The organism is Paenalcaligenes niemegkensis (genome assembly GCF_022230885.1).
Lineage (GTDB): Bacteria > Pseudomonadota > Gammaproteobacteria > Burkholderiales > Burkholderiaceae_B > Paenalcaligenes > Paenalcaligenes niemegkensis.
Genome location: NZ_JAKGCT010000004.1, coordinates 1951275 through 2066617, shown reverse-complemented (window position 1 = coordinate 2066617; position 115343 = coordinate 1951275). Strand labels below are relative to the sequence as shown.

At 50.4% G+C, this 115343-nt stretch carries 95 protein-coding genes and 16 pseudogenes (1 of these 111 only partly in view); 59 read left to right on the top strand and 52 right to left on the bottom strand.

What is annotated here, in order from left to right; genetic code table 11:
* The first annotated feature begins 248 nt into the window (after positions 1-248).
* The 7 genes and pseudogenes from L1889_RS18885 (at position 249) to L1889_RS14040 (ending at position 7913) form a co-directional block, all read left to right on the top strand.
* Complete coding sequence (locus tag L1889_RS18885) at positions 249-1415, top strand: M24 family metallopeptidase (protein ID WP_238665629.1); 1167 nt, start codon at positions 249-251, stop codon at positions 1413-1415.
* A gap of 216 nt (positions 1416-1631) precedes the next feature.
* The gene (locus tag L1889_RS14070) at positions 1632-2615 is read left to right on the top strand and encodes a tripartite tricarboxylate transporter substrate binding protein (RefSeq protein ID WP_238665628.1); all 984 of its coding nucleotides are present in this window, start codon (positions 1632-1634) and stop codon (positions 2613-2615) included.
* The gene (locus L1889_RS14065) at positions 2612-3091 is read left to right on the top strand and encodes a tripartite tricarboxylate transporter TctB family protein (protein WP_238665627.1); all 480 of its coding nucleotides are present in this window, start codon (positions 2612-2614) and stop codon (positions 3089-3091) included. The genes L1889_RS14070 and L1889_RS14065 overlap by 4 nt, the downstream gene beginning before the upstream one ends.
* 10 nt (positions 3092-3101) lie before the next feature.
* Positions 3102-4616 (top strand): tripartite tricarboxylate transporter permease, encoded by a 1515-nt coding sequence (locus L1889_RS14060; protein WP_238665626.1) that lies wholly within the window; start codon positions 3102-3104, stop codon positions 4614-4616.
* Positions 4617-4644: 28 nt separating this feature from the next.
* Positions 4645-6158: pseudogene (locus L1889_RS14050) on the top strand (gamma-glutamyltransferase family protein).
* A gap of 87 nt (positions 6159-6245) precedes the next feature.
* The gene (locus tag L1889_RS14045) at positions 6246-6704 is read left to right on the top strand and encodes a RidA family protein (RefSeq protein WP_238665623.1); all 459 of its coding nucleotides are present in this window, start codon (positions 6246-6248) and stop codon (positions 6702-6704) included.
* 501 nt (positions 6705-7205) lie between these two features.
* The gene (locus tag L1889_RS14040; protein WP_238665622.1) at positions 7206-7913 is read left to right on the top strand and encodes a TerC family protein; all 708 of its coding nucleotides are present in this window, start codon (positions 7206-7208) and stop codon (positions 7911-7913) included.
* 74 nt (positions 7914-7987) lie between these two features.
* On the opposite strand, the gene L1889_RS14035 is transcribed toward L1889_RS14040, so the two are convergent.
* Positions 7988-8368 carry a DUF488 domain-containing protein gene (locus tag L1889_RS14035; protein ID WP_238665621.1) on the bottom strand — a complete coding sequence of 127 codons (381 nt, stop codon included), beginning with the start codon at positions 8366-8368 and terminating at the stop codon, positions 7988-7990.
* Between the two features lie 15 nt (positions 8369-8383).
* Complete coding sequence (locus tag L1889_RS14030) at positions 8384-9340, bottom strand: LysR substrate-binding domain-containing protein (protein WP_238665620.1); 957 nt, start codon at positions 9338-9340, stop codon at positions 8384-8386.
* 421 nt (positions 9341-9761) lie between these two features.
* Here L1889_RS14030 and L1889_RS14025 point away from each other — a divergent pair, with 421 nt between their 5' ends.
* From L1889_RS14025 to gbcB, 8 genes are all read left to right on the top strand, one after another.
* Positions 9762-10955 (top strand): aromatic ring-hydroxylating oxygenase subunit alpha, encoded by a 1194-nt coding sequence (locus L1889_RS14025; protein ID WP_238665619.1) that lies wholly within the window; start codon positions 9762-9764, stop codon positions 10953-10955.
* An 11-nt stretch (positions 10956-10966) separates the two neighbouring features.
* Entirely contained in the window at positions 10967-12409 is a 1443-nt protein-coding gene (locus L1889_RS14020) for an aldehyde dehydrogenase family protein (RefSeq protein ID WP_238665618.1), read from the top strand.
* Positions 12410-13726: an NAD(P)/FAD-dependent oxidoreductase gene (locus tag L1889_RS14015; RefSeq protein ID WP_238665617.1), complete on the top strand. Its 1317-nt coding sequence runs from the start codon at positions 12410-12412 to the stop codon at positions 13724-13726.
* Positions 13727-14021: 295 nt separating this feature from the next.
* Entirely contained in the window at positions 14022-15236 is a 1215-nt protein-coding gene (gene proV, locus L1889_RS14010; RefSeq protein WP_238665616.1) for a glycine betaine/L-proline ABC transporter ATP-binding protein ProV, read from the top strand.
* Between the two features lie 25 nt (positions 15237-15261).
* Complete coding sequence (gene proW / locus L1889_RS14005) at positions 15262-16236, top strand: glycine betaine/L-proline ABC transporter permease ProW (RefSeq protein WP_238665615.1); 975 nt, start codon at positions 15262-15264, stop codon at positions 16234-16236.
* A 20-nt stretch (positions 16237-16256) separates the two neighbouring features.
* Positions 16257-17270: a glycine betaine/L-proline ABC transporter substrate-binding protein ProX gene (proX, locus tag L1889_RS14000; protein ID WP_238665614.1), complete on the top strand. Its 1014-nt coding sequence runs from the start codon at positions 16257-16259 to the stop codon at positions 17268-17270.
* 82 nt (positions 17271-17352) lie between these two features.
* Positions 17353-17514, top strand: coding sequence for a hypothetical protein (locus L1889_RS13995; RefSeq protein ID WP_238665963.1), 162 nt, complete (start codon positions 17353-17355; stop codon positions 17512-17514).
* Positions 17460-18455 carry a glycine betaine monooxygenase reductase subunit gene (gene gbcB / locus L1889_RS13990; protein WP_238665946.1) on the top strand — a complete coding sequence of 332 codons (996 nt, stop codon included), beginning with the start codon at positions 17460-17462 and terminating at the stop codon, positions 18453-18455. Before L1889_RS13995 ends, gbcB begins: the two co-directional genes overlap by 55 nt.
* A gap of 343 nt (positions 18456-18798) precedes the next feature.
* On the opposite strand, the pseudogene L1889_RS13985 reads toward gbcB, so the two are convergent.
* The 4 genes and pseudogenes from L1889_RS13985 to L1889_RS13970 all read right to left on the bottom strand — a co-directional run bounded on the left by L1889_RS13985 (position 18799) and on the right by L1889_RS13970 (position 22917).
* Positions 18799-19259: pseudogene (locus tag L1889_RS13985) on the bottom strand (DUF4142 domain-containing protein).
* 316 nt (positions 19260-19575) lie between these two features.
* Positions 19576-20859: a c-type cytochrome gene (locus L1889_RS13980; protein WP_238665613.1), complete on the bottom strand. Its 1284-nt coding sequence runs from the start codon at positions 20857-20859 to the stop codon at positions 19576-19578.
* A complete protein-coding gene (locus L1889_RS13975) occupies positions 20783-22441 on the bottom strand; it encodes a molybdopterin cofactor-binding domain-containing protein (RefSeq protein ID WP_238665612.1) in 1659 nt (552 codons plus the stop codon). The genes L1889_RS13980 and L1889_RS13975 overlap by 77 nt, the downstream gene beginning before the upstream one ends.
* On the bottom strand, positions 22438-22917 hold the full coding sequence (locus L1889_RS13970) for a (2Fe-2S)-binding protein (RefSeq protein ID WP_238665611.1): 480 nt from the start codon (positions 22915-22917) through the stop codon (positions 22438-22440). Before L1889_RS13970 ends, L1889_RS13975 begins: the two co-directional genes overlap by 4 nt.
* A gap of 275 nt (positions 22918-23192) precedes the next feature.
* Between L1889_RS13970 and L1889_RS13965 the strand changes: the two genes are divergently transcribed.
* The 4 genes from L1889_RS13965 to L1889_RS13950 are packed head-to-tail and all read left to right on the top strand — an operon-like array spanning position 23193 to position 28027.
* Positions 23193-25439: a xanthine dehydrogenase family protein molybdopterin-binding subunit gene (locus L1889_RS13965; RefSeq protein ID WP_238665610.1), complete on the top strand. Its 2247-nt coding sequence runs from the start codon at positions 23193-23195 to the stop codon at positions 25437-25439.
* 46 nt (positions 25440-25485) lie between these two features.
* Positions 25486-26310 carry an alpha/beta fold hydrolase gene (locus tag L1889_RS13960; protein ID WP_238665609.1) on the top strand — a complete coding sequence of 275 codons (825 nt, stop codon included), beginning with the start codon at positions 25486-25488 and terminating at the stop codon, positions 26308-26310.
* Positions 26311-26367: 57 nt separating this feature from the next.
* Positions 26368-27414, top strand: a complete 1047-nt coding sequence (locus L1889_RS13955; protein WP_238665608.1) for a 2,5-dihydroxypyridine 5,6-dioxygenase NicX family protein — start codon at positions 26368-26370, stop codon at positions 27412-27414.
* Positions 27407-28027 carry an N-carbamoylsarcosine amidohydrolase gene (locus tag L1889_RS13950; protein ID WP_238665607.1) on the top strand — a complete coding sequence of 207 codons (621 nt, stop codon included), beginning with the start codon at positions 27407-27409 and terminating at the stop codon, positions 28025-28027. The genes L1889_RS13955 and L1889_RS13950 overlap by 8 nt, the downstream gene beginning before the upstream one ends.
* A 195-nt stretch (positions 28028-28222) precedes the next feature.
* Here the strand turns inward: L1889_RS13950 and L1889_RS13945 are convergent.
* A pseudogene (locus tag L1889_RS13945) lies at positions 28223-29514 on the bottom strand (MFS transporter).
* 100 nt (positions 29515-29614) lie between these two features.
* A pseudogene (locus L1889_RS13940) lies at positions 29615-30771 on the bottom strand (FAD-dependent monooxygenase).
* 542 nt (positions 30772-31313) lie between these two features.
* On the opposite strand from L1889_RS13940, the gene L1889_RS13935 reads away from it, so the two are divergent.
* Positions 31314-31796 carry a MarR family winged helix-turn-helix transcriptional regulator gene (locus tag L1889_RS13935; protein ID WP_238665606.1) on the top strand — a complete coding sequence of 161 codons (483 nt, stop codon included), beginning with the start codon at positions 31314-31316 and terminating at the stop codon, positions 31794-31796.
* A gap of 97 nt (positions 31797-31893) precedes the next feature.
* Here L1889_RS13935 and L1889_RS13930 read toward each other — a convergent pair whose 3' ends face one another.
* Positions 31894-32358 (bottom strand): LysR substrate-binding domain-containing protein, encoded by a 465-nt coding sequence (locus L1889_RS13930; protein ID WP_238665605.1) that lies wholly within the window; start codon positions 32356-32358, stop codon positions 31894-31896.
* 104 nt (positions 32359-32462) lie between these two features.
* Here L1889_RS13930 and L1889_RS13925 point away from each other — a divergent pair, with 104 nt between their 5' ends.
* Complete coding sequence (locus L1889_RS13925; protein WP_238665962.1) at positions 32463-32636, top strand: hypothetical protein; 174 nt, start codon at positions 32463-32465, stop codon at positions 32634-32636.
* Here the strand turns inward: L1889_RS13925 and L1889_RS13920 are convergent.
* Both L1889_RS13920 and L1889_RS13915 read right to left on the bottom strand, forming a co-directional pair.
* Positions 32622-32750: pseudogene (locus tag L1889_RS13920) on the bottom strand (helix-turn-helix domain-containing protein); the annotation flags it as partial. The gene L1889_RS13925 and the pseudogene L1889_RS13920 overlap by 15 nt on opposite strands.
* A 136-nt stretch (positions 32751-32886) precedes the next feature.
* Positions 32887-33645 carry a maleate cis-trans isomerase family protein gene (locus L1889_RS13915; RefSeq protein WP_257793909.1) on the bottom strand — a complete coding sequence of 253 codons (759 nt, stop codon included), beginning with the start codon at positions 33643-33645 and terminating at the stop codon, positions 32887-32889.
* Between the two features lie 396 nt (positions 33646-34041).
* On the opposite strand from L1889_RS13915, the gene L1889_RS13910 reads away from it, so the two are divergent.
* From L1889_RS13910 to L1889_RS18880, 10 genes are all read left to right on the top strand, one after another.
* Positions 34042-35190 (top strand): ABC transporter substrate-binding protein, encoded by a 1149-nt coding sequence (locus L1889_RS13910; RefSeq protein WP_238665604.1) that lies wholly within the window; start codon positions 34042-34044, stop codon positions 35188-35190.
* Positions 35191-35268: 78 nt separating this feature from the next.
* A complete protein-coding gene (locus L1889_RS13905; protein WP_238665603.1) occupies positions 35269-36144 on the top strand; it encodes a branched-chain amino acid ABC transporter permease in 876 nt (291 codons plus the stop codon).
* Positions 36145-37104 carry a branched-chain amino acid ABC transporter permease gene (locus tag L1889_RS13900; protein WP_238665602.1) on the top strand — a complete coding sequence of 320 codons (960 nt, stop codon included), beginning with the start codon at positions 36145-36147 and terminating at the stop codon, positions 37102-37104.
* Positions 37097-37855, top strand: a complete 759-nt coding sequence (locus L1889_RS13895) for an ABC transporter ATP-binding protein (RefSeq protein ID WP_238665601.1) — start codon at positions 37097-37099, stop codon at positions 37853-37855. The genes L1889_RS13900 and L1889_RS13895 overlap by 8 nt, the downstream gene beginning before the upstream one ends.
* Positions 37852-38583 (top strand): ABC transporter ATP-binding protein, encoded by a 732-nt coding sequence (locus tag L1889_RS13890; RefSeq protein WP_238665600.1) that lies wholly within the window; start codon positions 37852-37854, stop codon positions 38581-38583. The genes L1889_RS13895 and L1889_RS13890 overlap by 4 nt, the downstream gene beginning before the upstream one ends.
* Position 38584: 1 nt before the next feature.
* Positions 38585-39394, top strand: a complete 810-nt coding sequence (locus tag L1889_RS13885; RefSeq protein WP_238665599.1) for an alpha/beta fold hydrolase — start codon at positions 38585-38587, stop codon at positions 39392-39394.
* 15 nt (positions 39395-39409) lie between these two features.
* On the top strand, positions 39410-40450 hold the full coding sequence (locus L1889_RS13880) for a 2,5-dihydroxypyridine 5,6-dioxygenase NicX family protein (RefSeq protein WP_238665598.1): 1041 nt from the start codon (positions 39410-39412) through the stop codon (positions 40448-40450).
* Entirely contained in the window at positions 40447-41064 is a 618-nt protein-coding gene (locus tag L1889_RS13875; protein WP_238665597.1) for an isochorismatase family protein, read from the top strand. The genes L1889_RS13880 and L1889_RS13875 overlap by 4 nt, the downstream gene beginning before the upstream one ends.
* Positions 41065-41143: 79 nt before the next feature.
* Positions 41144-42367 carry an FAD-dependent monooxygenase gene (locus L1889_RS13870; protein ID WP_238665596.1) on the top strand — a complete coding sequence of 408 codons (1224 nt, stop codon included), beginning with the start codon at positions 41144-41146 and terminating at the stop codon, positions 42365-42367.
* 235 nt (positions 42368-42602) lie between these two features.
* Positions 42603-43241, top strand: a complete 639-nt coding sequence (locus L1889_RS18880; protein ID WP_238665595.1) for a TetR/AcrR family transcriptional regulator — start codon at positions 42603-42605, stop codon at positions 43239-43241.
* A 9-nt stretch (positions 43242-43250) separates the two neighbouring features.
* Here the strand turns inward: L1889_RS18880 and L1889_RS13860 are convergent, their stop codons facing one another.
* The gene (locus L1889_RS13860) at positions 43251-44819 is read right to left on the bottom strand and encodes a sensor domain-containing diguanylate cyclase (protein ID WP_238665594.1); all 1569 of its coding nucleotides are present in this window, start codon (positions 44817-44819) and stop codon (positions 43251-43253) included.
* A 237-nt stretch (positions 44820-45056) separates the two neighbouring features.
* Here L1889_RS13860 and acnA point away from each other — a divergent pair.
* Positions 45057-47809: pseudogene (acnA, locus tag L1889_RS13855) on the top strand (aconitate hydratase AcnA).
* Between the two features lie 95 nt (positions 47810-47904).
* Here the strand turns inward: acnA and L1889_RS13850 are convergent.
* Positions 47905-48750 (bottom strand): aldo/keto reductase, encoded by an 846-nt coding sequence (locus L1889_RS13850; RefSeq protein WP_238665593.1) that lies wholly within the window; start codon positions 48748-48750, stop codon positions 47905-47907.
* 274 nt (positions 48751-49024) lie between these two features.
* On the opposite strand from L1889_RS13850, the gene panB reads away from it, so the two are divergent.
* From panB to L1889_RS13825, 5 genes are all read left to right on the top strand, one after another.
* Positions 49025-49861 carry a 3-methyl-2-oxobutanoate hydroxymethyltransferase gene (panB, locus tag L1889_RS13845; protein ID WP_238665592.1) on the top strand — a complete coding sequence of 279 codons (837 nt, stop codon included), beginning with the start codon at positions 49025-49027 and terminating at the stop codon, positions 49859-49861.
* A gap of 91 nt (positions 49862-49952) precedes the next feature.
* Positions 49953-50933, top strand: a complete 981-nt coding sequence (locus L1889_RS13840; protein WP_238665591.1) for a LysR family transcriptional regulator — start codon at positions 49953-49955, stop codon at positions 50931-50933.
* A gap of 22 nt (positions 50934-50955) precedes the next feature.
* Positions 50956-51483 carry a CMD domain-containing protein gene (locus L1889_RS13835; RefSeq protein ID WP_238665590.1) on the top strand — a complete coding sequence of 176 codons (528 nt, stop codon included), beginning with the start codon at positions 50956-50958 and terminating at the stop codon, positions 51481-51483.
* Complete coding sequence (locus tag L1889_RS13830) at positions 51480-52067, top strand: peroxidase-related enzyme (RefSeq protein WP_238665589.1); 588 nt, start codon at positions 51480-51482, stop codon at positions 52065-52067. The genes L1889_RS13835 and L1889_RS13830 overlap by 4 nt, the downstream gene beginning before the upstream one ends.
* 142 nt (positions 52068-52209) lie before the next feature.
* Positions 52210-53640 (top strand): DNA recombination protein RmuC, encoded by a 1431-nt coding sequence (locus L1889_RS13825; protein WP_238665588.1) that lies wholly within the window; start codon positions 52210-52212, stop codon positions 53638-53640.
* Between the two features lie 55 nt (positions 53641-53695).
* Here L1889_RS13825 and L1889_RS13820 read toward each other — a convergent pair whose 3' ends face one another.
* Complete coding sequence (locus L1889_RS13820; RefSeq protein ID WP_238665587.1) at positions 53696-55744, bottom strand: putative bifunctional diguanylate cyclase/phosphodiesterase; 2049 nt, start codon at positions 55742-55744, stop codon at positions 53696-53698.
* 144 nt (positions 55745-55888) lie between these two features.
* On the opposite strand from L1889_RS13820, the gene L1889_RS13815 reads away from it, so the two are divergent.
* The 4 genes and pseudogenes from L1889_RS13815 (at position 55889) to L1889_RS13800 (ending at position 61521) form a co-directional block, all read left to right on the top strand.
* A complete protein-coding gene (locus L1889_RS13815) occupies positions 55889-56179 on the top strand; it encodes an acylphosphatase (RefSeq protein WP_238665586.1) in 291 nt (96 codons plus the stop codon).
* A gap of 475 nt (positions 56180-56654) precedes the next feature.
* Positions 56655-57628, top strand: a pseudogene (locus tag L1889_RS13810) (TAXI family TRAP transporter solute-binding subunit).
* Between the two features lie 168 nt (positions 57629-57796).
* Positions 57797-60423 (top strand): annotated as a pseudogene (locus tag L1889_RS13805) (TRAP transporter permease).
* A 135-nt stretch (positions 60424-60558) separates the two neighbouring features.
* Positions 60559-61521 carry a pseudouridine synthase gene (locus tag L1889_RS13800; protein WP_238665585.1) on the top strand — a complete coding sequence of 321 codons (963 nt, stop codon included), beginning with the start codon at positions 60559-60561 and terminating at the stop codon, positions 61519-61521.
* On the opposite strand, the gene L1889_RS13795 is transcribed toward L1889_RS13800, so the two are convergent.
* From L1889_RS13795 to L1889_RS13770, 7 genes and pseudogenes are all read right to left on the bottom strand, one after another.
* The gene (locus tag L1889_RS13795) at positions 61489-62496 is read right to left on the bottom strand and encodes an asparaginase (protein WP_238665584.1); all 1008 of its coding nucleotides are present in this window, start codon (positions 62494-62496) and stop codon (positions 61489-61491) included. The two genes, L1889_RS13800 and L1889_RS13795, sit on opposite strands and share 33 nt — an antisense overlap.
* Positions 62497-62518: 22 nt before the next feature.
* Positions 62519-63202 (bottom strand): ABC transporter permease, encoded by a 684-nt coding sequence (locus tag L1889_RS13790; RefSeq protein ID WP_238665583.1) that lies wholly within the window; start codon positions 63200-63202, stop codon positions 62519-62521.
* On the bottom strand, positions 63199-63912 hold the full coding sequence (locus L1889_RS13785) for an ABC transporter permease (RefSeq protein ID WP_238665582.1): 714 nt from the start codon (positions 63910-63912) through the stop codon (positions 63199-63201). Before L1889_RS13785 ends, L1889_RS13790 begins: the two co-directional genes overlap by 4 nt.
* Before the next feature lie 19 nt (positions 63913-63931).
* Complete coding sequence (locus tag L1889_RS19260) at positions 63932-64135, bottom strand: hypothetical protein (RefSeq protein ID WP_372871625.1); 204 nt, start codon at positions 64133-64135, stop codon at positions 63932-63934.
* A gap of 17 nt (positions 64136-64152) precedes the next feature.
* Entirely contained in the window at positions 64153-64626 is a 474-nt protein-coding gene (locus tag L1889_RS13780) for a transporter substrate-binding domain-containing protein (protein ID WP_372871623.1), read from the bottom strand.
* Between the two features lie 225 nt (positions 64627-64851).
* Positions 64852-65631 (bottom strand): ABC transporter ATP-binding protein, encoded by a 780-nt coding sequence (locus tag L1889_RS13775; RefSeq protein WP_238665581.1) that lies wholly within the window; start codon positions 65629-65631, stop codon positions 64852-64854.
* Between the two features lie 223 nt (positions 65632-65854).
* Positions 65855-67118, bottom strand: a pseudogene (locus L1889_RS13770) (Glu/Leu/Phe/Val family dehydrogenase); the annotation flags it as partial.
* Positions 67119-67422: 304 nt separating this feature from the next.
* Here L1889_RS13770 and L1889_RS13765 point away from each other — a divergent pair.
* Together L1889_RS13765 and L1889_RS13760 are read left to right on the top strand one after the other, a co-directional pair.
* Positions 67423-68094, top strand: coding sequence for a YggS family pyridoxal phosphate-dependent enzyme (locus L1889_RS13765; protein WP_238665580.1), 672 nt, complete (start codon positions 67423-67425; stop codon positions 68092-68094).
* A gap of 128 nt (positions 68095-68222) precedes the next feature.
* Positions 68223-69238 (top strand): annotated as a pseudogene (locus L1889_RS13760) (amino acid ABC transporter substrate-binding protein).
* Here L1889_RS13760 and L1889_RS13755 read toward each other — a convergent pair.
* The 5 genes from L1889_RS13755 to dprA all read right to left on the bottom strand — a co-directional run bounded on the left by L1889_RS13755 (position 69235) and on the right by dprA (position 73086).
* Positions 69235-69378: a hypothetical protein gene (locus L1889_RS13755; protein WP_238665579.1), complete on the bottom strand. Its 144-nt coding sequence runs from the start codon at positions 69376-69378 to the stop codon at positions 69235-69237. The pseudogene L1889_RS13760 and the gene L1889_RS13755 sit on opposite strands and share 4 nt — an antisense overlap.
* Positions 69379-69416: 38 nt before the next feature.
* The gene (gene lhgD / locus L1889_RS13750; RefSeq protein WP_238665578.1) at positions 69417-70439 is read right to left on the bottom strand and encodes an L-2-hydroxyglutarate dehydrogenase; all 1023 of its coding nucleotides are present in this window, start codon (positions 70437-70439) and stop codon (positions 69417-69419) included.
* 24 nt (positions 70440-70463) lie between these two features.
* Entirely contained in the window at positions 70464-70790 is a 327-nt protein-coding gene (locus L1889_RS13745; protein ID WP_238665577.1) for a hypothetical protein, read from the bottom strand.
* A 140-nt stretch (positions 70791-70930) separates the two neighbouring features.
* Entirely contained in the window at positions 70931-71839 is a 909-nt protein-coding gene (locus L1889_RS13740) for a hydroxymethylglutaryl-CoA lyase (RefSeq protein ID WP_238665576.1), read from the bottom strand.
* Positions 71840-71940: 101 nt separating this feature from the next.
* A complete protein-coding gene (gene dprA, locus L1889_RS13735; RefSeq protein WP_238665575.1) occupies positions 71941-73086 on the bottom strand; it encodes a DNA-processing protein DprA in 1146 nt (381 codons plus the stop codon).
* 180 nt (positions 73087-73266) lie between these two features.
* Between dprA and def the strand changes: the two genes are divergently transcribed.
* Entirely contained in the window at positions 73267-73779 is a 513-nt protein-coding gene (def, locus tag L1889_RS13730; protein WP_238665574.1) for a peptide deformylase, read from the top strand.
* Between the two features lie 10 nt (positions 73780-73789).
* Positions 73790-74734, top strand: coding sequence for a methionyl-tRNA formyltransferase (fmt, locus tag L1889_RS13725; protein WP_238665573.1), 945 nt, complete (start codon positions 73790-73792; stop codon positions 74732-74734).
* Here the strand turns inward: fmt and L1889_RS13720 are convergent.
* The 7 genes and pseudogenes from L1889_RS13720 to L1889_RS13690 form a co-directional block, all read right to left on the bottom strand.
* Positions 74731-75690 carry a DMT family transporter gene (locus L1889_RS13720; protein WP_238665572.1) on the bottom strand — a complete coding sequence of 320 codons (960 nt, stop codon included), beginning with the start codon at positions 75688-75690 and terminating at the stop codon, positions 74731-74733. The genes fmt and L1889_RS13720 overlap by 4 nt on opposite strands.
* An 84-nt stretch (positions 75691-75774) precedes the next feature.
* A pseudogene (locus tag L1889_RS13715) lies at positions 75775-77129 on the bottom strand (amidase).
* 61 nt (positions 77130-77190) lie between these two features.
* Positions 77191-77874: a DUF2848 domain-containing protein gene (locus tag L1889_RS13710; protein WP_238665571.1), complete on the bottom strand. Its 684-nt coding sequence runs from the start codon at positions 77872-77874 to the stop codon at positions 77191-77193.
* A gap of 30 nt (positions 77875-77904) precedes the next feature.
* A complete protein-coding gene (locus L1889_RS13705; RefSeq protein ID WP_238665570.1) occupies positions 77905-79188 on the bottom strand; it encodes a TRAP transporter large permease in 1284 nt (427 codons plus the stop codon).
* The gene (locus L1889_RS13700) at positions 79185-79808 is read right to left on the bottom strand and encodes a TRAP transporter small permease subunit (protein ID WP_238665569.1); all 624 of its coding nucleotides are present in this window, start codon (positions 79806-79808) and stop codon (positions 79185-79187) included. The genes L1889_RS13705 and L1889_RS13700 overlap by 4 nt, the downstream gene beginning before the upstream one ends.
* Positions 79809-79888: 80 nt before the next feature.
* A pseudogene (locus L1889_RS13695) lies at positions 79889-80946 on the bottom strand (TRAP transporter substrate-binding protein).
* 233 nt (positions 80947-81179) lie between these two features.
* Positions 81180-82088, bottom strand: a complete 909-nt coding sequence (locus tag L1889_RS13690) for a LysR family transcriptional regulator (RefSeq protein WP_238665568.1) — start codon at positions 82086-82088, stop codon at positions 81180-81182.
* Between the two features lie 249 nt (positions 82089-82337).
* Here L1889_RS13690 and waaC point away from each other — a divergent pair, with 249 nt between their 5' ends.
* Both waaC and L1889_RS13680 read left to right on the top strand, forming a co-directional pair.
* Positions 82338-83318 carry a lipopolysaccharide heptosyltransferase I gene (waaC, locus tag L1889_RS13685; protein ID WP_238665567.1) on the top strand — a complete coding sequence of 327 codons (981 nt, stop codon included), beginning with the start codon at positions 82338-82340 and terminating at the stop codon, positions 83316-83318.
* 51 nt (positions 83319-83369) lie between these two features.
* Positions 83370-84692 carry a 3-deoxy-D-manno-octulosonic acid transferase gene (locus tag L1889_RS13680; RefSeq protein WP_238665566.1) on the top strand — a complete coding sequence of 441 codons (1323 nt, stop codon included), beginning with the start codon at positions 83370-83372 and terminating at the stop codon, positions 84690-84692.
* 50 nt (positions 84693-84742) lie between these two features.
* Here the strand turns inward: L1889_RS13680 and L1889_RS13675 are convergent, their stop codons facing one another.
* The 5 genes and pseudogenes from L1889_RS13675 to L1889_RS13655 all read right to left on the bottom strand — a co-directional run bounded on the left by L1889_RS13675 (position 84743) and on the right by L1889_RS13655 (position 88746).
* Positions 84743-84901, bottom strand: coding sequence for an alpha/beta fold hydrolase (locus L1889_RS13675; RefSeq protein ID WP_238665565.1), 159 nt, complete (start codon positions 84899-84901; stop codon positions 84743-84745).
* Positions 84902-85483: 582 nt separating this feature from the next.
* A pseudogene (locus L1889_RS13670) lies at positions 85484-85692 on the bottom strand (cold-shock protein).
* Positions 85693-85941: 249 nt separating this feature from the next.
* Positions 85942-86772, bottom strand: a complete 831-nt coding sequence (galU, locus tag L1889_RS13665) for a UTP--glucose-1-phosphate uridylyltransferase GalU (RefSeq protein ID WP_238665564.1) — start codon at positions 86770-86772, stop codon at positions 85942-85944.
* A 269-nt stretch (positions 86773-87041) separates the two neighbouring features.
* Positions 87042-87866, bottom strand: coding sequence for a type III pantothenate kinase (locus tag L1889_RS13660; RefSeq protein ID WP_238665563.1), 825 nt, complete (start codon positions 87864-87866; stop codon positions 87042-87044).
* 13 nt (positions 87867-87879) lie between these two features.
* Positions 87880-88746, bottom strand: coding sequence for a biotin--[acetyl-CoA-carboxylase] ligase (locus L1889_RS13655; protein ID WP_238665562.1), 867 nt, complete (start codon positions 88744-88746; stop codon positions 87880-87882).
* A gap of 81 nt (positions 88747-88827) precedes the next feature.
* Here L1889_RS13655 and L1889_RS13650 point away from each other — a divergent pair, with 81 nt between their 5' ends.
* The 6 genes and pseudogenes from L1889_RS13650 (at position 88828) to lipA (ending at position 93798) form a co-directional block, all read left to right on the top strand.
* A complete protein-coding gene (locus L1889_RS13650) occupies positions 88828-89472 on the top strand; it encodes an alpha/beta hydrolase (RefSeq protein WP_238665561.1) in 645 nt (214 codons plus the stop codon).
* A 38-nt stretch (positions 89473-89510) separates the two neighbouring features.
* Positions 89511-90728, top strand: coding sequence for a D-alanyl-D-alanine carboxypeptidase family protein (locus L1889_RS13645; RefSeq protein WP_238665560.1), 1218 nt, complete (start codon positions 89511-89513; stop codon positions 90726-90728).
* Between the two features lie 67 nt (positions 90729-90795).
* The gene (locus L1889_RS13640; protein WP_238665559.1) at positions 90796-91668 is read left to right on the top strand and encodes a D-amino acid aminotransferase; all 873 of its coding nucleotides are present in this window, start codon (positions 90796-90798) and stop codon (positions 91666-91668) included.
* A pseudogene (locus tag L1889_RS13635) lies at positions 91668-91936 on the top strand (DUF493 family protein). Before L1889_RS13640 ends, L1889_RS13635 begins: the two are co-directional and overlap by 1 nt.
* Before the next feature lie 24 nt (positions 91937-91960).
* Positions 91961-92643 (top strand): annotated as a pseudogene (gene lipB / locus L1889_RS13630) (lipoyl(octanoyl) transferase LipB).
* A gap of 153 nt (positions 92644-92796) precedes the next feature.
* Positions 92797-93798: a lipoyl synthase gene (lipA, locus tag L1889_RS13625; RefSeq protein WP_238665558.1), complete on the top strand. Its 1002-nt coding sequence runs from the start codon at positions 92797-92799 to the stop codon at positions 93796-93798.
* A gap of 61 nt (positions 93799-93859) precedes the next feature.
* Here lipA and L1889_RS13620 read toward each other — a convergent pair whose 3' ends face one another.
* The 7 genes from L1889_RS13620 to rpe form a co-directional block, all read right to left on the bottom strand.
* Entirely contained in the window at positions 93860-94624 is a 765-nt protein-coding gene (locus tag L1889_RS13620) for a uracil-DNA glycosylase (protein WP_238665557.1), read from the bottom strand.
* A 72-nt stretch (positions 94625-94696) separates the two neighbouring features.
* Positions 94697-95491, bottom strand: a complete 795-nt coding sequence (gene trpC / locus L1889_RS13615; RefSeq protein ID WP_238665556.1) for an indole-3-glycerol phosphate synthase TrpC — start codon at positions 95489-95491, stop codon at positions 94697-94699.
* Positions 95488-96522, bottom strand: a complete 1035-nt coding sequence (gene trpD / locus L1889_RS13610) for an anthranilate phosphoribosyltransferase (protein WP_238665555.1) — start codon at positions 96520-96522, stop codon at positions 95488-95490. The genes trpC and trpD overlap by 4 nt, the downstream gene beginning before the upstream one ends.
* 18 nt (positions 96523-96540) lie before the next feature.
* Positions 96541-97104, bottom strand: a complete 564-nt coding sequence (locus tag L1889_RS13605; RefSeq protein WP_238665554.1) for an anthranilate synthase component II — start codon at positions 97102-97104, stop codon at positions 96541-96543.
* A gap of 58 nt (positions 97105-97162) precedes the next feature.
* Positions 97163-98683: an anthranilate synthase component I gene (trpE, locus tag L1889_RS13600; RefSeq protein ID WP_238665553.1), complete on the bottom strand. Its 1521-nt coding sequence runs from the start codon at positions 98681-98683 to the stop codon at positions 97163-97165.
* Between the two features lie 251 nt (positions 98684-98934).
* The gene (locus L1889_RS13595) at positions 98935-99615 is read right to left on the bottom strand and encodes a phosphoglycolate phosphatase (RefSeq protein ID WP_238665552.1); all 681 of its coding nucleotides are present in this window, start codon (positions 99613-99615) and stop codon (positions 98935-98937) included.
* Positions 99616-99823: 208 nt separating this feature from the next.
* On the bottom strand, positions 99824-100528 hold the full coding sequence (gene rpe / locus L1889_RS13590) for a ribulose-phosphate 3-epimerase (protein ID WP_238665551.1): 705 nt from the start codon (positions 100526-100528) through the stop codon (positions 99824-99826).
* 118 nt (positions 100529-100646) lie between these two features.
* Here rpe and apaG point away from each other — a divergent pair, with 118 nt between their 5' ends.
* From apaG to L1889_RS13560, 6 genes and pseudogenes are all read left to right on the top strand, one after another.
* Positions 100647-101021, top strand: a complete 375-nt coding sequence (apaG, locus tag L1889_RS13585) for a Co2+/Mg2+ efflux facilitator ApaG/CorD (protein ID WP_238665550.1) — start codon at positions 100647-100649, stop codon at positions 101019-101021.
* Positions 101022-101034: 13 nt separating this feature from the next.
* Positions 101035-102338 (top strand): annotated as a pseudogene (mltA, locus tag L1889_RS13580) (murein transglycosylase A).
* Positions 102335-103525: an FAD-dependent monooxygenase gene (locus tag L1889_RS13575; RefSeq protein ID WP_238665549.1), complete on the top strand. Its 1191-nt coding sequence runs from the start codon at positions 102335-102337 to the stop codon at positions 103523-103525. Before mltA ends, L1889_RS13575 begins: the two are co-directional and overlap by 4 nt.
* A gap of 31 nt (positions 103526-103556) precedes the next feature.
* On the top strand, positions 103557-104381 hold the full coding sequence (locus L1889_RS13570; RefSeq protein ID WP_238665548.1) for a DsbC family protein: 825 nt from the start codon (positions 103557-103559) through the stop codon (positions 104379-104381).
* Between the two features lie 321 nt (positions 104382-104702).
* Positions 104703-106289: an EAL domain-containing response regulator gene (locus L1889_RS13565; RefSeq protein WP_238665547.1), complete on the top strand. Its 1587-nt coding sequence runs from the start codon at positions 104703-104705 to the stop codon at positions 106287-106289.
* Between the two features lie 162 nt (positions 106290-106451).
* Positions 106452-107999 carry an enterochelin esterase domain-containing protein gene (locus tag L1889_RS13560; protein ID WP_238665546.1) on the top strand — a complete coding sequence of 516 codons (1548 nt, stop codon included), beginning with the start codon at positions 106452-106454 and terminating at the stop codon, positions 107997-107999.
* Between the two features lie 15 nt (positions 108000-108014).
* Here L1889_RS13560 and dhbA read toward each other — a convergent pair whose 3' ends face one another.
* The 7 genes from dhbA to L1889_RS13525 all read right to left on the bottom strand — a co-directional run.
* Positions 108015-108827 (bottom strand): 2,3-dihydro-2,3-dihydroxybenzoate dehydrogenase, encoded by an 813-nt coding sequence (dhbA, locus tag L1889_RS13555; protein ID WP_238665545.1) that lies wholly within the window; start codon positions 108825-108827, stop codon positions 108015-108017.
* Positions 108784-109437 carry an isochorismatase family protein gene (locus tag L1889_RS13550; RefSeq protein ID WP_238665544.1) on the bottom strand — a complete coding sequence of 218 codons (654 nt, stop codon included), beginning with the start codon at positions 109435-109437 and terminating at the stop codon, positions 108784-108786. The genes dhbA and L1889_RS13550 overlap by 44 nt, the downstream gene beginning before the upstream one ends.
* Positions 109434-110636 carry an isochorismate synthase gene (locus L1889_RS13545; RefSeq protein WP_238665543.1) on the bottom strand — a complete coding sequence of 401 codons (1203 nt, stop codon included), beginning with the start codon at positions 110634-110636 and terminating at the stop codon, positions 109434-109436. The genes L1889_RS13550 and L1889_RS13545 overlap by 4 nt, the downstream gene beginning before the upstream one ends.
* A gap of 80 nt (positions 110637-110716) precedes the next feature.
* Complete coding sequence (locus tag L1889_RS13540; RefSeq protein WP_238665542.1) at positions 110717-112117, bottom strand: YncE family protein; 1401 nt, start codon at positions 112115-112117, stop codon at positions 110717-110719.
* Between the two features lie 120 nt (positions 112118-112237).
* A complete protein-coding gene (gene entS / locus L1889_RS13535; RefSeq protein WP_238665541.1) occupies positions 112238-113473 on the bottom strand; it encodes an enterobactin transporter EntS in 1236 nt (411 codons plus the stop codon).
* Positions 113464-114087 (bottom strand): thioesterase domain-containing protein, encoded by a 624-nt coding sequence (locus tag L1889_RS13530; protein ID WP_238665540.1) that lies wholly within the window; start codon positions 114085-114087, stop codon positions 113464-113466. Before L1889_RS13530 ends, entS begins: the two co-directional genes overlap by 10 nt.
* Positions 113976-115343: the 3' end of a non-ribosomal peptide synthetase gene (locus L1889_RS13525; protein ID WP_238665539.1), read on the bottom strand. Its footprint extends 2070 nt past the window's final position; only the last 1368 of its 3438 coding nucleotides appear in the window; its start codon lies beyond the right edge, outside the window — the gene reads right to left on this strand; it ends in the stop codon at positions 113976-113978. Before L1889_RS13525 ends, L1889_RS13530 begins: the two co-directional genes overlap by 112 nt.

Genomic DNA, 115343 nt, shown 5'->3' with positions numbered 1-115343 from the left:
TAAATTGAGTCCGCCTATAAATAAGGTTTACTTAGTAGTACGAGGATTATTGCTTATTGGATCCAATAAGGCAAGTGGACTCATATTCAAAAGCCCCTAGTAGATGTAAACCCTATGTATTTACTTGCTTATAAGCGTTGACCTTTCTTTTTGGATACTCTATATTTTCAGAAATCACGCATTTTTGGATCCATTTTGAACTGGGAATATATTTGTAGATCCCTCAAGGGGTCAGCACTGGAGGGCACGTGAGCAACGAAAAATTAACAACTACTACAGAGCGTACGTTTAAGGATGAAGAGTACCAAAGCAGACTAAAGCAGGTACGAGCTAATATGGCCCAGGCCGAAATCGACACTTTATTAGTGCAATCTTTCGCCAACATTTTCTACTTAATTGGGCATCAAACCACAGGATTAGCTAATTTTCACTGCTTGGTGATCCCTTCACAAGGTGAGCCTTATTTGGTGGTACGCCGCTTAGAGCTACTGATGGCACAAGCAAGTAGCTGGATCACGAATTTTACCGTGTGGGAAGATGTTGACGACCCTGTGGAAGTAACAATTCAGTCTTTACTGGAGCATGGCTTAACCAAGGGATCCATCGGCTTAGAGCAGTCTGCTTTAGCAGTTTCTGCAAGGCAATTCATGCTTATGCAGCAGCATTTAACGGATGCAGACCTAATGGATGCTTCTGGCTTGGTAGAGAAATGCCGTCGCGTAAAAAGCTCAAGAGAAATTGATTACATAAGAGAAACCGGCAGAATGACGGTAGCGGGCATGCAGGCCGCCCTTGACCAGATAGGAGAGGGACGTAGCGAAAATGAGATAGCCGCTGCGGCGGTTTCCACTATGTATCGTCAAGGGAGTGAATACATGGCTCGGGAGCCCACCGTTAACTCGGGTACACGATCTGGAATACCTCACACCACATTCAAGCGCCGTATTATGCAGCGGGGTGATGCGGTTCTATTAGAAATGAGTGCTTCATATAACCGCTACTCTGCACCCTTAATGCGGTCAGCCTTTATTGGTGCGCCTTCTTCGGAAGTAGAAAAATGGGCAGAGGCATGTGTTAACGGACTTGAGGCCGCTTTAAAAACTGTGGCTCCGGGACGAACAGGCGGTGATATTGAAAAAGCCGTTAGTGATGTTTATCGACAGTATGGATTAAGTGCAGGCAAGCGGGCAGGCTATTCCGTCGGTATTGGTTTTCCAGTGACGTGGATGGAAGCCGAGATTATCTCTCTGAAACAAGGAGATAGCACGGTGCTAGAGCCGAATATGGTATTTCATATTGTGCCAGCGTTGCGTCAACCCCATCGTTTCGCCGTAGGTTGCAGCGAAACCGTACGAGTAACTGAAACAGGCGTGGAGATATTGACCGGCATGGAGCGTAAGTTATTTATTAAATAACCACTTTAGTAATGAGGAATTCATAAGGCTAATTACTGTAAAGGGGAAAGTAAGTGTCACAAACATTAAGTGAAACTATTTTTTCATAATTCTTGCTTCAGTATCTATGACTATTAGCGATAAAAAAGTGTCGAGTTAGCTCTTTTATAACTAATAGCTTTAGATCAACACACATAAGAAGCACAACCATAATAATTACTGTGAGGAGACTGTCCAGTGAAAACATCACTATGGAAACTACCGAAGGGCCTGCTATGCCTAGGATTAGGAGTTGGCTTAAGCCTGCCCTTAGTCGGGGCTAAAGCCGCCTATCCAGAACCCAACAAACGATTGAAGGTGATTGTGCCTTGGGATGCGGGGGGAGGGGTGGATCTTAGTATGCGTTTCATCCAACGTGGTTTGGAAGAGGCGCTAGGTATACCTGTGGATATTGAAAACTTGCCTGGAGGTGGATCACAAGCAGGTTTAATCCGCTGCTCTTTAGCGCGCCCGGATGGCTATACCTTATGTGCTACAGCTTTACCCAGTACGAATATGACGTATCTGTTGCCTGAGCGTAAAGCTCCTTACAAACGTGCAAGTTTTGTACCGGTGGGCACCTATGCTATTGAGTTCGGGTCTTTAGTGGTAGCAAAAGACAGCCCTTATCAGTCAGTAGCAGATGTGATAAAGGCAGCGAAAAAAAATCCGGGAAACATCCGGGTAGGAAATGCTGGCCGAAATACGAATGCACACATTGACTTGCTGCAGCTAGAAAAAGTAGCAGACGTTAAGTTTGCTCCTGTTTATTTTAGTGGAGGGACAACTGGGGTCACAGCACTAATTGGTGGCCATATTGATGCTTTGTCCTCAACACCTTCTAACTATATGGGGCAATATAAAACCGAAGATGTGAGAGTGCTGGGAATTATGAGCGATGAACCCAGCAAGCTTTTGCCAAATGTGCCTACTTTTGCTTCTCAAGGCCTAACTCTAAATCAATTTACTACTCGTACATTGGCCTTTCAAGAAGGGGTAGACAAAGAAAAAGTCGCCATAGTTGAGCAAGCATTAGAGCAAGTAATAAAAGATGCTGACATAGGAAAAAGGTTAGCGGATTTAGGAACTCAATTGCGATGGATGAACTCTACCGAGACGAGTGAATTCTGGGAACAGCTTGATAAAGATCTGGTAAAGCTAACTACAGCGGATGTTAAATGATGAGCCAAGAACTCAAACCGAATTTTCATCTTAAGTATGCCTCAGCTGTAGGGTTATTGTTGTACTCCTCATACATTATTTATTCTGCACTTCAATGGAGTATTTATTCTACTGCAGGGCCTGGTCCAGGGTTATTTCCTTTAGTTCTGGGCGGCGCGCTTCTGATACTAAGTGTAGTGTGGTTATTTAAATTTTGCGCCGGTGATGCGGATATGCAGCAAAAATTAGGTAAGGCCTCTTATCTGAGAATTGGCATCGTAATTGTTTTATATTTGTTTGCTATTTTTTGCATGGAGACTTTAGGTTTCGCTTTAACTTCTTTCATTATAGTGGCTGTCAGTATGTATGTGTTAGGCAAGCATCACTTCCTGCTTATAGGAGGAATAGCCTTAACTACCAGTCTACTGTGCGTGTTGATTTTCCAGAAGGCCTTAGGTGTTCCTTTACCTTCCATGAATATAGCCTGGTTAGGTTAGGGAGTTAGGTATGGAGTCTATTTCTTTATTAATGCATGGTTTCAGTAATGCGCTGCAATATTCGAACTTACTATATGCCTTAGCTGGAACTGGTTTGGGCATGTTAGTAGGAGTTTTACCTGGATTAGGTCCAGCTGCAGCCGTGGCCCTATTGCTTCCATTTTCTTTTGCTTTAGATACGACGGGAGCCATCATTATGTTGATTGCCATTTATTATGGCAGTCTATTCAGGGGAACAATTACTGCAGTTTTACTTAACGTACCTGGAGAAGCTACAAGTGCTATTACGTGTTTTGATGGTCATCCTTTAGCTAAAGAAGGCAGGGCAGGCCCCGCACTTTTTGTGGCTGCCATTTCTTCGGCAACTGGAGGTTTAATCGCCACGATAGCCTTGGTTATCGCCGCACCTATAGTAGCAGGCTTTGCTTTTAAATTTGGGCCACCTGAACAGTTAGCTTTGTTGGTTTTTTCTTTATCTTTATTGATGGGTTTGTCAGGCGCTTCGATGATAAAAACATTAATAATGGGTATTTTTGGACTAACCTTAGGAACTGTTGGCTTAGATCCTACACAAGCTTATCCACGCTTTACATTCGGAGTTCCTGAACTCTTTGAAGGTCTATCTTTTGTACCTATCGTTATGGGGTTGTTTGGTTTAGCTGATATCTTTGTTCAATTAGAGCATCGGGCTAAAAAGCAAGAGGTACTGAAAATAGGTAAGTTAATGCCTTCGAAGAGCGAGTGGAGGTCGGTAATAGCTCCTATCGCTCGTGGTTCAGGTATAGGGTTTTTTCTAGGTTTAATCCCGGGAATGATGCCTTCAATTTCGTCATTCATAGCTTACTCTTCTGAAAAAAGTATCGCTAAAAACCCTGAGCGCTTTGGTAAGGGAGCGGTAGAGGGAGTGGCTGCTCCAGAGGCCGCTAATAACTCGCATGCTCAGGCTACATTAATACCGTTATTAACGATGGGTATTCCTACTACTCCTACCATTGCATTGATTTTAGGAGCCTTCCTAGTTAATGGTATCGTTCCGGGTCCTTTGTTATTCAGAGATAATCCTACTTTGGTGTGGACAATTATTGCCAGTTTTTTCGTAGGTAATATTCTTCTGTTAATTTGGAACCTACCTTTAATCAGAATGTGGGTCTCTATTCTAAAAATTCCGCCGTCTATTCTCTACACCATAATTATTGTATTAATGATAATAGGTTCTTACTCTGAATATAACGGAATTTTTGGGGTTTGTTTACTGTTGGGTGCAGGCTGTTTTGGTTATTGGATGAAAAAACTCGATTTCCCTGTGGCACCTTTAATTTTGACGTTAGTGCTAGGTCCTATGCTTGAAGAATCTCTAATACGTACCCTGGAAATGTACCCAAGCGGGGGAGTTATAGAAATATTTCATCGGCCTATCGTTTTAGGTATGTCACTTCTGACAATTTGTTTTTTTCTTTTCTTTATCTATAAATCATTCTCTAGACGATCAGTAAGCCTACAGCAGCTTCCTGGTGGTTCAGCGTGATCTCAACAAATTTAGGAGACAACGTTTAATGTCGTATAACTCTCAGCTCACTCGTCCCGTTATTTATGCTGCTAACGGTATGGTTGCTACCGGGCACCCTCTAGCAAGTCAAGCTGCTTTAGCTATCTTGCAACAAGGGGGCAGCGCCATGGATGCGGCTATTACCGCCTCTGCTGTGTTGTGTGTAGTGGACCCCGCAGCGAGTGGTGTGGGCGGTGATGCCTTTTATACTTATTATGATCACCAAACAGGGAAGCTAGAAGGTTTAAATGCTTCTGGAAAATCTGCACAACGTCTAGATCCAGGACAATTTAAGAACGGTATACCCACTTACGGGGCCTTGAGTCCCACTGTGCCAGGCATTGTTCATGCCTGGGGGAGGTCGTGGAGAGACATTGCTCATTTAGTTTGAAAGAGCTGTTAGCTCCGGCGATTTCCTATGCGCGAGATGGTTTTGTGGTGTCCGCACGGGTGGCAGGAGCGTTTCAAAGAAAAGATAGTTTACTAAAACAATGCGAAAACACCATTAATACTTATCAAATTAATGGTCGCTGGCCACAGGCGGGTGAGATTTTACGCCTGCCAGATCTCGCGTACAGCTTGGAGCTTATTGCCAATCAGGGTGTACAGGTAATGTACACAGGTGAATTAGGTGAGCGTATTATTAGCGCACTCGAAAGACATGGTGGATTATTGTCCATGGATGATCTAGAGCAGCATCAATCCTATATTGAAGCGACTGTCTTAGGTCATTACAGGGGTTATCAAATAGCCGTACAGCAGCCCCCTACTATGGGAACACTATTGCTGCAACAGCTGGCTTTGATGGAAGCAAGCAGAGTCCCTGTTACGGGCTGGGACTCTGCTGATTGGATTCATTTAATGATTGAAGCTAAAAAGGCTTCTTTTAGCGATTTAAGTGCTTATTTAAGTGATCCCGGGCACTGCGAGATTAAACCTGAACAGTTATTAGACTCTGCTTATATTAAACAGCGCGCTTCAGATTTATCACTAAGTCAGGCCGCCTCTTATGTACCGGGCGAGATAGGTGCATTGTTGAGCCACACTACTTATTTAACCATCGCCGATAAAGAAGGCAATGTAGTCTCGTGGATTCAAAGTGTCTTTAATGAGTTTGGCTCCTGCTGGATAGCGCCGGGCACTGGCTTCGTGATGAATAATCGTCTATCTGGTTTCTCGAATGACTTAGAGCATATTAACTGTGTGGCCGCTGCCAAGCGTACGGCCCATACACTATTGGCTCCTATGGTGCTTAAGGATAACAAACCTGTTTTAGCCTTAGGTACCCCAGGCGATTATGGTCAAACGCAAACCAACCTACAAGTGATTAGTTATATTTTGGATCATGGTTTTGATGTGCAGCGCGCTATCGATGCCCCAAGATGGCGCAGCCTTGAAGGCATGGAGGTTGCCATAGAGGGGCGTTTTTCTGCCTCATTGATCAAGGAGCTATCTCAGCGAGGCCATGCAATGCAAGTAATGGAGGACTGGACTGATCTTATGGGGGGGCTCAAGCGATAGCTATAAATCAACAAAGCGGTTGTTTTGAAGGAGCCGCTGATGCTCGTCGAGAAGGCTATGCCTTAGGCTGGTAATTGGGAGAAAGCAGTGAATTATATTAAACAGCGTTGCAAGCAGCTGGGATTAACATTACCCGTAGTGACTGCAGGGGGCCGCTACGCGCCTTATCGAAGAATAGGTGATCAGCTTTATTTGAGTGGCCAGGTCTCTCGCACCGATGACGAGATGATTCAAGGACCAGCTGATGATTCTGACATTGAAAAGATACAAGCCGCTGCGCGTGTTGCTGCTCTGCGGTTAATTAGCGTAGCAGCGGAAGCTCTTAGTGAAGGTGAGCAGATACGCTTAGTAAAATTAAATGGCTATATCATGGGTGCGGATGGCTTTACTTTGCATGCTCAAGCGATGAATGCGGCTTCTGAACTATTACTGGAGGTATTGGGAGATGACTTAGGTAATCATGCCAGAACCTCTATAGGTGTGCGCACCTTGCCCCAGTCAGGCTTAGTGGAATTGGAGCTGAAAGGCACAGTGGAAAAGCAGTAGCTGAGTAAGTGTATTTAGCTAGCATCATTTCTTTCTTGGCTTGATGCTAGGTTGATTTTAAAGCACGGCAAGGTTCGTTAAACAGGCGTCTTTCTTTACGTTTTTGTAAGTGGGGTGGCTGAACCTGGCATTTGTTCGCCGCCCCTGTTGCACTCTTTTAAGAGCGTTGACGAGCTTGACTTTGCTTGTCGTGCGAATATACTTATGCACATCAAGGGGAGTAGCTTTTCTTCGTAGCATCGTCATTACGGCTGTCTTGCAACGCTTTGCAAGCGCCCGGTGCCCGAGCAACATACCATGTTGCAAGCGAGACCTTGCCATTAAGGGCAAGGTCTATACTCCAGCGATAGCTGTGGCCTGTGTCCTGACGGAACAGGCCTTTTTTGCGTTGTCTGGTGCTCACTTTGTCTACATGCCGTGTCATTCAAGCAAGGGGGCCATTGCGCTCGGCCTGATTCGTTTCCCTTCGTCTTTTTTACTTTGTTATTTAAAGGGTGACTTATGCTTGAATTTTTACAGACACTGAGCTGGGCGGCAGTCTTTCAGATCATTCTGATCGACATTTTGCTGGGTGGCGATAACGCTGTGGTCATTGCGCTTGCGTGCCGTAATTTGCCGCGCAAGCAACGCATGCAAGGCATCTTGTGGGGTACAGCTGGTGCAATCGGCCTGCGTGTGGTGCTAATTGCTTTTGCTTTGACATTGCTGAGTATCCCGTTCCTGAAGATTGTGGGCGCCTTATTGCTGGTGTGGATCGGAGTTAAGCTCCTGATTCCTGACGGGGATGGACATGGCAATATTAATGGCAGTACATCGATCATGTCCGCGGTTAAAACGATTATCGTGGCAGATTTCGTGATGAGCCTTGATAACGTCATCGCCATTGCGGGGGCAGCGCAGGGGGCAAACCCGGAGCATCAAATAGGCCTGGTCGTGTTTGGCTTGGTGATTAGTGTGCCCATCATTATCTGGGGAAGTACCTTGGTATTGAAGCTAATCGATCGCTTCCCCAGTGTCATCACATTCGGTGCGGCCTTGTTGGGCTGGATTGCCGGCGGAATGCTGATCACTGACATTGTCATTGTCGAGCGGTTCGGTGAACCTTCAGGTGTCCTGAAATTGGCTGTCGAAGCAGTTGGAGCCCTGTTTATTGTGTTGCTGGGCCGTTGGTTTGCACAGCGGAAGCGGGCGGCCATGGTGAGTGTATAAATAGCTGTTAGGCAGGGCAGCGCAGTCTACCAACGATTGCCGCTGGATCTATGGCGGTCCACTCAGAGCAGGTTTTATTTTGAGGCTTTGGCTTCTAGCTTTTTTAATAATGCATCAAGCAACACGACTAAATAAGAGGTGTTTGGGTTATGAGTGGCGGTCAGAAGGCATAAGTCGCCCTGCCGGGCTTGCTTGAGTAAAGGTTCCAACGTCTCGGGAGTCTCAAGTAGCTGCTTTTTATAGGCTTGTTCGAACATCTCGGCGCTTAAGCTGCCGTCGTGCAAGCCTTTACGCAAGGCGGGTGCTGGGCCAGCATCTTTGTACCAAATAATGGTACCTAGATCGGCCTTGCTAATGCCTCGCGGCCATAAGCGATCAGTAAGCACATACGAGACATTTTTCGTTTGGCGCTGGATAACTTCGTGTATTTGCTGCAGTTGAATATCGTAAGGCATGACGGGGCCCCTTATTTAGAGGTTTGAGTGATGTGGAGAAGCGTAAGTGGCAGCACTAAACTCTTTTTCGCTAGAGTCAATTTGGCTGATTAGCCAATCACGCAGGGGCTGGATGTTTTTATGCCGCACCAATTCGTCGTCGCGCTCAACAATATAGAATTTATAACTGGTGCATAAGGTTTGATTGATGACCGGCAGTAGGGATTTTGACTGCAAGTATGAATCAATCAGGTTTTTCCACCCTAATGCGATACCTTGGCCACTGAGTGCGGCTTGTATAACCATAGAATAGTTGTTGATGTTGATGCGTCGTTTTGGCCGCAGTGGAGTCAGGTTTTGTTTGCTGAACCAATCGTCCCAAGTGATCCAATGAGTTAACGACTCGTCAAGGTGGAGCCAGGTGTGGTTTGCCAAGTCTTCAAGACTATTGATAGGTCCGTGCTGCTCTATATAGCCAGGTGAGCACACCGGAACTATCTCCTCAGAGTGTAATGGGGTGCTTTGCCCCTGTAAGGGCGGTGTCCTGAAATAATAAATAGCTAGGTCGTAATCGTGTAATTGGGTCTCCAGGGGATTGTCATGCGCCACGATACGTAATTCTATATCAGGGTAGAGAGCATTAAAGTCGGATATACGCGGTATAAGCCACATAGACGCTAGAGCAGTGCTGGTGGCAATCGTTACTTGTTGTTTACCTTTCCAATGTGTGATTTCAGCCGTGGCCTGAACTAACGGTTGCAAGGATTTTTGTACTGCTACTAAATATTCTTCGCCCGTCTTAGTCAAGTTAACACTTCGAGTCGTCCGGTCAAGCAAAGTGGTGGATAAAAATTCCTCCAGAAGAGCAATCTGACGACTGATAGCTCCTTGTGTGACGTGCAGTTCATTGGCTGCACGTGTGAAGCTCGCCAGCCGTGCTGTGGCTTCAAACGATAACAGTGCCTTAAAGGGTGGCAGTGGATTGAGTTTCATAGGGATAACTTTTTTATAATAGTCGTGAATCAAAGGGGTAAGTGCTAAGTACTTCAGGCCACATTATCTGTAATTAATACCTGGTCCTCTCGCTTTACTCCTGGGCCTCCTGTTGTGCGTCTACCGTAGTTTTCTACGCACATAACCATTCCCTGATTATTGATTTTATATTTTTATGGATCCCTGATTATTGAGTCGGCTCAGAGGATTAAGCAAGGGATTTTTTATGATCAATTCGTCAGTAAAACTCATCAATGCGTTGTGACTTTAAAGTTTTAAGTTAAAGCCGAGTTATGAGAAATCATGATCAATAAGAGAAATAAAATCGTTTGTAGCGATGATTTTAACTTCTGATAATAGGATTATGCCGTAACAGCCTCAAGGCAAGACGACTAAAAACTATCAATCAGGAGACAAATCAATGAGTCATTTTTTAAAAAATAAAGAAATGATCAAACTACACTTGGAGCGTGTGCTCGAGCCAATAGAACATTCGCGAGGCCTCTCCAACCCTTTTTATACAGATGAAACGGCATTCCGTTTTGAACGCGATAATGTATTGAGTAAAGAGTGGGCAGCCGTTTCTTTTTTAAGTGATTTAAAAGAATCTGGTTATGTAAAACCACTTGATTTTATGGAGTTACCCTTGGTCATTGTGCGCGATAAAAATGATCAAATTAAGGTGTTTCATAATGTATGCAGTCATCGAGGGATGAAGTTAGTCCATGAAGAAGGGAAAAATCATGGCGTGATGGTCTGTCCTTACCATGCCTGGTCTTATAATTTGGACGGAGAGTTAAAGGGAACACCGCATATTGGTGGTGTGGATAAACATACGGATGAAAGATTTAATTGTGAAAACAATGGGTTGAGAGAAATCCGCAGCCATGTTTGGTTTGGTATGGTTTTTGTGAATCTCAGCGGAAATGCTCCTGAATTTACGGATTCAATTGCGCCATTAACCGAGCGCTGGTCAGAGTTCCTGGGGCCTGAAAGCATGAACGCTTGGGTTGAGGCTGATGACTGTAAGCATCAGCTGAGCGTCAAGTGCAATTGGAAACTTGCGGTGGATAATTACTGTGAAGCTTACCATTTGCCATGGGTGCATCCTGCGCTAAATAGTTATTCCCGCCTCGAGGATCACTATAATATTTTGTTTGCAGATAACTTTGCTGGCCAAGGGAGTTATGTATATAACTTAGCCGAGGTTGCAGGTACGTCATTGCCTGTTTTGGAGGCTTGGCCCCAAGACAAATTACGCCATGCCGAGTACATTGCCCTATTTCCAAATGTCTTGCTAGGCATCCAAGCAGATCACGCTTTTGCGATGATACTGGAACCCCTAAACGCAACAGAGACCACAGAGCATTTACGCTTATTTTACGTCGGGGAAGAGAGTGCAAATGCGCCAAAGTATAAGCAAAATCGAGCAGAAGTATTAAATTCTTGGTGTGTGGTTTTTGCAGAGGACATTGGTGCCGTTGAAGGCATGCAGGTAGGTCGCAACTCTCCTGCTTACCAAGGTGGGGCTTTCTCGCCAGAGCTTGATCAACCGACTCATTATTTCCATAAGTGGAACGCCAGACGCTATTTGGGTGCAATGGAAAACGCTTAAGGAGTCATGAGATGCAAATGCCCGCACAATGGTCAAACTTCATTAATGGTCAATGGGTGGGCAGCGACCAGCAGCTGCCCATTTTTAACCCGGCAACAGGAACTCAGATAGCCACGGTGGCACAGGCCACAACAGAGCAGGCCACACAGGCATTAGACGGCGCGCAGCGCTGTATTGCAGAACGTAGGTTAAGCAAGGGGCGTCCTGCGGACCGTGTATGCCTCTTGTTGCGTGTCGCCAGCGAGATTCGCAAGATTGCAGAATATGGTGCAAAAATACTGTGTTTGGAAAATGGTAAACGTTACAGCGATGCCCATGATGAATTTGTAGAAGCTGCCCGTTACTTTGAGTATTACGCGGGCATGGCTGACAAAATTGAAGGTGTGTCTATCCCACTGGGTGATGACTATGTGGATTACACCGTTTATGAAGCAATAGGAGTTTCGGTACAGATTGTCCCTTGGAATTTTCCAGTTTCAATTTGTGCACGTTCTTTGGCACCAGCTTTGGCTGCAGGTAATGCTTGTATCGTTAAGTCTCCAGAGCTGTCGCCGCTGGGACTGTGTGTTTTATTTGAAGCGCTGGAAAAGGCTGGGTTACCAAAGGGTGCAGCTCAGCTGTTATGTGGGTTAGGCTCTGAGGTTGGGGGTTTTTTAGTCAGTAGTCCCAAGACTAATCAGATTGTTTTTACTGGGTCAGTGCCTACCGGCCGCCGTATTATGCAGGCTGCTGCTCATTGGGCGACACCCTGTGTGATGGAGCTGGGAGGGAAATCGGCGGGCGTTGTTTTAGAAGATGCTGATATACATGATCTGCTGGTCAATATTAAAAGCGGCATCTTTTTAAATTCTGGCCAGGTATGTTCAGCATTATCTCGACTCTTGGTACACCGTAGTATTTATGCTCAGGTTATTGAGGCGGTAAGTACGATGGTTAAAGGGCTAACGCGCGGCGACGGCTTTTCAGGCGCCGATATCACGCCTGTGATTTCAGCGCGCCAGCAGCAACAAATAGGTGAGATGTGTAAGTTGGCTCAAGAAGAAGGGGCACGGCTGGTTGTCGGAGGAGGTATTGAGTCTGAGGTCGAAGGTTTTTATGTGCAGCCTACGGTATTTGCAGACGTATCACCTTCTATGACTATTGCACAAGAAGAAGTCTTTGGGCCTGTGTTGTGCATTATGCCCTTTGATACCGATGAGGAAGCCATAGCGATTGCAAATGGCACTGACTACGGGCTGGTTGCAGGCGTGTTTACCAATGATCTGCGGCGAGCAATGAGGTTTACGCAACAGTTGCGAAGTGGGCAGATATTTGTCAACGAGTGGTATGCGGGAGGAATCGAAACCCCGTTTGGTGGGGTGGGGCTTTCCGGGTATGGCAGAGAGAAAGGGCAAGAGGCTCTGTATAGCTATGTTCGTACAAAAAATATCGCTATCAGCCTGAAGGGACAATAAATGAATTTACCATGTGATGATGCAAGTTCAGGCTGGTATCGTATTTTACCGGAACCGTCTCCTCCCCTTGAATTAACGCAGGATATCAAGGCGGATTTTGCTGTAGTCGGCGCAGGCTTTGCGGGCTTGTCCGCCGCTCGTCAGTTGGCGTTGAATCATCCTGAAGCAGTCGTAATTCTTATCGATGCGCAATCTGTCGGGGAAGGGGCCTCTGGTCGAAACTCAGGCTTTGCAATAGACCTGCCGCATAAGTTTGCGCTTGAAAATCCGGATAAGCAGTTTAAACAACGCTTACTTAGATTAAATCGTTCTGCAATTGAGCAATTAGATCTGTTAGTGAAGCAATTTAAGATAGATTGCTACTGGAGCGCCGCTGGTAAATATCAAGGTGCAGTAGGTGAACGGGGGCAGGTATTTCTGAGTCACTTCGCAAACCTTATGGATCAGCTGGGCGAGCCGTACGAATGGGTTAAAGGCGAACAGCTTGATTCGGTATTGGGCACATCGTATTACAGGGAGGCCATCTATACGCCCGGCGGCTACTTGATGCAACCGGCTGCTTTAGTCAGAGGCTTAGCTAGACACTTACCTGAAAATGTACGGTTATTTGAGAACTCACCCGTCTTAGAATGGGGGCAGGAGCCAACGAAGGGCTGTTTTCTGCGTACCGCTAAAGCCAAGGTACTGACCGATAAACTTATTTTCACTACTAGTATTTATACTCGTGAATTTGGTTTTCTGAAAAATCGCTTATTACCTATTGCCACTTTTGCGAGTTTAACTCGTCCATTGAACGAGGCCGAGCAAGCGACTTTTACCGGGCAGTATAACTGGGGGTTGACACCTGCAGACCACGCAGGAACTACCCTGCGGATGACGGCAGATAAGCGCATCATTGTGCGTAATACCTATCGTTATGCTCCTCGTTATGGCAAAAGCATTTCACAGTCTGAGCGCGACAAAATAGCTCGTTCGCATGCACAGTCATTCTTACGGCGTTATCCACAATTCGGTCATGTGCCATTCGAGTACACCTGGGGAGGAACATATGCAATTTCTCGTAATTTCACTAACTTCTTTGGGCAGCTTGCCCCAAATGTGTACGCATCAGCCTGTGATAATGGAGTAGGGGTGACTTGGGGAACGATTTCGGGTCGTTTGCTTGCCGATCTGGCTTGTGGGAAAAATTCTGATTTATTAGCTGATATTCAGGCTGTGACTGGTATGCCAAGCCTTAACCCGCCCGAGCCATTGTCAGCTTGGGGGGCTCGTAGTCGAATTTTTCTGGCAGCGAGGCAAAGTCAGGGAGAGCTGTAAACGTTTTACAGTCAAGGCGACTGAATTTGTGGTGCAAAAATGCAGAGTATTCAAGACTCCATTTTTATGGGGTCTTTTTTATGGAGTAACCACCTGGTGTTTACCACTATTTAGGGGGTGTGAGATGTTTGGATGAAAAAACCAGATGACTCAAACTGCTAGAGTTATGAGTTTTTATCAATAATCTAAGCTTTTAAATCGTTTGTTGCGACACATATTTTTTTTAATAATGAATCATAAGTATTTGACATAGATCAATAATAAAAATGATCTATATAAAAGGTAGGAGACAAAAATGGAAGCTGTTCACCAGCCTGAGGCTTTGGTTGTAAAAAATCTATATAAGGTTTTTGGAGCTCAACCACAGCAAGCTATGGAAATCATCTCGAACGATGAAGATAAAGACGAAATACTTGCTCGAACTGGATGCACATTAGCCGTCAACGATGTTTCTCTTTCTATTTATGAGAAAGAGATTTTTGTCGTAATGGGACTCTCTGGTTCGGGTAAATCAACATTAGCGCGATTGCTAAATCGATTAATTGAACCCACGGCAGGCAATGTTTATTTCAAAGGCGTTGATATTTTAGCCATGAACGATGTAGAGCTGCGTGAGTTTAGACGTAAGCATATAAGCATGGTGTTTCAGTCTTTTTCTTTGATGCCACATATGAACGTACTAAAAAATGTGGGTTTTGGTCTGGAGCTGGCAGGTGTCAGCAAAGAAGAGAGGGAAGAGCAGGCTCGGGATGCATTGAAACGAGTTGGATTAGAAGCGTGGGAGGGCAAGTATCCACATGAACTATCTGGCGGAATGCAACAAAGGGTAGGGTTGGCACGTGCCCTGACTAATAATCCATCAATTTTACTGATGGATGAGGCATTCTCTGCCTTAGATCCTTTAATCCGAGCCGAAATGCAAGATGAGCTGCTTCGTTTACAGGAAAAGGATAGGCGGACCATTGTCTTTATTTCCCACGACATTGAGGAGGCTGTAAAAATTGGTGATCGAATTGCCATTATGCAAAATGGAAGTTTGGTGCAGGTAGGAACACCAGAAGAAATTATAAAAAATCCCGTTAATGATTATGTACGGTCTTTTTTTAAAACAGTAAACATGACTAAAGTGCTGAGCGCAGCAGATGTTGCAAGCGAGGTAAAACGACTCGTAAGCATAGACCCGCTAGAGTCAGTGAAAGAAATAGAGCACGAGCTAGAGGATGAGCTGGCTTTATATGTGGTGTGTCCAGAAGGTAAATATCGTGGCTTGGTTTCCCGCTCCAGTGTGCACGCGGCTTTAGCCCACTCAGAGTTTGCAACCGTGTCGGATGCATTCGTTCTAGATAGTAAGGCGGTTGCTGAAAAAACGGTAGTTTCAAAACTGTTTGGCGTTCTGGCGTCCTGTAGCCACGAATTACCGATTATAGATGCCAATGGAAGCTTAAAAGGAGTCGTGCGGCAGTCGGACGTTTTTAAGCTGCTCAGCAATCGCGACGCTGAAGCGATATAAAAACAATTAAAAAGGAGGCAACGCAATGGAAAATCAAAATACACCAGAGAAAGATAATGACTTAGCCCAACAATGGGGATCCATGTCAAGTGGTTTTGAAGAAAGTAGTAATGGTTTTTTAAATGCTGTTGAGCATGTAGAAGTTGAAAATGCATTTAATTGGTTACGGCCCTTTGATGAGGCTTTGATTCCGCTTGGTGACTATGTCGTCGCCATGCTTTCTTGGGTGGTGACGCATTTTCGTCCAACATTTCAGCTGGTTAGAGCGCCCGTAGACTATATTTTGAAAGGTATAGAAATGGGGCTTCTCTGGGTGCCTCAACCAGTAATGCTGTTATTCGTTGTATTACTCGGGTGGCGGCTTGGAAAAACGAAAATGGCGATAGGCTCATTGCTTGCTTTAGTTTCTATTGGAGCGATTGGAGCTTGGGATGAGGCAATGGTGACATTGTCCTTAGTTTTAACATCCTTGTTTTTTTGCATTGTTATTGGTTTACCGCTAGGTATTCTTACTGCCAAAAGCGATCATGTAGAACGTATATCTCGCCCAATTCTTGATGCGATGCAGACGACACCTGCATTTGTATATTTGGTTCCGATAGTAATGTTGTTTGGTATTGGTAATGTGCCAGGCGTGGTTGTAACGATTGTTTTTGCATTGCCACCTTTGGTACGGCTGACAAACCTGGGGATTCGGCAGGTTAATCCAGACTTGATAGAAGCCTCACATTCTTTTGGTGCTGCGCCTATGCAAATGCTATTTAAGGTGCAGTTACCCCTTGCCAGTCCAACAATTATGGCCGGAGTTAATCAGTCTCTGATGCTGGCACTCTCTATGGTGGTGATTGGTTCGATGATTGCGGTCGGAGGATTAGGGCAAATGGTCTTGAGAGGCATTGGACGTTTAGATATGGGCCTAGCCGCCGTAGGAGGGGTAGGCATTGTTTTGCTTGCAGTCGTTTTGGACAGAATGACGCAAGCTTTGATTAAAAAGAAGTAAACAATAAACAGGAGACGATTATGCTGAAACGAATATGCTCAAAAGGCAATGCGGGTACGGTGGTGGCTTTGGCAGCATCCGTCGTACTTTCTACTGCTTATGCACAAGCATTACCAGGAAAGGGGGTAACGGTTATTCCAGTTCAAAGCTCTCAGGATGTAGAGTCTTTTCAAACGGAACTGGTAATGGAAGGTTTACGTGAGCTTGGCTACCAAGTACAGCCTAAAGCCGAGCTTGAATATGCAACTGCACACGTAGCAGTAGCAAACGGTGACGCCACCTTTATGGCTGTGCATTGGAAGCCGCAGCATAATTTCTTTTACGAAAATGCCGGGGCAGATGCAAAGCTTTCTCGTGCAGGTGAGTTATCGCGCTATGGATTGCAGGGTTATTTGATTGATAAAGCTACAGCTGATAAATACGGCATTAGTAATATTGGGCAATTAAAAGACCCTGAAATTGCTGCTTTATTTGATACCAATGGCGATGGTACGGCTGATCTGACCGGCTGTACGCCAGGCTGGCCCTGTGAGCGGGTCATTGAGCATCATTTGGATGCTTATGGGCTAAAAGGTCTGGTGACTCATAATCAGGGGTCGTATGAAGCATTAATGACAGAAGTTTTCCGTCGATATGAGCAAGGCCTTCCTGTTTTGTACTACACGTGGATTCCAAATTACGTTAGTGCAGCGCTGGTACCTGAACGAGACGTGATTTGGCTAGAGGTACCGTTCTCTTCGCTACCCGAAGAGCAGGGTGTCGATACTGCTATGCCAAATGGAAAAAACTACGGCTTTACTGCTAATACACAGCATGTGGTAGCAAATAAGCAGTTTGTGGAGGCAAACCCTAGCGCTGCAAAATTCTTTGAATCTGTCTTTATTCCTGGCAATGACATCAATGCACAAAATTACCGGATGCATCAGGGTGAGCGCTCCGAATCAGATATAGGCCGTCATGTACAAGGGTGGATTCAGGCTAACCAGCAAAAATGGGATCAATGGATCGCTGACGCAAAACAGGCCGCAAAGTAAAGGCAAATAAGTAGCGAATATTGCGGACTCGGTTCGATCGTTGGATGAATGGGGCCGTAAATGATAATAAGGTAGGTGGGGTATGGAAAGTTCAGCACTGCATCCTTTTACGACTCAGGCCTGGGGAAACGGGCGCCATGTCTTGCGTTGCGCGAAAATCGTACGGGAAACCTGGGATGTACTCAGCTTTTGTTTCGAAGCCGAGCAGCCCACGTTATTCTTTTTAAGCCCGGTCAGTTTGTAACGCTGGAGTTGGAAATCGAAGGGGAAAAGGTGATGCGCAGTTATACGATTTCCTCTGCTCCTTCGTTACCTTATAACTTCAATATAACGGTAAAACGTGCACCAGGAGGTGTGGTTTCTAATTGGTTGCATGACAACCTGAATGAGGGGGACCAGATTGTAGTGCATGGTCCGGCAGGGCGATTTAATTGTATCGATAAGCCCGCCGAGAAAGCGTTGCTATTGGCTGGTGGTGTAGGTATCACTCCCATCGCGTCAATGGCACGGTGGTGGTTTGATACCAATGCGGATGTTGATACTGTTTTCGTCAGTTGTGTTCGAACTCCTCGCGATATTATTTTTAAACATCAGTTGGAGTGGATGACCACGCGATTAACAAATTTTCAACTAAATATTGTTTGCGAAAAAATAGAAAGTGGTGATGTGTGGAGTGGCTATAGGGGGCTACTAAACGTTGAAATGCTTAAGTTGATGGCTCCAGACGTACTGGACAGACAGGTATATTGCTGTGGGCCTACCCCATTTATGAAAGCAGTACGCTATATCTTACAAGGCCTTGGTTTTCCTATGGAAAACTACCATGAAGAATCATTTGGAGAAACACCTGAGGGAGTAAGTGATCAAATTACTCATCGTTTGGATGAGTTTGAAAAACAAAAGGACGAGACAGAGTCAAAAGGATTTGCTGTACGCTTTTCTGGGATTGACACCGTGTCTTACCTGGACTCAGAGCAAGCGCTCCATGTGGCTACCTTAAAAGCAGGAGTTGGTGTGCCCAAAGCTTGTGGAGTGGGTGTATGCGGTGCCTGTAAAGTTAAAAAAATCGAGGGGGAGATTGAAATGAAGCATAACGGAGGAATCAGCGAGGAAGAAATTGCCGATGGGTACCTTTTAAGTTGTTGTTCATTTGCTCGTAGTGACGTGCTGCTTGAAGTATCGTGACCTGTCAAATTAATTTTTGATTCTGTCTTCTCTAGCTTGATAAAACGTTATGCTGTGCCACTAAACAAAGATTTCTAGGGTTGGCTTTGGTGATTTCGGAAGTGTGGTAGGCATAAGCTCCGATCAGATTTCCTCCTTCCCACAAAGGGGTGCGAGCATCAATGTCCACGTGGGTGTTACTACGCCCCCAATAACGCATAAAGCTCTTGCAGCATAAAACTGCAAGAGCTTGTTTTGGAGCCAAACTGAGTACCTGCTCGGGGCTTAAGCACATTACCGCATATTGACAGTGGCATTAGACGCTGCCATGAATCGAGATAGGCCCGAAGCTTATCGATTCAGCTTACTCTCGTTTCTGCTTCGCATCCAGCGCTTGGGCCATCTGAAGGTGTTCCCGCAGCTTGGGCAGGGCTTCTGTGGCCAAGGCCTTTACGTCAGGATCTTGCGCGTTCTGGCTGGCTTCCTCAAACAGCTCAACGGTCTTCTCGTGCGCAGCGACTCCAATGCGATTCACGTACATGGTGTCGAAGGGACCGCCTGACAGCGCCTTTAACGCCGTTATTTCAGTGCGCTGTATAACAGAGGGCTGATCGGGGGTGTCATGCCTTTGCTGGCTGCGAGCGAAGTCGCGTCTTCGACCATTTTATTATGGTCGGTAATCATTGTCTGGGCGAATTCTTTCACATCCTGACTTTCAGACTTTTCCACCGCTAGCTGACTTCCCTCGATTTCGGCGTAACTGCCATGCACGGCTTTCTCGAGAAAACTCTGGTCTTCAGAGCTGAGCTGGGATTCCTGATTCATATCGTTAGCCGGAGGCATGGTTTGCTGCGCGTCAGGGCGTGCCGGTTGTGGTTGCTGAGTAAGAGTGCCATCTTGAGTTGTCTGGGCATATGAGCCCAGGCTAAGCAGTACAGATCCGATTGCGAAAGCAAGCTTGGTGTAAAGGGTTTTCATAATTACTCCTCAGTATTTAGCGGACGCGCCAATAGGCGCATAAAACTATGCAAGCAAGTATCGCTCCTGCATGCCTGATTTCTCGTCCGCCGAGCTGTGAGGTCAGGTGTAGTGTTCGAGATCACTACGCCTGAAGAGGGAGGTGTGTCTTCTGCCGAATTGCTCAGGGGTGCCCGGCTTGTTTTCTGATGGTCGCGATTTTTCCGGAAACGTTGTTCCATGCTGCTTTGTCAGGAGCGAAGCGTTTGCGCATGTAATGAACCAAAGACTCAAGCTGTGTGTCGTTCATGCTGTGTTTGAAAGCTGGCATCGTACTTAGATTAGCGAGTGCGGGGCGGCTAATGCCATGCATCAACACCTGAATGACATTATCCGGCTGGTCACTGTGTAAATTGGTATTCAACGCCAGTGATGGCCTGGCACCAAAGAGGACGGGACCTGACCGGGAGTCATGGCATACAGCGCACGCGCCATTGAACAGGTTTTCGCCCGGCATCAGCATGGTATCGGCATCAGCCTGACTACGGGCTTCCAGGCTGGCTGCCAAGGCGCCATGAGTCGCTTCTGAGGCCTTGGCTTCAGGGTTTAGGCTTGCCAAATAGTGCGCCATTGCCCGAACATCCCCCTCGGGGAGCTGAGCTAATCCTGTCACTACAGGCCCCATCGGACCTGCAGCCGTGCCGTGCAGCGGAGAATAGCCCGTTCGCAGGTACTGAAATAGTTCTGCTTCAGTCCAGGGAATAGGTGCTGACGATAAATCGGTCAGGGCGGGCGCTTCCCAGTTATCGGCAAATCCGCCAGCTAAGAACTGATTCTTCCCGGACTTTTCTGCGCCCAGGGCATTTCGAGGTGTATGGCAGGCGGTGCAGTGACCACTGCTGTTTACCAAGTAGGCCCCTCTATTCCAGAGAGTGCTTTGGGCATCATCAGGAGTGTAGGCTTGCCGATCCCGGTGAAACAAGGTGTTCCAGCCCGCCAGCAGGGGCCGTACATTCATGGGGAACGATAGTCGCGTTTCTACATTGGGCTGTGATACGGCGGGCTGGGTCATCAAATAAGCGTAGAGCGACTGTAAATCTTCATCTGATATTTTCGCATAAGAGGTGTAAGGGAAGGCTGGGTATAGATGAGTGCCATCCTGGTGAATCCCCTCACGCATCGCACGTTCAAATGCTTTGTATGACCATGTGCCGATTCCCGTTTCCTTGTCCGGCGTAATGTTGGTCGTGAAAACTGTGCCAAAAGGCGTTTCCAGGCCCAATCCACCCGCATTCGTTTTGCCTCCTTCCTGGGTATGGCACACCATGCAATCGCCGGTGAGCGCAACGAGGCGTCCGCGTTCAATGGCGCCTACAGAGAAGATCGAGGTGTCAATGTTGGCCACGGGCGGGATACTGGTACGCCAGGGCGAAGCAACGACAAACGCACCGGTTACCGCAGCGGCCAATCCACCCAGCCATGTTTTGCGGCGAAATTTTTTTCGGTTTTTTGTTGGTCTCGTTGTCCAGCAGCAAGGTGGGCAGGGTGAATGGGGTTTGCCTGATGCGTAAGCCCGTGGCGTTGTAGATGGCGTTAGCAATGGCGGCGGCGGCGGGCAGCTCGGCTCCGGGGCTCCAGGCTATGGGCTGATCCAGGGCGTGCGACTGATTCACCAAATTAACTTCTGGCATTGTTACAGCAGATGAGGCCGCTGATGGGGCTGCCTTGCTTCCCCCTTGCTTTGCCTGACCCAACAATAACTGGGACCAACGGCCAAGTTCATCTTTCAGGGCTTCCTGAGTTGGACTAAAGGCAGCGGCATGGTCTAAGTTTGTTGCTTCGTGCCCTACAGTGAGCTTGCTCACCGATAATTCACCGCTTTGCGGGTCTACGTTTAACTCTACCGCCCAGGCTGACCATGTTTCCTTAGGCGGGTTGTGGTCATGGTCGATGACGTGGCTATAGGCGATCCCCCGGCCACTTTGCTTTGTTGGGTCAGCCGGTGCCCCGGATTGATCCCAGTCGGCCTGTCTAGCGACTTGCTTGAGAAGTTCTTGCCCCCGTTCGCTTTTGATTTTATCAATTCGGGTTTGCAGGGGATCCAGTTCCTGGGCCTTGCAGTATTCATCGAAATAGGACTCTTGGGCAAAAACAGTTGCTGCGGTATAGCTATAAGGGTCAGCGACGGTATATTGCTGTAAAGCGGCCGCAGGTTGAGAAACGTAGTCGGTTTGCAGGCTTAAGCCGCGAGGAAGCGAATCTATGAGCCCCGACAGCGACGCAGCGATAGAAGGACGATTCGGAGAAACTGCATTAATGGCCCATTGCGGCTGATATGGTTCTTTACCGTTGTCGGAGAGGGCCTGCGGATAAATCGTCACCGCCAATGGCGCTGGAACATACTCTGCCTGTACTCGTACAGGCCTATGCAGATCCCAGGCTAAAAGAGCTGCTTCTACAGCGGTATCAAAACCGGCCTGTTTGGTGCCACCATGAGGTATGACGTGGATGTGTTGTGCATCCACTTTCAACAGCGCCGCGAGTTCAGCCTTTAGCGCCTCAGCTCGTTGAGTGGAAGTCCAGATGGTTAGCTGGTGCTCATGGTGCCAGGCCACTGCCCAGTCTGGACTGAGGTCTGTCTCAATGTTATTCCAGCTGTATTGGATTTGTGGGCTTGGCGCAGCCGGCGCTGGCATCTGGCCGCCCTGACTGGGCAGAGTCGTGGCCTCGCTGGGCACGGGGGTCGCCCAGCTGGCATTCAGCAGCCCGCGAGCCTGCATGGCCTGATGGCGCTGAGCGGCTACGATGCCTACGAAGCCACCTTTTATAACGCAAGTTACTACACCGGGCACCAATAGTGCTCTGGAGCTATCCACTGCCAGGAGTTGAGGGGTGCGCTGAGCTTGAATCTCATTTTCCCAGTTCGGAGGACGTAGCGAGACTCCATGCAATAGATGGCTTTCCGAAGGGGGCGACAGATCACGGCTGGAAGGAGTGAGCGTTGAAGCTGGAAATGTGCCGGCGTGGCGAGAAATGAGATCAAAAGTCATTTTGGTATGTTTGCAGCAGCAGTGGCCGCAGCCATGATTTCCACATGGGTACCACAGCGACAAAGATTGTGGCGTAGTTCGTTGCGAATCTGGGTTTCAGTGGGGGAGGGGTTGCGCAACAGCAAAGCCTGTACGGTCATAATCATGCCATTTAAACAATAACCACATTGTGCAGCCTGGTTGTCGATGAAAGCTTGCTGTACTGGATTTGGCTGGCCGTCTACGCTTAAGCCTTCCAGGGTCGTTACCGAACGATTTTCAATTATTTGGATGGGAATCACGCACGAACGCGCCGCTACCCCGTCAACCAAGACCGTACAGGAGCCACACTCGCCCAAACCGCATCCGAATTTGGGCCCATTTAAGCCTAAGTCATTGCGGAGTACATAGAGCAGCGGGGTATCGGCTTCGACCGTAATCTCATGTAATTCATTATTCACCGACAGTGAAAATTGACGTGGTATTGTGGTGGTCATTTTAATGCTTCAATTGAAGAAGAGTATAATAAGTCTACACACTTTAAATTTCTGGGCAATGCTACAAGGAAACGTAAATACAGCCGTTTTTCTTCTTTGGGTTTTCAGTGTACATTCTCATTTTTTCATTGCTATATTAGGGTTTTTACTGATATCTGGCTGGTTTTTATGTCGCTCCCGTTTAGCTGGATATTAAACTTTAATAAAATTTATATAGCGTGTACACTTAATATTGCCTTCTATGTTTAGTTTGTACTTAACTCGGAAACACGCCCATGATGTATTCGGATCCCCGCACCGAACAACAACTATTATTAGATGCATCGGGTACGTTATTGATTTTACGTGCTCCGGCATTGCCCCCCGCTCCTGCAACAGGTCAGCCAGGGGTGGTGTCGCACTATTTACAGAGTTATGACGATGTATTTATTGCGGTTTCCGAGCAGGGGTGGGTGAGGGCTTTTAATGGACATGTGGATCTGGGCACCGGCATCCAGACTGCCTTGGCCCAGATTGTCGCCGATGAGCTGGATATTGCGATGAGCGATGTCAGTATGGTTCTGGGCCACACCGATGCTTCACCTAACCAGGGCCCAACGATCGCCAGTGCATCTATTCAGATTTCTGCGCAGCCGCTGCGCAAGGCAGCGGCGCAGGCCCGGCATCTATTGTTAGGTTTGGCAGCAGATCTGTGGGCCAGTGATGTTAAGCAATTAACCGTGCGCAATGGCGAAATACATTCTCCATGTGGGAAGTGCACTGACTACTGGTCATTATTGCGTGGCACGAAAATCAGAGTATATCTTGATGACAGTGTGCAGACCAAAGCGCCCGACGCGTTGAGAATTGTAGGGCAATCCCAGCCACGAGTTGATATCCCCGCAAAAGCATTGGGGCAGTTTACATACGTTCACGACGTGCGTGTTGAGGGAATGTGGCATGGGCGTGTGATACGTCCACCTTATGTAGGGCGCGATAGCGGGGCATTTATCGGACATAGTCTGGCTAGCGTCGATGAAAGCTCTATCCGGCATATTGATCCGGATATCAAAGTGTGTGTACGTGGAGATTTCGTGGGGGTCGTTGCGCGACGTGAAGAGCATGCTATCAAGGCTATGCATAAGCTTAAAGTCACGTGGAAGCCTGTGCCAGCACTTGAGGATTTAAGTGATGTGGAATCAGCCGTGCGCAGTCAAACGCTAAGCGAGCGCGTTTTGCTCGACACAAGTGCCGATGTCGCTACTTTAGCTAATGCAAAAAGCCTTCTACGCAGAACCTATATCTGGCCCTATCAGTTGCATGCCTCTATTGGGCCTTCGTGCGCAGTCGCCGACTACGGAGCAGAGCAGATAAGGCTTTGGTCGGGTACACAGAATCCTCATATGTTGCGCGTTCACCTTAGTGAGCTAAGTGACAGGGATGAGGGACAGATCGAGATTATCCGCCATGAAGCCTCGGGTTGCTACGGCCGTAATTGCGCCGACGATGTATGTGCCGATGCACTGCTGCTGTCGCAATTTGCAGGCGTACCTGTACGAGTGCAGCTAAGTCGTGAGCAGGAACACGGTTGGGAGCCCAAGGGGGCCGCACAGTTGATGGACGTAGAGGGCTCAGTGGATGAGAGCGGGAGCCTGCGTCATTACAGCTTCAGTACCCATTACCCATCTAATGACGCGCCGCTGTTGGCGTTGTTTTTAACAGGGAAGGCACCAGCAACGCCGCGTACGCTGCAAATGGGGGATCGTACTGCAGTTCCTCCCTACGATTATCCCAGTCAGAAAATTGTGTGCAACGATATGGCTCCTATAGTGCGCGCCTCATGGTTGCGCGGGGTCTCAGCGTTACCTAATTCGTTTGCGCATGATTGCTTTATCGATGAGCTTGCCTTTGAGGCAAGGGAGGATCCGGTTGATTTTCGAGTGAAAAACCTAAGCTCCGACAGCCGTGCGCAAGATTTGCTAATCGCCGTGGCAAAGAAAGCAGGGTGGGCCTCCAGGGCAAGTGGTACGCGTGGAGTGGCTGATTCTGACGGTTGGTTACATGGTAGCGGCGTAGCTTATGCCCGATATATACACTCCAAATTTCCGGGTTTTGGAGCAGCGTGGTCGGCCTGGATTCTGGAGTTGAGTGTGAATGTTGCTTCGGGTGAGATAAGGATCAATCGGGTTGTCGTGGGACAGGATACAGGTCAGATGGTGAATCCGGCGGGGGTTACGCACCAGCTTCATGGCAATGTTATTCAGGCTTTAAGCCGTGCCCTCTACGAGCAAGTCAATTTTGACGGCGCCGGTGCTGTTGAAGCGGAATGGGGCGCATACAAAATTATCGATTTCACAAAAATACCGCCTATTGATGTCGTGTTGATGGATCGTCAACACGAGCCTCCCATGGGGGCGGGCGAATCAGCGTCGGTGCCATGTGCTTCTGCGGTAGCCAATGCGCTGTTTGACGCATGCGGAATACGTTTTTATCAGGCGCCGTTCACACCTCAAGTCATAAAGACGGCGTTAAATACGCCCTGAAAAGCAGTGGTTACATGTACGGAATATGTCAATTCAAGGAGATAAAATGAGTCACTATCTATATGGCGCAAATGTGTCAGCCAATGGAATACGTCAGCATTATTTGCGCTATGGGGGTGTGGAGGGCGAGCGAGCCAGCCGTCCGGCTGTCATCATCATTCCCGGCATTACCAGCCCTGCGGTGACTTGGGGCTTTGTGGGCGAGCAGTTTGGCGCCCAGTTTGATACCTACGTTATTGATGTGCGTGGCCGCGGTCTCAGTGAGGCTGCCGATGGCATTGATTATGGCTTGGATGCTCAGGCTGCCGACGTAGTGGCATTAGCTGAGGCGTTAGGCCTTGAGCGCTACATTTTGGTGGGACACTCAATGGGTGGTCGTATTGGTGCGCGAGCTGCCAGTTCTCAGCCTGCAGGCCTGGAGGGCTTGGTCATGGTTGACCCGCCCGTCTCCGGGCCTGGTCGCCGTGCTTATCCCGCTAAATTACCTTGGTATGTAGACTCAATGGCGCTAGCACGCAAAGGCTGCGATGCAGAGGCAATGCGTGCTTTTTGCCCTACCTGGACAGAAGAGCAGCTACAGCTTCGTGCGCAGTGGTTACATACGTGTAACGAGAGTGCCATTATCCAAAGTTTCAATGACTTCCAGAATGACGATGTGCATGCTGATTTTCCACGCATCAAAGTGCCAGTCATGTTGATGACGGCTGAGCGTGGGGATGTGGTGCGTCCAGAAGATACAGAAGAAATTGCGGGGCTGATTCCTGGCCTTGTCGTGACTCAGGTGAAGGATGCGGGCCATATGATTCCTTGGGATAACGAAGCAGGCTTCTACGAGGCCTTCGGCGAGTTCCTGGGTGTCTCGATAGCGTAAATCCATTACACGGGCGGTAGGCCACTGGCACATCGCCTAAATTTTTTGGGGAACAATATGGCAGTTAGTGATTATCAGCTTATTGAAGCGTGGCAAAAAGTTTTAACCTTATCAAAGCTAGAGGCAGGTCAGACGGTAACGGTCTTGACCAGCACTTCTACACATCCGCAAACCTTGGCATGTGCATTAATCGCAGCGCAGTCTAAGGGGGCCATTGTAAATCGTCTGGATTTACCACCGGTTAATGCAGAGAAGGCCTTAAGTCGTGATTCGCTCGCTTATTTGGGTACGACGCCGTTAACGGGAAACAAGGCGGCGATTGCTGCCTTGAAAGCCAGCGACTTGGTGCTTGACCTGATGACGTTGCTGTTTTCGCCTGAGCAAGGGGAAATACTGGACAGCGGCACCAAGATTCTGCTAGCTGTTGAGCCACCGGAAATTTTGGTACGCACCATTCCTATCGAGGCGGATCGCACTCGTGTGAAGGCTGCTTCAGCTCTCATTTCGAAGGCGCGTGAAATGCATATCGTGTCCAAAGCAGGAACCGATTTGCGTTGCCCGTTGGGCGAGTTTCCGGCCATTAGCGAATACGGCTACGTTGATGAACCCGGCCGCTGGGATCATTGGCCGAGCGGTTTCACCTTGACGTGGCCCAATGAAGGCGGGGCGACGGGTCGTATCGTGATTGATAAAGGCGATATTCTACTGCCGCAGAAAAAATATGTGGCTGAACCGATTACGCTGACTGTTGAAAACGGTTATGCCACGAAAATCGAAGGCGGCATAGATGCGCAGTTATTAGACGAATACATGAAAACGTTTAATGATCCGGAAGGCTATGCAATTTCTCATATTGGTTGGGGACTGCAGCCGCGTGCGCATTGGTCCACATTAGGGCTGTACGATCGCGAGAACACCATCGGGATGGATGCGCGGGCCTTTGAAGGCAATTTCCTGTTCTCGCTTGGGCCCAACAACGAAGCTGGCGGCACACGAACCACGGCTTGCCACATTGATATCCCGCTGCGTCATTGCACTGTACGCCTAGATGGCGTCGATGTCGTGCGCAATGGAAAGGTACTGGACGGAGAGACAAATGAGTAAGGACGACGCGATTTATCAACAGCAAGGCTTTGGCGCTCAGCTTGAGCCCAAGGCGCCATACGGCTTGTTGATTATCGATTTGGTGAATGGTTTTGCGAATCCTGCTGTTTTTGGCGGGGGCAATATCCCTGAGGCGATCGAGCAGACTCAGAAGCTGCTGAAAACAGCACGTGAGCAGGGCTGGCCTGTGGCGCATACCCGAATTGTGTTTGCCGATGACGGAGCAGATAACAATATATTCAGCATTAAAGTTCCCAGCATGCTCACCTTGCTGGAAGACAACCCGGATAGTCATATAGTGCCTGAACTGACTCCGGTGGACGGTGAATTGGTGGTGCGTAAAACAGTGCCTTCTGCTTTTTACGGTACGTCGCTGGCGGCATGGTTAACGCAGCGCGGCGTACAGACGTTGCTGGTTGCAGGAGCAGTTACAAGTGGTTGTGTGCGCTCTTCGGTGGTGGATGCCATGCAGCTGGGCTTTCGTCCGCTGGTCGTGTCAGACTGCGTGGGGGATCGTGCTATTGGGCCTCATGACGCTAATCTCTATGACATGAAGCAAAAGTACGCGACGGTCGTGGATCGTGAAGAGGCCATGACGTTGTTGGGATTGTAAAAGCGTAGCGAAGCAGTTAAAAGCGGTGCTTTCAATATCAATAATATGAAAGCACCGCTTTTTTGTTTGTCTCTGCTCAGGATAGGCGTCTGGAGACTAACCGGTATTGAGTTTATAACGCCGTTACCCACAAAAAACCGCCAAGTTACCGTGTGGCGGCAACTTGGCGGTAATGAAAACTGCGAGTCAGTTGTTTTAGCGGTTAACCAGCTTGGCAGGGAAAGCCACCATAACGAGCACGGCGTTAAATATCAAGCATGCTGCAAAGAACCACAATGCAGCGTCCGCTGTACCCGTCAGATCCGTGGTCCATCCGATTAAGGAGTTACTGACCAGGCCGGCAATGTTCGCTACTGAACATGCCAGGGCAAAGCCCGTGGCAGCAGCGGTGCCTTTTAGAAAGGTAGCAGGCAAGCTGAAAAAACCGGACATGCTCCGATGAGGGCCCCAGATGCAATGGTAAATGTCAGCACTGTCAGCACTAGATTGGTGGACACAAAAGTGCTTAGTACTAAGGCAATGGCCCCAACAGTTAAGGGAATGGATAAATGCCATCGGCGTTCACGATGTTTATCCGAACTTGCTCCCAGAGCCAGCATGCAAATGACGCCCGCAATACTGGGGATAGCAGTAAGCAAACCTATGTTAAAGGTATCAATTACCCCCGCATTGCGGATGAAAGTAGGCATCCAGAAGCCGATGGCATAAGCGCCTAGCAATATGGAGAAATCCACACTACCCAGCATCCATACTTTGAGGTTGAAAAATCCATCTTTAAAAGAGTGTTTGCTGTCTTTTCCTTCGGCATTGTCCAGATCCAGATCTTTCTGAAGCAATGCTTTTTCTTCGGTGCTTAACCACTTGGCTTTGGTGTGGTTGTTGGGAAGCGCCCAAAATGTGAGTATCCCCAGCAACACGCTAGGTATGGACTCAAGCAAAAACAACCACTGCCAGCCACGCAAGCCATGGAGCTGATCAAAGCTGTTCATGATCCAGCCGGAAAGAGGACCCCCTATAACACTGGATAGCGGCAAACCAATCATGAACAAGGCAATGATCTTGCCTCGTCTATAAGTGGGAAACCACATTGTCAGGTAATAAAGTACGCCGGGTAAAAAGCCAGCCTCTGCTGCGCCTAGAAAAAATCGCAGCGTATAGAATTGGGTCGTAGACGTTACGAACATGGTCAGGCCGGACAAAATGCCCCACGTGATCATGATGCGTGCAATCCACATGCGAGCGCCTACTTTTTCGAGGGCCAGATTGCTAGGAACTTCGAAAAGGATATAGCCCACGAAAAACAGCCCAGCACCCAAGCCATAGGCTGTGGTGCTGAACTGCAAGTCTTCCATCATTTGTAGCTTGGCAAAGCCTACGTTGATTCTATCGAGGTAAGCAGCTAAATAACAAAAGCATAGAAAAGGAATAAGTCGCCACGTGATTTTTTTGTATAAATCATGATTTTTATCACTCCCTATAGTAGGTATGGCAGGGTTTGATGTGGTTGAGTGCACGTCAAATGTCTCCGTGTGTACTGTTCTGCAAAGGTGCCAGGCCCAAACTTGAACGTTTGGGCCTTAGTGTGAGTTACGAACTTGCGATGTTGCTGGGAAGTGCTAGTTCTTGCTCGTAAAGGTCGTAGCCATATACCCAGCCCGGATCTTCCTGGGCCCGTAAGAAAGTATTGGCATTAGACACGGCTTGTACTTGGGAAGCGCGTTCTTTACGATTGGCTTCGTATAGATCGAAAGCAGTGCGGTAGTCACTTAAGCCCGTCTCTTGCAAGCAGCGGGTAAGCATCGCTGCGTCTTCAATGGCCATACACGCGCCTTGCGCCATGTGAGGCTTCATAGGATGGCAGGCATCGCCCAGCATGACCAGACGGCCTTGGCTCCAGATAGGCAGAGGGTTGCGATTTAGCAAGGGCCATTTGGTGATACTTTCGGTAGAGCGAATTAGGTTTTTTACGGTGGAGTTGAAACCGTCGAATGCATTGAGCATTTCTTCTTGCGAGCTATCGACGAATGATCCTTTAAAGTCCCACGGCTCGTGAGGAACGCCAGTTACGAAGTAGTATTCATCACGTTTACCGGTAGTGTAGTAAACCATCATGTGGCTATCATCTGTCCACCATTTAACGCAATCTTCGAACTCGTCAGCGAATTGGGCCAGCTTTTCTCCACGGATCAGTGCGCGATGCGCAACCCAGCCACTGTAGGTAGGGGCTTCAACACCCAGCAGCGTTTCCCGAATTTTCGAATAAATACCGTCAGCACCGATCACAATGTCGGCGGTAACGCTGGTGCCGTCGGCGAAACTCAAGTGTACTTTTTCGCCATCGTCATTGAGGGTTTCAAGCTTCTTACCAAAATGTACGGTACCAGGCTTAATGCTCGACATTTGTAGTGCGTGCATGTCGCCACGGTGAACCGTAATGTAAGAGGCGCCATATTCTTTTTGGCGAACTCACCCAAGGGTATGCGTGATAGATACTCTCCGCTATATCCATCCCGGCTTAACCAGAAGTCCGGGTGGGAGCCCATTTTATCCAATTGATCTTCCAAGCCCATCCGACGAAACACTTTCATGGCATTAGGGCCTACATGGATGCCAGCCCCCAGGCGTGAGAACTGAGGCGCCTGTTCGTAAACTTCTACGTCAAAACCTGCTTGTTGAAGCAGCGTGGCGGCAGCTGCGCCGCCCAGGCCTGCGCCAACGATTGCGATTTTCTTTGTTTTTTCCATCTTAAGCTCCTAGCCATGTTTTCAGTGCGATTAACAATATTAGTAGTGTACACACTCATTTTAGGAATTAAAATAAATTATGACTGGGGTTTATACTTAGATGGATGTTGAGGTTTGAAGGTTTTGGAACGGTGTATCTCGTTCAGAGCTAAACAATTAAAATTACTATGTAAAGCTGGGTTTGAAGTACAAGCCGTATTGTTTATGGCTTTATTATCAACAGGCTGACGTGTCGCTTCTCACGATTTAAAAAGGGATTGTGAGTTGAGCTTGCAGCTCCATTTATGGGCCCATAAGGCGTTGCAGCCTGAAGGTTGGGGATCGCCCTGCGGTTTAGGATATACTTTGGGTCACATCTGTTTTTTCAGTGTGTAGGCTTTATATTTTTTGGTTTTTTGATGCCGTTTCGCTTTTTCTGTGCTCGTTTAGCTTGTCTGGAGCCCGTCATTGAAAGCGCTTACGTTTGGTTAACAGGGCTATACTGATTGTTAAATACATCAGCTAGAATGGAACGGTCAGGTCACAACTATTGCAGTCTGGGTATGTCTAAAAATAACGAATCAACTAACACCTCTTCGCCAGAAGGCGCTGCGCCTTATGATGTCACCGAGCAAGTCGGACACCTGCTGCGTAAAGCAGTGCAGCGACATACGTCTATTTTTCAGCAAAATATTGAAGATGATCAACTGACCGCCATACAGTTCGTGACGCTCTGTGCACTCCGTGACCGTGGACGCAGTTCGCAGGCTGAGCTGGTAGAGGCAACAGCGATCGACCAGGCCACTATCCGGGGAATTATCGATAGATTAAAGGCGCGTGGCTTAATTAAATTGTCTCCAGGACAGCTTGATCGCCGTAAAGTGATTGCTGATCTTACCCCAGAGGGCGAGACGCTAATAGCGCAAACCATTCCCAAAGCCAAAAAAATCAGCAAACTGACAATGGGCAAGCTCAACCCTGCCGAGCAAGTCGCCATCTTGTATTTGCTGCAAAAAATGAATAGTTCCAGTCTGGATGGTGAGTGAGCGGATAGTCCGTACCGCTGGCAGCACTATTTTTTGGCAATAGCGAACAAGCGTTAGCGGTTTTCGACTTGCAGACTGTCCTGCAACAGGAAATCCATTAGCTTTTTGCCGCTGGCTGCATTTCTCGGTGGCTATGCACACCAATGACGATGTCTCGCTGCGTCCACTCATTCTCTAATTCAAGTATGGACGTGTTCGGCACGTTATAGATGCTTACGCTTTCTCTGGGCAGTACGCCGATCCCCATACCAGCGTTAATCAGCAGACACATTGCGTCGTAGCCCGAAACTACCGTGCGCAGACGCAAGGGGATATTGGCCTCCATCGCGGCTTTAGTAATCTGATAATTGATTTGCGTGCCGGTAAGCAACGACACCTGCTCATACTTTAAGGTGTCTTCAAAGTTGACCGAGCGCTCAGAGGCGAGAGGGTGATCCTTGGGAACCAGTAACACCAGTTTGTCTTGCCTGAATGCAAAGGTTTTGATTTGGGCTTCATAAGGCAGAAGGGTAAATATTCCAAGATCGGCTTTACCCGCTTCGATTTCTTGCACAATGGACAAACTCGACTGTTCTTCGAGCTGCAGTCGTATTGAGGGGTTTTGCTGGCTAAATATACCGAGGGGTTGGAAAGAAACTGTGTGACCGCAGAGGTGTTGGCCAGGATATGAACCAATTCACCATGTCCATCAGCGTACGAGCGTATCCTGCTCTCGATGGTGGTGACGTTGTTGAGCAAAGCCCGGGCGTGGTAGAGCAGTTCCAGGCCAGCGGCCGTAGGAAGGACGCCTTTATTGCTACGAATAAGCAGCGGAGTTTGCAAGCTATCTTCAAGCTCTGAGATACGGCGGCTAACAGCAGCAGCAGCAATGTGCTCGCGTTCGGCAGCCTGACTGATAGTGCCTTCATCGAGTACCCGTACAAATAGCTTTAACGTAACTAAATCCAGTTTCATTGGATAATATTACCCGTATTTGTATCTCCCCTGCATGTCAGACTGAGAAAGCCGGGCTTAGGTGCGCATAAATAACGGGCAAGGTATTTATGCGGCGACAATCGTCCCGGCTTCGCTCCAGACTTTTATCTTGCGCTTATACGCCTTGTTTTCCCGATAGCACATAACCCGAATCTGGAACAACGGTTTCTAGCCCCAGGGTTTTGAGCATTTGGTAAACGGTGGCAACAGAAGCGGATAGAACTGGCTTGCCGATCAAATCCTGTGCACGCTGAATGGCTCCCAATGATGGCATTTGCACGCATGCAGACAAGATGACGGCGTCGACACCATCGTGGTTCAGGCGCTGTACGTGTTCAAGCAGATTATCCGAGTTCAGCAGGCCCACTTCCAGGTTATCCGCAACTTCCAGGCTAATCGAGTCCTGAACGCTAATACCTTCAGATTCAATGTAATCAGCTACGCGCTTGGTCAAGGGCTTCATGTATGGCGTGATGATTGACACGGTTTTAAAGTTAAATTCTTTTAATGTATCAACCAAGGCTCCAGCCGAACTTAACACAGGAATATCGACCCCGTTATCCTTCACAGTATTTTGCAGACGCTCTTGTGAGACACGATGATAGCCATCGCCCTGAGCCATAATCGCTACCAGGCATGCGTAGGCCATTACATTACAGCGTGCGTCGCTAAGTTCGACCGCGCAGCGGTCGCTGGCAATATCCATTGCCTTCAGCTCTTCAGGTGTAACGTTCATCATGCGCATGCGTGACGAATGAAAGGTGAAGCGCTCGTTGGGGAACTGTTCAGCACGAGCCAGTAGCATGGCTGGAATTTCAGTCTCCATTGTGGTGTTGGAGCTAGGAACAATTTGACCGATGCGATAGGTTTTCATGTTGATATTCAACCCTTAGAGTAAATGACAATGTATTTATTCTAAAAGGGGTGTGACAAGCTGCATAACAGTGATCTGTCACAGTGCCATCACAAAATGTCATGCTCAGATAAGGAGCCGTGGACGAGCTTATCGCTCAGCTGTTTCAACACGATTTCTGCCGTTTGTCTTTCTACGAGGCAGGGTGAGGTTGACTTACCTGTGCGTACTATTCAGCTTATCTATTCATCTGTTCGAACGTCTTAGTTACTGTGAGTAAGACGCTGAGCTGTCTATGTAAAAAACCTTACAGGAAAGGACCGCCTTAAATTTTGGCCTAGGGTATGTACCATATTTTTATTTATTGGTTAGTTAGTTAATATTTTCATTGCTGCATTCGATTTACATCAAAAAAGAGTGAACAAGGAGATGAATGTGAGGAAGACTGTTCCGATTATGTTGCTCGGTATCCTGCTGAGCGGGACGAATGCCATATACGCAGAAACGATTAAGGTTGGGTTGATACAGCCTTTATCAGGCTCAGTAGCCTACAACGGTGTGGCGGACGTCAATGGGTCAAAACTGGCAGTCAAGGAGCGTAATGCTCGTGGAGGAGTTCTGGGTAAACAGCTTGAGTTGATCATAGAGGATGGTGAGTGTCAGCCTTCCAAGACCGTAAACGCCGCAGAAAAATTAATTCAGAAGGATCGGGTTTCTATTATCTCTGGGGCTTTTTGCAGTTCTGCCACGATTGCAGCAATGAGTGTTGCTCAGAAGTATAAAGTGCCGTTGCTATCTGGAGTGTCATCCAAAAGTGATTTGACTGAGCGAAATAATGATTGGTTTTTCCGCACAGCTGAAACAGATGGTTTATTGGCTCATGCCTTTGCCGAGATTTTAGTTGATCAACTGAAGCTTAAAAAGATCGCTTACATAGGAGTCAATGATGACTGGGGGCGTGGTGGTATGGATGAGTTCTCTACCCAGATTGAGGCCATGGGCGGAGAAACAGTTCTGAAACTATATTTCGATCATGGTGCAACAGATTTCTACACCATGCTTACTCGCGTAAAAGCGGCGAAGCCGGACGGTGTTTTTGTTGCCGCCGAAACCCAGGATGGATCAATCTTGGTGAAACAGATGAAAGAAGTCGGTTTGCAAACACAAGTATTTGGAGTGGGTAGCTGGGCAACGGCAGACTTTGTAGAGCTGACAGGTGATGCCTCCGAAGGGATACATGCTGCAGTACCTTACGCCCATACGATTGATCGACCTGAGAATTTGGCATTCGTACAGGCGTATCAGCAGGAATATGGCGAATTGCCAGGAAAGTACTCTGTGGCCGGCTACAACGCCTTAAGCATCATTATGGATGGCATAGAGCAAGCAGGCAGTTCTGATCCTGATCAAATTCGGCAGGCTTTGGCCGACGTGAAATATCAAGGGCCAAATGGCTTATTCGAATTCAACGATAAGCGTCAGGCTTTTGGGTTTGATGCCGTTTTGGTGCAACTGAGAAATGGCCAGCCTGAGATCGTGGCACAGGCAGCTGTTACGGCTGATTAAGTTTCAACCGACAGGGGCGCCCATCTCGATAAGTTGAGCGCTCCTGGCATCTTTGCATTTGCCCTTTGGAGGACCGTTGTGTTTGATCTGCTGTTTCAGTTCATAGTGAATGGGCTAGTCAATGGAACCTTTTATGCGTTGTCAGCATTAGGGTTGACTTTAATCTTTGGTTTGATGCGCTTAGTGAATTTTGCGCATGGAGAGTTTTACATGATTGGTGGGTTGCTGGGTTGGATAGTAACCCAGCAACTGGAGTTGAACTTTTTTATTGGCCTCATGGTAGTCGTTTTGATCATGGGGGCTTTTGGCTGGGTATTGGATCGTTTTCTGATTGAACGCATCCGTGACCGAGGGCCTGAGCCAGGCATTTTACTGACTATCGGCCTGTCTATTTTTCTTACCAATACAGCATTAATGCTAGTTGGGACAGCACCCCAGAAAGTCATTGCACCTGTTCCAAGCGCCCCAATGTTTATTGGGCCGATTTTCATTACTGAAGTGCGGATTTTTGCAGTTGTTATCTCTATTCTGGCGATTGTCGGTGCTCGCCTGCTAATTCAGAAAACCAAACTGGGCAAGGCTATGCGTGCGACCTTCCAGGATCAGACCGCAGCGAGTCTGGTAGGCATAAACACCGCAACGATTTATGCCTCGACTTTTGCGCTAGGCGCGGCGCTGACAGCGACTTCGGGGATGTTGCTGGGGTCGATTTATGTCGCTCAGGCGTCTATTGGTGGCCTGATCAGCCTAAAGGCTTTTGTTGTGGTGATTCTGGGAGGTATGGGCAGTTTTGGCGGTGCAATTGTAGGAGGGTTGATTCTAGGAGTAGCGGAGTCTTTATGGGGTGGTTTTGTACAGACCGGAACCGTGGACATGGTGGGCTTTGCCTTGGTTATCCTGATTCTGTTGTTTCGTCCCTATGGGTTGTTTTCTGTTCGAGCGGAGCGAGCCTGAATGAAAACCGAACGTAATTTTCTGATTGGTAGTTTGGTCGTAGCGGCGGTATTAGGGATGTTGTTGCAAAATGACTATTTGTTACACATTCTGGTGCTGGTGCTTTTGTATTCCATTTTAGCGAGTAGCTTAAATCTTATTGTGGGCTATGTGGGAGAGTTCCCTCTGGGACATGTTGCGTTCTTTGGTTTAGGAGCTTATTCCGTCGCCATTCTTAGCTCTCCGTCAGTAGGAATGTCTGTCACCTTGGCAGTATGTTTGTCGGCGGTAATAGCGGCGATAGCTGGTTGGTTGATCGGGAGGATCACCCTGAGGCTAAGTGGCCCGTTCTTTGTCATCGTGACCTTGGCGTTTGCCGAAGTGCTGCGTTTGCTGGCTAACAACTGGATAGCGTTGACCAATGGTCCTATGGGCATTTCTGGTGTTCAGCACCCGGCAATTTTGGATGTCAACGAGTGGCTGTCGGGGAAGCGGGGCTTCGTGATGCTAGGAGTCGTGCTGGCTGCTATCACGTTTTATATTTGTTACCGCCTGGTTTATTCCAGTGCTGGACGAGCAGCTGTGACTCTGCGTGAAAACAATTATGTCGCGCAATCTATAGGGATCGATCCATTTCGCTATTCTTTGTTTGTGTTCGTGGTAGCAGCGTTTCTGGCTGGAATTGCAGGCGCGTACTATGCCACGTATATCAGTTTTGTAGGACCTGAAGTATTTGGCTTTCCCTTTACTGCAACCATGATCATCATCGTGTTGCTCGGTGGTAAAGGAACGTTGATTGGCCCCGTCTTGGGAGCTGTTCTCGTCACGTTACTGGAAGAGTATTTGAGGGAGTTTAAGGAGGTTCGTTTATCGCTATTTGGCCTGATTGTGGTAGCGATGGTGCTGTTCGCTCCTGATGGTGTGATGGGATACGTGCGTCAACGTTTTAGTACTTTATTTAAAAGGGTGCGCCATGCTTGAGGTAAGTGGATTAAGTAAATCTTTTGGCGGTATACACGCTGTGCAAGATGTGGATTTCACTGTAGGTAAGGGGCAAATTGTCAGCTTGATCGGGCCCAATGGAGCGGGTAAGACTACTTGCTTTAATCTTATTACCGGGTTTTATGAGCCAACAAGGGGCCGGGTATTGTGGGATGGCCACGAAGTTACTGCCAGAAAACCCTGCCGCATGGCACAGCTAGGGGTAATTCGTACCTTTCAGAAAACAAATGTGCTGCGCTCATTGTCGGTGTTTGACAATTTGATACATGCTCAGTATTTACGGGATCGTATGCCACTGTGGCGTACTTTTTGGCCTGGGTCGGTACAGGCACGTAATGAGCGCAGCATAAGCCAGTCAGCGGACGAAATACTTGAGCTAGTGGGTTTGGAGAAGCGGTCTGATGTACAGGCTGGTTCGTTGTCGTGCGGAGAATTGCGCTTGTTAGAGGTAGGAGTCGCTCTGGGAGCAAACCCACGATTATTGATGTTGGATGAACCTGCTGCAGGTCTCAATACACGAGAAGCAGAAACACTAGCAGAACTGTTAGTACGTTTGCCGGACCAATGGGTCGAATCTCTGCTGCTGGTGGAGCACAACATGAATTTGATCATGCGGGTATCTGACCATATTGTTGTCATGAATTTCGGGAAAAAACTGGCTAGTGGAACGCCTGCTGAAATTCAGCGAAATGAAGAAGTTCTGGAAGCATATATGGGGAAAGCAGCATGACGACACCCTCATCTGACGCTCCGCTATTAAGTGTAGAGCAGGTGGTGGCAGGCTATGGAAATCTGACGGCACTGCATGGCATTAGCTTGCACGTGAATAAGGGAGAGGTAGTCGCTATATTAGGTGCTAATGGAGCGGGGAAATCCACCACCTTACGCGCCATTTCCGGACTGATAAAGCCAACTTCTGGCGTGGTCCTGTGGAAAGGTAGAAATATTGAAGGTAGAACTCCAGCCAATATTTTGAAGCTGGGCTTAGCCCACTGCCCAGAGGAAAGGCATGTCTGGCCGGAGATGAGTGTAGAGGAAAACTTGGAACTGGGGGCTTATTTGCTGAAGAGCAAGGCAGAAGTCGAACGACGGAAGGGGATCGCTTTCCATCGCTTCCCGCGTCTGAAAGAGCGAGCGGGACAGTTAGCAGGCACATTGAGCGGTGGTGAACAGCAGATGCTGGCAATAGCACGTGCACTGATGTCAGAGCCCGAGCTTCTTATTTTAGATGAGCCATCGTTGGGGTTGAGCCCCAAAATGGCATTGGAAGTGTTTGAGGTTATTCGGGAAATCAGTGGACATGGCGTATCGATTCTGGTGGTTGAACAGAACGTACACAATGCATTGAGTATAGCTTCTCGTGCTTATGTGCTGGAAACAGGTTGCGTGATTGCGGAAAAAGAAAGTCAGAGCCTCCTGAACGATCCTGATTTATTAAGTGCTTATCTGGGAGGTTGATTTGAGTTCTACTTACCTTTACGGCGGCAACGTACACGCGAACCATATTCGTCAGCATTATTTGCGTTATGGCGGTGGTAAGTCGCCACTGCTGCTGGTGCCAGGAATAACCAGTCCTGCGCCCACTTGGGGGTTTGTGGCCGAGCGTCTTGGCAAACACTTTGATGTGTATGTGCTTGATGTGCGCGGTCGGGGCTTATCTGAACACGGGGAGACGCTTGATTACGGAGTAAATGCTTGTGCGGATGATGTAACTGCGTTTGTACAAGCTATGAAGCTTGAAAATGTGACTCTGTTGGGGCATTCGATGGGCGCTAGGATTGCATTGCGAGCTGTGGCGCGTGGTCTCAGAGATGTAGCTTCTTTGGTTTTGGTTGATCCACCTGTTTCTGGGCCTGGACGACGTAGTTATCCGGCTCAACTAAATTGGTATGTGGATTCTATCAAGCTGGCGCGTAAAGGAATGGATGCGGAGCAAATGAAAGCGTTCTGCCCCACCTGGACAGAGGGCCAAAGACAACTGCGAGCTCAATGGCTGCATAGCTGCGATCTGCGCGCCGTGATTGAAAGCTATGAGTGGTTTCATACAGATGAAGCGATTTCCGACTTTAGGCAATTATCCGATATTCCTACGGCGTTGATGGTGGCGGGGCGTGGCGATGTGATACGAGACGAAGATATCCAGGAAATACAGCAATTGAAGGCGGATTTGATTGTGCAAAAGGTGCCCGAAGCCGGACATATGATTCCTTGGGACGATGAAGAAGGCTTTTTTCGAGAGTTGGCTACCTATTGGAATCAGAGTTTTTAAAAACAGGAGAAGAAAATGGCTGTTGCAAACCATCAGTTAGTAGAAGCTTGGCGGCAAGTATTGACGTTATCGGGCGTGCAGCCCGGACAAATGATTACCATACTCACTAGCCAGGACACTCACCCACAGACCTTATCCACCGCTAAGCAGGCGGTGGCAGACATCGGTGCGACTCAAGTGCAGATAGACTTGCTGCCCGTCAATGCAGAAAAAGCGTTGAGTCGTGACGCGCTAGCCTATCTAGGGACGACTCCTTTAACCAATAACCCCGCCGCCTATGCTGCTTTACAGGCGAGCGATCTGGTGCTGGATCTTATGACATTATTGTTCTCGCCCGAGCAACATGAGATTTTGCAATCTGGTACCAAGATTCTATTGGCGGCCGAGCCACCGGAGGTGCTGGTGCGTATGGTTCCTACGAAAGAAGATAAGGAACGGGTGGAAAGATCAGCACGCGTTTTGGAAGGGGCTAAAGAAGTGCGTGCGTTATCGCAAGCAGGCACGGATTTAATCATGCCTATAGGCCAGTATCCTGTGATGAAAGAGTATGGCTTTGTCGATGAGCCAGGCCGCTGGGATCACTGGCCCAGCGGGTTTGTTTTAACTTGGCCAGACGAGGATAAGTCATATGGTCGAGTCGTTTTGGACAGAGGAGACATCCTGCTCCCCATGAAGAAATATGTCACGGAACCAATCGAGATGATGATTGAAAAGGGTTTTGTGACGTCTATTACAGGTGGGTTGGATGCTGAGTTACTAAACGAATATATGGCATCTTTTGATGACCCGGATGCTTATGCTATGTCACATATAGGCTGGGGACTTCAGCCCCGAGCCTATTGGTCCACGTTGAGCCTGTACGACCGAGAGCAGACCATCGGCATGGATGCCCGGGCATTTTCCGGCAATTTTCTGTTTTCTTTCGGCCCGAACAACGAGGTAGGGGGCAGCCGTGCCACCGCGTGCCATATTGATATTCCGATGCGTAATTGCACCGTGCTGGTAGATGGCCGCGAAGTTGTACTTGAAGGAAAGGTTATTAAGGAGTTGGCATGAGTGACGTTGAAGTTTATGGTCGCCAAGGCTTTGGGCATACGTTAAGTCCTGAAGGGCACATTGCTTTGATCATTGTGGACTTTGTGAATGGTTTTGCTGATCCAGCCGCTTTTGGTGGCGGTAACATCACTCAAGCGATAGCCAATACGCAGCACGCCTTGGCAGATGCTCGGATACAGGGATGGAAAGTAGCGCACAGTCGCATAGTTTTTGCCGAGAATGGATCTGACAAGAATATATTCGGTTTGAAAGTGCCACCGTTAACAAAGCTGCATGAGCATGAGCCAACCAGTGCAGTCGTAGATCAGTTGCGTCCGATTGAGGGGGAACTAGTGGTTCGTAAAACGGCGCCTTCTGCTTTCTTTAATACAGGCTTGGCACCGTGGTTATCGCAGTATGCCGTTCAAACGGTATTGATTGCCGGGGCAACGACGAGTGGTTGTGTTCGGGCAACGGCAGTAGACGCCATGTCTTATGGTTTTAGGCCTTTTGTTCTGGAGGATTGTGTGGGTGATCGGGCAAGTGGTCCTCATGACGCAAGCTTATTTGATATCAGGCAAAAGTACGGAGAAGTAATGCCGTATTCAGCGTTACGCACGTTGCTTGTTTCGTGAGTTATCAGATTTCTTATTTTTATTATTTGTCCGATCATTTAATTCTATTTGGACAAGTCGGCAGACAAGGGTTAGGTCTATGAGTAAACAATTCAAAGTCGGTATTATCGGTGGAGGCATAGGTGGAGTAGCGTTGGCTTCCGCCTTGAGTCAGCGAGGTGTAGAAGTTCATTTGTTCGAACGGGCGGCCGCTTTTGGAGAGGTGGGGGCGGGCATACAAGTGACGCCAAATGCCGTGAAGGTTTTGGATGCTTTAGGTGCGCATGAGGAGTTGGAGCGGATAGGGTTCTTGCCAGAGGCTCTAGTAGGAAGAGATTGGAGAGATGCTGAAGAGAAATTCCGCATACCCCTCAAGGACGAATGTCCACAGCGCTACGGTGCCGAATTTTTTCATGTGCATCGCGCGGATTTGCACCATTTATTGACTGATCTATTAGGCAATACCAAAGTATCATTCAACGCCCAATGTACAGACGTGTCTCAGACGGCCGAAAAGGCCGTCGCGCAGTTCGCAGACGGTTCTGTTTTTGAAGCCGACCTGATAGTAGGCGCTGATGGTGTACGGTCCGAGGTGCGTCGATCCTTATTTGGGGAAGAAAACCCGCGGTACACAGGTAACATGTGTTATCGCGCTGTGGTGCCGGTAGATGGCGTAGTGGATTACGTAGCCCCAGAAGCATCTTTTTGGCTTGGACCGCATAGCCATATCGTGACGTACTATGTTAGCGGTGGAAAAGCTGTCAATATTGTCGCTGTCAATGAAAGCGATGACTGGGTGGAAGAGTCGTGGAATGTACAGAGTTCTCGTGAAAGCATGCTAAAGGATTTTGCTGGGTGGCATCCAAATATCACCCGTCTGTTTGAACAGGTTCAGGAGGTATACCGCTGGGGTCTGTTTGATCGTGACCCCATGCCGACTTGGAGTAAGGGACGGGTGACTCTGCTGGGTGATGCCGCCCACCCCATGTTGCCTTTCCTGTCACAGGGTGCTGCCATGGCCATCGAGGATGCTTATGTGCTGGCGAAATCTCTAGCAGCAGTCCATCCTGAAAATTTGGCTCAGGCACTGCGCTTATATGAAGAGGAACGTCTCCCGCGCACTAGCCGCGTCCAACTAGAGGCTCGTGAGCGGGGACGTACTTATCATTTGTCTGATGAGGAGAAGGCTAAGCGTGACGAGGAGTATCGTCGGCAACAGCAAATAGATCCACATGCGGGGGAATTAAAACTGATTGGGTATATGCTTATAACGCTACTGATTTTCTCTCAACAAAAGAAACAGCTTGATGTATTAGCCATATAGGGGCGTTTGCCTTTTTTTCATAATCAGATAAAAGGCAAACTCGCCTCTTCCCATGGTTGTGCGCGGCTTCGATGGATTAAGTGGCCCTTTGTTGGGGCAACATCTGTGATTGCTCAGTGCAGCGGGGACGCAAAGATAGATCGGAACGAATTAGTGAGGAACGCATGGCACGTACAAAAGTAGTAAATCAGGAAAAAAATGGGTAAAACGTGACAAGCCTGGACGTCCTGAGGGGGTGGGTGATAACGCTTCTGAACGAATACTCGACGCCGCAGAAGAGGAGTTTTCGGAGGTTGGATACGCAGGGACAACGTTACGAGAAATTGCAGAGAAGGCGGCGGTGACTCAGGCCCTGATTAATTATTATTACGGCTCCAAATACGGTTTGTATGAAGCTGTATTCATTCGCCGAGGGAAAGTAATTTCAGACCAGCGCCTAGAGAGATTGAACGCGCTGCGAGAGTCCGCATATCCTGTGAATACATCAGAAGTTGTAAAGGCTTTTTTGGCTCCAACTATTGCGCTGAGAGAGACGCCAGGTGGCCGTCGGTTTTTACGTTTGCAGGCACGACTGCACACGGAGCCCGCGGAAATTTCTTATAAACTTCGTAATGAAGCATATGATCGTTCGACACAGCAATACGTTCTAATCCCCAAGGAAATCTTGCCGGGAATATCGGTACGTGATGTGTATTGGAGAGTGGTCTTGATGATTGGAGCATATATGTATGCATTTTCTGATACACATCGGCTTGAAGAGCTAGCTCCGGATATTTGTGATCCTAATAACACTACAGAAATTTTTGATCAGATCGTGGCTTTTGTTTCAGCAGGGTTGGAAGCGCCTGCAGTATTAAAGGGGAGAAATGATTGATTCCTCGGTTTATCGCTCAGCTATTTCAACACGATTTCTGCCGTTTTGTTTAGCTAGGTAAAGGCCCTTGTCAGCGGACTCAAGCGCCGCCTCGAAGCTTAGCGGAGGGCCGCTCCAGCTAGCTACGCCTGCCGAGATGGTAATGGGTTCGCCAGTTGGCGATGGCATGTTTTCGATATCTGAGCGCAGTCGCTCGGCAATACGCACTCCGTCTTCCAGACTGATGTGTGACAGCATGAGCAGGAACTCTTCGCCGCCAGTACGGCACACTTCATCATGCTCCCTTGATGCCGCTAATATCCGTTGCGCAACCAGTTGTAGCACCGCGTCTCCTACTGTGTGACCAAAAGAGTCGTTAACCTGCTTAAAGTTATCGATGTCACAGGCAATGATGACAAAGCTACGTTTTTGTTCGATCCAGGATATAGCGGTTTGCAACATGCTGCGTCGGTTACGCAGGCCTGTTAGTGGATCAGTCAGGCGCTCTTGATCGAGCACGCCGAGCTTCTTATTTAACAGGCCTAATCCTATTAACATGGCCTTCTTGATCTGAGCGGCCTCAAAATACCACGAGTGGACAGTGCGTATCCGCTCGGTGGCATCGTCGCTGCCCCAGTCAGGGGCAGCTGTCGCCAGGCTATGTAAGGGGGCTGAAATAAGTTTCGCCAAATACCACAGCGCAATAATTAACAGCAATATAAAGGGTACCGTAGTGGTGATTACCTTTTTAAGCAGCTCATTGAGCTCATCCAGTGTGGCACTGGTTGGACGCTGCGCAATAATCCCCCATCCTGAATGCTCTATTGAGGCGTAGCCCACAAGCATGTTTTTGGCCTGAGGCGTTATTAACTGACGTGCGCCAGATATGCCCAGAATGACATCTTCAATCGCGTCATTGCCATTTACTATTTCGCCAATGCGTTCGCCACTTTGATGATAAATCAGACGGCGGCTTTGATCGACCACGTAAATCTCAGAGCCATCGCGATGAAAATGCTCACCCAGTAAAGTGGTAAGGCTGTTATCGCTTTGTAAATAGATAGATCCGCCTACATACCCCCTATAGGTGCCATTTCTATCATAGAGTGGGTGCGAGATAAATAATAAAAGTGGTGTCGTACCGCTGACGCTTAAATACGGCTGGCTAATCATGGGGCGTTTGAAAAGCAATGCTTCGCGAGCCCCTTCGCTATAAATAAGTTCGCCTTTCAGACCTAAATTTGAGGGAGCATTTGCAAGGGCGCGGGCGTTGTGATCGACGACTAACACCGAATTAAAACTTTGACTTTGCTCTTTAAGGCGTTCTACCTCAGCGTTAAGAAGGTTTAAGTCGTCGAGATTGTCTTGGATAATGGCGGAGCTGAAAGCAACCTGGCGTTGCAGCGATTGTAAAAAATGGTTTGTACTCTGCGCGAGCTTTTGGGCATAAGCGCGATTGCTTTCCAGAGTCTGGCGTATTAATAGTTCACGCTCAGCCTGATAACCGCCATACAGCGTATAGCTGAGGGTTAGCAATGCAGTGCCTACTGCTAAAAGCAGTATGAGGCGGCGTAAATCAATTTTGAATATAAAACGCATAGACCCAGGTATTAAGCAATGTTTGCCAGACGAATAATTGCAAAGTCGAAGGTAACGCTATAAGAAATCGTGACAGAAATATGGCGTATGTATAAGCCTGCTTCAAATGGTGCCTTCAGCCCGGGCACTCGCTTACGCGTGTATTATGAAAGGGTCAGGCAATTTTTATATTGCCCGTGGCCAGTGTTTGCTAACTGAGCGGCGGTCCTGTGTATTTCAAAAACTGGAGAGCGTGGAATGAGTAATCTGAATAGTTTTGGCGCGCGTGCAAATTTACGAGTTAATGACGATACCTATCAAATATATCGGCTAGATGCGGTAAATGGGCCAGGCCTCGATGTGCACACACTTCCCTATGGCTTGAAGATTTTACTCGAAAACTTATTGCGTACCGAGAATGGTGTTGATGTACACGCAGACGATATCAAAGCTTTAGCGGGGTGGGATCCAGATTCCCATCCAAATCGCGAGATTGCCTTCAGCCCTGCAAGGGTAGTGCTGCAAGATTTCACCGGGGTGCCTGCGGTAGTTGATCTGGCCGCCATGCGTGAGGCGATGTCGGCTTTGGGGGCAACCCCGAAAAAATCAATCCGCTGGTGCCCGTGGAACTGGTTATCGATCACTCGGTTATCGTAGATGATTTTGCACATAACGAATCGTTTATGCGTAACGTCGAGATTGAATATCAGCGAAACATTGAACGATACGAGTTTCTGCGCTGGGGGCAAGGCGCTTTTAATAACTTCAAGGTCGTTCCTCCAGGTACCGGTATTGTTCACCAGGTTAACCTGGAGCATCTCTCTCGTGTGGTCTTCACGCGCGATGGCGCTGAAGGCGTTCCTGAAGCGTACCCCGACACCTGTGTGGGCACCGACTCCCATACACCCATGGTAAATGGCTTGGGCGTAGTGGCATGGGGTGTAGGTGGAATCGAAGCTGAAGCCGCCATGTTAGGTCAGCCTATTTCCATGCTGATTCCACGAGTGGTGGGTTTTAAACTCTCAGGCGCTTTGCCGGAAGGCGTGACAGCTACCGATCTGGTGCTAACCATCACGGAAATGCTCCGCAAGCATGGTGTGGTCGGAAAATTCGTCGAGTTCTATGGGCCGGGCATTAGCGCGGTGCCATTAGCGAACCGGGCGACTATCGGCAACATGAGTCCCGAATATGGTTCAACCGTGTCGATGTTTCCCATCGATGATGTCACTTTGCAGTACATGGCGCTTACGGGCCGCAGTGATACGCAAATCGCTCTGGTCGAAAGCTATGCCAAAGAGCAGGGCTTATGGCACGACCCTGAGCACGAGCCTCGTTACTCTGAGCGCCTGGAACTTGATCTATCCACAGTCGTTCCTTCAATTGCTGGTCCTAAACGGCCACAAGACCGCATTTCTCTGTCGTCTGCACAATCGGCGTTTCAAACAGAACTGGCGGCCTACCTGAAGTCTCAAAATCAGGCTGATTACGACGAAGCGCTTAAAGAGTCGTTTCCAGCTTCTGACGTACCTTCCATCGAGACGCCTGTCGCCTCAGACCGCAAAGTAGAGGTCAACCTTCCTGGCGGCGAACGTTTTACCCTCAGCGACGGCGCTGTGGTGATTGCCGCCATTACTTCCTGCACTAACACATCAAACCCAAGCGTTATGATGGCCGCGGGTTTAGTTGCCAAGAAAGCGCATGAGCTAGGGGTAGGCCGTAAACCCTGGGTTAAAACGAGTTTGGCCCCAGGGTCGCGCGTAGTAACCGACTACTACGAACGATCCGGACTGAATGTTTATCTCGATGCCCTTGGCTTTAACCTGGTAGGTTATGGCTGCACCACCTGCATCGGGAATTCCGGTCCGCTTATTCCTGAAGTCAGCGCAGCCATCGGTGAGAAAAACCTGACTGTTGCCTCTGTGTTATCGGGTAACCGGAATTTCGAGGGGCGTATTCATCCCGAAGTGAAAATGAACTATCTGATGTCACCACCGCTAGTCGTTGCTTATGCGATAGCAGGCACGATGGACATCAACCTCAGTACCGATGTGCTGACGCATGATAAGGCGGGCAATCCTGTGTACCTGAGAGACATCTGGCCCACTACCGAAGAAATTCAAAGTGTTGTCGAGTCTTCCATTGCGTCGAGTATGTACAAGGAAGGCTATGAAGACGTCTTTGCCGGTGACGAGCGCTGGCGCAATCTTCCGACCCCGGGCAGCAAACATTTCGAATGGGACCGGGAGTCTACCTATGTTCGTAACCCGCCTTATTTCGAAGGCATGCAGCGCGAGCACTCACCCGTAAGCGATATCAAAGGGGCTCGGGTGCTGGCTAAACTGGGTGATTCGGTAACTACTGATCATATTAGTCCTGCGGGTACCATTGTTGCGATGACGCCGGCGGCGATGTATTTAACCGACCATGGGGTACGGCCACTGGACTTCAACTCATACGGGTCACGTCGAGGCAACCACGAAGTCATGATTCGCGGGACCTTTGCCAATGTGCGCTTGCGAAATCAATTAGCCCCGGGTACCGAGGGCGGCTACACGCGGGACCTTAGCGTCGCTGACGCGCCAGTTACTACCATTTATGACGCATCGCGTAACTATCTGGATGCCAATATTCCCTTGGTCATCCTGGCCGGTAAGGAGTATGGCTCGGGTTCGTCACGGGATTGGGCGGCCAAAGGTACGCTTTTGCTAGGGGTGAAAGCAGTTATCGCAGAATCGTTCGAGCGAATTCACCGGTCTAACCTGTTGGGTATGGGGGTGTTGCCCTTGCAGTATCCAGAGGGCGAAAACGCTAGTACGCTAGGGCTCCTAGGAGACGAGGTGTTCGACATTAGCGGTATTACCGAGCTGAATAACGGCATTACCCCTGCTACTGTGAACGTAAAGGCGGGCGATATAACTTTTGAGGCGGTGGTACGTATCGATACTCCTTCCGAGGCCGAGTACTATCGCCACGGCGGAATCATGCAATACGTTTTGCGCAGCCTGCTATAACGTGTTTGATAGGGCGGCGAAGTTAATTAAGGGCTTCGTCGCTTGTGCAGAGCAAGGGCCAAGCCATATCCGACATGGCTTGGCCCCCTTTATTGCTAGCTTTCAGCAACTGTCTTGAACAGTTCCGGGTCCGGACCTAATCTGCCTTCGGAGTTATCAAGAGCGGCTATCTGCTGTAAATCGTCGTCGCTTAATTCGAAGCTGAAAATATCTTTGTTTTCTTTTAAGCGGTCACGTTTTAATGACTTGGTAATGACCAGATTGCCCACCTCGATTTGCCAGCGCAATAAAATTTGAGCAATGCTACGTTTGTGCTTGTTGGCGATCTCCAGCAGTGTTGGGTCTTCCCATAGCGTGCCCAGGCCTAAGGGGCTCCAGGCTTGAGTCAAAATATTGTGCTCATTGTGAAATTGCCGTAACTCAGCTTGTTGAAAGCCAGGGTGCAATTCGATTTGATTAATCACCGGCAATACACCGGTTTTGTCGAGCAGGCGTTGCAAGTGATCGACGTTGAAGTTGCAAACCCCCAGAGATTTGATCAAGCCTTCGTTGCGCAGGTTAATCATCATTTCCCACGCTTCGACGAAACGATTTTCTTGGGGAACGGGCCAGTGAATCATGTACATGTCCACGTAATCAAGCTGAAGCTTACTCAGGCTTTCTTCAAAGGCGGCTTTGGTGCTATCGTGCCCATGATGGTCATTCCAGAGTTTGGTGGTCACAAACAGTGATTCGCGTGGTATCCCCGACTTTGCAATGCCTTCGCCCACGCCTTCTTCGTTGCCGTAAATGGCGGCAGTATCAATCAGCCTATAGCCTTCGCTGATGGCGGCTTGTACCACGCCTGAACATAAGGAGTTGTCGATTTGCCAGACTCCTAAGCCAAATTGAGGGGCACTTCGACCATCGTGAAATACAACGTTTGGAATGTTCGCGGACACGGCGTTCTCCTTGGGTTTAGCCCCTAAGCCTTGTTAATGAACAACAGCCGGGGCATACGCATGTGGCATGAGTGCTGCCTTGTAATGGCAGCTGGAAATGCAAATAGCTAATGCTAGCGGATAGCTAGCTGGAAAATATGGGGATAGTTATTGTTTTGTCCCAGGTGAATTATACGTGTGAAATCATCTTAAAATCGCTACTGAACCCATATTTCGGTCATCAACAAATACATATTATCGTTATGAGCCTTGCTCATATAAAAGGAGTTCTTACATGAGCGTGCATAGTGATGTTAAACGACGTACTGTCCCCCAGCTAATGGCTTTGAAAGGGGATAAAAAAATCGTTTCGTTAACTGCTTATATTGCGCCCATTGCCCGCCAGCTGGATCCTTATATGGATATGATCCTGGTCGGTGATTCCACAGCAATGGTGGGTTACGCCATGGACGATACCTTAAGCATTACGCTGGAGCAAATGGCTGCTCATGCTAAAGCGGTGGTTCGTTCTACAGCCCATGCGTGCGTTGTAGTGGATATGCCTTTTGGTACGTACCAAGAATCGCTGCAGCAAGCCTTCAAGAACGCGGCCTACTTGCTGGCAAGCAGCGGCGCCTCTGCCATAAAGCTCGAAGGTGGTGATGTGATGGCGGAAACTACGCGCTTTTTAGTAGATCGGGGCATTCCTGTCCTGGCGCATGTAGGCTTGATGCCCCAGTATGTGAATACAATGGGAGGCTTTAAGGCGCAGGGCCTTAGCGATGCGGCGGCAGAGCGTATCTATAACGACGCACTGGCCCACCAGTCAGCCGGAGCATTTGCTGTGGTGCTGGAAGGCATTGCCGAGCCACTGGGGCGCCGTATTACCGAATCCCTCCACATTCCTACCATTGGCATAGGCGCTTCGCCCGAATGTGACGGACAGATCCTGGTCACCGAAGACATTCTGGGCCTGGGCGACGGGCGTATTCCTAAATTTGCCAAACCCTTTGCAGATGTAGGAGCTCTCATACGAGAGGCCGCCTCCGAGTATGCCAGTTCGGTACGAGACGGCTCCTTTCCTACCTTAGATCACTGCTTCGGGGTGAAGAAGCGCCAGTCCGAATCGTAAATTGCGAACTAAGGCTTTAACAGCGCGCTTGCAATTCTTCATAGTGGGATAAATAATCAAAGCCTAATCAGGCCCTCGAAGTGGGTACATAATGGAAATTCGTCAGCTTGAGGCTTTTGCAGCCGTATTAACAGCAGGAAGCGTTACCGCGGCGGGTCGTCTGCTTGACCGCTCTCAGCCAGTCGTTAGCCGTCAAGTACAAGAGCTTGAGCAAGAGTTGGGCTTTACGCTTATTCATCGTACGCGCCCCCATGTCACCCTTACTGAAAAGGGACGCGAGTTTTACGAAGAAGTTCGCCCTATTCTGGCAGGGCTGGAATTGCTAGATACTCGTGCCCGCGAGATTGCACGTGGAACTTGTCGCCCGCTGAAGTTGGCCACAACGTTGTCGTTAGGCACTGGTGTAGTACCTCAGGTAATCGGTTTGCTTGAACAGCATGCGCCTTTGTTTCAGCAGAAGCTTTATATTGACAACGTTTCGCCAGAGCAAGTGGTGCAGCAAGTAAACGACGGTACGGCAGATGTGGGCATAACCAGCCTGCCGGTCGATTTGGGGTCATGTAAATTACATTGGTCCGGCCAGGCGCCTTGTGTACTGGCTTTGCCTGTAGGCCATTCATTTGCCCACCAGGATATTATCGATTTAAGCGATATCCCCGATGAGACCCTGATTTCCGTGTTTGCGCAGTATCGGCTCCGGCATCGTATGGCAACAGCGCTGTCACGGGCCCACAAATCGCCTGATACGATCCGGCAAATCGAAACCTCATCGTCGTTTAACGTCATGAGTATGGTGGCTGCGGGGTTGGGCGTTGGTGTTATTGATCCTTATACTGCTTGTTCCTATGTGCCGGAAAGCGTCTTGATTAAAAATATCAAAACGCACATTCCGTCGATGATTGGGGTGCTAACCCATCAAGACCGGCCTGTACACCCTGACGCTCCACGTTTAATCGAAGCACTTCGCCAGTTCGCCGTCGAGCGGGTATATCGCTTTACCATCGGGGACGACAGCGGGTTGCCAAGTACGTACGATCCTTTTGTTTCCAGTCCGGGCAATAGCTCAGACTAAACCATATTTATTGAGTTTGATTATGTCTAAGTCCGAAAGCTTGGCCTCTGGCGTCGATTTTATCGATACCATGGCAGGTATTAGCGATGAGCATGGTTTATACGCAGTACGCCATGCCAGAAAGAAGGTGGTAGATGCAACAGAAGCAAGCCAGCAGCTCTTTTTTCGCGATGACCTGCCTGGTTTAAGTCTGGCAGAGCGTTATTTAGTCGCATGGTATGCCAGCCTGCTAAGCAAGGCACCTTCGCTTGCGGGCGAGTATCGCCGGCAATTACATCAGTTCGCCGTCAGTGACGAAGCATTGATGGCAATCGAGTTCGACAGGCTCAATGACATGAGCGACACGCGCTTGAGTGCCATTCTGAGCTTTACCCGGCTTTTGGTATTAAGTCCAAAACTGGGTGATCAGCAGGCGCTGCTGCGCTTGAAAGAGGCGGGCCTGAGCACGCCCGAAGTGGTCGCGCTGGCCCAGCTCATCGGGTACTTGAGCTATCAAATTCGGTTGGTTGCTGGCCTGCAGGCCATGAAGGCCCTGGAGGAAGCAAAATGAGCCAAGAAGTTATTCGCAAAAACGGTTTTACCAATGAAGTTTTGAACTGGAAAGCGTGGCTTGATGTGGTAGATCTGGATCAAGCTACTGCCAAACAAATCGAGGTGCTTGAGCTTAGCCATCCACAGGCAAAGCAGCAAGACTACTATCGATTCCTGGTGCATCAGCCTGAAATTCTCCAGCAGCGATCTGAAGCTTACAACGCCATTATGTATGCGCCAGGCGGTTTGGCCCGCGCCGATCGCGAACTAGGCGCTATGGTGGTCTCTGTTATTAACGCATGCCCGTATTGTGTTTCGGTTCATGCACAGCGCTTTGAACAATTGGCAAAGCGCAATGACAGCGTCGAGCAGGCATTCAGCAATCCCCGCACGGCTGGCATCAACGAACGAGAACAGGCCATCAGCCATTTTGCTGCACGTATTACTGACAGCCCAGAAAGCTTAGGTCCTGATGACATCCAGGCTTTAAAAGATCAAGGCCTAAGCGAGGCTGAGGTCCTTGACCTGATTCACACAACGTCAATTTTCGGTTGGGCGAATCGATTAATGCTTAATTTAGGTCATGCTGAAGCCAGCGCTTAAGGCTTAGCAGATTGTTGCGCGTATAAGGGCATATTTTGCCCTTGTCGCTGCTCAAAGGGTTTTTCATGCAAGAGTGGCTACAGACGCCTATCCTCACAATAGCCATAGCTTTGCTCGTGGGGGCCTTCTCACGGCTCTGTGGATGAAGGGGCAGCAGGCTCGCTGTCGTGAAGCTTTGTCGCGGCTAGGTGATGAACACCAGCGCCTGACAGCTGAATACGAGTCTCAGCAGGCTGCTCTCAAGCAGGCCGGGCTGTATGCCCACGATTTAGATAAACAGCTTTCTGCATTGCAAGGGCAGCTAGAGTCGCATATTGAACGTACAGCTGAAAGTCGTGATCGCGCCGCCTATCTTGAGCAGCAGCTTCAACGAACGCAGGCCACCGCAGCTGATCTTGACAAGCAATTAGCCGAGTTGCGGGTTACGCATCACGAAAAAATGGCGGCATCAGAGCAGCTCTTGCAAGCATTTGAGCAAAGCAAGCAGCTCATGAAAATTGAATTCCAGAACGTTGCCAATCATGTGCTTGAAGAAAAGGGCCGCAGCTTCCAACATCATAGCCAGCAATCCCTAGATTCGTTGCTGCAGCCTTTTCGTGAGCAGATATCGGCATTTCAGCTACGGGTAAATCACGTCCATGATGAGTCAATCAAAGGGCAAACGCATTTAGGCGCCGAGCTACGCCGGGTGCTGGAAATAGGTTTGCAAATGAGTGCAGACGCGCAAAATTTATCATCAGCCTTGAAGGGCGACAAAAAGTTAAGCGGTATGTGGGGCGAGCTGCAGCTTGAGCAGACGTTGTCGCTGGCGGGTTTGGTGAAAGGCGATCACTTCTTAAGCCAGGCCTCATTTAAAACAGATGAGGGGCTTACGCGCTATCCGGACTTTGTTGTGAAGCTTCCCCAAGGCAAACATATAGTCCTGGACAGCAAGACCTCGCTGGTGGATTACGAGAAAGCGGTTGGAGCGCAAACGGATCAGGATCGGACCGCTCACCTTGATGCGCATGTACGAGCGATGCGTCAACACATAGACGACCTGGCGTCGAAGCGCTATGACCAGCTCCCCGGCATGGGCAGCCCCGATTTCGTGTTCATGTTTGTCCCTATTGAATCGGCTTATGTTGAAGCCCTTAAGCACAAGCCTGATTTGTTTGAGTACGGCGTCAAACGCAATGTGATGTTGGTGTCCCATACATCGCTGTTGCCTATACTGCGAACGGTGTCGAACTTGTGGATGGTGGCTCGCAGTAACGAGCAGGCCCATGAATTGGGATTGCGCGCAGCGGAGCTGCATGACCAGGTGGTTCTGGTGGCCGAGCGCATGCGCCGTATGGGAGACAGTCTAAGGCAGTTAAATGGTCATTTTGGTAGCAGCGTCACCGCTATTGCAGGGCAGCAAGGCCTGTACGGAAAAATCAAACGCTTTAAAGAGCTATCGGCTAAAGCTACAAAAGAAGTGCCCGAGCTTGAAGCTTTACAGCCAGACACCGAGTTTGACATGAAGCGTCTGGACTCTGTCCTGGAAGAAGCCTTGGAGCAGCCTTCTGTGGGCACGCAGAGCAGCCCTTAGCCGAGGGGCATCAACGTAATCGCGACCACTTTGGTTTAGCCCTTTTATTTGCACACTACAATAAATTATGTGTTGTCAGATAGTCCTGCCAATCTCCCGGAGTCATTGCTCGTGCAAATAAGTGTCCTTGCAAAGCAGAGCAGCGATGGTGATCCAGAAAAACCGCCTGGTCATTAGTTTCTACGCCTTCCGCCACCACGTGCAGGCGTAGTTGCTGGCCCATGGCCAGCACAGCGCGCACAATTGTCGCGCTATCGCTGTCGGTGTGTATGTCCTGAACCAGGCTACGGTCAATTTTTAATTCATACAGAGGCAGGCGCTTTAATGCTGCCAGGTTTGAATAGCCGGTGCCAAAGTCGTCAATGGCAAAACGCACTCCTAATTTGACGAGATCGTCCATCAGGCTAATGGTGTGATGCTGGTCGTCCATCAGCATTCCTTCGGTTACTTCGAGAATCAACCGATGGGCGGGTGCATTGAAGTCAGCAATGATTTTTTTCACGCGTTGTAAAAAGTCATATTGCTTAAATTGCGAGGGGCTGATGTTAATGGAAACAGTAAATCGGTTATGAGGATAACGTAGCAAAAGCTTGCAGGCCTCTGCCAGTGCCCAGTCTCCCAACCTTGAGATCAACTGTGTTTCTTCGGCAATAGGAATGAAGCGTTCCGGAGAAATCAGACCTCGCTCAGGATGGTGCCAGCGAATCAATAGCTCGACCCCGATGATGTCCCGCTGACGGCTATGTTGAGGCTGGATATACATTTCAAGCTGTTCAGAGCCGATGGCATAGGCCAGATCTCGTTCCAGGCTCAGCCGCTCTTCTACCTCGGCTTTCATGCTTTCGTGGTAGAGTGCGACCCGGTTTCTTCCAGCCTCTTTGGAACGATACATGGCGGTGTCTGCTTCACGCAATACGTCCTCAACACTGCGGGTGTCAGCTGTCACAAATGAGACGCCAATAGAGACGCTGGTGAGATAAGCCTGTGATTCAATAAAGAACGATTGCTCTAGTGCCAGGCGTACGCGTTCACTAATGACCAGGGCTGCCCTGCTTCCTTCTTCCAGGCTCTCTCCCAGGCGCGTAAGCAAAATAACGAACTCGTCGCCACCGATACGGGCGACCGTATCGTGTTCGCGCATCATGCGTGTTAGCCGTAGCGCCACACGTTTTAGCAAGGCATCCCCGACGGCGTGCCCCCGCGCATCATTAACATGCTTGAAGTTATCCAGATCAATAAATAGCACGGCACCAATTACTTGATATTGTCGTGCGGTATGCAATACGCTACTTAGACGGCTTAACAGCAGACGGCGGTTAGGCAGTTCTGTGAGTGGATCGAAAAATGCCAGTTGGTGATTGGCCTCGCGGGTGGCTTTGTAGGCGGTTATGTCGGTAGAAATACCGCAAAGCGCTTCTTCCTGCTCTCCTTCCGAATGAAGCGGTAATTTAATTGAGAAGAAAGTGCTTTTGTTTTTGTTGTCTGCACCGTAGTAGTGTTCCTCTACTGCGATGCGTTCACCACGGGCAATAACCTGGCGGTCATTGTGTTGAATTTCAGCAGCGGTGCTAGAGTGCACGCCGATGTCCACGTCGTTTTTACCGATAATTTCTTTAGGACTAATGTTAAAGAATTCGCACATTTTCTTATTGGCATACAGATACCGCAGGTCGCGACTCTTGATGTAGATATGTGCATCAACACTGTCAAGAATGATATTAAGTCTTTTTTCAGAAGCGACCAGGCGCCTGCGCTGGTGAGTGACTTTGGCACGAAGCCTGCACACAAAGATCAGACTGGTAACCAGCATTGATACCAGCAGTATAAGGCCGCCCCAAAACCAGCCATTGTGGTTGGAAGTGGTAGGCGCTGCGGCTACATCGGCCTCGTCAGACCGCAAATTTAGATCTGCTCGCTGGGCAACTCTCTGTACGAGACCGGGGACAATGTCAATATAGCCGGCGGTTAAGCCATCCATGCATATTTGCTTGTCACAGATGATATTCGTCAGCGGTTCGGCCGTTTTACCGGCAACGGGCGTGCCGCTAAGCAGCGTGGCGCAGCCTAATAAAATACTACTGAGAGTGTGAGTCCATGCACTCATTATTGCCACTTAATAATCGGTTAATGTTACGTCTTTGATGATGTATGACGATCGTAGCGGCAGATTAAGATAGCACTTAAGCGTTTAGTCGGTATTGTAGGCATCCGAGGCCTTATTTGCCTACCGTTATCTATAGGGGAAAGTATGCTCAGCAATAACACCAACATCGAGACCTTGGAAGTGACCGTTACAGGAAAAGTACAAGGTGTAGGGTTTAGAACCGCTACTGTGCGCCATGCTCATTTGTACAAGGTGAACGGGTGGGTGAGGAATGCCCCTGATGGCTCAGTAGAGCTGTTGTTACAAGGCCCGATTGATAATATTGATTTATTACTCTCGTGGTTACATAAGGGGCCAGAGAATGCCGTGGTGCAGAACGTTCATTCACAGCGCTCGTTTGAAGATAAACACTATAAGCATTTTCAATTGCGCTAAATGCCTTTGGAGTTTACTGATGTGTATTGTTCGTCGCTTGATTTGATTCGTCATGGTCTAGGGTAAACACTTAGTCGTAAAAGCCGGATACTTCAGATATCGGCAGTAACATATGCTTAAATTCGCTCGGCGATATTTTTTACTCGAGCCAGCCATATATACGTTGGGTGCTTAACCAATATACTGAACATAATACTGGGCATTAGTGCAAAACCCAATGGTGCTCATTATGGTTGTCGCTAATAATTAGTTCAGTTTACTTTTTGTAGTCAAGACAATTAGCAGAACATCAGATAACGAATTTTTCACCTAAGGTATTTCTGTTTTTAATCTGGTGTTTTTCTGAGGTTTTACACCCTCTGGTCTTTAGCTATACAAAATCAGACGAATACATAAATTCTGCAGATAATCAGTCTGCGACCAAGAGGGGGTCACCCCAAAGGAGAAGAAGATGCGAAAGTTGTTTAACAAATCAATGCGCGGGAAAGGTTTGGCGCTGACCGCTGGTGCAACACTTTGCGCTATGCTGATCGCACCTCTGCCTGCTGTAGCCCAGCAGAAGTTTGTGAGCATCGGAACAGGCGGTGTAACGGGGGTTTATTACGCCGCAGGGGGAGCAATTTGCCGCTTGGTTAACAAAGACCGCGCCCAGCACGGTGTACGTTGTTCTGTAGAGTCTACGGGTGGATCGGTATTTAACGTCAATACGATTAAAGCAGGCGAACTCGACCTTGGCGTTGTGCAGTCCGACGTGGCGTATAACGCTTACAATGGCGATGGTCAGTTCAGCGATGCAGGCGAGTTCAAGAAACTGCGCTCCGTCTTTTCCCTGCACCCAGAGCCTTTCACTGTCGTGACTCGCAAAGAAGCCAATATTAAAGAGTTCAGTGATCTTAAAGGCAAGCGCTTTAATGTGGGCAATCCAGGTTCGGGCACTCGTGCATCCATGGAGCAGCTCCTGGCTGAAATGAAAACGGACCTGAGCTTCTTTTCACTGGCCTCCGAGCTCCGCCCAGACGAGCACGGGCAAGCGTTATGTGATGGCAAGATCGACGGGTTCTTCTACGGCGTAGGTCATCCTTCAGCCAACATCCAGGATCCAACCACTACATGTGGCGCGCAATTGGTATCGCTAACTGGCGAAGCACCAGATGCCTTGGTGGCCGAGTTCCCTTATTACGCGAATGTAACGATCCCGGGGGCTTATACCCCAACAATCCTGATGAAACCAACACCTATGGTGTACTGGCTACTTTTGTCACATCAGAAGATGTTGCCGATGAACTGGTATACGAAGTCGTGAAAGCGGTCTTTAACAACTTTGAAGATTTCAAGCGCTTACATCCCGCTTTTAGTCTGCTCGAGAAAGAAGATATGGTTAAAAATGGTCTGAGTGCGCCTTTGCACCCAGGTGCAGAGAAGTTCTTCAAAGAGCAAGGCCTGCTATAACTGTAGAGTTTTCTACAGACGGCCCCGGCTGTTGGTTTGGGGCGGTTCTGTGTGTAGCGCCCGCTATTAATAATCTGTAGTTCAAAAACGGGCTGCCTCAAGAGGGCGGCCCTCTTGTTTGAATGCCTAATAGGCTAAAAATGTATGACTAAAGCACAAGAAAACCCGATGAGCGTTAGTGCTGAGCCGCCAGTAGAGCAGCTAGAGCAGCTTGTAGCGGAAATCGACCGGGGCGGCCGAAATGTCGGTGGGTTATTTGGCGCCGTTATTTTTGTTGGCGCCCTTATGTGGGCCATATTTCAATTGTGGTATGCATCGCCACTTCCATTTACATGGAATATAGCGATATTTAACGATACTGAAGCACGCGCTTTGCACTTGGGCGCGGCTATGTTTTTAGCCTATCTGGCTTACCCCGCTACAAAGCGCTCCCGCCGAGACACCATCCCTATTCAAGATTGGATACTGGCGGTCATTGCAGCGTTTTGCGGCGCTTATTTATTCTTGTTCTACAAAGAGTTAGCCATACGCCCAGGTAGCCCCACCACGCAAGACGTTGTGGTCGCGAGCGTGGGCCTGTTGCTGCTGCTTGAGGCCACCCGCCGGGCGCTGGGCGCTCCAATGGCGGTCTTAGGCGCGATTTTCATTGGGTATGTGTTTTTGGGCCCTATGCTGCCTGACGCTCTGGCGCACCGGGGCGCGTCGCTCGAGCGAATGGTATCCCATATGTGGTTAACGACTGAGGGCGTCTTTGGCGTAGCCTTGGGCGTATCCGTGTCGTATATCTTTATCTTCGTGATGCTAGGCTCGCTTCTTGACCGATGCGGGGCCGGAAATTATATGATGCAGGTGTCGTTTGCATTGCTGGGCCATTTACGTGGCGGTCCGGCTAAAGTGGCGGTAATGTCGTCGGCTGTAAACGGTATTGTTTCTGCTTCGTCGGTAGCTAACGTCGTTACCACCGGAATCTTCACAATACCCTTGATGAAGCGTGCCGGCTACGGCGGGATCAAGGCGGGGGCGATTGAAACCTCGGCTTCGGCCGATAGTCAGATTATGCCGCCTGTCATGGGTGCAGCGGCTTTCCTGATGATCGAATACGTGGGTATTCCGTACACCGACATTATTCGACATGCCTTCTTGCCTGCTCTTCTTTCTTATGTTTCTCTTTTCTATATCGTTCATCTGGAAGCACTGAAAATCGGCATCCAGCCCATGATGGGCGCTGGCCGCTCTCGTACATTGTTCCAAAGGGTGACCGGCATTGCGATGGGGTTTTCCGGAACCATCGCAGTCGTAGGCGCTGTCTATTGGGTGGGCGTGGGGGTGCAGCGAATCTTCCCCGGGCATGCCTTTGGCATATTGGTCTCGATACTGGCCGTGCTTTATGTGTACTTGATGTGGGTAGCCGCCCGTCATCCGGATTTACCTAAAACCGTAAGCGTCACTGACGCAAAGCGCCCAGAAGTTTGGCCTACCGTGCGTACAGGTTTATTTTACCTGTTGCCCATTGGTGTGCTGGTATGGAGCCTTACAGTCGAACGCCTGTCACCGGGTCTTTCTGCCTTTTGGGCAGTGACCACCATGGTTGTATTGATGCTCACGCAGCGACCAATCATTGCGTTTTTCCGTAAGCTGCCCATGGGCGGAGCCGCAAAAGAAGGGGTTGTCGACACGGTAGCCGGCTTGCAAGCCGGGGCGCGCAACATGATTGGCATCGGGCTGGCATGCGGTACGGCCGGCCTTATTGTCGGCGCCATCACCTTAACGGGTCTGGGCTTGCGCATGACAGCCTTTGTCGAACTCGTTTCCATGGGTAATGTGCTGATCATGCTGGGCTTTACGGCGGTCGTGTGCCTGATATTGGGCCTGGGTATGCCCACCACAGCTAATTACATCTTGATGGCGACGTTGATGGCGCCAGTGGTGGTCGAGCTTGGGGCACAAAGCGGCTTGATTATTCCCCTGATCGCTGTGCACATGTTCGTCTTTTACTTTGGCTTAATGGCCGATGTAACTCCACCAGTGGGGTTGGCCACTTTTGCGGCGGCCGCGATATCCGGCGAAGACCCCTTAAAACGGGTATTGAAGGGTTTAAGTACGCGATGCGTACCGCCATTTTGCCTTTCATGTTTATCTTTAACCCCTTGTTGCTACTGATCGGGGTGGCAAACTGGTATGAGCTGGTCCTGGTCATTGGCGGATCTATTTTAGGCTCCCTGGCCTTTGCTACCGTGACGATGCGCTGGATGCGCGTTAAGTCCAGATGGTACGAGGTCTTAATGTGCCTGCTGGTCACCTTCATGATGTTTAGACCCGACTGGTTCATGGATAAGATCGAGCCCAAATACCTGACTTTGGCGCCTACCGAGTTAATGCAGGTTGCTGCTGATGTATCCGAAGAGGAGCGTCTGGTGGTAATGATCGAAGGGATTAACATTGAGGGTGATGAAATCAGCAAAACAGTGGCGTCTCAGCTACCACAGCTCCCTGAAGGCAGTGCGGCTACAGGCGAAGAGGCAGGGCGGCAGCGCCTAGGTCTTGCTGGTATTAACGTCATGGCATTTGGTGACGCGGTGCAGATCTCCAGCATTAACTTCGGTAGCCAGGCACGCCGTGCGGGCTGGGAGCAAGGCTGGGATATCGTAGGGGTGAAGTCTCCTAACCCAGATCGTCCGTCTGAATACTGGATGTATCTACCTGCTCTCTTATTGCTGATCTTTGTCTACTGGAGGCAGGGTTTCAGGTTGCGTACGGAGCCCCAGCCTGTTCTGAAAACTGGAACTTACGCCTGAGCTTGAGCTTTGCTGTTGAAATTCCCTCATCCTGAATCAGTGGGATGAGGGTTTTTTTGTGCAAGCATTATCTCAATAAGCGAAAATAAGCTGAAGCAAATACGTGTTTCAACACCAAAGGTATAGATCGTAGCCGTGTCTCAGAATCAACAGAAAAAAAGCAAGATAGTTCCGCCATTACCAGTGCGTGAAGGGATCGCACCAAGCAGGGTGTGGTTACCCAGGGGACAATGGCAAACGCTGGGCGAATTCCTGTTTGAGCGTTTTGTGCATCTTGATCCGTCCGGGCTGGAGAGCCGCATTAGTCGCGGCGATATCGTGAACGGCTCAGGTGAGGCACAGGCGATGACTACGCCTTATCAGCCTGATCAGTGGCTCTGGTATTACCGAGAAGTTGAAAACGAAGCGATTGTTCCTTTTGAATTATCGATTTTGCACGCGGATCAGCATTTGATCGCGGTGGATAAACCTCATTTTCTGGCCAGTGTTCCAACAGGCAGCTATCTTCGGGAGACAGCTTTAACCCGGGTTCGCTTGGCCTTTGATAACAGTGATATTACGCCCTTGCATCGTCTGGATCGTGATACGGCGGGTGTACTCCTGTTTTGCGTAAAGCCAGAATATAGGGGCGCCTATCAGCGTTTGTTCCAAACTCAAAAGGTAGGAAAAGTCTACGAGGCTGTCGCCCCCACATACACCGGCCAGTCCTTGCCCTTTAACAGACGTTCGTGCATTGAGCTTACTGCCGGGGAGTTCGTCGTGCGGGAAGTTGAAGGCGTGCCGAATAGCGAGACCGTTGTTGAGACGCTCGCCACCTGGTTCGACTCTGAGCAGCGACAATCGCTAACGCATTACCAGCTTCGTCCCATAACGGGACGTAAACATCAGTTGCGCGTGCACATGAGTGGCCTGGGGTGTCCAATACTGAACGACTCGTATTACCCCGTTTGGGACAAGAACCGTGCTATTGACGATTATCGTCGTCCGTTGCAGCTTTTGGCACGGCGGGTGGCTTTTGTAGACCCTATTGATGGACAGTATCGTGAATACTGCAGTCAGCGACAACTAGCGAGCGTGCTCCCAGGCGGCGTGGAATAACGCTTCCTGTTCGTCTCGGTTTAATAGTCCTATTGCAATGGCCAGCATCAGAATAATTCTGCACTGCTGGGCAGACCAGAATTGTCCCGCGATCGTGTGCAATAAAACATCAAGCTCAGAGGCCGTGGTGGCTCCTAGAGGGATTCGGCTGCTACGAATGCAGGTAATGGCATGCTCATGAAGCTGACGCGCGCCTGCATGGGCTGCCGGGCTCAGGCTGCCGTTACCTACCGAAGCAATCACTATGCCTGCACTACCGCTTTGTATCGCTGTGTCGTAATAGGCCGGATTGGCGTCGGGATGGTCAAAAACAATATCGACTTTCGGAAGCGGTAAGCTCAGTGCGTTGAGATCAATCAAGGCAAGAGCCGCCCGTGAAGGGGCGGGGGCGTAAAAATGCACGCCATCGGCGTTGATTACCCCGGCTGGGCCGCCACTGCTTGAGTAGAAAGCGCCCACCGAAGTGGTATGAAGCTTGCGCACTTCTGAGGCAAGGTGAATTCGATCGTTTGCCACCACAAGCACTCCGCGGTGACGAGCTTCGGAATGTATGGCGAGCTGTACGGCCTGGTATAAATTCATCGGACCATCTGCGCTGAGGGCGGATGCCGGGCGCATGGCTCCGACCATGACTATGGGCTTGGTGGAGTCCAGGCAAAGATGTAGAAATACAGCAGTTTCTTCCATGGTATCAGTGCCGTGAGCAACCACCACGCCGTCAATATGCTCTTCAGAAAGTAGCTGCTTCACCCGCGTAGCGATATCCAGTTGATCGGCACTGTCGATGTTTCGGCTATCGAGCTTACATGCCTGGTGCGTTTCGAGCTCAGCAAGTTCGGATAAGCCGGGCACCGCTGAGACAAGATCCTCGACACCCTGGGTAACGGTGTAATCAGCCAAGGCTGTTGACGCTTCGGTGGTAGCTGCTATCGTGCCGCCTGTCGCGACGATGGCAATCGTTTTACGTGGGGTCATGACGCTCTTCAGTAGTGAGACATTAATTAGAAACTTTTAACCAGCGCTCCAGTAGATTGATCAACGCCAGCAAGGTGAAATTAATAAGCAAATACAGAAGGCCCGCAATCACGAAGGTTTCGATAATAGCGTAATTCTGGTTCATTAAGCGTTTAGCGTAGCCAGTGAGTTCCATGACAGCAATGGTAGACGCCAGACTGGTTCCTTTAATCACCAAAACAATTTCGTTGCTGTAGGCAGGCAAGGCTTGGCGTATGGCCAAGGGGAAAGTAATTCTATGGAAGCGTTTCCATGGGGACATTCCTATGGCCTTGGCAGCTTCGACTTGCCCAACCGGTACAGACTGAAAGCCACCCCTGAAGACTTCGCTGATGTAGGCACCGCTATTCAAGGCGATGGCAAGTATGGCGCATTTTGCTCCATCATTAAATAGCCACCATAAGGTTGGGCTATGTCTGATGAAGTCCAGCGTGCCTATACCGTAATATAAAATAAACAGCTGCACCAGCAGAGGGGTGCCACGGAATACTGTGCTGTATCCGAAAGCAAAGCTGGAGATCAGACGGTTTCGCGATACGCGCATCAAGGCAAAAAGTAGCCCTACACCCAGAGACAATATAATTGAGACTAAACCGATATACACGGTAAAGCCCAACCCCTTGACGAGGTTATTGACAGTGTAATGAAAGAGTTCGGCATCAATCATGCTGGGGACCTCATTCCACGGCCAAAATGACGTTCAGCCAATACAAAGACCCCTTGGCTTCCGACACCCACTACAAAGTAGAGAGCGGCGGCTAATAGATACAAAGCTAGCGGCTCACGGGTTGCGGCAGCACCTAATACGGCAGCACGCATGATTTCAACCAGACCAACTAAAGAGATCAGCGCAGTGTCTTTTAGTGCAGTCTGCCAAACATTATTTGAACCTGGCAACGCATACCAGAACATTTGGGGAAGGGTGATGCGCATGAGTCGCTTATAGGCTGGCATACCAATCGCTTTTGCGGCTTCTATTTGCCCCTCGGGAATAGCCTTCAGCGCTCCCCTGAAAACCTCGACGCTATAAGAGCCCGATATCAGCCCTATGGCGAGAACGCCTACCATTAACGGGAACCAGCGATTGATGCCTTCTTGCCAGTTGAGGAAGGCACCCAGGTCGGAAGCCGCCTGAGCTGTGCCAAAAAACAGCAAATAGATAATAAGCAGTTCAGGAATACTGCGTACCACTGTCGTATACAAGCTAACCAGCCCACGTAAGATGAGTGGGCCGTTAGTTTTTATGCTGGCACCAGCGATACCGATACAGACGCCCAGCAGCATTCCGAGGATCGAAATGAGCAGAGTCATACCGGTACCGCGTAAGAGCATCCAGCCCCAACCCTGCTGCAAGATGTTTGTGATGGTGTCCAGCATTTTTCGGTTTAGGCCTGAATTATTTCTTGCAAATGTCGTAGTTAGAGGTGTCGATGTCGAACCACTTTTCACTGGCTGATTTGACGGTACCATCTTCTATTAGCTTGCACAGGGCGGCATCAACTTTGGCCTTTAGATCAGTGTTGTTCTGGTTGATACCCACAGCAATGCCATAGCCCAGTGTTTCAGGGTCCGATGAACCCTTGATCACATATTCAGTCAAAGCAAAGTCATCGCTTTTCAGGTTGTTGAAAAAACGTGTTTGCGATGAAAGGTCAGCAAAGGTGCCATCCAGGCGTCCTGCATCCAGATCAATTTGCATCTGATCCAGGGTTTCGTAATTGCGTACCGTCGTTTTGGGCGAATTTTTTCAAGGAAGGCACCATGTGTAGTACCGCCTTGCACCCCTATCGTCTTACCATCCAAGCCATCAAAGATTGTGTCGGAATCGGCGGCTTTGATAAGATCGCTGTCGGCTGACAGCAAGAAAATAGCATCTTCCACAACGTAAGGAACACTAAAGCTAATGCGCTTGGCACGTTCTGGTGTGTAGGACATGCCCGAAATGATCAGATCAAAGCGGTTGGCGCTCAGTGAGGGAATCAGGCTGTCGAAGGCTTGCACAACAAAGGTACAGTCGGCGTCCAGTTCTTTACAGAGAGCCGCTCCGATGTCGGCGTCAAAGCCCGTGACTTTGCCAGTGGCATCCACCATGCTCCAAGGGGGTAGCCGCCTTCAGTACCAATTTTCAACGTGGTCGCGGCCAGGGCGTTAAGGCTGAATAACGCTAAGCTCGCGCACAGCACTGTTTTTTGAATGATTTTCATAGTGAGAGTCTCCCTAAGGGGTATTTCAGTGGTAGGTCGATATCAATTAATTAAGAGATAGCGACATTATGATTGACCTACGGATGCTACAACAAAACAGAAAAAAACCAATTTAATGTAGTGGCGTTAAAAATTGGCGAAGGCGTTCAGATTTCGGTTTATCGAACACATCTTCAGGTGTTCCGGCTTCTTCCGTTAATCCGTTGTGCATAAAAATAACGTGATTAGACACTTCGCGCGCGAACTTCATCTCGTGTGTGACGAGAATCATGGTGCGGCCTTCTAGTGCCAGGTCTCGTATGACACGGAGCACCTCGCCTACCATTTCCGGATCAAGTGCCGAGGTAGGCTCGTCAAACAGCATGACATCAGGATCCATTGCCAGGGCACGTGCAATGGCAACGCGCTGCTGCTGCCCGCCTGACAATTGTGCAGGATAGGCATGGGTTTTGTCGCTCAGGCCAACCTTGGCCAACAGCTCGAGCGCATACCGGTTTGCCTCGTCTCGAGTTACCCCTTTCACGTGTATGGGGCCCTCAGTTACGTTCTGTAAAACCGTCCGGTGGGACCATAGATTGAAACTTTGGAAGACCATGCCCAGGCGCTCACGAACGCGGTCCAGGAGTTTTGCATCGGCGGTGCTTACGCGCCCGCCGCGTTGAACCACGCTACGGAGCACATCGTCTCCGATATGGATCTCACCTTGCTCGGGTACGACCAAATGGTTAATACACCGTAATAATGTGCTCTTTCCAGATCCTGAGGCACCGATTATAGAAATAACCTCGCCTTTTTTTGCGCTAAAGGAAATACCCTTTAAAACTTCATTGTCTTTAAATGACTTGTGCACGTTAGAAACTTGCACTGCATAAGGATTCTGGTTGTGATTCACAATTACTGTCTCAGCCGGGATTGTTTACGGACGCTTGGAGCAAAGCGAATTATTATAGGTTTTCTGCCAATCTCTGGTTGAGTTTAGCGATATATGACTATACATTCTGTTAGGGAATCTACTCAGCCGCACATAAATCAGAGAAAACCATATAAATAGGCCATCCTGGCGGGATGGCCTATGCAAGTCCAGCATCACCGCTTTAATAGCGGTTTGGCTTTATTTATGGGTACAAGCCGCGTAATTCGCGTGATTCAAGGATTCGATGGCAGGCAGTAATGAAAGCTGCCGTACGTAGGGTGACATTATGCTCTCGGGCGACTGCCGACACATCCGCATAAGCTGCGCGCATCATGGCCTCAAGTCGACGGTTAATGAGTTCTTCTTCCCAGAAGAAGCTGGAGAAGTTCTGTGCCCACTCAAAGTAGCTGACAGTAACCCCCGGCATTTGCAATAACGTCGGGTACGACCACAATACCTTTGTCTGTCAGAATATCGTCGGCTTCAGGCGTGGTGGGGCCGTTTGCCCCCTCGATAAGAATTTTTGTGCGAATTCCATTTGCATTTGCAGTGGTAATTTGCCCTTCCAGCGCTGCTGGAATCAGAATTTCGGTTTCGAGAGTCCAGAAGCTGGCTGATTCTATTGCCTCGCAGTTGGCTGCATTGATCACCCCGCCCGTGCTGGTCACGTGTCGTTGAAGCGCTGCTACATCAAGTCCGTCGGGGTTATATACAGTGCCGGTATGATCTTGCGCTGCAATAATAAGGGCGCCTGCATCACTGAATAAACGGGCAGCAGTACCGCCTACATTTCCAAAGCCCTGAACGGCGATACGCGCACCCTGAATTTCCACACCAGCATCGCGAGCGGCTTCTATACCCACGGTAAATACGCCACGTCCGGTTGCCTCTACACGCCCCAGGCTGCCGCCCAGTGAAATGGGCTTGCCGGTGACCACGCCAGTGGTGGTCGCGCCTACATTCATGGAGTAGGTATCCATCATCCATGCCATTGTCTGGGCATTGGTATTGACATCAGGAGCAGGGATATCTTTGTCGGGACCGATAATGACACCGATTTCACTGATATATCGGCGGGTGACGCGTTCGAGTTCTTTTTGTGAGTAATTACGCGGGTCAATACGTACCCCGCCTTTGGCTCCGCCAAAAGGAACATTGACGGCTGCACATTTCACTGACATCCAGGCCGATAGCGCCATGACTTCAGATAAGGTGACATCTTGGTGAAAGCGCACCCCACCTTTGCCCGGGCCACGAGACGTGTTGTGCTGAACCCGGTATCCTTCAAAGTGAGCAATCGTACCGTTATCAAGTTCGACGGGGATATCTACCGTTAAAATACGTTTAGGGCGCTTAAGCGTTTCTACCCATTTCCCCAGCTTGCCGAGGTAAGGCGCTACGCGCTCTACCTGCTCAAGATAGATGCCCCACGGACCGAGGTCGTGTGCATTGAGGTACGAAGGAAGTTGGTGCGTGGGGGCTGTGACATGTTCTCCTCGTTGCTATAAAAAATGCGGAGGCTTTTATTATTAAAAAAGCAAAAAAGTGCGCACGTAGCATTAGCAGCACGGGCACACCGATTGCTTATTGTAGTGCCGAGAATAGGACTTGTCCTGCTTTACATGCTGTGCATAACAAAGGCAGCCGTCAGGCTTTGTCGAAAAGAGCCAGTAAACCCAAGACGCTATGACTATTTATACGCTAAGGTTAGGGGGTTGCGAGTTTTTCCGTTCTTGTTTTTTATTGATTTTTTCAGAGTTTTATTAATGTATGTTGCAACGACTTAAATCCATTCAAACTCGAATCACAGCCGCCTGCGAACGTAGTCAACGAGATCCGGCGCAAGTTGTGTTGTTGCCTGTCAGCAAAACCTTCAATGACGAAGCGGTACTGCAGGCTAAAGGCCTGGGTTTTGTGCGTTTTGGAGAAAACCGGGCGGCCGACATACAGGCGCGGGTTAAAGCGTTGGGCGATGAGGGCTTGCAATGGGTCATGATTGGTTATGTGCAAAGCAACAAGGCCAAGGAAATTGCCAGATATGCCGCCGAGGTGCAGTCCCTAGATCGGATTTCCCTGGCTGAGGCCCTGGATCGGCGGCTGCAGATTGAAGGCCGTCAACTGAATGTATTAATACAAATAAAAACCGCAGCTGAAAGCGCAAAATCCGGACTGGAGCCGGCCGAACTCTTGCCATTCCTATCGGCGTTAAAGCCCTACCACAGCTTGCGGCCTGTGGGGCTGATGACAATGGCGACCCAAACCACAGACGAAACCGAAATTCGACGTTGCTTTTCGTTGGCGCGTCGAAGCTTGGTTTCAGCTCAGGATGCAGGCATGGACATGCATCGCTTATCCATGGGGATGAGCAATGATTTTGAGCTTGCGATTGAAGAAGGCAGCACTGAAATTCGTGTGGGCTCGGCGCTGTTCGGATCACGCTGAGCTTTGGTGGCGCACTAGCGAAGGGTATAGCTTGGGGATATAAGCTAATTATTATGCGGTGCTACTGCCGCTGCTGTACTATTTTGAGCATTCATAAGCCGTTTGGTAGACACGATAAGGAGACTACAATGCGTTTCGCTAAGCTTGGTATTTTTACGGCAGCCGCCTTGATGACATCGTCATTTGCGCAGGCTGATACCCTGGATTTGGTAAAAAAAGAGGCCATGTTGAGTGCGGTGTAACCACAGGTTTTGCCGGGTTTTCGGCCCCTGATGATAAAGGCGAATGGTCGGGGCTTGATATCGATGTATGCCGGGCAGTGGCAGCAGCCACGTTTGGCGATGCCACTAAATTTAAGGCAGTTCCTTTGAATTCGCAGCAGCGCTTCACTGCATTGCAATCCGGAGAAATAGATCTGCTTGCCCGCAATACCACGGTAACTCAACAGCGCGACACTGCCTTGGGTGCCATTAGCGCGGGCGTTAACTTTTACGATGGTCAAGGCTTCCTGGTCCCGACGTCGTTAGGCGTAAGCAGCGCCAAGGAACTAGACGGTGCTACGGTCTGCATGCAAACCGGCACATCAAATGAAAACACCATGGCAGACTGGGCTCGTGCCAATAACGTCAATTACAAACCGGTGGTCATCGAGCAGTTCAACGAAGTGGTCAATGCTTTTGTCGCTGGCCGATGCGATGTGTTCTCTACCGATGCATCAGGTTTGGCTTCGATTCGTATTTCAAAGATGACAGATCCGGACGAATACGTGGTGCTGCCTGAGATCATTTCCAAAGAGCCGCTGGGCCCATTTGTGCGCCAAGGCGATGACGTATGGCTGAATGTCGTTAAATGGACATTGCACGCCATGCTGAATGCCGAGGAAATGGGCATTACGTCCGCAAACGTTGACGAACACCTGGACAGCAAAGATCCTAACGTACAGCGACTGCTTGGCGTGACTGAAGGTGCAGGAAAGAATCTGGGTCTGGACGAGAAATGGGCTTACAACATTGTCAAGCAGGTAGGAAACTACGGCGAAAGCTTTGAGCGTAACGTGGGCGAAGGAAGCGCATTGGACATCAAGCGTGGCCTCAATGCACAGTGGACTGACGGAGGGCTGATGTACGGCTTGCCGATTCGTTAGTCCTGCATTACTTCTCTGACGATATATTCTGCAATCGCCATCGACGAGGTGGCACCTGGCGATGGCGCATTGCGGATATGGATAACATTTTGATCACGGCGGATAACAAAGTCATCGACCAGAGTTCCGTTTGCCTCCATGGCCTGCGCGCGAATCCCTCTGGTGGCAGGGCTTACCGTTATATGGCGCAGCGAAGGAACGTACTTGGTTGCCTCGTCAATAAAACTCTGCTGGCTGAACACCGTTTTGGACTCACGTAGTGCGGCGGGTATATTGCGGAAAAAAAGCGCCAGAAACCACCAAAGCACAGGTAGTCGCTGATGTCTTTAAAGCTGAAGCCTTTGCCGTCATAGTTTTCGCGCGCAGCAGAGAGGAATGCATTTGGGCCGATAGTCATTTTTCCGTCTATGCGTTTAGTGAAGTGCACGCCTAAAAATGGGTATTCAGGGTCGGGGACTGGATAAATGAGGCCTTTTACCTCGCGGGTATATTGGTCGTCCAGCACAAAATACTGCCCGAAGAAGGGCACGATCTTGGGTGTCTTGATATCACCCGAGCTGACGGCCAGACGATCTGATTGAAGGCCCGAACAACAGACCACGTAATCAAATTGTTTGGCATGCTCAACGCCGCTTTGCAGTGTAACGGTTACTTTGCCATTCTCATTGGTTAACGAGTGGACTTCGCTCGAAAGCTGGATGCTTCCTCCAAGCTCGACAATCTCCTGGGCTATGAATTGTGCAATGACTCCGTAGTCGACAATCGCCGTTTCAGGGGAATGAAGTGCCGCGATGCCGATACAGTTGGGTTCCACTGTTTTTATTTCATCGCCATATAGCATCTTTACCTTGGGCACTTCGTTATCGAGTGCAATTTGGTACAGTGCTTGCAGGCGTTTTTCTTCTACTTCGTTAAGCGCTACTACTAGTTTTCCGCACGGATCATAGGGCAGATTATTAACAGTGCAATACTCGCGAATGAGTTTGACCCCACGACGGCATAGTCGGGCTTTGAGACTACCCTTTGCATAATATAAACCAGCATGAACCACACCAGAGTTATGGCTAGTCTGATGCTGTGCAACGCTGGACTCTTTCTCGAAAAGGCTGACTTTCGCGTCTGGGTAGTCGAGCAGAAGCTGACGTGCTACTGCAAGGCCGTTGATTCCTCCGCCGATCACTGCATAACTGATAGTAGACACATTGATCTCCTGTACACCTGAAGATCAGGCTCGGTTTTTATACACCAGTGAAATCCGCGCAAAGGCGATTTGCAGTTCTTTGGAGCCGCCTTGAAACACCACAGGCCGGCCTCGTGTCGGAAAGCAGATTAAACGCTTGGAAAACAATAAAGGTACAAATTTCGCAAAGCGAATTTCCTCCCAGGTGATTTCACGGCGCATGACCCATTGCTGCTGTATGCCTGAATCATTAACCGTAGTGCGGCCGACGAGCATGAACCAGCTGATGGTGATAAGGCCCGCGTAGCTGAAAACGATGGCAGCAATGACGTACGGGCTTGCCAGCTGTCCGGTTTCTGAGGTGGCAGTCATGATTAGCCGTATTCCTATTACTGCCATGATAATGCAGGCGGCAATCGCAACTGGTTTTGGCCAGGACCGGCCCTGCACAGGCAAGGGCGCCAGTTCAGTTAGCAGGGCTTCGTGTTCTTCTTTGCTAGGAGAATACATAATTAAGTAGAGGCTTTGGCTGCAATGGCATTTCCTGCACGACTGACGGATTTTTTCCCTAGCTGCTGAGAGACCCACTGACCAGTTTCTACAACAGCATTAAAGTCGACGCCTGTATGAATGCCCAAGCCATTCAGCAGGTACAGCACATCTTCCGTAGCGACATTGCCCGTGGCGCCTTTGGCGTAAGGGCAACCGCCAAGACCTGCCACCGATGCGTGATAAATGGTGACACCTACCTGCAAGGAAGCGTAAATGTTTGCCAAGGCTTGCCCATACGTATCATGAAAATGCCCGGCCACCTGGGCAATAGGAACGACGCGAGCGACTGCAGACATCAGGCTGGCAACTTGCCCTGCAGTGCCAACACCGATGGTATCGGCGATGTCGAATTCGACTACTCCGAGGTCTTGCATGCGTTTGACTACATCAAGAACGGCCGACTCGGGTACCTGCCCCTGATAGGGGCAGCCCAAGGCGCAGCTGATGCTGCCGCGTAAACGCAAGCCATCACGTTGAGCTGCTTTGGCGACGGACTCAAAGCGCGACATCGACTCGGCGATACTGCAATTGATATTGCGCTGCGAAAAAGCTTCGCTTGCAGCAGCAAATATAACCACTTCGTTAACGCCGCTGGCAATGGCATCGTCATAGCCGCGCAGGTTGGGTGTCAGGGCGGAGTAAATGGTGTTGGGAAGCCGGCTAATACCTTGCATGACCGCGTTGCCGTCGGCCATTTGCGGCACCCATTTCGGGGACACGAAGGAGGCGGACTCGATGTTGCTGAACCCCGCGTTTGCCAAGCGATTGATAAGCTCGACTTTGATCGCGGTATCGACAAAGTCAGCTTCGTTTTGAAGACCATCCCGGGGAGAGACTTCGACTAATTTTACGCGTTCGGGTAAGGACATGACAGTGAACTCTAGACAGTGAACTCTATATAAGATGGCCAGGCTGACAGGTAGCCGCCATGCTAATCCAGTGGGGGTTTTTGCTATTGTATAGTGGGTGGCTATTGTCTTGTTAAGCGCTGATAATAGCCGGTGCTTAGTTGCTCGATGAGACCAGCGAGCTCAAGCTCGACAATGGCGGAAGCCAGGCTGGCAATGTCCAGCTGTGTGCGCTGCTGCAATAAATCTGGTGATATGGCGTCGTAGCCTAAAGCATCCAGAACACGTTGTTGATGGGGGGCAAGGCTGGGCATTTCTGCCGAGAGCGGCGTGTCTTTGGCCGGAAGTAGAGTTTTTGCAGTCAGCACCACGTTCTTTAATTCGTCATTAATATCGTCAGCGGACTCTACCAGTTTGGCGCCTTGACGTATCAGTTGGTGACACCCCTTAGACAAAGGCGAATGTATAGACCCCGGAATTGCAAAAACTTCGCGTCCCATTTCGCTGGCAAGCCTGGCGGTGATGAGCGAGCCGCTTTTTAACGCTGCTTCTACCACCAGCACCCCATTGGCTAAGCCCGCCACAATGCGATTTCGTTTGGGAAAGTGAAAGTGCAGGGCCTTGGAGCCTAACGGAAATTCGCTAATCAGCAGACCCTGCCCGGCGATAGAGTGAGCCAGCTCGCGGTTGGCAGCCGGATACACGATGTCAATGCCGGTGCCCAGCACAGCGATAGTGCTTGCCTGCGGATTATTGGCGGCCAGGCTACCTTTGTGTGCCGCGGCATCAATGCCTGTTGCGAGGCCACTAATGATAGTCCAGCCTTGGGCGCTAAGGTGCTGAGCAAAGGCAAAGGCGTTTTCATTGCCAGCTGCGGTGGAACTTCTGGCCCCAACCATTGCCAAACCAGGTGTATTTAGAAGCTTTATGTTGCCCTTTGCGTACAAAAGCAAGGGGGGATCATGGCTATCTAAAAGGGCTTGTGGATAACTTTCGTCAGCTAAGCTTAAAATAGCGTTACCTTCAAGGGCAGCCCAATCTATACTGCGTTCGATTTGCGCTGTCAAAGCGTCGCTTGGGCCAGCCTTTAATTGCGCTGCCAGATTATGCGGCAAAAACTTAGCTAAAGCGGAAACTGATTGCGAGTAAATATCTTGAGGCAAGCCAAAGTGCGCTAATAACAGTCGCGCTTGAGCCGGGCCAAGTTCGGGTTCTAGCGACAGCCGTAACCAGCTTGCTAATTCAGTTTCATTTAATAAGTTGGACATAGTCTTAAGTGTGGCACAAAAGCTGTGGCCTGCATTCAATAACGTGACTTATCTGCCTATTGTGATTAACGCAGCCGCTCTCAGGTTTTTGTTTTAATGGCACGCCTTCAGGGGGCAAGAGTATATAGGTCCCTCTAATTGTTTTATTATATAGATTCACTGCTTTTCCGGATTTTTACCATGGCTTTGCTCCCAATTCTTCACTATCCAGATCCCCGTTTGCATACGGTGGCAAAACCTGTGCAGGTGGTGGATGACCGTATTCGTCAGTTGGTCGCTGATATGGCCGAGACCATGTACGCCGCGCCCGGTGTCGGGCTGGCGGCCACGCAGGTTGATGTGCACGAGCGCGTTGTGGTCATTGATATTTCTGAAGATGGTGACGACCTTCTGGTTCTGATTAACCCTGAAATCACCTGGCGCAGCGACGAGCTGCAAGTCTACGAAGAAGGTTGTCTCTCTGTGCCGGGTGTGTACGATAAAGTAGAGCGATCTGCGCAGATTACCGTACGTGCCTTGAATGAAAAGGGCGAATCCTTCGAGTTCGATGCCGAGGGCTTATTAGCGGTTTGCGTGCAGCACGAACTTGATCATTTGTTAGGCAAAGTGTTCGTCGAGTATTTATCCGTTCTGAAGCGTGAACGAATCCGCACACGTATTCGCAAGCAGCAGCGCGAAGCCCTCAAAGCCTGACCTGGTAATTATGCGTATTATTTTTGCGGGTACCCCCGAGTTTGCCCGGCAGGCGCTTGTTGCCTTGCTTGATGCTGGCCATGACGTGCCTTTGGTCATGACGCAGCCAGACCGTCCTTCAGGACGAGGCATGAAGATGCGCCCAAGCCCTGTCAAACAAGAGGCTCTCGATCGTGAAATTCCAGTTTCGCAGCCGCGTAGTTTGCGTCTCGAAGGAAAGTATCCTGAAGATGCAGCAGAATGCCAGCAGTTGTTGACTAGCCTGCAGGCTGATGCGATGGTGGTGGCCGCTTATGGCTTGATCTTGCCAGCCTGGGTGCTTGAGTTACCTAAACACGGCTGCTTGAATATTCATGCAAGCCTATTGCCTCGCTGGAGGGGAGCGGCGCCTATACAGCGAGCCATTGATGCTGGCGACACTGAAACCGGCATCACGATCATGCAAATGGATGAGGGTCTGGATACCGGGGCTATGCTGTGGACACGTACGTTGCCTATTAGTCAGTCGCATACGGCGGCTCTGTTGCACGATGAGTTGGCAGAACTCGGTGCCCAAAGCATTGTAGAGGCCCTTGCCAAGCTGGAGCAGAACGAGCTTCGTTCTACGTCTCAGCCTGCCGAAGGCGTCACTTACGCTGAAAAGCTCGCCAAGAGCGAATCGCCGCTTGATTTTTCTCGCAGCGCAGGTGAACTGGCCCGACGAATTCGTGCGTTCAACCCTGTTCCGGGCTCAACATTCGAGCTGCCTGGCATAGATGGCCAGGTTAAAGTCTGGGCGGCCAGTGTGCTTGCACACGATGCGACTAAGGAGCCCGGTTCTATCGTGGCAATTAGCGCTGATGGCATTGACGTGGCAACTGGCGATGGCGTGTTGCGCATTCTCGAGCTCCAGCGCCCCGGCAGTAAACGCCAGCCTGTCAGTAGTTTCATTGCAGGGTGGCAAGCAGAGCTTTAAGCGCTAAGTGTACGGGTCTGCCGTTGCCACTCGATAAAGCCAATGACAATACCGCTGCCGCAGACAATGGCGATCCCTACCCAGGTCAGGGCATCAGGGAAATGCCCCCATACCAGCCAGCCTAATGCGGCAGCACTGACGATCTGCAGGTAAGCGAAAGGTGCCAGCATCGAAGCAGCCGCCCGCTGATAAGCCTGGATCTGAAGCAGGTGGCCCAGGCAGCCCCAAAAACCGGTAGAGCAAAGAATCAGCCACTCGAATGCGCTGAGCTGTTTCGCAATGGGCAAAATCACATCAAGATTAAAAGGCAGTAGCACCGAGGTGATGATCGTGCCCATTAGTCCACTCCAGACGAGTGTGGTCAGCGAGTTATCAATTGCCACCTGACGGGTCGTAATGAACTGTATTGCGAACATCGAGGCCGTAATCAAACCAAATGCCACGCCGACCGGGTCTAAGCCTGCACCAGGGCGGATAATAACGATTACCCCTAAAAAACCAATGGCGGCTGCGACCCATCTGGAAACCCGGGGCGCTTCTTTTAGCAGCCATGGTGCGATAGAAAGCACAATCAGGGGCGCCAGAAAATTAATGGCCGTTGCTTCGGCCTGAGGAAGGTAGCTGAGCGCGGTGAAGAAGCTGAATGTTGCCAGCAGCATGACCATACCGCGCAACATCTGGGCTTTCGGGCGTTTGGTTTTGAAGATGCCAAAGCCCTTGCCAGGCAGCACCAGAGCCAGCACCAAGGCCAAATGTACGACATAGCGTACCCAGCACAAGAATAGCAGGGGTACTCCGACCCCCATTACCCATTTTCCTCCGGCGTCCAGAGTCGATAGTGCCCATGAGGACAAGATGAGAATAAGAATGCCATAGACGGGGTTGCCGAGAGCCTTGCCCGTAGCAGCCGGGGCTGAAGAGGGGTGACCACCTGGTGGGTGGGACTTTAATGGCATTTTCATACTCCAAACGCAATGTCATGAAGGCAGGCGTGAGCGTGGCAGAAAAGAGCCAGGCTCACGCCCATTCATGATAGGCGATTACGGACGCGCTGCCCCTAAAACTGCTTCAATTGCTGAGCCTACATTAAGCAGGTGGTGGTCATGCATGGCTGGAGCGGCGACCATTAAGCCGACGGGGGCTCACCTTCGTGGTGGCATGGCAAGGACAAGGCACAACCGTTCAGAAAGTTGATGAGCGTAGCATTGCGTAAAATGAGTCCATTGGCGGCAAAATAGCTATCATCGGATGCGCTCAGTTCGTCAATAGTTGGTGCCACAACGGGTACTGTGGGCATAAGTACGGCATCGTAAGCAGCAAGCTGGCTCTCTACGGCATAAACCCACGTTTCTCGTGTGCGTTGTAGCTCAAGGTAGTCAGCTACGTTTTGCTCTTGGCCACGCTTGATACGAGAGGCAACGCGAGGGTCGTATTGATCGTAGAGGTCTTCGATTAACTCACGATGATGGCCCCAGGCTTCCGCGCATACAAAACCACCTAAGCGATTGATATAAGGGAGTTCGCTGAACTCAGGGATTTCAATGTGTTCGACTATGGCACCAGAAGCTTCTATAGCAGCTATGGCCCGATCGAACGCTTCTGATACTGGCGCTTCGATGCCATCAAATACAAAATTGCTTGGGACCGCAAAACGCAGTTGAGTCAGTGGGATGGCAGCAGGAGCAACGTAGCTCTCACCACTTAATACGGCATCAACAATGGCGCAACACTCTACTGACAAGGCCAGTGGCCCGCTGGAATCCAGGCTGTCGGATAATGGCATCACCCCGTCAGTAGGGATGCGGTCGGCAGTTGGTTTAAAGCCGGTCAGGCCACAAAAGGCCGAGGGAATACGAATCGATCCGCCCGTGTCTGTGCCAATGGCGGCTACTGCCATGCCTTCGGCGACGGATACGCCAGCACCGGATGATGATCCGCCGGGGATGCGGCGGTTTCCAGAATCCCACAACGAGTGAGGGGTGCCATAGTGCGGATTAATGCCTAGACCGGAAAACGCGAATTCAGTCATGTTGGTGCGGCCAATGATGATCGCGCCCGCGTCAAGCAGGCGTTGTACCAGCAGTGCATTCTCTTCGGCTTCAGGAGCGCCATTCAGTACAACAGAACCACCACGTGTGACGTCGCCCTGTTTGTCAAAGAGATCTTTGATCGAGATAGGCAGCCCTTCAAGCAATGAGCGCTTGAGGCCAACACTACGCAATATGTCGGAGGCTTTGGCTGCGGCTAGCGCCTGCTCGTGATAGACCTTAAGAAACGTTACGCTGCCTTGCCCCTCAGGGGCGTCTATGCGTTGCAGGGCAGCAGATGTCAGCGCATACGAAGTGGTTTCTCCGCTATCAAGAGCGCGTTGTAATTCAGTAATGGTGGGAAGCATAGCCGTGGATTCTCCGTTTTCGATGTAGAGCGACCCGCTTAAGGCGGGTCGGTATTCAGATTCAAGCGATTTCGGGAAGAACGTCGAGTTCGTAGCGATGACGAATACTACGTTCTAGATGAGGATCGTACAATTCCATGATGAAGGTAGCCGAAGGACGTATGCCCCCAATAGCACCAACTGTACCGCATGTCATTCCGGTTCCTGCAGGAATTGCGTCTTGTCCGAAATGATCTTTAATCAGCTTCAGAGGATTCTGCAGGCTGCTAAGAGGACCGTCTTGGTAGAGAACTTCTTTGCCATCTTCAATAATCCATGATTTCAGGATCAGCTCATCCCAGTGATTCGCTACGTCGGCAAATAACCAGGCTTCTTTGGCAACGGGCTTGGCGCAAATTTGTTTTGACAAGGCCACGCTGTGCGCTTCCAGGTCACGATCAGTGTGATCTGAGGCAAGGCTGACCAGCAGTTCGCCACCATGGCTGAAAACAAAGACCTCCGCCTCGCCAGATGAGCTGGCTCCAACGGCCTGGATACCGGACTCCTGACTTAGCTGATTAGCCGCTACACGATAGTACAAGGGCACGGCACTAGGACGCGGCACACCCAGCTCGGCGAGCTCTTCAATATGGTGCTCGATTGCAGCCATGTCGCGTCCGGCCCAGCCTGCAATAATGCAGTGGCTGAAGTCAGCGTCAACAATTTCGGTATGATCCAGGCGATGTAGGGTAAAAGTAAGTTGCATAGTCGTTAATTAAATCGATATCAGAATGGATTAGCCAAAGTTTTGGGGTAACCACAGAGCAATGCCAGGGAACACGGCCAGTAATACGACCATCAACAGCAGCATCAGGACAAACGGTATGCTGCCGACCATGACATCATTCATGCTGCCGCTAGTACGCAGGCTTTGAACGACGAACAGGTTTAGTCCCACTGGAGGCGTGATAAGAGCCACTTCCATTAAAATGATGATGACGATACCCAGCCAGATCGGATCAAAGCCCAGGGCGATCATGACCGGTGCGACGATTGGAATCGTCGTTATCATCATCGACAGGGTTTCCATGAAGCAACCCAGACCCAGATAAAACACCACTAAAATCAGCAGCATCATCATCGGTGACACGCCAAGATCCGTAATCAGGCTCGTTATTGTGTTGGTAATGCCGGTAGCTGACAGGATGAAGTTCATAAAGGCGGCGCCAATGACGATCAGCATGATCATGGCGGTAGACTTCATGGTGCCTTCTAATACATCCCGTATCATGATGATATTGAGACGGCCCGAAAACGCTGCCAGTATTAACGCACCAACAACACCTAAGGCTGCTGCTTCGGTTGGCGTCGCCATGCCTGCGTAGATGGAGCCTACGACTAAAATAAAAATGGCGAGCGGTGGCAGCAGGTGGCCTAAGCTTTTAAGGCGTGCTGACCAATTTGCGCTAATGCGCTGGCCACCCCAACTGGGTTTAAAGGTGCAGGCGATGGCGATTGCAGCCATAAACAGCAGAGCCATACCCAGACCTGGAAGAATCCCGGCCAGATAGAGCTTGGGAACGGATGAGTTGGTTAATACCCCGTAAAGCACCAGGTTAATGGATGGCGGGATGAGAATCCCCAAGGTGCCGCCTGCGGCAAGGCTACCCAGGAACAGGGGTTCGTTGTATTTATGTTTTTCAATTTGTGGCAAGGCGACGGTACCAACGGTGGCGGCTGTTGCCACGCTGGAGCCGGATGTTGCTGAAAACAGGGTGCTGGCACCGATATTGGCATGCATCAGTCCGCCGGGTAGCCACGATAGCCAGAGGCTCATCGCGTTGTACATGCGTTCGGCAAGGCCTGAGCGCAAAAGAATTTCGCCCAGCATAATGAATAGTGGAATGGCCACCAGCAAGAACTCATTGCTGCTACCCCATGCCACCTCGCCCATGGCCCGGGTTAATGGGAGCATTGAGTACATGGGGTCTAAAACCAGGCCTATCAGGCCTAGCGCAGCACCTACCGGTATGCTGATGCCAATGAATACTAACAGTAGGACAATGGTAGTGGTGATCATGCCTGGTCTCCCTTAACCATGCGAATTCCTGCTTCAGCTTCTTCGCTGGCCTCTTCTTTTGTACTGCGTATACCGCAAAGCTCTTGTACTGTTCTGAAATCGCCGGTAGCCAGGGCTAATGACGAGCGAATCAACATAAGTGCCAGCACGATACATAGCCATATAAAACCTGAGGCCCACAATGCTTGGGGAATCCACAAAGGTGTACCAAGCAGCGTGTTTGCTGTGGACTGGGACTGCCAGGACTGCAGTGCCACATCTGAGGCATAACGGGTTAAGTAGACAATGAACACGGCCAGGCCTACCAAGGCCAGCCAGTCTGCCAGCGCTGCCACACGTATGGGCAAGTGCTGATAGATGGCATCAATACGAATATTGGCTCGTTGTAAGGTTGCAAATGCTAATGCCCAGGAAACACTGACGGCAAAGGCGTAGCCAGAAAGCTCATCAGATCCGCCCAAGGGGTAGTTAAAAAATTTGCGGCAAATTACATCGGCCGTAATGTAGAGGGCACTGAGCAGGGTCAAGCTACCCGCTATCCAAATTGCAACGCGTGACAGCCGTGTGGCATTCAGTATAAGCCTGCCCAGTAACGTAGGAGGAAGTGCGGAGGAGTTCATTATCTATACCGTTAGGTGAGGCTGCCCCCGTTTGGTGGGGGCAGCACAAGTCAGACGTGGCCGACTTCTGCAAGCAAAGCTTATTTGCTCGCAGTAAAGCCTAGGATGGGGCTGAGGTAGGTGTTGAAATCAGCCACGCATTCAGCCGAGCAACGCTCAGCCCACTTGGGAACCACCACGTCAGCCATGGCTTTTTTCAGTAGCTCATGGTCTTCAGCAGTCGCTTGCACCAAGGTCATTTTTCCTTTGATTTCTTGTGTGCACTGCTCCGAGCCAGTGTTGCAGTCGTATCCTTCCTGCGTTTCTTTAGCTGCTGCAGCCCATATTTCGTCGTACATGATTTGAAGGTTCTGCTCTAAAAATGCTTGTACCTTGGGATCCAGTTTGTTCCAGTAGGCTTTATTCGCTGCGTGAATCTGCTGGTTCCAGTTCACAGGCAAAGCGTATAAGTGGGAGCTGACTTCAAACCACTTGGCTGAGTAACCGGAGTAAGAGCCTGTAATAGCGCAGTCAACAACGCCATTTTGTAATGCAGGTACGACCTCACCAAATGGGATAGTCACGCTGTTACCACCAAAAGCCTGCACGAATTCAGCTTGTGTGCGGCTGCTTGTGCGTACTTTTTGCCTTTCAAGTCGGCCAAACCATTGAAGTTGCCGTTACAAAACAGCACTTGGGCGGGGTAGGTCGACATGCCCAGCACTTTAATGTTGTTTTTGTCGTAGGCTTTTTCGTAGGCAGGCATGAACGCGTCCGTAAGTTTGCGGGCGGTTTCAATGTCAGGAGCCAGGCCAGCCAGGTCAATGGCTTCGTTGATAGGGTTATCGCTGGCAAAGTAAGCCAGTGTTGCCGTACCAACCGGAATCACCCCTTGGCCTACTAAACGCATAATTTCAGGACCTTTAAGGCCCATCTCATTAAAGCCTTTGATGTCGGCGGTTACCTTGCCTTCGGAGAGCTCGGATACAGTTTTAGTCCAGAATGGCTGTTCCGCATTTTGATATGCGGTGAGATTGCTTAAGCCTCCAACAACAGATAGCTTGGTAGATGGCAGATCGCTTACGACCTCTTGAGCAGCTAAGGCTCCTGAGACGGATAGGACCGAGGCGGCAAATGCGGAGAGAACTAAACGCTTCATGCAGAATTTTCCTTAGAAAACGTGGAGTTAATTGTTAAGTACGCGTGAGGCGCGTATCGCTCATGTAAGGCTTTAATTTTTTGGCTTCAACTAGATAAAGCGAAGCAACTGCTGGAAATTGTGTGGCTGACAGATTGGAGTAGCGCTGAGCGCGCTCGCAGCTTCACTTAGTTTGTGATATGGATTGCAACGCATGCGGCAAGTAGTGTCCAATTGTTAGTTTCTATATAAGGTTATAAGCGGTACTTATCAGGGTCTTGAGCATTTATGGCAGTTTCCTGGGCCAGCTTTGCTACGATACTAGCGGTAAGACTGTCAGGAGAGTCAATCCAGGTAGCATAAAAACGTATAGCGGGCAAAGGGGAGGAAACGTCCAGAAGGCACAGTTTTCCTTGCTCTAGCTCTTCTTCTATCACCACTTTGGCCAACACGCTCGGTCCCATTCCGCGACGTGTCATTTGCACGATAGTGCTTAAAGATGCACTGCCATAAATACGTGGAGATTTAACACCTGCTACATGCAACAAATCGCGGACTGTGCAGTAGGGGAGGCTACCAGTGGGGTATGTGATTACAGGGTAAACACCTAGATCGGCAATCTGGATTTTGCGACCCTGCAGTCCTAATTCCGGGCTGGCCACCCAGGCAAGATCATAATCGCATAAATGCAAGCAGTGCTCCTTGGGATCTTGGGCCTCGCCAACTAGCATGGCCAAGTCAATCTGGTACGAAGCTAACTGAGCACGCAATACGCTGCTGGTGTCGACGTGAATTTCGACTACCAGTCCCGGGTACTTCTTGTGCAGCTCATCAATCAGTAAGTGCAGCCATGTCTGTACCAGGGTTTCGGCAACGCCCAGGCGAAAGGTGCCCCGTATGGCATTTTCTTCTTTGGCCACGCGCATCATTTCAGCCCTCATCTCGAGAATCTGACGCGCATGCGATAAAAGCTCCTGGCCTTTTTCTGTAAGTTTAATGCCGCGGGCGCCGCGGTCGAACAAGCGCACAGACAAAACGCTTTCCATGCCGGCTATGCGTTGGGAAATTGAGGGTTGTGTGGTGTTGAGTTTTTCGGCAGCCGCACGAAAACCGCCAAGTTCGGCAACCCACACAAAAGCTTCTATTTGTTTAAAGTCGATCATGAATACTAATTGGAGGGAGGATGTTGAAGAGAGGAGGACAGAAACCTCACACTAGGATGCCACACCAGACAGATACACTGCCCAGTTAGGTAGAAGCATTATGACTCTATAAGTTCGGGGAAATGTGGTTTACATGTGTAAAGGACTCTGTCACCGCCCTTTAATAATTTGTATCGGGAACACTTCGTGTGGCATGGACGTGCGTAATCAGCACTTCGGTTTGTACCGACTCACTACTATAATCCCGCCATGACTTTCAAAATACTCATCGTACGAACATCGTCTCTAGGTGATCTAGTACATATGCTGCCTGCAATCTCGGACATTGCCAAGCATGTGCCGAATGCCGAGATTGACTGGATAGCCGAGGAATCTTTTGCGGATATTCCATCTTGGCATCCGGCGGTAAGCAATGTAATAAAGGTAGCCCATCGACGATGGCGCAAAAAGTGGTGGTCACGACAAGTACGTGACGAACGCCGCAGGCTCAAGGCTTTTTTAGACAGTCGCCAATACGACATTGTGCTGGATATGCAGGCTTTGATGAAGTCAGTATGGCTGGTGCGGCAGACGCATGGAATTAGACACGGCCTGGACTGGAAATCGGCTCGCGAGCCGTTGGCGTCTCTATTTTATAATGTGAAGCATACCGTGGAGTTCTGGCAGCCAGCGATAATCCGTCAGCGTACTCTGGCTGCTGCTGCTTTTGGCTATGAGTTTTCCGGAGCGCCGGATTTTGGCTTGCATGCAATTAGCGAACGGGTTCAAGTGCAGCCTTATGCCATAATCATGCCATCGGCTAGTCGTGACGATAAACTCTGGGCGGTTGATAATTGGCATAAGGTCTTTGATTACCTCCAGTCTTGTGGGTTGTCCATCCGGCTTTTGTCGGGAAGCCCTTCCGAGACACAGCGAGCCGAAGAGCTTATTTCAGGACGGGCCAACGCTGAAGTGTTGCCCCGAATGGCGTTGAAGGGCGTTGCCGAACAATTGGCGGGGGCAACCATCATGGTTGGACTCGATAGCGGCTTGACGCATTTGTCAGCTGGCCTGAGCCGGCCTACCATAGGCATCTACAAGGCCTCAACACCTGTACGTACACCTCTGCAGGGTAGCGCTTATACTGCCAGCCTAGGTGAGCGGGGCAACGAACCCTCGGCAGAAACGGTATTGAGTGCTATTGAACAAGCCCTGGAGAGCATCAAACCCGAAGTGTCTTTGCCAGGATAGAGCTATTTGCGTAATGCTGTACTTCTCATCCACTTGCCATTGGTTTAAACCTTGAGCCGTTTTTTATATACTTTTCTGCTACGCCTGCTTTCGCCATTACTGCTTGCGTGGATGGCTCTGCGCGCCAAACGGTCGGGCGGCTCATGGGAAGTTCTGGGTGCAAAACGCTTTGGCTATTACCGGGGTAAAGGGCTGGCGAAGCGGCCTGTTTGGGTGCATGCAGTAAGTTTAGGTGAAACGCGTGCAGCCCAGCCTCTGGTTGCGGCATTGCTGGCTCAGGGCCATACGGTCCTGCTGACCCAGTTTACGTATACGGGCAGGGCTGAAGGGGCCAGGGCCTTCGCCCCTGAAATTGCCCAGGGGCGATTACATCTGCAATGGTTGCCCTATGACTTTCCCGGGGCCTGCAGACGCTTTATTGAATTCCATCGGCCTCTGGTAGCCGTTATTATCGAGCGTGAGGTCTGGCCAAACCTAATGTACGCGTCACGGCAGGCAAAACTGCCTGTGATTTTGGCCAGCGCGCGCTTTTCCGACCACTCCTTACGCCAAAGCTTACGTATAGGTAGCTTAATGAGAGGAGCCTACTCGAGCTTCACTGCCATCTATGCTCAGACGCTCCAGGATGCGCAGCGTCTGGAGCAAGCGGGAGGAAAGGCCGTGCGAGTGTCAGGCAACTTTAAATTTGATGTGCAGTTACCTCAAGCCCAAGTCGAGCGAGGGCGTCAGTTCATGTCTGAGGTGGGGCGACGCGTCGTCGTCATTGCCAGCACTCGTGAGGGCGAAGACACTATGTTTATTCCAGCCATAGCCCGTTTTATAAAACGTGAGCAGCAAATGGACATAGACACGGCAAAACGTACGCTGTTTTATTTAATTCCTCGCCACCCGGAACGTTTTGATGCAGCTTTTGAGTCGCTTCAGGCAGAAACGCTGGTCGCCTGCAGGCGAACAGAGCTGGTGGCCCTGGGAGACGCCAGCAGCAGTGCTATTTCCTTGTGTCGTGAGTGCGATGTGGTCCTTGGCGATACTTTAGGTGAAATGCCCTGGTACTACGCGCAGGCGCAGGTCGCCATCGTAGCAGGAAGTTTTGCGCCGTTAGGCGGGCAAAATTTTATTGAAGCCTGCGCACTGGGCGTACCGGTCGTGGTAGGCCCTCATACGCGAAACTTCGAGCAGGCGGTGGCCGACGCACTGCACGAAGGGGCAGCTCATCGGGCACCCAATGCCGCAGCTGCCATCAAGTTTGCTACCGACTTGTTAGGCGATCGACAGAGCCAGGAGCGCATGGGCGATGCTGGTTTGCATTGGGTCCAAAAGCATTCAGGCTCAGTGCAGCGCGTAGTGACGGGCATTAATGAGATTCTTCATTAAGAAAGTTCGATATAGCTCTCACGCCACGGATTCGGTATTAGTGCAGGTGATCAGGCATTTAAAAAGCCAGTCACCGCGTTGAGAAATGCGATGGGCTGTTCGATGACCGACACGTGGCTGGCGTCGTCAAGAATACACAAGCGACTGTCTTTGATGCCATTGTGCATGGTTTCAGACATGGCAACCGGCGTCCCCAGATTTCGTGCCATTCATAGCGCGTAACGAAATTTTGAAAATCAGTGTCATATTCCATCGTAGGTAGGGTAAAAACCAAGATTGGAAGCATAAGCTCACGTCTCACGAAGTGGTGAGCCATAGGTGCGGCCGACGTTGGAATGAGCTGGGTACAGCCCTGAGACAAGACTTACAGATTCAGCCTCAAGATGATTACCGATACAACGATGTTATAGCTTGTCCACCTTGCTAGCCAGCGGGAGTCCATTAAATGGACTTATTGTTGCGCGTTAGGCTTATTGATACTTAAGTCTAATTCGTTTCATCCAACGGCTTGGAGGCTACATAAAGGTTAAAATTAAAACATTCTTTTTAATTATGTTTCTGCGTTTTTATCTTTAAAACAGACGTAATATTAAGTATACAAAAAGAATGTTTTTAAGTGATTTATTATGATTTTAAGAATTAACTTGAAAACAAAATTTAGAAGGTTTTTTGATTAGTATAAGTAAAATAGTTATAAGGCGTTGTTGTGGAAGCCACACAGTTTATTCACAACAAAAGGTACAAACGAAAAAACCCGCCAGTTAGGCGGGTTTTCTTTAGCGCTGTAAATATTACAGAACTTGTACCGACTTAGCTTGAGGACCTTTTTGGCCTTGAGCTGCTTCGTAAGAAACACGTTGGTTTTCTTCGAGCGATTTGTAGCCGGAACCTAAGATGTCTGAGTGGTGAACGAATAGATCTTTACCGCCGTTTTCGGGGAGATGAAGCCGAAGCCCTTTTCGTTGTTGAACCATTTAACAATACCGATTTCTGTTTGCATGATTTGCAATCCCTAAGATAATTACGAGCAACTTGCTCTAAGAACAGATTGTCAAGGTGTAAAAATCAGGGCAATGAGTATTGTTAAAATACCGTATTGATCAAACTTTCGACGAACTTGATAACCTACAATTCTTATCGTATTACGGAGCTATGACGTAGTCAAGTGAAATCAGGCCGTGTAAATACGGATAAGATTCGAAATTGTAAATTCGTTAAAATACTTTGCTAGCATCTTCCCCCTCCAAGCTTACAGCCCGTGGTATTTACGGCCGAACTCTAGCGTCGCTTTGAAAAACCCCGATTTACTACCACAATCGTAACGCGTTCCTTCGTACTGATACCCAAATACATCACGTGCTTTCAATAAGCTAGCAATGCCATCCGTCAATTGAATTTCACCCCCTACTCCTGCCTGGGTGCGACGCAAATGATCGAATATTTCAGGTTCAAGTACGTACCTGCCAACTACAGCCGATGTTGAAGGCGCATCTGCCGGAGCTGGTTTTTCTACAATAGCACTCAAATGAGTCGTGAGTGTATCAATACGTTGCCCGGAAATGATGCCGTATTTGTCTGTCTCATCAGGCTCAACCTGTTGTATTGCTACGATACTTCCGTTGTGTTGATGTGCGGCTTCGACGAGCTGGCGAGCCACTGGAGTGGTAGCGTCAATCAAGTCGTCGGCCAACATCACCAGGAAGGGCTCATTGCCTACGATAGGCGCTGCGCAAAGCACAGCGTGCCCTAAGCCCAGGGGCGCGGGCTGGCGGGTGTATATGCAACTGACATACGAAGGAATGATGTTTTGGATACGCTCAAGCAAATCCAGTTTGTTTTTACCTTGTAGATCGGCTTCAAGTTCCGGGTTGCTATCGAAGTGATCTTCAATGGCACGCTTGTTACGTCCGGTAATGAAAATTAATTCAGTCACGCCTGCGGCAATAGCTTCTTCTACGGCATATTGAATCAATGGTTTATCGACCACGGGCAACATTTCCTTAGGCATTGCCTTCGTAGCAGGTAAAAAACGGGTGCCCATTCCTGCTACAGGAAATACGGCTTTGCGAATTGGTTTCATGACGTAAAAGACCCTAAATGAATAAGTATTTTTAATTGCCGGGCAGAGGTAAGCCTACCGCAATAGTATTTGTATTTACTGGTATTGTAGGGCTTATTGTGCGGCCTAACTCGCTGGGCGCCGTACCGAAAAAGCCTTGTCCATAAGCCAGTACAACGATATTGGCTGCCAAACAAAGTGAAGCGATGAATTTCATTGTTTATGGTATTGAAATTAAGCGTTTTAATATCATGGCTGCTATTCTAATTTAAAGACAGGGCACGAAGAAACTAACCGGTGCTATCTTTGCTCTGTCGTTGCCGGGCGATGGCGGCAATACCGTCCAGGGCAGGGGCAAGACGCCACTGTAATAAGGCGCTGTCGAACGGGGCAAGATGCCTTTCTTGCTGCAGGGCAGATTTTAGTGCTGTTTCTACGTAATCCCAGCCCCCACCGCTGCAAATCAATAAAGGCTGTTTTCGGTCGAGTTCATAGGTGGCTAACCATTGACGCATTACTGCGCCAGTTTGTGCTGCAGCAATTCCTGTCGTGATGGCGGAACGGGTTTCAGTAGGAAACAGCTCTAGCTCACCCTCGCCAAACCCGAGGTTTGCGGTGCGAGAGGCAAGCGACTGATGCATGAGAAGCGGCCCTGGCAGAATCGTACCACCTAAAAAGCGATATTGATGAGTCTGCGGGTCGTAACGGATAGTGTCTACTGTAGTCGCTGTCCCGAAGCTTGCGTGAATCATCGATTGAGCCGGCAACCTTAATGTGGCGATCAGCCCTATAGCGCTGAACCATCGATCAGGGCCCAGCTTTTGAGCTGACTGATAGGAATTGGCAAGTGATGTGTAAGGCGTTGTACCGTCCAGCCATTGAATCTGCACCCCTTCAGCCAGCAGCAGGCATTCAAGCCTGGATGTCAGGGCGCCGTCGACGACGTTAATGCCGTAGGCGACCTTGGAGAGCCGTGGCGTCTTCTTGAGCCAATCTGTAATCTGATTAAGCTCGTTGTGAGGAAAGGCAGCCGTGTCGGAGTGGTGCGTCAAGGCATCGGGTTCAAAGAGACGCAGTTTCGTCCGTGTATTACCCATGTCAATTAACAGAATCATGATTCAGGCCGACTTATCGATGCGTGGGGCGAACTGAAACTTCGCCGACAGATATCGCTTCGCAGCCTAAAGCGCTGCGCACCAACAGTTGCCCGGTTTCGTTGATGCCACTGGCGATGCCCGAGTATAGAGTACGCCCATTGTCGATGATAGACACGTTTTGGCCCGACAATGCATCAACCTCTGCATAGCGGCTACTAAGGTTGTCAAAGCCATAAGCCGTAGTCTGATTCATGGTTTCATACCACGCTCTTGCGATATTTGCGACCAAATCAGCGTGCCGGTGCGCCTGTATGTCGGGACAGTCTTGGCACACAGTAGACCAATCAGCCACTTGTCGGTTTAACGATTGACTCAGCGAGCGTGCGTCATCAAGGTTAATTCCAATTCCGATGACCACCACATGGTGATCGGCACTGCTAGGGGCCGTGCTGGCACGGGTTACTTCGGTAAGAATGCCGGCGAGTTTTGCGCCGTACCACAAAATGTCATTAGGCCACTTCAGGGCAAGTGCGACTTGATGCCGGGCCGGAAGCAGACGGCGCAGGGCTTCGCACGCAGCGACTCCTGCCAGTGGGGACAAGGTTGCCAAGGAACGGGCTGGCAGAAAAATATCAAAAGCACATGAGAACATCAGATGAGAGCCCGCCCGATTTTGCCATGTTCGCCCGGCACGGCCCCGGCCCCGATCTTGCAGGTGTGCGCCCAGCAGCCAAGGCCGTACGATGCTTCCTGAGCCCGAGCGCGCGCGCTGTATGAGGTCGCCGTTTGTTGAGTCGGTACGCTCAACCCATTCAATGTGGTTAAAGAGGTTTAAGCTTTGCTCTAGTTGCGAAGCCATTCGATTGGCAGAGCCAAGTGGGGGAAGTACGTAAGACATAAAGCATTATCCCTGTAGGGATGAGACGGCCTGCTCAAAAGATCGGGTTAATATGGTTTTTATTTATTATCGCATTTAGACATGACACGTACTCAAAACATTCAGTTCAAGGGCGAGGTCGGCATTGTAGATTGTGCACTGGACTGGCCTGAGGGAGAGCCTCGGGGGTGGGCGCTGGTTTTGCATCCTCATCCCTTACACGGCGGAGCTCGTAATAACAAGGTGGTTACCACCATAGCCCGGGCATGCGTGCAGCAGGGGCTGGTTGCTGTGCGGCCAGACTTTCGCGGTATTGGGAAATCTGAAGGCAGCTTTGATAATGCTGTAGGTGAAACCGCCGATATGCATGCCGTTGTTGAGCAGTTTCAAGAAGCCTATCCCGAGATTGCTTCGGGAAACTGGGTAGTGGCAGGTTTTTCATTTGGAACTTCTGTAGCTGCACAGCTGTCTTCCATGTTGTCCGAAGAGCAGGCACGTGCACCTGAAGCGTTAATTCTGGCTGGACCTGCCGTAGAGCGATTCCGCTTTCGCGAGCTGGAGCTGCCTGAGGCTACCTTTTTGGTTCACGGAGAGGTAGACGAGGTTGTGCCATTGTCTGAAGCCATGGATTTTGCTCGCGCTCAAAATCTTGCTCTGACAGTAATACCTGACTCTACGCACTTTTTCCACGGTAAACTGGTGCAGCTGCGGGATATTGTTACTCAGCAACTGAGATTGCTACCGTAGTCTTCGCTATTGCCGCCACCCATCAAAAAAGCATGTCAATGATTTTAAATTCCCGTTTTTCTATTCGCTGCTCGTATATCGTTGCTGCTCTTGCATTAGCAAGTGCTTCCTTTCTAAGTAATGCACAGGCTCCAAATGCCGCAGCGTCTGCGCCGACCCCTGAAGCCATTGAGATGGTCGGCCAGATGTCAACGATACCGGTACCAATTTTGGGTGCCACTGCCTGGTTAAGCCTGGACGTCAATAGTGGGCAAATCATTGCGGCCCAGGGCTTGAATCAACAGGTAGAGCCAGCCTCGCTAACCAAGTTGATGTCAGCGTATCTGGTTTTTGATGCGCTCGAGAGTGGTCGCCTGACTTTGGACCAACCGGTCCTGGTGTCTGAAAACGCCTGGAGAACCGAAGGTTCGCGCATGTTCATTAAACCCAATACGAACGTAAGTGTGCACGAGTTGTTGCTGGGTGTAATTGTGCAGTCGGGTAACGATGCCACTGTGGCGCTGGCCGAAGCTGTCGCGGGTAGCGAGAATGCTTTTGCGGCGCTAATGAACGAAGAGGCTGCCAAGCAAGGTTTATCCGGCACGCATTTTGTGAATGCCAGCGGCTTGCCAGACCCCGCCCATTTAACAACGGTGCGCGATTTGGGAATTCTGGCCCAAAACCTGGTGACTCGTTTTCCCCAGTATTTATCCTACTATAGTGAAAAAGAGTACGAGTACAACAATATCAAGCAGCCTAACCGCAATCGATTGCTATGGTTGGATTCAACGGTAGACGGATTGAAAACAGGCCATACCAAATCCGCAGGTTACTGCCTGGTATCCACTGCCTTGCGCGATGGCCGTCGGGTCATCTCCGTTGTTGTGGGTACAGCTAACGATGCGGCTCGCATCGAAAATAGCCTTAAACTATTAAACTGGAGCTTCCAGAACTTTGAGACTGTAGAGCTTTATGGTGCAGACCAGCCGGTGGTAACTGCACGGGTTTGGGAAGGCGAGTCTGATGCCGTTGGCCTGGGCACACCCGCTGCTTTTACTGTGACTGTCCCCCGGGGCCGGGCAGCCGATTTAAAGCCTGTAGCTGAATACACGCAGCCTCTGATTGCTCCTGTCGAGAGCGGGGCTAAAGTAGGTAACGTCAGCTTAACGCTTGATGGTACGGTGTTACGCCAAGAATCGCTGGTAGCGCTTCAAAGCGTTCCGCAGGCGGGGTTTTTCGGCCGGGTGGTTGATAAAGTGCGGATGTGGTTTGAGTAAGTAACCACCGGTTTTTAATAAGGGGCCAGGGCGGTGAGCCCGGTCCGGAACAGAGACGAGATCAAGCATGATTACAGGCGTAGACCCCGATAATGTTGTGTACTTGAACGGCGACTATGTGCGCTTGGCCGACGCAAAAATCTCGGTGCTTGACCGAGGGTTTGTGTATGGCGATGGCATTTACGATGTCGTACCAGCCTATAACGGCAAAGCGTTTTTAATGGAAGACCATTTGGCGCGGCTAGAGCGAAGCCTGGCGGCTATACAAATAGATGTAGGCTGGTCACGCCAGGAATGGGAAAGCCTGGTGCTGGATATGCTAGCCCGCTCGGGGCGTGGTCGTGACTGCATCGTTTATATCCAGGTAACACGAGGTGTGGCCATGCGAGATCATGCGTTCCCGGAAAACACCAAACCTACAGTATTTTGTATGGTGGCCCCATTTGACAGACCCCAGGAGTCGCGCGTTCATGGCTTAAGCGCCGTCAGAATCGACGATATGCGCTGGCTAATGTGCAATATCAAATCGATTTCGTTGCTGGGGAACGTTTTGGCGCGACAAGCTGCGCTAGAAAACGGCGTAGATGAAGTCATCCAGTTTCGCGATGGTTTTCTGACTGAAGGCGCTTCCTGCAATATTTGGGTGGTCCGGGATGGGGTGCTTCTGGCTCCTCCACGTAACCACCTTATTCTGGAAGGCGTGCGTTACAGACTGCTAGAAGAGTTAGCGGCGAGAGCCGGTGTGTCGTTTGAAGCGCGTCCCATCTCTGAAGACGAGGTAAACACGGCTGATGAGCTGATGATGAGCTCTGCTACCAAAGAAGTACTGCCGATCGTGCAATTTAATGGCAAGCCTGTAGGAACAGGCGTGCCCGGGCCGGTCTACGAAAAAATTCGTGCTGGCTACGATGATTTGATTACAGCCCTAGGAGACGACTAATGATCAGTCCTGAAGATTCATTAATCGAATACCCCAGCGAATTTCCTATCAAAGTCATGGGGAAGGCAGTGCCTGAGTTTGCCCAGACGCTAACCGAGCTGGTGCTTCAGTATGACCCCACTTTTGATCCTAGTGGTGTTGAGTTTCGCCCCAGCAAAGGGGGAATTATGTAGGTCTCACCTTCAGGGTTACCGCTACCTCTCGTGAACAGCTTGATAATCTGTACCGAGCCTTACATGGCCATCCTTTGGTGTCCATTGTTTTATAAGGCGGTTCAGGGCCTGGAGGTGTCATGATAGAAGTGCGCTGGTTAGCAGGACAGGTCGACTATCAGCCAATCTGGCAGGCGATGCGTGAGTATACCGATAGCCGGCACGACGAGAGTGCAGACGAAATTTGGCTACTGCAACACTCGCCTGTCTATACGCTGGGCCAGGCGGGCTTACCCGAGCATGTTTTAAACCCTAAAGATATTCCGTTGGTAAAAACAGACCGCGGGGGCAAGTAACCTACCATGGTCCCGGGCAGCTAGTTGCTTATTGCTTGGTAGATCTTCGACGTATGGGCATCTACGTCAAAGAGTATGTATCATTACTAGAGTCGGCGCTGCTTGAAGCGCTGGGCGAGTTGGGCTTGCCCCAGGCTTGCAGAAAACCCGGAGCGCCAGGCGTGTACGTACCTGCACACGCACAGATCGGGGTAAGCTGCGATGCCGACGAATTCGTCAAGATTGCGGCCTTAGGCATAAAGGTACGAAATGGCCGCTGTTATCATGGGTTGTCTTTAAATGTAGATATGGATTTAAGTCCATTCTCGGGAATCAATCCCTGCGGTTTTCAGGGGCTCGAGACCACTGACTTAAGGCGCTGTGGCGTTTCCGGCACGGTAGCGAAAGTAGGCGACCTCTTATCGAAAAAGCTTGTGCAGGCTTTTTCTCAACGACTGGAACTGGCTGTCGCCACGCAGGCTGGTTAAGCAGGATCCTGCTCAGGGCGTTAATTCGGGCATCGGGCAATGGGTAGTGTGCATACTGTCATTATCTAAATGCCCCTAGCCGCTACCGCTGAGCACCCGTACAATTATCTAATTCTAATTTTGCCAACACGTTTGGCCGTTGTATTCGAGCTTATGACCTCTACCGTTGATACCTCTGTTGAACGCAAGCCAACTGTACGACCCCGTGAGGTCTACGACGCTTCGGCCAAGCAAACTGCTGAAGCGAAAACATCGCGTATTCCGATTAAGGTGGTCCAGACCGAACGTCTGAAAAAGCCAGAGTGGATCCGTGTGAAGGCAGCGGCGCCCAATTCTAAGTTTCACGACATCAAGCGTATTTTGCGTGAGAGCAATTTATTCAGTGTTTGTGAAGAAGCTACATGCCCTAATATTGGCGAGTGTTTCGGTAACGGAACCGCCACATTCATGATCATGGGCGAGAAATGTACCCGTCGCTGTCCCTTCTGTGATGTGGGCCATGGTCGCCCCGACCCGCTGGATCAGGACGAGCCCCGCAATTTAGCGGCCGCGATTGGCAAAATGAGACTGTCTTATGTGGTGGTTACGTCGGTTGACCGCGATGATTTGCGCGATGGCGGGGCGGCGCATTTCGCCGAATGCATAGGCGAAATACGCAGTCATTCACCTAATACCTCTATCGAAGTTCTGGTTCCGGACTTTCGCGGCCGACTCGCAAAAGCCCTTGAGATCTTGCGTGATTCACCACCCGATGTGATGAATCATAATCTGGAAACTGTGCCTCGTTTATACAAACAGGCGCGGCCCGGTGCTGATTACGAACATTCGCTGAAACTGCTCTCCGACTTTAAGGAAATGCGTCCTGACGTCCCGACTAAATCCGGGCTGATGGTTGGGCTGGGCGAGACCGATGACGAAATTCTTGAAGTGATGCGCGATCTTCGTAAGCATAATGTAGATATGCTGACGATCGGGCAGTACCTGCAGCCCTCAGAGCATCACTTGCCTGTGTTGCGTTATGTCACGCCGGACCAGTTCAAGGCTCTTGAGGCGGCGGCATACGAGATGGGCTTTACCCACGCAGCTGTGGGGGCCATGGTTCGTTCGTCATACCACGCTGATAAACAGGCCGAGGCCGCGGCATTGGCGTCCTAAGTTTAATCAGGCATGCTCTTGGCGACAGCACCGCAATCAGGCGGTGTTGTCGTTTTTGCCTCTACCAGTCGATAGGCGTCTGGTTCCAGCTTTCCAGCCATTCATTTGCTAGCCTGAAGTGACCATTTCCTATAAAGGGAACAGGCGGCTTGGTGGCCGATAACGGAGACGGATGATTCGATGCAAGGGACAGTACAGGGCCATGCTTGGTACTGCTATCTATTAGCTTTTGCTTGGCCTGGGCGTGGGCGCCCCACAGCATGAACACCTTTGGTGTTTCAAATTTGAACAGATGCGCAATGACTGCATCGGTGATGGGTTCCCAGCCTTTGCCTGCATGGGACCCGGCTTTTGCGTTTTCTACGGTTAATGATGTGTTTAAAAGCAGGACGCCCTGGGTGGCCCAGCGGGTCAGGTCTGAACTGGGCTGATCGTTCTGGTCGGGGTATTCACGCGCAAGCTCTTTGAAGATATTGCGCAAGCTGGGTGGGCAACGCACTGTATCCGGAACAGAGAATGACAGCCCCTGTGCCTGCTCGGGGCCGTGATAGGGGTCTTGTCCCAGGATAACAACTTTGACATCTTCAGGAGCAATAAGCTCTAAAGCCTTAAACGGATGGCTGGGGTAAATAATAGCCCCCGTTTTCTTGCGCTGATCTAGCCAGTGATTTAAAAGCTTAAGCGAACCCTGGACATCGTTGTCCTCGAAGACGGGTCGCCAGCTTATTGTTAGATCCTGGGCTTGGGAAACCACGCTTTGAGCCAAGCTGTTTTGCGGTGGAGTATCCATCAAAGCAAGTTGCTGGTCGGTATGTGATACGCTCATGGCTACCTTGTGGTTAGGGCTTGCTAAACGCGGCTGGTTATATTGCTAGACCACGTTTAGCTGCTCAGACGCTTACGCGCTGAAAAATATTTCTTCCAGCGCGACACCGGGATCGGGTTGGCGCATAAAGGCTTCGCCTACCAGAAAGGCATTGACCTTATGCTCGCGCATGGTGTCTACGTCTGAACGCGTCAGAATGCCGCTTTCGGTAACGACTAGTTTATCGTCAGGAATATCGCCAAGCAGTGACAACGTGTTATCAAGTGAGACTTCGAAGCTACGCAGGTCACGGTTGTTAATGCCAAGCAGATTGGTTTTTAACTGCAATGCGGTTTCGAGTTCGTCTCGCCCGTGTACTTCTACCAATACGTCCATGCCCAGCTCTAAGGCCAGGGCCTCGTATTCACGTAGCTGTTGTAAGTCAAGCGCGGCAACAATCAGTAGAATGCAGTCGGCACCAATGGCGCGAGCGTGGATGATCTGGTAGGGATCAATCATGAAGTCTTTACGCAATACCGGGAGCGCGCAAGCTGCCCGGGCCTGACGTAAATGATCGTATGCGCCCTGAAAGTATTGAACATCCGTCAGCACCGACAGGCAGGCAGCACCATGTGCGGCATACGAGGCGGCGATGTCGCCGGGATTGAAATCGTCGCGAATGATGCCCTTGGAGGGAGAGGCCTTTTTGATTTCGGCGATAACCGCTGATTTACCCTGTGCGTTCTTGTCATTCAGAGCGCGGGCGAAGCCCCGTACATCCTTACGGTTTTTTGCTTCGCGAAGTAGCTCGGACTCGCTGCGTAATTGCCGCGCGGTGGCAACTTCCGACTTCTTTGTTTCCAGGATTCGAGCGAGTATGTCGTTCATTCGTTTAACTTCCGTGTATAAGATCTGAGTTCATCAAGTTTAGCTCTGGCGGCACCAGAGGCTATGGCTTCAAAGGCCATGGCTAACCCTTCTTTAATGCTGGCAGCTTTATTGCCAGTGTAAATCGCCAGCCCTGCATTAAAGCCCACGATATCACGAGCCGTGCCGGGGGTGTTATTGAGCGCTTCCATAATAAGCTCGGCCGAGGCTTGCGACGACTCGACCCGAATACTGCGGTTGGAACTCATGCTGATCCCATAGTCTTCAGGATGAATTTCGTATTCGCTGATCTTGTCGTCCTTGAGTTCGCCCACCATGGTGGATGCGCCCGTCGAGGCTTCGTCCATGCCGTCCCGTCCATACACTACAAGGACATGGCGTGCTCCCAGGCGTTGCATGGCCCGAACCTGGATGCCAACCAGGTCGCCATGAAACACACCCATCAATTGATTGCCAGCATTGGCAGGGTTAGTGAGTGGACCCAATATATTGAATAAGGTTCGCACTCCTAATTCTTTACGAACAGCCGCCACGTTTTTCATCGCACTGTGATGGGTGGGGGCAAACATGAAGCCGATGCCTACGGATTCAATGGATTCGGCCACCTGCTCAGGGCTTAAGTTTAAACTCACCCCCAGGGTTTCCAGCACATCTGCGCTGCCAGATGAAGAGGATGAACTACGGCCCCCGTGCTTGGCGACTTTTACGCCAGCGGCAGCGGCTACAAACATTGAAGCGGTGGAAATATTAAAGGTGTTGCTGCCATCTCCGCCCGTTCCGCACATATCGAGCAAATTTTCCGGGTCTGGAGTATGCACGGGTACTGAGAATTCGCGCATGACTTCCGCGGCCGCAGCAATTTCGCCGATGGTTTCTTTTTTGACTCGCAAGCCCATCAATAAAGCGGCTGATATCTGTGGAGACATCTCTCCGCGCATCAACATGCGCATCAGGTGCAGCATTTCATCGTGGAAAATTTCGCGATGCTCGATACATCGTGTCAGTGCCTCGGTTGGCGTGATTGAAGTCATGATAGTCCTTGCGCTATATTAGATTTTCAGGAAATTCTTGAGCAATGCGTGGCCGTGCTCGCTTAAAATGGATTCCGGGTGAAACTGTACCCCGCTAACAGGAAGATTTTTGTGACGCACGCCCATAATTTCACCGTCCTCTGTTTGTGCTGTAACTTCCAGGCATTCGGGCAGGCTGTCTTGTTCGATGGCAAGTGAGTGATAGCGTGTTACCAGAAAAGGCGAGGGCAGGCCGGCAAAAACATCGATATCCTGATGAGTAATGCTTGAAACCTTGCCGTGCATGATTTGCCTGGCATGCACGGTTTTTCCTCCGAAGGCCTCCCCTATGGCCTGATGCCCCAGGCACACGCCTAGTATGGGGAGCTTGCCTGCGAAGTGCTTGATAACGGGAATGGAAATGCCGGCATTGGCGGGCGTGCTGGGCCCGGGAGAAACGCAAATGCGATCCGGCTTCAAGGCTTCGATCTGTTCAAGGGTGATCTGGTCGTTACGGTGGACAACCACTTCTTCGCCGAGTTCGTTGAAGTATTGAACCAGGTTATAAGTAAACGAGTCGTAATTATCGAGCATTAGCAGCATAGGGCACCTAAACAAGAAATAGGATGACGTGTGGGCATGTCGTTAGCAGGGGTACGTTTTAGATGGGGTCGTCCAGGCCAAACTGAACCTGCTCTGCAGCACGCAATAAAGCACGTGCTTTGGCTTCTGTTTCTTGCCACTCGGATTCGGGGTCTGAGTCAGCCACAATTCCTGCTGCTGCCTGCACATATAACATACCGTCTTTAATTACACCTGTTCGTATGGCGATGGCAAGATCCATTTCCCCGCTGTAGCTCAGGTATCCTGCGGCACCTCCGTAGACGCCGCGGCGCACGGGTTCCAGCTCGTCGATAATCTCCATGGCACGAACCTTGGGCGCGCCGGTCAAGGTACCCGCAGGGAAGGCGGCACGCAGCACATCCATTGTTGAGACGCCCTCGGCGACTTCGCCGCATACATTCGATACCAGGTGCTGCACGTGTGAATATCGCTCAATGGACATGGTTTCGGTGACTTTAACGGTACCGCCTTTCGCAATACGCCCAATGTCGTTGCGAGCCAGATCAATGAGCATGACATGCTCAGCACGCTCTTTGGGATCAGCTAAAAGCTCTTCTGCCAGCAGCTTGTCTTCCTCAGGCGTCGCACCCCGTTTACGTGTGCCCGCCAGTGGGCGGATGGTGGCGATTTGCTTGTATGTGCCGTCTACAAGTTCTTTTTCCTGACGAACCAGTATCTCGGGCGAGGCGCCTACTACCTGGAAGTCGTCAAAATTCCAGAAGTACATGTAGGGAGAAGGGTTAAGAGATCGAAGTGAACGGTACAGCGACAGCGGTGCATCTCGGAAGGGCTTCGCAATAACCTGTCCTACCTGTACTTGCATGACCTCGCCGTCTGTGATGTATTGCTTTGCCTGGGCAACCGCATCAAGGTAGTCGGCCTTGGCGAAATCACGCCGATCGGTGGTTTCCATGCTGGCGTAAGCGTAGGGAATCACGACAGGAGTGCGCAGTTTTTCACGTAGCTCTTTTAAGCGGCGACGAGCACGACTGTAGCTCTCGGGAATATTAGGATCAGCGTAGACGATTAAATACGTACGGCCAGCCAGATTATCGACGATAACAAGCTCGTCGATGTGCAGCAGCATGATGTCTGGTGTGCCTTCGTCTTGTCCTGCCGGGAAAGGCTTGGTAGGTGCGCCGAGGGAGGGCTCGATGTGGCGAACGGTGTCATAGCCGAAATAGCCAGCCAGTCCGCCTGCAAAACGCGGCATACCAGGGCGCAGCGCGACGGTGTAGCGGGCCTTGTACTTTTCAATGAAATCAAGCGGATCGCCTTCGTGAGTTTCTACTACTACGCCTTTGTGCAACACCTCAGTAAGGGTGCCGGTAGCACGAATTACCGTTTTTGCAGGCAAGCCAATAAACGAATATCGACCAAAGCGCTCACCGCCAACTACGGATTCGAGCAAGCAAGTGTTGCGTCCGCCTTCAGGGCCATTATGAGCAAGCTTCAGGTAAATAGAGAGAGGGGTGTCGAGGTCGGCATAGGTTTCCGCAATGAGGGGAATGCGGTTAAACCCTTCGGCGGCGAGCGCCTGAAATTCGATTTCTGTCATAAAAAAGGCCTTAAAGTATGCGATTGAGCAAGCAGGCCGGGACAAAAACAAAAAAGCCCGGCCAAATATTGGTTCCGGGCTATTTTCTGTGAAGGTGTGGCTGAAGCGAGATCAGTAGGATGCTTAGCGACCACACCGAGACAGCGAGTTAGCTACCCGGAACACAAACGCCACCAGCGCCAATAGGCGCCAGTTACAGCAACGTGTGTGTGGGTAGCAAACATAATTGATTCTGACTTAAGGTTATTCTTTTAGATCGTAGGCGATTTACGCGCCCATCTTGCCGCATCGGCAATAGAAGAAACTATACCATCGACATCGAGAGTTTGCACGTCTATTCCTTCGTTATATCCGTAAGGAACCACCAAAACATCTATTTTGGCTGCCCGTGCGGCCAAGGCGTCGTTGATTGAGTCCCCCACGGCCAGACATTGCCCGGGGGCGATATTCAGCTGTTCGCAGGCGTAGGTAAAAGGCAGGGGATGGGGTTTTTTCTCGGGCGTGGTATCGCCTCCGACCACCACGTCGAAATACGAAGCCAGACGCAGTTTGTTCAATAGCGGAATGGTAAAGCCGATGGGTTTGTTAGTGACTACAGCGAGTTTGCATCCCATGGCCTTAAACGCAGAAAGACCTTCGAAGACGCCGTCGTAGGCTATGCTTTTTTCGCCATTCACGCTTTCATAGTGCTGGGCGAAGAGCGTTCTGGCCTGCTCGTATTCGATAGCGTCGAAGGTTGATTCTCCGGAATCGTGCAGCAAGGTACGCTGGACCAATACATCAGTACCTTTACCCACAAAAGACGTAATTACCTGCAGAGATAGTTCGTTGCGGCCCAGGTCAACCAGCATCGCATTGGCGGCAGCGGCAATGTCGGGAATGGAGTCGACCAGAGTGCCGTCTAAATCTAATAATACTGCCGAGTAACGCATCGTTACGTGTCCGCGTAAAAGGAAATTGGGTTCGATACAGCTTATGTAGAACTTAAGCTTGGAAGAAGCCGTTATTGTATCGTTAAATTGAATGTTTGTATTTGAAGCTGGGGTCCGACTCAGGCCGGGCAGTGCCAGACACCACCTCTACTAATGCTGTCTGCGAGCGCTTCCAGAACGAGCCCAGCCTGGACACTATGAGTCGTTGCTATGCAGCTGATTGGGCATCGGCTTTGGCGATTTCTGTGCGCATGGCGTCAATGACAGCCTTGTAATCGGGCTGGTTAAAAATAGCTGAACCTGCAACGAAGGCGTCGGCACCCGCTGCCCTGATGCTTGCAATGTTTTGAATATTGACACCACCATCGATTTCCAGGCTGATAGGCTGTCCGCCATTCTCAACCCAGCGATCAATTTTTTGACGAGCCGTTTGCAGCTTTTCGAGACTATGGGGGATAAATTTTTGTCCTCCGTAGCCTGGATTAACGGACATCAGCAAGACTAAATCAAGTTTATCCATGACGTGGTCCATCCACTCGAGAGGCATGGCAGGATTAAAAACCAGCCCGGCCTTGCAGCCCTGGTCGCGAATCAACGACAGGGTGCGATCTACATGAGGTGTGGCGTCAGGATGAAAACTGATCAGATTAGCGCCCGCCTTGGCGAAAGCTTCGACCAGACTGTCCGGAGACTCGACCATCAAGTGCACATCGATAGGCGCATCGGTGTGAGGGCGTAGGGCGCTACAAATCATTGCCCCGAATGTTAAGTTAGGGACGTAATGGTTGTCCATAACATCGAAATGGATCCAGTCTGCACCGGCGTCCACGACGTTTTTGACTTCATCGCCCAAACGAGCGAAGTCAGCGGATAGAATACTGGGGGCGATGCGAGCAGCTTGTTTGTGTGACATGAAATTAATTAGCAGTAAGGTGGGTTATGACCGATCCGGCACAAGTGTGTCATTATTACAGCCTATTTCGAGCAGAAGCTCTCTGCATCAAATGCATTTTTATGGAGGCCGATCGATCATGAAGCCTGAAGACATTGTGGTGACTGTAACGCCTCAGTACCTGCCTGAGCAATCCGAACCTGACCGTCATCAATATATTTTTGCGTATACGGTACGAATTACGAATAATGGTGCAAAATCAGCACAGATTATCAGTCGGCATTGGGTAATTACTGATGGCGACCAGAAAACTCAGGAAGTGCGCGGCCTGGGTCTTGTTGGACAGCAGCCACTGCTGGCACCCGGTGAAAGTTTTGAATACACCAGCGGTTGCCCTTTGGCCACGCCGGTTGGCACGATGCGAGGGTCTTACCACTGTGTGGGTGAAGACGGCCTGCCTTTTGACGTACCAATTAACGAGTTTGTACTGGCTATCCCTCGAACTTTGCATTGAGATTTTTATGAGCCTGAAGCGAATCCTTACCTTAAGTCCCTTGCTGGTGCTCATTGCTGCCTGCTCCACGGTTACTACCGAACCAGGGGAGCCACGCAGCCAGCGACCAAGCAGGAAAGCCAGAAAGCAGATGACGATATTGCGCTTAAACCCTTGCGCGTACCAGCCCTTAGCGAACTTCCCGAAACGCCTTCCAGGCCATTGGTCGCCAAGTTTCAGGCGGTAAACTGGTCTGCGCTACCGGGGTGGAATAATGATGACTTGCAGCATGTGTGGAAAGGGTTTCTTAATAACTGTAAGGGCCTGATGCGTCCCGTTAGCGGCTCGCTTACGATGCCAGCCAGAGCTGCACCGCGTGCGTGGCAGGGTGTTTGCGAGGCGGCCGCCCGCAGTGGTCAAAACGAGAACGAGGCCAGCCCTGCGTTTGTCCGGCAGTTTTTTCAAGAGCATCTACAGCCTTGGCGTGTACTTGATACCGCGGGCAAGCCGGCTTCCAATACGGTAACTGGCTATTACGAACCCTTGATTAAAGCCTCTGCCACTCAGGGTGGTGAGTATCAGTGGCCTTTATATGCTACGCCTTCCGATTTGTTGACGATAGACCTGGGCACGTTGTATCCCGAGCTTGCTGGCAAGCGTATTCGTGGCAAAGTCGAGGGTAAACGGGTTGTCCCCTACGATTCGCGTGCAGACATTGCCGCCAAATCGGATCGGCAGCCCAAAGCTATTGTTTGGGCGGCAGATCCAGTCGAAGCTTTTTTCCTGCAAATTCAAGGGTCCGGACGGGCTGTCCTGCCCAATGGGTCGGCAGTGCGGCTGGCGTATGACGACCATAACGGACGTCCTTATGCCTCTATTGGCCAATGGCTAGCCAAGATTGGCGAGTTGCCTTTAGCTCAGACTTCGATGCAAAATATCAAGGCATGGGCAGAGCGTAATCCCCATCGCGTGCAAGAGATGCTGAACGTGAATACGGCGATGGTGTTTTTCCGTGAAGAGCAGATTACGGATCCCTTATTGGGCCCAAAAGGTGCTTACAGTATTCCTCTGATTGCTGAGCGTGCCGTTGCTATCGATCCAGCTTTCGTTCCTTTAGGCTCGCCGGTGTTTCTGTCCACTAGCTACCCTGGTAGTCAGAAGCCACTGCAAAAAGTCGTTTTTGCCCAAGACACAGGGGCAGCTATCAAAGGGGCAGCGCGCACGGACTTTTATTGGGGAACAGGTGATGAAGCCGGTGCCAGCGCTGGCCGAATGAAGCAGCGCGGTGAAATGTGGGTTTTGTGGCCCAAGTCAGCAGGAGCACCAGCAGCACGATGAAAGACCAAAGCATCCTTGTATGTGGGGGCGGCATTGCTGGTATGGCATGTGCGCTCGGATTGGCACGCAAAGCCTTCGATGTGCAAATTCTCGCCCCTGACGTGCAGCGGCCCCCACCAGAAACTGATACTTATCATCCTCGTGTCTATGCAATTTCTGCAGCCAGTCAGCGCTTCCTAAGCGAGCAGGGCATTTGGGATCTCATGGAGCAGCGACGTCTTACTGAAGTCACAGCCATGGAGTTGTATGGTGATGGCGGGGGAACCCTGCAACTTGAGGCCTGGCAAGATGCTCGCGATACGCTCACCTGGATCGTCGAATCAGGTGAAATCGAACGCGCTTTACGCCAAGCGCTCAAAGTATACGGGGTGACTTGGCACGACGATCATTTTGCCGATCGTGAGGCTGATACGGTCATCACGAAAAATGGCAGGCGCTTGAAAGCTGATTTGCTTATCGGAGCAGACGGCGGAAGATCCAAAGTGCGTGAACAGGCTGGCATTGCCCATCAGTTGAAGGCTTATGGTGACAGCGGTCTGGTGGCCCATCTAAACGCTGAGGTCGCGCATCAGGGGGTAGCGATGCAATGGTTTACAGGCGACTCGGTGCTGGCGCTTTTGCCCCTGCCAGATACAGCAGAGGGGCCGCAAGTCTCGATGGTCTGGTCGGCGTCCGACGAGCAGGCGGCCGAGATCATGGGTGTTGAGCATGCCATGCAAGCTGAGCAGCTTTCCAGACAATTGCAGGCTATTACAGGAGGACGGCTGGGCAAGCTGAAGTTGAGATCAACCTTACATGCCTTTCCACTGACATTAGAAAAAACGGCAATGGTGTCAGCTGGCGTTGCCTTGGTCAGCGATGCTGCCCATCGTGTGCATCCGCTGGCTGGTCAGGGTCTTAATCTGGGTTTAGGTGATGTGGCTGAACTTATACAAGTATTGGTTGCCAAACCCAAACATGTAGGCGTTGGGGAGCTTCGTATCTTAGAGCAGTATCGCCGTGCCAGGGCAGAGCCTATCGCCGCCATGAGTTTCGCCACCGATGCGCTGCACCGCTTATTTAAAGTGCAGGCAGTGCCGGTGGTCTGGGCTCGAAACGTGGGGATGTCGGTGCTCAATAAAGTACCGTTTCTTAAGCGTCAATTAATTGCAAATGCAGCAGGTATTAGCCCTCGCGACCGCCACTAAGCATAAGCGTGATCGCAGGGCCGGAGTCACTATGAAGTTAAAAATCAATGCGTTGGCCCTAAGCCTGGCTACCGCTATTTTGTCGGTAAGCAGCGCCTCAATGGCGCAAACTGATCGCCCAGACGAGGGCGCAGGTTCAGAAGCAAAAGTGCTTTCCACGCAACAGGGAGGAGCCTCTGGCTCGGAAGCCCGCGTGCTAAGCACCACTAATACCAAACAGTTCGAGGCTACGCGCCAAAAGCTTGAGTCTGAGTTCAAGGGGATGCAGGTTGATGAAATTACGGCCACTCCGTTTGCTAACCTGCTCGAAGTCCGTATTGGTAACGAAATTCTGTATGTTAATCAAGAAGTGGATTTTGTGCTTCAGGGGGCCTTGGTTGATGTTCAAACCCGTACGGATCTTACAGCACAACGTCTTGAAGAGCTTAACCGTGTCGACTTTTCAAGTTTGCCACTGGAACAGGCTATACGCTATGTAAAGGGTGATGGCAGCCGTAAGATTGCCGTGTTTGAAGACCCTAACTGTATTTATTGTAAGCGCTTGCACGAGAGTCTGGCCGAGGTTGACAACATTACAGTGTATTCACTGCTGTTCCCCATACTCAGTCCTGACTCTCTGGTTAAAGCCGAGAGCATCTGGTGTGCAGATGACAATTCAGCTGCCTGGCAGGCCTGGATGCTGAAAGGCATAGAGCCTACTGCCGCCAAGTGTGCGAATCCGATAAAGCAAACCTTGGCCCTCGGAATGAGCCTGGGTATCGAGGGTACACCAGCCATTATTTTCAGTGATGGTTCCCGCGTTGGTGGCTGGCTGCCTCCTGATCAATTGAAAGATAGACTCGACAGCATGAACTAAAGCCTACGCATTATTGGTAGCTATTAGAAAGGCACCGGGTTTATGACTCGGTGTCTTTTTGTTTTTCAGGCTGTAGTGCTTATTACTAAGGCGGCTGGCCATTATGAGGGAAATTCTCCATGTGTATGTATTTGTTTGGTTTTAGACAGATATGTGGCAAGAGATTGTGATTTTTAGACAAGTTCTATCGATAACTTAAGTATTTGACATTTATTAACTTTTTAAAGCTGAGGCTAGCGCGGAAAATCAAAGACACGTAATTAAATCGTAATGCTGCGAATTTGTTGCAGGGTTGTTACGGTTGGATAAGGCAGAGCAGATATGGAATATGCAAAACAGCTTGTGGTCGTATTTGATCATGCTGCACGATGCCAAGCGATGGTTGATGAGCTTTCAGCAATTGGGGTTACTGCAACGATCGTTGCGAATGGAACCGCGGGTTTTAAGTCAATGTTGGAAAATGCAAATGCGAGCGCTGAGGTCCTCCTGCTGCATTGCGACCATCAGCATTTTGCTTTGGTTATAGCTAATCTTCGTTCCGTGGTGTCATACAGCGGGATTGTCGCAATCGGTGCTTTTGAGGATCCGGCTCAGCGTATAGAGCTTCTTTTAGCGGGTGCGGACGCATGTCTCCCGGAGCACGTGGCAGGTTCTGAGTTAATGGCATTGCAGCATGCGCTGCAAAGACGCGCGGAGAAATTCATACTTAACCTGGATAAGCCGCCTGCAGCTAAAGGAACTGAGGGTCAGGCCGCGCACGCGGCTGAACATTTCCCACGCTGGTCAATGCGGGACAAGGGCTGGACCCTGGTTTCTCCCGAGGGCGTTGGGATCCAGTTGACCTACGGAGAGCGTTTTCTTGTTGAGTTGCTAAGCAGTAGCCCTGAGGGCAGGGTAAGCCGTCAGCAATTGATGATGAGTAAGGTGGATACGCCACAGAATAGCCGTGCCGTTGATTCATTAATAAGCCGATTGCGGCGTAAGGCAAAAGACGCCGGCGTTGAATTGCCTATTAAGTCTGTGCATGGATGGGGCTATAGCTTTGCCGGACAGATTGCAGGAAGCGCTGCGGATGCGCTGGGTCCTGCTGTTCAGGCAGAACGGACTCCGCACGAGAGTCCGGAAACCAGTACGGGATTATTGGCCGATATACGTCAGGCGTATAACCACAAGCTTTCCGGACACCCGGTTGCACTCACGTTGATGTTCCAAGGCAAGACAAGTGTGAAGACAGGAGCCCAGGAAGGGGTAGAGGCCCAACTGTACTGGCGGCTCGAAAACAATGATACTGTGCGTCTGGGGACGGCGGTATATGAGCGTCTGGATCTGACTATAGTGAGCTGGCTGTATGAATGCGCTTTTCAGGTGCTTTGTGATGAGCTGCAAAGCTGGGCCAATGATTACAAGCTTCATATGCCCGTGACCCTGTCAGTGCCTCTTCCGGTACTGATGCGTTTGCATGAACCGTGGATGCAGAAGCTTCAGAGTCAGAGGTTGAACGACGGAAGCGTCGCGTTCGCCATCACTGAGTATAACGTTGACGTGAAAAACGAGGCGACACAGCAAATGCTGAGTGCTTTGGCTGCGCTTGGAATACCAGTGTGGCTGGATAATTATGTTGGTTCCGCAGAAAATCTGCTTTACCTGGAGCAATGGAGAATCTACGGTGTACGTGTACTTTTTAACGGGGAGCGCTCAGAGTCGCAGGCTATGCAAGATACGTCCTTGCTCATGATGACGTGCAAGCTATGCGCAAACCTGGGATTAAAAACCGAAGTCACAGGCATTAGTTCTGCGTCGGACAAGAATGCGGTGATTCATGTGGGTGCCGATTATCTGCATGGCGATTTTATTTCATTGCCTCTGTCACGAGATGGGATTTTGCTCGCCTTGGCGAGCGGTCTCTAAGCATTGATGTCAGGTATTTGATCATTAATTCATGATCGCTAATGGTTCTTGTTCTCAATTGTGGCTATGATTAGCTTTTACTAATCAGGGCTGCAGTACGCAGCCATTTAGAGCGGCTTTCTGCCACAGCGGGGAGCGCACGGGATCTAGCCTGACATCATTATGATTTATTACGTCGTTGGTCTGTTGTTTTCCGCAAGTGCCGTGACCGCATTATTGCCTGCCGCAAATGCGAGTTCTGCTGAGTATGATCAAATAACCTATGTCCAGCAGGGAGAGCTTGTTATCGGAGAATGGCAGGGGCCTTTTGAGTCCACTCTTAGCATAAAACCGCCGTCTGGCCCGCTTCGGGAGCTAAAGCGGAGCGACTATGAGACTGGCAGTTTTTTCTTTCAGGCATCTGAGTCGGGTGTGCACCGTTTAAGTGCCAGGGGCATGAGCAAGTCGAATGTGCGAATAACTGAACGTTACGAGAATGCAGCCACTGAGCAGCATGAAGTCGATGCCGAATATTCTGTCTTATCAAGTCCTGCCCTGAGGAAGCTCTTCATCATTCTGAACGACGGGGGCAGTACCGACGCTTTTTGGGCGGCTATCGAAAGCAAAGGTACACCATTGGTTGAGCCATACGACGATACCCATAAACGGGTTAGCTTTTTGTGGCGCGGAGATCATCAAAATGTGCGGTTGTTCGGCGGCCCTTCTAACGAGCCAGTATGGATGCAGCGGCTGGGGCAAAGTGATGTATGGTTTGCCACCTTTATACTCTCCAGTGCATCTGAGTTCAGTTATCAGATTGCGCCTGATGTTCCTGCGATTGCTGGCGCCTCCCCTGCTATTAATCGACGTCTAGTATTGGCTACCGCCCAGGCGGATCCTTTGAATCCGCACTCATTTCCTGATAATACTGATATAGACCCGTATCAGCGCTGGTCTGTCTTGCGCTTAGCCGATGCGCCGCCACGGCCTGCACTGGCTGCCACTGATGCCAAGGCGGCCCTGAGCTTCCACAGGCTGCATAGCAAGTTTTTGGCTAACGAGCGCGAAATTGCATTTTATCGCTCATCTTCCAGCAGCTCTGTTCGTCAACTTTTGATCTTGCTGGATCTGGGCCCTTACTTAAGCAGGGTGAATGCCCCGGCCGTGCTAAGCGGTCTTGAAGAGGCCAGCTGTATTCCAGCTACCGATATGATCCTGGTAGGTAACCCAAGCTCGAGCACCCGAAGCAAGGAGTTACCTCCCAATCCTGATTTTGCTTCGTTTGTGGCTAAGGAACTGCTGCCTTATGCCGCCAGCCACGGCATCGCTGCGCCTGCAGAGCGTACCATTATTGCGGGGTCAAGTTTTGGTGGTTTAGCGGCTTCGTATGTTGCACAAAGTTATGCACAGCACATTCCGAATGTCATCAGTCTCTCGGGCTCGTACTGGTGGGCGCCTAAAGGCGAAGAGCCAGAGTGGACAAATCGTAGCTATCAACAGTCAGAGGCGCTGCCTGTACGTTTCTTTTTAAGCGCAGGTGAGTACGAAGGGGCGCGACCTGGGCACCCTGGTATTTTGGAAAGCAATCAGCGTTTTTATCAGACCTTAAAAAGCAAAGGCTATGACGTGCAATTTGTGCATTTTTATGGCGGACATGACTACTATAACTGGCAAGAGCTGCTGGCGCGGGGCTTGCAGCATTTTAGCGAAACCGTGTGCGCGCCGCAGTAAAGGCTCTTTTTGCCTTTATTGATCCAGTGTGGCGCCGCCATCTACTCGCAGATCATGCATCGTGATGTGGCTAGCCTGATCTGACAGCAGAAACAGAACGGCGTCGGCAATCTCGTCAGGGGTAGCGATTTTCTTGAGTGGAATTCCCAGGCGATATTGGGCCGCCGAACCTTCTATCACGGTTTGCCTGGAGCTTCCTTGTTCCCACATGGCTTGTTGCATCGGTGTATCGGTAGAGCCAGGTGACACCACATTGACGCGTATGCCCTGATTGGCAAGCTCCAGTCCCAGGCAGCGTGACAACTGCGTGACAGCGGCTTTAGATGCTGCATAGGCTGCCATGCCTGAACGTGGCGTTGTGGCTGCGTTCGAGCTGATGTTTACGATGGCGCCGCGTTGGCGCTCGATCATGTGTTTGGAGACGATGTGGCACAAGTTGAATACGCCAGTGGTGTTGGTGGCAAAGGTATGGGCCCACTGCTGTGTGTTCAGTTCGCTGACCGCGCCCATCTGCAGGCGACCGGCACCGCAAACAAGCTTGTCCACACAGGAAAAACGTTCCAGACTGGCGTCGACCGCCTCTTGCATGGCATCAAAATCACTGACGTCGGCGTTAATGAGCAAGAGCTGTTCCGGATACTTGGCGAACGCTGTTGTTAAGGACGTGGTGTCAAGGTCAATGGCGACCACATTAGCACCCTGCTCTAGCAGGCGAGTGGCCACAGCTTGGGCAATCCCGCTTCCTGCACCGGTAACGATGACGGTTTGTCTAAAAAAGCAGCCGTCATTTTTCCGCTCCCGTGCTCTGGATTTGATGCTGCAGCTCAAGACGGTTCAAGCTGACACCACAGCGCTGTGACACGTAGCGTACAGCCATTGCATGGTCTTCCGGGCTGAAGTCAGCGACGGCGTCCTGGACCAGAAAAGCCTGGATATCATTCATGAAGGCATCAAGTGCTGTAGTCATGCAGCCGATGTGGGCATAAATACCTGTAATGATTAATTGATCTCGACCCCAGGCTTTCATTTGCTCTTTTAACGATGAGCGGAAAAATGCACTGTAGCGCCATTTGGTCTGGGCAATGTCATTGCCACTGAGCGCGAGCTCAGGAATAACCGCCTGTTGTTCGAGATAGGCGGGATCGCTCAGGCCAGGCCCCCAGAAATCCGTTAGCAAAGCGCGGTCTTGCGGTGCCTGTTCGGTGGGCTGTGCCGTATAGATAACAGGAATTTCATTGTCTACACACACCTTCTTGATTGCCTGAATATGCGCGATAAGCGTAGGGATTGGCTCTGCCTTCACATCGTACTTGTTAAGGAAGAAGTGCTGCATATCGTGAATCAGCAGAACAGCACGCGTGGCGTCCACCTGCCAGTCTACGCGGTTGTCTACCGCTGAAGCTGGCATAGGGTATGAGGGAAGGGTTGGGATGCTCATTGGTGAATTCCTTGCTCAATTAAATCAGGGTCGATGGATAGGGCATTTAGCATGGTACGCAGCTTATTCCCCGTTTCTTGTCGTTCGTTTTTAGGGTCGGAAGCCGACACGATGCCTGCGCCAGCATAAAGGCGAATTTGCTGTCTTTCATATTTTCCGCAACGTATGGCAACAGCCCATTCACCGTCGCCGTTAGCATCGCACCATCCTGCCGCGCCCGCAAAATATTCACGCTCAAAGGGTTCGGAGCCTTCAATGAAGTCGCGGGCATGCAGAGTGGGTGCGCCGCATACTGCGGGAGTAGGATGCATAGCCAGAGCCAGCTCCAGAGAGCTTGCGTAGGGCGCTTTCAGTATGCCTCGTATTGAGGTGGACAGATGCCACAGCGTGGCGGTTTTTGCTAATTCAGGGCCATCGGGAACATGCAGTTCAGCGCAGTAGGGGGCAAGAGCCTGTACTACCGTGTCAATGACGATGGCATGCTCATGACGATCTTTTTCGGATGCAAGCAGGGCCTGGCCCACATGGAGATCGTCAGCCGCATTGGCAACGCGAGCGGCAGTGCCGGCAAGCGGGTTGATGCTGACTTCGGCTCCAGTGCGACGGACCAGCAGTTCGGGGCTGGCACCGAAAAAGCAGGCATTATCGTTACTGTCGTCTTGCAGGTTAATGCCGAAGCTGTAGCCGTGAGGGTTCAGACGGATGAGGTTCTCAAGAAGCTGCCTGCGTGCCAGGGGCCTCTCGAGCTGGACATCAATCGTTCTTGCGAGGACTATTTTGCTTAAGGGTGTGCCATCCAGTACTGGCACCGCTGCGCTGACCAGCTGTTCGTATTCCTGCGCACGAGGGTGGGCAGTGAGATTGGCGCGGGTATAAGTAGTGGGAGCAGAAGGCGTGGCCGCGGGTTGCAGGCGTGCCTGAATGTCTAGTGAACGGGGTACAAAAAGATGGGCTGGCTTATTGGTATTGAAGGGCAATACACCCATGATAAAGCCAGGAAGGTTTTCTGCCTTGGCTCGATCTAACAGTTGTTGGGCTTTAACTGCCAGTTGCCGGTCTGTGTTTGAAGCACGTAATTGCAAGACTTGGCCCTGCGCCATGATTGAACATGCGGGTGACGCAAAGACGCTGCTGTGATTGTCATACCCGTTTAGCCATTCGCTTAAGACGGGGCTGGTTAACGTAGTGGAAGTGGGCATTACAAAAGTTTCTTGCATAGAGAACATGACGTCACGCATTGCTGACGAGCCGGCTGCGTGGAAGCAGCCGGCCCATTACCTTATTTAAGGCGGATGTGAGTTAAAAGATCTGTAGAGGGCGACTTGGCGTCTTTGGCTTTATGAACCAGATAAAGATTGCCGTTACCATCAGTGCTGATGTGGTTGGGCTGCTTGCCTGCATCAAGGTTTGCCACCAGCTCACCGTCCAGATTGATAACTGCTACCGTTCCGGAGGCCCGCGTTGCGACGAACGCCTGTTGGCTTTTTTCATCCCAAAGTACGTTCAGCGGACCTGCTCCTACGCTGACATTGTGCAGGATTTCACCGCTATCAAGATCAACAAGCAAAACATTGTCAGTGCGCTGCGCCGCTACGAAAAGCACGTTTTGTTTAGGGGCAACCGCTACGCCGCTTGCGGTACGTGCCTGTGGCAGAGCGATGACTTTTTCCTGGCTTTGTTTCTCCAGATCGATAACAAAGGCTTCGTTCGTATTTAAGCTGATGGTGTAAAGCTTTGCGTTATCAGCATCAAGAGCGAGACTCATGGGGCTGGGGGCTTCCCTGCCTTGCGAGCTTAAGGTGATTGCAGGAAGCTGTTCTAGCTTTTGGGTATCAAAAACAACAATTTCATTACTGCCTACAGTCGACATATAGGCGCGGTGTGCGCGCTCATCGATCACGACATCCCGTGCATGCTTAACAATGCCATTCGGAAATTGCTTAACAAGGCTGAGATCGCTTTGTTTGTATACCGCTGCGGTGTTGGTGCGTGTGTTGGTGACCCACACTGTGTCGTTGACATCATCAACGGCAATGCCATATACCGCTTGAACCTGACCGTCGGTTCTGTCTGCGTCAAGCTCGGGTGTAATGCGTGCCTCGATGCTTAAGTCTTCAGGAACAATTTTTAATATTTCCGACTGCTTGACTGGCGGACGGCCTACCGAAGAGCTTAGGTAAAGCCGGTCGTTCTTGGCGCTGTAGGCACTTTGATATAAGCCTGTTGTAATGGGTGCAGAACGGGTTTCAAACGCCTCAGCTCCAGCAAGGGGCACAGCTGGGGAAACTTTGAGCTCGAAAACAGTAGCCGCTGACGGATTCACGGTTTGCACCACAACAGGATGCAGGCCAAGTGCAGCGTCAGCCGGAATAGCAGCACTGTGCTTAAATGCGCCCTCTGCATCAGCTTTGATTATGGTATCGCCGACAATCGAATGTCCGCTGCGTAGCAGCTTCACTTCTTGGCCGGGTGTGAAGCCCCGGCCTTGCAGATTGGCCTCGTCGCCCGGATGCACGACACCCTGGGAAGAAACAGAGCCTTTGAACTCTAGGTCAGGCTGATCAAAGATGGGATTGGCATGGGCGCTTAGTGCACCAATGCTTAGCGCTAGAGCAGCAATCCAGGGGGTAGAACGTCGTGCAGCTAATTTACTACGAATGCAAAATGAAGTGATTTGCATTACGGCTCCTTGGGGAAAGTCAAAATCTCAATAAATACAAATGAGAGGTCATTAAAAAGGTAAATAGCTGCCGAATACCATCGGCAGCGTTGACTTGAACTTAGCCAGCCAGCGCAGCGTTTATGGCTTCCCATTGACAGCTTTTAGCGCATTGCTGCTGCTGGCAAACAAGCCAGCAGAAAGGCTACAGGCGCAACCGCCGACGAGTAGAGCAATAGAGGGGCTAAACCACCTGGACATTGTGCCCATTTGCAGGTTCCCCGCTGCGGTACCTATCGATGACTGTGTCATCCAGAGCGCTGACATACGGCCCAGCAAATGATCAGGAGTATGTCGTTGCACCAGTGTCATGCGTAACATTTTTGAGATGGTATCGGCGGATCCCATGATCGCCAGGGCTAGCATGGAAGGGTACAAGTGAGTGCTTAGCGAAAGGCTGACAACAGCCAGCCCCCATATAAACACCGCTGCGATAATCGTTATGCCAGGCCGCTGCACGGATCGTATCCAGCCACTGCTTAAGGCGGTGATAGCTGCACCGATAGCGGGTGCAGCATAAAGTGCACCTGTAACCGTCGCTCCCTGACCCAGTACCACGTCGCCCCACTCGGGCAACAGCGCCAATGGGGTTGCGAAGAAAACGGCAGCCAGGTCGATAAGCAGCAAGTTTCGTAGCAGCGGAGTGCTAAGCATGTAGCGAAAGCCTTCGATAAAGGCCTGGCCCGCTGTGGTGGCCTTCTCGTTTCCACCTTTAGGAGGCAGTGGGGGTAATGCAGACAGCAGGAATGGAGTGAGCATCACGCCTGCCAATACGATGACATAGCACACAACCAGGCCCGGGCCTGCGATCAGGGCACCTGCCAGCAGAGGTCCGAGGACGCCTCCAAGCTGCAGGGAGAGCCCCGATAATGCTGCGGCAGAGGCCAGGTGCTGCCGGCCCACCAAGGCGGGAGTGGCAGACATCATGGCGGGAATACTGATGCCACTCGCAGCGCCTCCGACCATCGCCGCTATATAAATGGTTGTTACTGAAGGTGTGGCCATCAATGCATTAATTAAAAATAGCAGCACGCTGATGATATAGACGCTTCTGGACCACATCATAAGTTTGCGCCTGTCGATGCGGTCTGACAGTACGCCACCGACGAGAAGGGCGATGACCATGGGCACCGCCATGAACACATTCAGCAGTGCGACGGAGAGGCTGGATTTGCTCAGGTCATAGAGCTGAATGCTGGCAGCCACCAGCATCATGCCGGTTACCAATACCGAAGCTGTGCGGGCTGCATAGGCATAACGAAACGCACGGCTTTCACGCAGGGGAGTGACATCGATGATGAAGTTTTTTAGTTGCATTCTGCCTCCTGGCGATTGCTTTGGGCAGAGTTCAGGGCCGGGTTCAGCGTGCGCAGAATGTGGCGCATTGCGTCACCGTTGGTGAGATGGGCATGCAACGAAGGCACATCATGTACGTCAAGCTGTGACACCCACGGTGCCCACATGGCTGGACTCAAGTCGTCGTTCTTATGATCAAGAGCAGCCCTGAAATACAGTACGGGATGATCAAGAAAACTATGGTGGTGCTCACGGACTACGCGGTTGTTAAGCTCAACAGAATGAAACACACCTTGTAGCTGTGCGTCGCTGAGTTCGCCTAATGCATGTCCGCTTCGACGCAAAAAGCCAATGACGCCTTCCTCACTGAGGTTCACATCGTGAAGTCCGTCAGGATCGTAGCCCGCAATATAAAGCAAGGCTTTGTAGGTGGCGTCCGGCCCCGGAGCCTCACGATTACGCCAGGCATCACTGGGATAGGCGTCGAGGATTGCGATCGTGCCTAATTGCAATCCGCGATCAGCTAATACCTGTGCGACTTCATGGATGATAATGCCGCCGACTGACCAGCCCAGCAAATGGTAAGGGCCATGCTCTTGCAGGGCTTGGATTTGATCGGCGTAGTCGACTGCCATTTCGTGCAAGCTGGACGGGGGTGCTGATCGGCGTGCAAACTGCGCGACTGCAGGCCATAGACTGGCCTTGAGCCTTCAAGCTCGCGCGCCAGGAGGCCGTAGCACCAGCTCAGTCCGCCGGCAGGATGGATGCAAAACAGGGCCGGCTCGTTAAGGTATGCAGGCGATACAGCAGGCCGCAAGGTGAGGAGCACGTTAAAGCCCGTTGTGTCATGGGCACCCAAGGCGCTGGTTGCCTGGTCCAGATAGTTTGCCAGCCGTTCTATGCTGGGGTTTTCGAAAATAGCCCCCAGGCTTAGGGCTAAGCCTGTGCTTTCGCGTAGCTTGCTGATAAGTTGGGCTGCCAGCAGCGAGTGTCCGCCCAGGGCGAAAAAGTCATCGCTGGCATAGGGCTGTTTTTCTAGCCTTAATAGTTCTTGATACAGCATGGCGACCTGATGCTGGGTTTCGCCCTTAAGCGCTTTCCCCGAGTGGCTTTCGCGCTGTGGCGCAGGCAGCGCCTTACGGTCAAGCTTCCCGTTGGCGCTTGTAGGCAAAGCCTCTAGCCAGACCAGGGCGCTGGGCACCATGGCTTCGGGCAGATGCTCTCGCGCGTAGGCAAGCACAGTATCGGTAGGCCTCTCGTTGGCAGTACGGGCGACGACGTAAGCTGCAATATAAAGTTCGCCTGGCTGATCGGCACGGGCCACCACCACTACGTCGCGCAGCGCTGGACACTTGGCCAGACATGACTCGATTTCGCCCAGTTCAATACGCTGACCACGGAGCTTGATTTGATGGTCTGCACGGCCTAGGTAGACGACGGCTCCGTCGTTGCGCCAGCGAGCCAGATCGCCTGTGTTATAGAGACGTGAGGCAGGGTCTTTGCTGAACGGGCTCAGTATAAATTGCTGGGCCGTAAGATCAGTGCGCCCCAAATAGCCTTCGGCAAGCTGGACGCCACCTATGTACAAGGTTCCGGCGACACCCGGTGGAACAGGTCGTAAAAACTCGTCCAGTATGTACAGCTGGGTATTCCAGACAGGGCGGCCAATCGGTACGGGATCAGAAATGTCGTTTTCGGGTACGTGCCAGTAACTGACGTCGACCGCGGCCTCGGTAGGGCCGTATAGATTATGGAGCTGGCCTTTGATGCGTGAGTAAAAACGCTGGCATAGATGCAGGCTCAGGGCTTCGCCACTGCAAAATACATAGGGTATAGATAACCCTTCGCTTAGCGCTTCGTTAAGAAACGCATTCAGCATGGACGGCACAAA

Coding starts and splice junctions, on each gene's coding strand:
- L1889_RS14065 (WP_238665627.1), top strand. CDS start 2,612: ATGATGAGCCAAGAACTCAAACCGAATTTTCATCTTAAGTATGCCTCA.
- L1889_RS14060 (WP_238665626.1), top strand. CDS start 3,102: ATGGAGTCTATTTCTTTATTAATGCATGGTTTCAGTAATGCGCTGCAA.
- L1889_RS14040 (WP_238665622.1), top strand. CDS start 7,206: ATGCTTGAATTTTTACAGACACTGAGCTGGGCGGCAGTCTTTCAGATC.
- L1889_RS14035 (WP_238665621.1), bottom strand. CDS start 8,368: ATGCCTTACGATATTCAACTGCAGCAAATACACGAAGTTATCCAGCGC.
- L1889_RS14030 (WP_238665620.1), bottom strand. CDS start 9,340: ATGAAACTCAATCCACTGCCACCCTTTAAGGCACTGTTATCGTTTGAA.
- L1889_RS14025 (WP_238665619.1), top strand. CDS start 9,762: ATGAGTCATTTTTTAAAAAATAAAGAAATGATCAAACTACACTTGGAG.
- L1889_RS14020 (WP_238665618.1), top strand. CDS start 10,967: ATGCAAATGCCCGCACAATGGTCAAACTTCATTAATGGTCAATGGGTG.
- L1889_RS14015 (WP_238665617.1), top strand. CDS start 12,410: ATGAATTTACCATGTGATGATGCAAGTTCAGGCTGGTATCGTATTTTA.
- proV (WP_238665616.1), top strand. CDS start 14,022: ATGGAAGCTGTTCACCAGCCTGAGGCTTTGGTTGTAAAAAATCTATAT.
- proW (WP_238665615.1), top strand. CDS start 15,262: ATGGAAAATCAAAATACACCAGAGAAAGATAATGACTTAGCCCAACAA.
- proX (WP_238665614.1), top strand. CDS start 16,257: ATGCTGAAACGAATATGCTCAAAAGGCAATGCGGGTACGGTGGTGGCT.
- L1889_RS13995 (WP_238665963.1), top strand. CDS start 17,353: ATGGAAAGTTCAGCACTGCATCCTTTTACGACTCAGGCCTGGGGAAAC.
- L1889_RS13975 (WP_238665612.1), bottom strand. CDS start 22,441: ATGACTTTTGATCTCATTTCTCGCCACGCCGGCACATTTCCAGCTTCA.
- L1889_RS13970 (WP_238665611.1), bottom strand. CDS start 22,917: ATGACCACCACAATACCACGTCAATTTTCACTGTCGGTGAATAATGAA.
- L1889_RS13965 (WP_238665610.1), top strand. CDS start 23,193: ATGATGTATTCGGATCCCCGCACCGAACAACAACTATTATTAGATGCA.
- L1889_RS13960 (WP_238665609.1), top strand. CDS start 25,486: ATGAGTCACTATCTATATGGCGCAAATGTGTCAGCCAATGGAATACGT.
- L1889_RS13955 (WP_238665608.1), top strand. CDS start 26,368: ATGGCAGTTAGTGATTATCAGCTTATTGAAGCGTGGCAAAAAGTTTTA.
- L1889_RS13950 (WP_238665607.1), top strand. CDS start 27,407: ATGAGTAAGGACGACGCGATTTATCAACAGCAAGGCTTTGGCGCTCAG.
- L1889_RS13935 (WP_238665606.1), top strand. CDS start 31,314: ATGTCTAAAAATAACGAATCAACTAACACCTCTTCGCCAGAAGGCGCT.
- L1889_RS13925 (WP_238665962.1), top strand. CDS start 32,463: ATGAACCAATTCACCATGTCCATCAGCGTACGAGCGTATCCTGCTCTC.
- L1889_RS13915 (WP_257793909.1), bottom strand. CDS start 33,645: ATGAAAACCTATCGCATCGGTCAAATTGTTCCTAGCTCCAACACCACA.
- L1889_RS13900 (WP_238665602.1), top strand. CDS start 36,145: ATGAAAACCGAACGTAATTTTCTGATTGGTAGTTTGGTCGTAGCGGCG.
- L1889_RS13895 (WP_238665601.1), top strand. CDS start 37,097: ATGCTTGAGGTAAGTGGATTAAGTAAATCTTTTGGCGGTATACACGCT.
- L1889_RS13890 (WP_238665600.1), top strand. CDS start 37,852: ATGACGACACCCTCATCTGACGCTCCGCTATTAAGTGTAGAGCAGGTG.
- L1889_RS13880 (WP_238665598.1), top strand. CDS start 39,410: ATGGCTGTTGCAAACCATCAGTTAGTAGAAGCTTGGCGGCAAGTATTG.
- L1889_RS13875 (WP_238665597.1), top strand. CDS start 40,447: ATGAGTGACGTTGAAGTTTATGGTCGCCAAGGCTTTGGGCATACGTTA.
- L1889_RS13870 (WP_238665596.1), top strand. CDS start 41,144: ATGAGTAAACAATTCAAAGTCGGTATTATCGGTGGAGGCATAGGTGGA.
- L1889_RS13860 (WP_238665594.1), bottom strand. CDS start 44,819: ATGCGTTTTATATTCAAAATTGATTTACGCCGCCTCATACTGCTTTTA.
- panB (WP_238665592.1), top strand. CDS start 49,025: ATGAGCGTGCATAGTGATGTTAAACGACGTACTGTCCCCCAGCTAATG.
- L1889_RS13840 (WP_238665591.1), top strand. CDS start 49,953: ATGGAAATTCGTCAGCTTGAGGCTTTTGCAGCCGTATTAACAGCAGGA.
- L1889_RS13835 (WP_238665590.1), top strand. CDS start 50,956: ATGTCTAAGTCCGAAAGCTTGGCCTCTGGCGTCGATTTTATCGATACC.
- L1889_RS13830 (WP_238665589.1), top strand. CDS start 51,480: ATGAGCCAAGAAGTTATTCGCAAAAACGGTTTTACCAATGAAGTTTTG.
- L1889_RS13825 (WP_238665588.1), top strand. CDS start 52,210: ATGAAGGGGCAGCAGGCTCGCTGTCGTGAAGCTTTGTCGCGGCTAGGT.
- L1889_RS13820 (WP_238665587.1), bottom strand. CDS start 55,744: ATGAGTGCATGGACTCACACTCTCAGTAGTATTTTATTAGGCTGCGCC.
- L1889_RS13815 (WP_238665586.1), top strand. CDS start 55,889: ATGCTCAGCAATAACACCAACATCGAGACCTTGGAAGTGACCGTTACA.
- L1889_RS13795 (WP_238665584.1), bottom strand. CDS start 62,496: ATGACCCCACGTAAAACGATTGCCATCGTCGCGACAGGCGGCACGATA.
- L1889_RS13790 (WP_238665583.1), bottom strand. CDS start 63,202: ATGATTGATGCCGAACTCTTTCATTACACTGTCAATAACCTCGTCAAG.
- L1889_RS13785 (WP_238665582.1), bottom strand. CDS start 63,912: ATGCTGGACACCATCACAAACATCTTGCAGCAGGGTTGGGGCTGGATG.
- L1889_RS13780 (WP_372871623.1), bottom strand. CDS start 64,626: ATGGTGGATGCCACTGGCAAAGTCACGGGCTTTGACGCCGACATCGGA.
- L1889_RS13765 (WP_238665580.1), top strand. CDS start 67,423: ATGTTGCAACGACTTAAATCCATTCAAACTCGAATCACAGCCGCCTGC.
- L1889_RS13755 (WP_238665579.1), bottom strand. CDS start 69,378: ATGGAGGCAAACGGAACTCTGGTCGATGACTTTGTTATCCGCCGTGAT.
- L1889_RS13745 (WP_238665577.1), bottom strand. CDS start 70,790: ATGACTGCCACCTCAGAAACCGGACAGCTGGCAAGCCCGTACGTCATT.
- L1889_RS13740 (WP_238665576.1), bottom strand. CDS start 71,839: ATGTCCTTACCCGAACGCGTAAAATTAGTCGAAGTCTCTCCCCGGGAT.
- dprA (WP_238665575.1), bottom strand. CDS start 73,086: ATGTCCAACTTATTAAATGAAACTGAATTAGCAAGCTGGTTACGGCTG.
- def (WP_238665574.1), top strand. CDS start 73,267: ATGGCTTTGCTCCCAATTCTTCACTATCCAGATCCCCGTTTGCATACG.
- fmt (WP_238665573.1), top strand. CDS start 73,790: ATGCGTATTATTTTTGCGGGTACCCCCGAGTTTGCCCGGCAGGCGCTT.
- L1889_RS13720 (WP_238665572.1), bottom strand. CDS start 75,690: ATGCCATTAAAGTCCCACCCACCAGGTGGTCACCCCTCTTCAGCCCCG.
- L1889_RS13710 (WP_238665571.1), bottom strand. CDS start 77,874: ATGCAACTTACTTTTACCCTACATCGCCTGGATCATACCGAAATTGTT.
- L1889_RS13705 (WP_238665570.1), bottom strand. CDS start 79,188: ATGATCACCACTACCATTGTCCTACTGTTAGTATTCATTGGCATCAGC.
- L1889_RS13700 (WP_238665569.1), bottom strand. CDS start 79,808: ATGAACTCCTCCGCACTTCCTCCTACGTTACTGGGCAGGCTTATACTG.
- L1889_RS13690 (WP_238665568.1), bottom strand. CDS start 82,088: ATGATCGACTTTAAACAAATAGAAGCTTTTGTGTGGGTTGCCGAACTT.
- waaC (WP_238665567.1), top strand. CDS start 82,338: ATGACTTTCAAAATACTCATCGTACGAACATCGTCTCTAGGTGATCTA.
- L1889_RS13675 (WP_238665565.1), bottom strand. CDS start 84,901: ATGGCACGAAATCTGGGGACGCCGGTTGCCATGTCTGAAACCATGCAC.
- galU (WP_238665564.1), bottom strand. CDS start 86,772: ATGAAACCAATTCGCAAAGCCGTATTTCCTGTAGCAGGAATGGGCACC.
- L1889_RS13660 (WP_238665563.1), bottom strand. CDS start 87,866: ATGATTCTGTTAATTGACATGGGTAATACACGGACGAAACTGCGTCTC.
- L1889_RS13655 (WP_238665562.1), bottom strand. CDS start 88,746: ATGTCTTACGTACTTCCCCCACTTGGCTCTGCCAATCGAATGGCTTCG.
- L1889_RS13650 (WP_238665561.1), top strand. CDS start 88,828: ATGACACGTACTCAAAACATTCAGTTCAAGGGCGAGGTCGGCATTGTA.
- L1889_RS13645 (WP_238665560.1), top strand. CDS start 89,511: ATGATTTTAAATTCCCGTTTTTCTATTCGCTGCTCGTATATCGTTGCT.
- L1889_RS13640 (WP_238665559.1), top strand. CDS start 90,796: ATGATTACAGGCGTAGACCCCGATAATGTTGTGTACTTGAACGGCGAC.
- lipA (WP_238665558.1), top strand. CDS start 92,797: ATGACCTCTACCGTTGATACCTCTGTTGAACGCAAGCCAACTGTACGA.
- L1889_RS13620 (WP_238665557.1), bottom strand. CDS start 94,624: ATGAGCGTATCACATACCGACCAGCAACTTGCTTTGATGGATACTCCA.
- trpC (WP_238665556.1), bottom strand. CDS start 95,491: ATGAACGACATACTCGCTCGAATCCTGGAAACAAAGAAGTCGGAAGTT.
- trpD (WP_238665555.1), bottom strand. CDS start 96,522: ATGACTTCAATCACGCCAACCGAGGCACTGACACGATGTATCGAGCAT.
- L1889_RS13605 (WP_238665554.1), bottom strand. CDS start 97,104: ATGCTGCTAATGCTCGATAATTACGACTCGTTTACTTATAACCTGGTT.
- trpE (WP_238665553.1), bottom strand. CDS start 98,683: ATGACAGAAATCGAATTTCAGGCGCTCGCCGCCGAAGGGTTTAACCGC.
- L1889_RS13595 (WP_238665552.1), bottom strand. CDS start 99,615: ATGCGTTACTCGGCAGTATTATTAGATTTAGACGGCACTCTGGTCGAC.
- rpe (WP_238665551.1), bottom strand. CDS start 100,528: ATGTCACACAAACAAGCTGCTCGCATCGCCCCCAGTATTCTATCCGCT.
- apaG (WP_238665550.1), top strand. CDS start 100,647: ATGAAGCCTGAAGACATTGTGGTGACTGTAACGCCTCAGTACCTGCCT.
- L1889_RS13575 (WP_238665549.1), top strand. CDS start 102,335: ATGAAAGACCAAAGCATCCTTGTATGTGGGGGCGGCATTGCTGGTATG.
- L1889_RS13570 (WP_238665548.1), top strand. CDS start 103,557: ATGAAGTTAAAAATCAATGCGTTGGCCCTAAGCCTGGCTACCGCTATT.
- L1889_RS13565 (WP_238665547.1), top strand. CDS start 104,703: ATGGAATATGCAAAACAGCTTGTGGTCGTATTTGATCATGCTGCACGA.
- L1889_RS13560 (WP_238665546.1), top strand. CDS start 106,452: ATGATTTATTACGTCGTTGGTCTGTTGTTTTCCGCAAGTGCCGTGACC.
- L1889_RS13550 (WP_238665544.1), bottom strand. CDS start 109,437: ATGAGCATCCCAACCCTTCCCTCATACCCTATGCCAGCTTCAGCGGTA.
- L1889_RS13545 (WP_238665543.1), bottom strand. CDS start 110,636: ATGCCCACTTCCACTACGTTAACCAGCCCCGTCTTAAGCGAATGGCTA.
- L1889_RS13540 (WP_238665542.1), bottom strand. CDS start 112,117: ATGCAAATCACTTCATTTTGCATTCGTAGTAAATTAGCTGCACGACGT.
- entS (WP_238665541.1), bottom strand. CDS start 113,473: ATGCAACTAAAAAACTTCATCATCGATGTCACTCCCCTGCGTGAAAGC.
- L1889_RS13530 (WP_238665540.1), bottom strand. CDS start 114,087: ATGGCAGTCGACTACGCCGATCAAATCCAAGCCCTGCAAGAGCATGGC.